The organism is Methylotuvimicrobium sp. KM2 (genome assembly GCF_038051925.1).
Taxonomy (GTDB): Bacteria; Pseudomonadota; Gammaproteobacteria; order Methylococcales; family Methylomonadaceae; genus Methylotuvimicrobium.
On sequence record NZ_CP150634.1, the window covers coordinates 2,709,899 to 2,825,241 of the forward strand.

Annotated in this window: 80 protein-coding genes and 1 pseudogene (2 of these 81 running past the window's edge); 37 read left to right on the top strand and 44 right to left on the bottom strand. The window is 47.7% G+C overall.

Annotated features, from left to right (window positions below; translation table 11 throughout):
• Positions 1–301, top strand: partial view of a precorrin-3B C(17)-methyltransferase gene (gene cobJ / locus WJM45_RS11455; RefSeq protein ID WP_341325236.1) — the end only. 1,028 nt of this gene lie to the left of the window's left edge; the window shows 301 of its 1,329 coding nt (coding positions 1,029–1,329); its start codon lies off the left edge, out of view; its stop codon occupies positions 299–301.
• A 201-nt stretch (positions 302–502) separates the two neighbouring features.
• Complete coding sequence (locus WJM45_RS11460) at positions 503–877, top strand: ferredoxin (RefSeq protein ID WP_341325237.1); 375 nt, start codon at positions 503–505, stop codon at positions 875–877.
• Between the two features lie 308 nt (positions 878–1,185).
• Here WJM45_RS11460 and WJM45_RS11465 read toward each other — a convergent pair whose 3' ends face one another.
• Both WJM45_RS11465 and WJM45_RS11470 read right to left on the bottom strand, forming a co-directional pair.
• Entirely contained in the window at positions 1,186–1,371 is a 186-nt protein-coding gene (locus tag WJM45_RS11465; protein ID WP_341325238.1) for a hypothetical protein, read from the bottom strand.
• A gap of 5 nt (positions 1,372–1,376) precedes the next feature.
• The gene (locus tag WJM45_RS11470; protein ID WP_341325239.1) at positions 1,377–2,552 is read right to left on the bottom strand and encodes a transposase; all 1,176 of its coding nucleotides are present in this window, start codon (positions 2,550–2,552) and stop codon (positions 1,377–1,379) included.
• Positions 2,553–2,835: 283 nt separating this feature from the next.
• Between WJM45_RS11470 and cysG the strand changes: the two genes are divergently transcribed.
• A complete protein-coding gene (cysG, locus tag WJM45_RS11475) occupies positions 2,836–4,218 on the top strand; it encodes a siroheme synthase CysG (RefSeq protein ID WP_341325240.1) in 1,383 nt (460 codons plus the stop codon).
• 417 nt (positions 4,219–4,635) lie between these two features.
• Here the strand turns inward: cysG and WJM45_RS11480 are convergent, their stop codons facing one another.
• On the bottom strand, positions 4,636–8,181 hold the full coding sequence (locus WJM45_RS11480; protein ID WP_341325241.1) for a response regulator: 3,546 nt from the start codon (positions 8,179–8,181) through the stop codon (positions 4,636–4,638).
• Positions 8,182–9,037: 856 nt separating this feature from the next.
• Here WJM45_RS11480 and WJM45_RS11485 point away from each other — a divergent pair.
• Both WJM45_RS11485 and leuB read left to right on the top strand, forming a co-directional pair.
• Entirely contained in the window at positions 9,038–10,579 is a 1,542-nt protein-coding gene (locus tag WJM45_RS11485; protein ID WP_341325242.1) for an alpha-isopropylmalate synthase regulatory domain-containing protein, read from the top strand.
• Between the two features lie 130 nt (positions 10,580–10,709).
• Positions 10,710–11,816, top strand: a complete 1,107-nt coding sequence (gene leuB, locus WJM45_RS11490) for a 3-isopropylmalate dehydrogenase (RefSeq protein ID WP_341325243.1) — start codon at positions 10,710–10,712, stop codon at positions 11,814–11,816.
• A 231-nt stretch (positions 11,817–12,047) separates the two neighbouring features.
• On the opposite strand, the gene WJM45_RS11495 is transcribed toward leuB, so the two are convergent.
• The 5 genes and pseudogenes from WJM45_RS11495 to WJM45_RS11515 form a co-directional block, all read right to left on the bottom strand.
• Positions 12,048–14,231: an alpha-amylase family glycosyl hydrolase gene (locus WJM45_RS11495; protein WP_341325244.1), complete on the bottom strand. Its 2,184-nt coding sequence runs from the start codon at positions 14,229–14,231 to the stop codon at positions 12,048–12,050.
• Positions 14,232–14,534: 303 nt separating this feature from the next.
• Entirely contained in the window at positions 14,535–16,475 is a 1,941-nt protein-coding gene (locus tag WJM45_RS11500) for an HD domain-containing phosphohydrolase (protein ID WP_341328935.1), read from the bottom strand.
• A gap of 6 nt (positions 16,476–16,481) precedes the next feature.
• Positions 16,482–18,461 (bottom strand): annotated as a pseudogene (locus WJM45_RS11505) (PhnD/SsuA/transferrin family substrate-binding protein); the annotation flags it as partial.
• Positions 18,462–18,473: 12 nt separating this feature from the next.
• Complete coding sequence (locus WJM45_RS11510; RefSeq protein ID WP_341325245.1) at positions 18,474–18,809, bottom strand: PhnD/SsuA/transferrin family substrate-binding protein; 336 nt, start codon at positions 18,807–18,809, stop codon at positions 18,474–18,476.
• Positions 18,810–19,371: 562 nt separating this feature from the next.
• Entirely contained in the window at positions 19,372–20,520 is a 1,149-nt protein-coding gene (locus WJM45_RS11515) for a sensor domain-containing diguanylate cyclase (protein WP_341325246.1), read from the bottom strand.
• Positions 20,521–21,347: 827 nt separating this feature from the next.
• Between WJM45_RS11515 and WJM45_RS11520 the strand changes: the two genes are divergently transcribed.
• Positions 21,348–21,887 carry a hypothetical protein gene (locus WJM45_RS11520; protein ID WP_341325247.1) on the top strand — a complete coding sequence of 180 codons (540 nt, stop codon included), beginning with the start codon at positions 21,348–21,350 and terminating at the stop codon, positions 21,885–21,887.
• A gap of 20 nt (positions 21,888–21,907) precedes the next feature.
• Here the strand turns inward: WJM45_RS11520 and WJM45_RS11525 are convergent, their stop codons facing one another.
• The 4 genes from WJM45_RS11525 to WJM45_RS11540 all read right to left on the bottom strand — a co-directional run bounded on the left by WJM45_RS11525 (position 21,908) and on the right by WJM45_RS11540 (position 29,137).
• Entirely contained in the window at positions 21,908–24,703 is a 2,796-nt protein-coding gene (locus tag WJM45_RS11525; RefSeq protein ID WP_341325248.1) for an EAL domain-containing protein, read from the bottom strand.
• A 1,299-nt stretch (positions 24,704–26,002) separates the two neighbouring features.
• The gene (locus WJM45_RS11530) at positions 26,003–26,515 is read right to left on the bottom strand and encodes a hypothetical protein (RefSeq protein WP_341325249.1); all 513 of its coding nucleotides are present in this window, start codon (positions 26,513–26,515) and stop codon (positions 26,003–26,005) included.
• Positions 26,515–28,770, bottom strand: coding sequence for a heavy metal translocating P-type ATPase (locus WJM45_RS11535; protein WP_341325250.1), 2,256 nt, complete (start codon positions 28,768–28,770; stop codon positions 26,515–26,517). The genes WJM45_RS11530 and WJM45_RS11535 overlap by 1 nt, the downstream gene beginning before the upstream one ends.
• 157 nt (positions 28,771–28,927) lie before the next feature.
• Positions 28,928–29,137 carry a heavy-metal-associated domain-containing protein gene (locus WJM45_RS11540; protein WP_341325251.1) on the bottom strand — a complete coding sequence of 70 codons (210 nt, stop codon included), beginning with the start codon at positions 29,135–29,137 and terminating at the stop codon, positions 28,928–28,930.
• A gap of 218 nt (positions 29,138–29,355) precedes the next feature.
• On the opposite strand from WJM45_RS11540, the gene WJM45_RS11545 reads away from it, so the two are divergent.
• Genes WJM45_RS11545 through WJM45_RS11560 form a run of 4 tightly spaced genes read left to right on the top strand, consistent with a single transcriptional unit; the run spans position 29,356 to position 32,577 of the window.
• A complete protein-coding gene (locus WJM45_RS11545; protein WP_341325252.1) occupies positions 29,356–30,555 on the top strand; it encodes an HDOD domain-containing protein in 1,200 nt (399 codons plus the stop codon).
• A gap of 8 nt (positions 30,556–30,563) precedes the next feature.
• The gene (locus WJM45_RS11550; RefSeq protein ID WP_341325253.1) at positions 30,564–31,004 is read left to right on the top strand and encodes a rhodanese-like domain-containing protein; all 441 of its coding nucleotides are present in this window, start codon (positions 30,564–30,566) and stop codon (positions 31,002–31,004) included.
• Entirely contained in the window at positions 31,001–31,630 is a 630-nt protein-coding gene (gene hflD / locus WJM45_RS11555) for a high frequency lysogenization protein HflD (RefSeq protein ID WP_341325254.1), read from the top strand. The genes WJM45_RS11550 and hflD overlap by 4 nt, the downstream gene beginning before the upstream one ends.
• An 11-nt stretch (positions 31,631–31,641) precedes the next feature.
• A complete protein-coding gene (locus WJM45_RS11560; RefSeq protein ID WP_341325255.1) occupies positions 31,642–32,577 on the top strand; it encodes an ATP-binding cassette domain-containing protein in 936 nt (311 codons plus the stop codon).
• A 67-nt stretch (positions 32,578–32,644) separates the two neighbouring features.
• Here WJM45_RS11560 and WJM45_RS11565 read toward each other — a convergent pair whose 3' ends face one another.
• From WJM45_RS11565 to WJM45_RS11585, 5 genes are all read right to left on the bottom strand, one after another.
• Entirely contained in the window at positions 32,645–33,916 is a 1,272-nt protein-coding gene (locus tag WJM45_RS11565) for a response regulator (RefSeq protein WP_341325256.1), read from the bottom strand.
• Positions 33,917–34,811: 895 nt separating this feature from the next.
• Complete coding sequence (locus WJM45_RS11570) at positions 34,812–38,372, bottom strand: PAS domain S-box protein (RefSeq protein WP_341325257.1); 3,561 nt, start codon at positions 38,370–38,372, stop codon at positions 34,812–34,814.
• Entirely contained in the window at positions 38,369–39,988 is a 1,620-nt protein-coding gene (locus WJM45_RS11575; protein ID WP_341325258.1) for a PAS domain S-box protein, read from the bottom strand. Before WJM45_RS11575 ends, WJM45_RS11570 begins: the two co-directional genes overlap by 4 nt.
• 125 nt (positions 39,989–40,113) lie before the next feature.
• Positions 40,114–42,339: a PAS domain-containing protein gene (locus WJM45_RS11580; RefSeq protein WP_341325259.1), complete on the bottom strand. Its 2,226-nt coding sequence runs from the start codon at positions 42,337–42,339 to the stop codon at positions 40,114–40,116.
• A 4-nt stretch (positions 42,340–42,343) separates the two neighbouring features.
• A complete protein-coding gene (locus WJM45_RS11585; protein ID WP_341325260.1) occupies positions 42,344–43,444 on the bottom strand; it encodes a two-component system response regulator in 1,101 nt (366 codons plus the stop codon).
• Positions 43,445–43,955: 511 nt separating this feature from the next.
• Between WJM45_RS11585 and WJM45_RS11590 the strand changes: the two genes are divergently transcribed.
• A complete protein-coding gene (locus tag WJM45_RS11590; RefSeq protein WP_341325261.1) occupies positions 43,956–45,905 on the top strand; it encodes a helix-hairpin-helix domain-containing protein in 1,950 nt (649 codons plus the stop codon).
• Between the two features lie 505 nt (positions 45,906–46,410).
• Here the strand turns inward: WJM45_RS11590 and gpmI are convergent.
• The 6 genes from gpmI to WJM45_RS11620 form a co-directional block, all read right to left on the bottom strand.
• Entirely contained in the window at positions 46,411–48,063 is a 1,653-nt protein-coding gene (gpmI, locus tag WJM45_RS11595; RefSeq protein ID WP_341325262.1) for a 2,3-bisphosphoglycerate-independent phosphoglycerate mutase, read from the bottom strand.
• Between the two features lie 51 nt (positions 48,064–48,114).
• Positions 48,115–49,332, bottom strand: a complete 1,218-nt coding sequence (locus WJM45_RS11600; protein WP_341325263.1) for a dicarboxylate/amino acid:cation symporter — start codon at positions 49,330–49,332, stop codon at positions 48,115–48,117.
• Between the two features lie 398 nt (positions 49,333–49,730).
• Positions 49,731–50,411, bottom strand: coding sequence for a (5-formylfuran-3-yl)methyl phosphate synthase (locus WJM45_RS11605; RefSeq protein WP_341325264.1), 681 nt, complete (start codon positions 50,409–50,411; stop codon positions 49,731–49,733).
• A complete protein-coding gene (locus tag WJM45_RS11610) occupies positions 50,408–50,971 on the bottom strand; it encodes a DUF447 domain-containing protein (RefSeq protein WP_341325265.1) in 564 nt (187 codons plus the stop codon). Before WJM45_RS11610 ends, WJM45_RS11605 begins: the two co-directional genes overlap by 4 nt.
• Before the next feature lie 4 nt (positions 50,972–50,975).
• Positions 50,976–52,364 carry a DUF6513 domain-containing protein gene (locus tag WJM45_RS11615; RefSeq protein WP_341325266.1) on the bottom strand — a complete coding sequence of 463 codons (1,389 nt, stop codon included), beginning with the start codon at positions 52,362–52,364 and terminating at the stop codon, positions 50,976–50,978.
• Entirely contained in the window at positions 52,361–52,906 is a 546-nt protein-coding gene (locus WJM45_RS11620) for a flavoprotein (RefSeq protein WP_341325267.1), read from the bottom strand. Before WJM45_RS11620 ends, WJM45_RS11615 begins: the two co-directional genes overlap by 4 nt.
• A 79-nt stretch (positions 52,907–52,985) precedes the next feature.
• On the opposite strand from WJM45_RS11620, the gene folP reads away from it, so the two are divergent.
• Positions 52,986–53,822, top strand: a complete 837-nt coding sequence (gene folP / locus WJM45_RS11625; protein WP_341325268.1) for a dihydropteroate synthase — start codon at positions 52,986–52,988, stop codon at positions 53,820–53,822.
• A 293-nt stretch (positions 53,823–54,115) separates the two neighbouring features.
• On the opposite strand, the gene WJM45_RS11630 is transcribed toward folP, so the two are convergent.
• Positions 54,116–55,111: a lysophospholipase gene (locus WJM45_RS11630; RefSeq protein WP_341325269.1), complete on the bottom strand. Its 996-nt coding sequence runs from the start codon at positions 55,109–55,111 to the stop codon at positions 54,116–54,118.
• 279 nt (positions 55,112–55,390) lie between these two features.
• Between WJM45_RS11630 and putA the strand changes: the two genes are divergently transcribed.
• The 5 genes from putA (at position 55,391) to grxC (ending at position 60,899) form a co-directional block, all read left to right on the top strand.
• Positions 55,391–58,501, top strand: coding sequence for a bifunctional proline dehydrogenase/L-glutamate gamma-semialdehyde dehydrogenase PutA (gene putA / locus WJM45_RS11635; protein ID WP_341325270.1), 3,111 nt, complete (start codon positions 55,391–55,393; stop codon positions 58,499–58,501).
• A 177-nt stretch (positions 58,502–58,678) separates the two neighbouring features.
• The gene (locus tag WJM45_RS11640; RefSeq protein WP_341325271.1) at positions 58,679–58,876 is read left to right on the top strand and encodes a (2Fe-2S)-binding protein; all 198 of its coding nucleotides are present in this window, start codon (positions 58,679–58,681) and stop codon (positions 58,874–58,876) included.
• A 498-nt stretch (positions 58,877–59,374) separates the two neighbouring features.
• Complete coding sequence (gene bfr / locus WJM45_RS11645; protein WP_341325272.1) at positions 59,375–59,839, top strand: bacterioferritin; 465 nt, start codon at positions 59,375–59,377, stop codon at positions 59,837–59,839.
• A gap of 121 nt (positions 59,840–59,960) precedes the next feature.
• Entirely contained in the window at positions 59,961–60,611 is a 651-nt protein-coding gene (locus WJM45_RS11650; RefSeq protein WP_341325273.1) for a class II aldolase/adducin family protein, read from the top strand.
• Between the two features lie 30 nt (positions 60,612–60,641).
• Positions 60,642–60,899, top strand: a complete 258-nt coding sequence (grxC, locus tag WJM45_RS11655; RefSeq protein ID WP_341328936.1) for a glutaredoxin 3 — start codon at positions 60,642–60,644, stop codon at positions 60,897–60,899.
• Between the two features lie 67 nt (positions 60,900–60,966).
• Here grxC and WJM45_RS11660 read toward each other — a convergent pair whose 3' ends face one another.
• Positions 60,967–62,490, bottom strand: a complete 1,524-nt coding sequence (locus tag WJM45_RS11660) for a sodium-dependent transporter (RefSeq protein WP_341325274.1) — start codon at positions 62,488–62,490, stop codon at positions 60,967–60,969.
• Between the two features lie 511 nt (positions 62,491–63,001).
• On the opposite strand from WJM45_RS11660, the gene WJM45_RS11665 reads away from it, so the two are divergent.
• Positions 63,002–63,436, top strand: coding sequence for a hypothetical protein (locus WJM45_RS11665; RefSeq protein ID WP_341325275.1), 435 nt, complete (start codon positions 63,002–63,004; stop codon positions 63,434–63,436).
• Positions 63,437–63,496: 60 nt separating this feature from the next.
• Positions 63,497–64,555: a PA0069 family radical SAM protein gene (locus tag WJM45_RS11670; RefSeq protein WP_341325276.1), complete on the top strand. Its 1,059-nt coding sequence runs from the start codon at positions 63,497–63,499 to the stop codon at positions 64,553–64,555.
• A 1-nt stretch (position 64,556) separates the two neighbouring features.
• Here the strand turns inward: WJM45_RS11670 and WJM45_RS11675 are convergent, their stop codons facing one another.
• Together WJM45_RS11675 and WJM45_RS11680 are read right to left on the bottom strand one after the other, a co-directional pair.
• Positions 64,557–67,001, bottom strand: a complete 2,445-nt coding sequence (locus WJM45_RS11675) for an SAM-dependent methyltransferase (protein ID WP_341325277.1) — start codon at positions 66,999–67,001, stop codon at positions 64,557–64,559.
• A 3-nt stretch (positions 67,002–67,004) separates the two neighbouring features.
• A complete protein-coding gene (locus WJM45_RS11680) occupies positions 67,005–67,742 on the bottom strand; it encodes a protein-L-isoaspartate(D-aspartate) O-methyltransferase (RefSeq protein ID WP_341325278.1) in 738 nt (245 codons plus the stop codon).
• 108 nt (positions 67,743–67,850) lie between these two features.
• Here WJM45_RS11680 and WJM45_RS11685 point away from each other — a divergent pair, with 108 nt between their 5' ends.
• From WJM45_RS11685 to WJM45_RS11700, 4 genes are all read left to right on the top strand, one after another.
• Complete coding sequence (locus WJM45_RS11685) at positions 67,851–68,015, top strand: hypothetical protein (protein ID WP_341325279.1); 165 nt, start codon at positions 67,851–67,853, stop codon at positions 68,013–68,015.
• 381 nt (positions 68,016–68,396) lie between these two features.
• Positions 68,397–69,608 carry an alpha/beta fold hydrolase gene (locus WJM45_RS11690; RefSeq protein WP_341325280.1) on the top strand — a complete coding sequence of 404 codons (1,212 nt, stop codon included), beginning with the start codon at positions 68,397–68,399 and terminating at the stop codon, positions 69,606–69,608.
• Positions 69,560–71,122 (top strand): flagellar hook-length control protein FliK, encoded by a 1,563-nt coding sequence (locus WJM45_RS11695; RefSeq protein ID WP_341325281.1) that lies wholly within the window; start codon positions 69,560–69,562, stop codon positions 71,120–71,122. Before WJM45_RS11690 ends, WJM45_RS11695 begins: the two co-directional genes overlap by 49 nt.
• Before the next feature lie 521 nt (positions 71,123–71,643).
• Positions 71,644–72,513 carry an HDOD domain-containing protein gene (locus WJM45_RS11700; protein ID WP_341325282.1) on the top strand — a complete coding sequence of 290 codons (870 nt, stop codon included), beginning with the start codon at positions 71,644–71,646 and terminating at the stop codon, positions 72,511–72,513.
• A 56-nt stretch (positions 72,514–72,569) separates the two neighbouring features.
• Here WJM45_RS11700 and WJM45_RS11705 read toward each other — a convergent pair whose 3' ends face one another.
• Positions 72,570–73,007, bottom strand: a complete 438-nt coding sequence (locus WJM45_RS11705) for a hypothetical protein (RefSeq protein ID WP_341325283.1) — start codon at positions 73,005–73,007, stop codon at positions 72,570–72,572.
• A gap of 668 nt (positions 73,008–73,675) precedes the next feature.
• Between WJM45_RS11705 and WJM45_RS11710 the strand changes: the two genes are divergently transcribed.
• The 3 genes from WJM45_RS11710 to WJM45_RS11720 are packed head-to-tail and all read left to right on the top strand — an operon-like array spanning position 73,676 to position 75,689.
• Complete coding sequence (locus tag WJM45_RS11710) at positions 73,676–73,924, top strand: hypothetical protein (RefSeq protein ID WP_341325284.1); 249 nt, start codon at positions 73,676–73,678, stop codon at positions 73,922–73,924.
• Entirely contained in the window at positions 73,920–75,209 is a 1,290-nt protein-coding gene (locus tag WJM45_RS11715) for an IS4 family transposase (RefSeq protein ID WP_341328937.1), read from the top strand. The genes WJM45_RS11710 and WJM45_RS11715 overlap by 5 nt, the downstream gene beginning before the upstream one ends.
• A gap of 57 nt (positions 75,210–75,266) precedes the next feature.
• Entirely contained in the window at positions 75,267–75,689 is a 423-nt protein-coding gene (locus WJM45_RS11720; protein WP_341325285.1) for a PEP-CTERM sorting domain-containing protein, read from the top strand.
• 332 nt (positions 75,690–76,021) lie between these two features.
• Here WJM45_RS11720 and WJM45_RS11725 read toward each other — a convergent pair whose 3' ends face one another.
• Positions 76,022–76,555 carry a hypothetical protein gene (locus tag WJM45_RS11725; protein WP_341325286.1) on the bottom strand — a complete coding sequence of 178 codons (534 nt, stop codon included), beginning with the start codon at positions 76,553–76,555 and terminating at the stop codon, positions 76,022–76,024.
• 575 nt (positions 76,556–77,130) lie between these two features.
• Between WJM45_RS11725 and queG the strand changes: the two genes are divergently transcribed.
• Positions 77,131–78,249 (top strand): tRNA epoxyqueuosine(34) reductase QueG, encoded by a 1,119-nt coding sequence (gene queG / locus WJM45_RS11730; RefSeq protein ID WP_341325287.1) that lies wholly within the window; start codon positions 77,131–77,133, stop codon positions 78,247–78,249.
• Between the two features lie 735 nt (positions 78,250–78,984).
• Here the strand turns inward: queG and WJM45_RS11735 are convergent.
• The 3 genes from WJM45_RS11735 to WJM45_RS11745 all read right to left on the bottom strand — a co-directional run bounded on the left by WJM45_RS11735 (position 78,985) and on the right by WJM45_RS11745 (position 82,688).
• On the bottom strand, positions 78,985–79,194 hold the full coding sequence (locus tag WJM45_RS11735) for a hypothetical protein (RefSeq protein WP_341325288.1): 210 nt from the start codon (positions 79,192–79,194) through the stop codon (positions 78,985–78,987).
• A gap of 19 nt (positions 79,195–79,213) precedes the next feature.
• Positions 79,214–81,490, bottom strand: coding sequence for a DNA translocase FtsK 4TM domain-containing protein (locus WJM45_RS11740; RefSeq protein WP_341325289.1), 2,277 nt, complete (start codon positions 81,488–81,490; stop codon positions 79,214–79,216).
• 469 nt (positions 81,491–81,959) lie between these two features.
• Positions 81,960–82,688 (bottom strand): metallophosphoesterase, encoded by a 729-nt coding sequence (locus tag WJM45_RS11745; RefSeq protein WP_341325290.1) that lies wholly within the window; start codon positions 82,686–82,688, stop codon positions 81,960–81,962.
• 88 nt (positions 82,689–82,776) lie between these two features.
• Here WJM45_RS11745 and ispG point away from each other — a divergent pair, with 88 nt between their 5' ends.
• The 4 genes from ispG to ppdK all read left to right on the top strand — a co-directional run bounded on the left by ispG (position 82,777) and on the right by ppdK (position 88,725).
• The gene (ispG, locus tag WJM45_RS11750) at positions 82,777–84,003 is read left to right on the top strand and encodes a flavodoxin-dependent (E)-4-hydroxy-3-methylbut-2-enyl-diphosphate synthase (protein ID WP_341325291.1); all 1,227 of its coding nucleotides are present in this window, start codon (positions 82,777–82,779) and stop codon (positions 84,001–84,003) included.
• A 56-nt stretch (positions 84,004–84,059) separates the two neighbouring features.
• A complete protein-coding gene (locus tag WJM45_RS11755) occupies positions 84,060–84,554 on the top strand; it encodes an ATP-dependent zinc protease (protein ID WP_341325292.1) in 495 nt (164 codons plus the stop codon).
• A 222-nt stretch (positions 84,555–84,776) separates the two neighbouring features.
• Entirely contained in the window at positions 84,777–85,724 is a 948-nt protein-coding gene (locus tag WJM45_RS11760; RefSeq protein ID WP_341325293.1) for a histone deacetylase family protein, read from the top strand.
• A gap of 250 nt (positions 85,725–85,974) precedes the next feature.
• The gene (gene ppdK, locus WJM45_RS11765) at positions 85,975–88,725 is read left to right on the top strand and encodes a pyruvate, phosphate dikinase (RefSeq protein WP_341325294.1); all 2,751 of its coding nucleotides are present in this window, start codon (positions 85,975–85,977) and stop codon (positions 88,723–88,725) included.
• 118 nt (positions 88,726–88,843) lie between these two features.
• Here ppdK and WJM45_RS11770 read toward each other — a convergent pair whose 3' ends face one another.
• From WJM45_RS11770 to WJM45_RS11805, 8 genes are all read right to left on the bottom strand, one after another.
• Entirely contained in the window at positions 88,844–90,037 is a 1,194-nt protein-coding gene (locus WJM45_RS11770; RefSeq protein ID WP_341325295.1) for a TIGR03087 family PEP-CTERM/XrtA system glycosyltransferase, read from the bottom strand.
• 3 nt (positions 90,038–90,040) lie between these two features.
• Positions 90,041–91,060 (bottom strand): FemAB family XrtA/PEP-CTERM system-associated protein, encoded by a 1,020-nt coding sequence (locus tag WJM45_RS11775; RefSeq protein WP_341325296.1) that lies wholly within the window; start codon positions 91,058–91,060, stop codon positions 90,041–90,043.
• Between the two features lie 30 nt (positions 91,061–91,090).
• Complete coding sequence (locus WJM45_RS11780) at positions 91,091–91,948, bottom strand: XrtA system polysaccharide deacetylase (RefSeq protein WP_341325297.1); 858 nt, start codon at positions 91,946–91,948, stop codon at positions 91,091–91,093.
• A gap of 46 nt (positions 91,949–91,994) precedes the next feature.
• Positions 91,995–93,515 carry a TIGR03016 family PEP-CTERM system-associated outer membrane protein gene (locus WJM45_RS11785; protein ID WP_341325298.1) on the bottom strand — a complete coding sequence of 507 codons (1,521 nt, stop codon included), beginning with the start codon at positions 93,513–93,515 and terminating at the stop codon, positions 91,995–91,997.
• A gap of 6 nt (positions 93,516–93,521) precedes the next feature.
• On the bottom strand, positions 93,522–94,427 hold the full coding sequence (locus WJM45_RS11790; protein WP_341325299.1) for an XrtA-associated tyrosine autokinase: 906 nt from the start codon (positions 94,425–94,427) through the stop codon (positions 93,522–93,524).
• Between the two features lie 549 nt (positions 94,428–94,976).
• Entirely contained in the window at positions 94,977–96,494 is a 1,518-nt protein-coding gene (locus WJM45_RS11795) for an XrtA system polysaccharide chain length determinant (RefSeq protein ID WP_341325300.1), read from the bottom strand.
• Between the two features lie 89 nt (positions 96,495–96,583).
• A complete protein-coding gene (locus tag WJM45_RS11800; protein ID WP_341325301.1) occupies positions 96,584–97,309 on the bottom strand; it encodes a polysaccharide biosynthesis/export family protein in 726 nt (241 codons plus the stop codon).
• A gap of 746 nt (positions 97,310–98,055) precedes the next feature.
• A complete protein-coding gene (locus WJM45_RS11805) occupies positions 98,056–100,458 on the bottom strand; it encodes a tetratricopeptide repeat protein (protein ID WP_341325302.1) in 2,403 nt (800 codons plus the stop codon).
• 411 nt (positions 100,459–100,869) lie between these two features.
• On the opposite strand from WJM45_RS11805, the gene prsK reads away from it, so the two are divergent.
• The 3 genes from prsK to folD all read left to right on the top strand — a co-directional run bounded on the left by prsK (position 100,870) and on the right by folD (position 105,328).
• A complete protein-coding gene (gene prsK, locus WJM45_RS11810; protein ID WP_341325303.1) occupies positions 100,870–103,023 on the top strand; it encodes an XrtA/PEP-CTERM system histidine kinase PrsK in 2,154 nt (717 codons plus the stop codon).
• Positions 103,020–104,375, top strand: coding sequence for a PEP-CTERM-box response regulator transcription factor (gene prsR / locus WJM45_RS11815; RefSeq protein ID WP_341325304.1), 1,356 nt, complete (start codon positions 103,020–103,022; stop codon positions 104,373–104,375). The genes prsK and prsR overlap by 4 nt, the downstream gene beginning before the upstream one ends.
• Positions 104,376–104,476: 101 nt before the next feature.
• Entirely contained in the window at positions 104,477–105,328 is an 852-nt protein-coding gene (gene folD, locus WJM45_RS11820; protein ID WP_341325305.1) for a bifunctional methylenetetrahydrofolate dehydrogenase/methenyltetrahydrofolate cyclohydrolase FolD, read from the top strand.
• A gap of 426 nt (positions 105,329–105,754) precedes the next feature.
• On the opposite strand, the gene WJM45_RS11825 is transcribed toward folD, so the two are convergent.
• From WJM45_RS11825 to WJM45_RS11840, 4 genes are all read right to left on the bottom strand, one after another.
• Positions 105,755–106,771 carry an IS110 family transposase gene (locus tag WJM45_RS11825; RefSeq protein ID WP_341325306.1) on the bottom strand — a complete coding sequence of 339 codons (1,017 nt, stop codon included), beginning with the start codon at positions 106,769–106,771 and terminating at the stop codon, positions 105,755–105,757.
• A gap of 782 nt (positions 106,772–107,553) precedes the next feature.
• Positions 107,554–109,785 carry a DNA topoisomerase IV subunit A gene (gene parC / locus WJM45_RS11830; protein ID WP_341325307.1) on the bottom strand — a complete coding sequence of 744 codons (2,232 nt, stop codon included), beginning with the start codon at positions 109,783–109,785 and terminating at the stop codon, positions 107,554–107,556.
• A 3-nt stretch (positions 109,786–109,788) separates the two neighbouring features.
• Complete coding sequence (locus tag WJM45_RS11835; RefSeq protein WP_040575583.1) at positions 109,789–110,259, bottom strand: acyl-CoA thioesterase; 471 nt, start codon at positions 110,257–110,259, stop codon at positions 109,789–109,791.
• Positions 110,260–110,854: 595 nt separating this feature from the next.
• A complete protein-coding gene (locus tag WJM45_RS11840; RefSeq protein ID WP_341325308.1) occupies positions 110,855–111,694 on the bottom strand; it encodes a transglycosylase SLT domain-containing protein in 840 nt (279 codons plus the stop codon).
• A 309-nt stretch (positions 111,695–112,003) separates the two neighbouring features.
• On the opposite strand from WJM45_RS11840, the gene tssJ reads away from it, so the two are divergent.
• The 3 genes from tssJ to WJM45_RS11855 all read left to right on the top strand — a co-directional run.
• Complete coding sequence (tssJ, locus tag WJM45_RS11845) at positions 112,004–112,525, top strand: type VI secretion system lipoprotein TssJ (protein ID WP_341325309.1); 522 nt, start codon at positions 112,004–112,006, stop codon at positions 112,523–112,525.
• Between the two features lie 49 nt (positions 112,526–112,574).
• Positions 112,575–115,010, top strand: a complete 2,436-nt coding sequence (locus tag WJM45_RS11850) for a caspase family protein (RefSeq protein ID WP_341325310.1) — start codon at positions 112,575–112,577, stop codon at positions 115,008–115,010.
• Positions 115,011–115,219: 209 nt separating this feature from the next.
• A protein-coding gene (locus WJM45_RS11855) for a hypothetical protein (RefSeq protein WP_341325311.1) crosses the window boundary here: on the top strand, positions 115,220–115,343 show its 5' end (the start). 770 nt of this gene lie beyond the right edge of the window; only the first 124 of its 894 coding nucleotides appear in the window; its start codon is at positions 115,220–115,222; its stop codon lies beyond the right edge, outside the window.

Consider the following 115,343-nt stretch of genomic DNA (forward strand, 5'->3'; position numbering starts at 1 on the left):
CAAATTACGCGCCGTGGTTCGTAGCGAAGGCGGCGCGGTGGCCGAATTGTTGATCGACGGCGCCGACTTACAGAAAAAAAACGACTGGCTGAACCTAGTCAACGACGCCTTTCATTTACACATCGATTGGAGTCAGGCCCGGCAAACCTGGTTCGTCAGCCGAGGCGAGAAGGCTCACGGCATACAAGTGACCGACGCCCGGGGCGATTTATTGTTCAATCTATGGCTGGTCGCCGGCGATGCCGGCTTCGACGCCCAAGCATTGCAGCGCTATCGGGACGACCGAGAGGAATTATCCTAAATTCGGCAGTTTAACCATGAAGCACATGAAGTTCATGAAGGAATTCAAGAAATTACCTAAGCACTCTCGTTAACATTTTTGATGAGCGAAAATTCTCTACAAACGTGTAATAAGTTATTGAATCAACTTCCTATACTTCATGATCTTCATGGTGAAATGCTTTTTTAGATCTATGCCAAACTTTAACATCGGATATTCATCATGACTGATCACATACCCGCCATGCCCGAAAAACCCAAAATGGGCGACTACAAGCGCCATCTGCTGGTTTGCACCGGCCCGCGCTGCACCGAAGACGGCGAAGCGCAGGCCTTGTTCGAAACGTTGGGCGAAAAATTCAAAGCCGCCGGCATCGATAAAGGCACGCTCAGAGTCAAACGTACCCGCACGCACTGTTTCGCCACCTGCAAATCCGGCCCGATCATGTGCGTGCAACCCGACGGCATTTGGTACTACAACGTCAACGAAACCAATCTGCAACGCATCATCGACGAACATTTGCTCGGCGGCAAACCGGTCGAGGAATTGATTTATCATCGCGCTTGTTCTGCCGATGCAGTGAGCAGTGAGCAGTGAGCAGTGAGCAGTGAGCAGTGAGCAGTGAATGATGCGGTATTTCAAATGCTTGTCAAGACCGCATCTTAGGCCTCTCTTGTGGGAGCGATCCCCAGATCGTCCCTCACCTAGCGTTCACTGCCTTTAACCTAAATTCGGCAGTTTAACCATGAAGCACATGAAGTTCATGAAGGATTTCAAGAAATTACCTAAACATACTCGTTAACCTTTTTGGTGAGCGAAAATTCTCTACAAACGTGTAATAAGTTATTGAATTAACTTCCTATTCTTCATGGTCTTCATGGTGAAATGCTTTTTATAGGATTAAGTTAAGCATTTTTCCGTTCGCCCTGAGCAAAGTAACCGCCCTTCGGTCGCATGGCGTTACCATGAAACAGCCGCTGTTTGACGCGATTTTTAGCTTTTTTGTGAGCTTGTAAGTCATTGATTATATAAGCATAAAAAAGCTGTTTCTTGAGAGTCTGTCGAAGGGTGAATGGCTGATTGACTGACAAAACTCTTAACTCCTTAATTGCATAGTAAAAAGAAAAATGCGGCAGGGCAAATCATCCATCCAGCGGGATCGATCGGGTTGCCGTTTACTCGCCCGAGCGGGCTCGGGGTCGTGCAAAGCGTGCAGAACTAGACTGTCAATAATGGCATCACCGCGAGCGCAAGCACGCCGTATCCAATCCCAGCCGATACGGGCATAGCTATAACCGCGAAACCAATGCGGATCGACACGCCGCCGCTTGCCTGAGGCAACGACCGCACCCCCTTGGCAAACCAACACCAAGGTGGCGACCGCCATGATGAAACAGAGCCTTTGAAGCGCCTCGGTTTCGCGCAATTGCGAAGACTCCCACTGAAAACCGTTGGATTTGTGATCCAAAAAGCCCTCTTCGATGTTGAAGCGCCGCCCATATTCATAGAGCGTATCGCCATTGGTGGGTTGGTCGCTGACGATGATCCATGGTTCTTTCGCCCCTTTTTCCCAGCCGACCGCCAAGTGCGCAGGGATATGCGCACCGGTCACCCCGACATGGTGGTAATAACAAACTTCCCCGGCTAGCAAACGTAAGGCCAACTTGCGGTAGCCGCTGCCCGTTTTTTGGTAAAACCCGACGGAACGCTTGCAGCGAATACGCGCGTGCCAGCCGGCCGTCTTGCGAATCCAATTCAGCAATTCGCCATGTAAAAAGCCACGATCCGCCAGCAAAATGATCTCTCGTTCCGGAAACAGTCGCGCCGCAAACCCCAATACGCCTCGGTAGTCTTTGAACGCCACGCTCGCACTGGGATGTTTCATCACTTTCCAAACTAATGGAATCGACCTCCCACGATAAACCAGCGCCAACTGGATCACGCAGAACGTGTCCCAGAGCATCGAAGTATCTAAAGCGACCAGCAACGGCTCTTCCGTTACGTCCTTCAGAGCCTCCCGCAATAACGCCGCATACAACCGCAACACATCGATACGCCCATTCGTCAGCCAACGCTTGAAGCGTCTCTCGACGCTTTGCGCCAGCTCCGCACGACTCACGACATAAGGCGACCACTTACTTAGACTGATCCAACCACTGGATAATAAACCCAACACCATCCAAGCCACGGTATACAGGTGTCGTCTATCGCGCCATGGCGCATGGTGCAATAATTTCAAGATGCTATCGTATAAAGGCGTGCTCTGTTGCATGTTTCGCTTCCTTGCTAGAACCGGTCAAATATCGATATTATCTCCTAATCTTTTCGACTTTTGAGTTTTGTCAGTCAATCAGGGGTGAATGGAAAAGCCTGGGTCGATAAGTTAAGCCGTCCATGGTTCGACAGGCTCACCACGAACGGCTTAACTTAATGACAGTGTCACCTAGCGTTAGGTGGGAGAAAGCCGCAAACGTCAGAATACAATCAATGTTATCGAGATCGAATTGGCTAAACCTATGCAGATTTATACAAACGCACATTAACAATCGATAGTCATGGAATTCTTTCCGCTTTTCTTGAACATTAAAGACCACCCTTGCTTGGTGATAGGCGCAGGCGATATTGCGGCCCGCAAGATCGAATTGTTGCTTCGCGCCGGCGCCAAAGTCGTCGTGGTCGCGCCGGAAATCGGTGAGGCGGTCGCCGCCCTGCAAGACGAACATGCCATCGTCATTCGCCGAAAAGCCTTCACGAGCGACGATATCGACGGCATGCGCTTGGTGGTATCGGCAACCAACGATCGCCTCTCTAATGCCAAAGCCGCAACGTTGGCCAAGCAACGCCTTGTTCCGGTCAATGTCGTCGATAACCTGGACTTGTGCAGTTTTATTTTCCCGGCGATCATCGATCGTTCGCCGCTGCTGATTGCTGTCTCTTCGAGCGGCGCATCGCCGGTCTTGTCGAGGCTGCTTCGCGCGAAGATCGAAACCGCGATTCCGGCCTCTTTCGGGCTCTTGGCGGAATTCATCGCTACCTTCAAAACCCGGGTCGCACTACGGATACCCCAAGCCCGCCGGCGGCTATATTTCTGGGAGACGGTCATGCAAGGCCGCGTCGCCGAATTGATTTTTGCCGGACGGCAACAGGAAGCGGAGAGTCAATTGCTTGCGCAATTGGACCATGCCGGCGCCGCAGACACACCAGGCGAGGTATATTTGATCGGCACCGGCCCGGGCGACCCTGATTTATTGACGTTCAAAGCCTTACGCTTATTACGGCAAGCCGATGTCATCGTTTACGACAACTCGGTTTCCGGCGAAATTCTCAAACTCGCGCACAGCGATGCCGAAACGATTTTTGTCGGACAACAAGACGATAATCACAGTCTGCCGCCGGCGGCCATCCATCGACAGTTGGCGGAACTGGCTTCATCGGGCAAAAAAGTGGCGCGCCTGAAAGGCGGCGATCCTTTCATCTTCGGCCGGGGCGGCGAAGAAATCGAAACCTTGATGCAATCAGGCACCCACTTTCAAATCGTTCCCGGCATTACCGCGGCGTCGGCTTGTGCAAGCTATTCGGGCATTCCATTGACCCACCGCGATCATGCCCAGTCCTGCACTTTTGTCTCCGGCCATGTCCAAAACGGCCGTATCGATCTCGATTGGCGGCAATTGGCCAAACCCAATCAAACGGTGATCATTTATATGGGGATGTCGGGCCTTGAAAGCATTTGCCGGTCGCTGATCGATCATGGCTGCCCCGCCGACCTGCCTATTGCCGTGATTCAATCGGGCGCGACACACAAACAACGCGTGTTCATCGGCACGCTAAGCGACAGGCCTGCCTATTCGGAATTTGCCGAAAGCGATGCGCCGGCATTGACCATCGTCGGTACGGTCGTCAATCTGCATCGGCAATTGAACTGGTTTTCAACCTAGACTCGAAGATTTGTCCACGAAAATCACAAAATATACCTATCTGAGATCAAAATTCGGCACCGGGGTGCCCGTCAAAGGACGCCGTGAATACGTCCCTGTAGGCTCTATGCCAGCTCCATGCTGGCAAAGCCTTTGCCGAGCACCCCGGCGCCTCCTAATGCGCTGCCGAAATTTGAAGTGCGAAGAGTATACACACGGTTGTTACATAAATCTTTTAAACTACCTATTGGGGGAGCAACTTGGAGAGTATAACTAACATTCATGAAAGCCTGGCAATCGCCCCAGCAAATGAAAGTTTAACCGCGTAGCCCGGATGGAGCACAAGTGCAATTCGGGACGTTCGAGGTCAATTAACAAATCATTTAACCTCGATCGAACGAATTCCGTGTTCATCAGCTCCGGCAACATCGTATCATTTTACTTATCTTTACCATTCAGACGGCCGATTTCGCGCAACGTATCGTTCAATAGAGGCTGCAACTGTTGAATCGACTCAACTATCGTAGCTCCTTCCTCTAAAAGCTTAGACTCAATCTTTTCAGCCAACTTCCATACTTGTATCAGCGCCAAGTTTCCTGCCGTCCCTTTCAATTTATGCGCTAAGGCAAGAGCACTTTCACGATCGCCTTGAGCCATCATTTTGGCGATTTCGTCTCCGTCATGTCCGTGCGATTCGGCAAACTTTTGTAAGTATTTATAATAAGTTGCGGCATCGCCCCAATTATTAAGGCCTCTGTCTATATCTATCATGGGAAGCTGTGAATCGCTTTCCTTAGCTGAAGCGATCGGCTCATTCTTCGAATCAGCCGTTACTTGTAATCCGGTAACGTATTGTTGCAGATAAGCGATTAATTCCTCGACATCGAACGGTTTGGCAATGAATCCATTCATCCCGGCATTGAGCGCTGCAGCCTGTTGATTCTTAAATGCACCGGCGGTCAGTGCCACGATAGGCAACTGAGTCAAGTCAAGGACTTCACGAATTTGCCGGGTCGCTTCATAACCATCCATGAGCGGCATTTGTATATCCATCAATACCACGTTGACCAAATCCGGGTTCAGTCTTAACCATTGCAAGGCCGCATGACCGTCGTCTGCCAAATAAACGGTAGCTCCTTCGGCTTCCAAAATACGCCTTGCCATATCGCGGTTTATCTCACTATCATCGACCAGTAGCAGATTTAAACCGTTGAGACGTTTCTCGGATGGCGTTGTATTGTTATGCTGTATTGACCTTTCGCCTTGACGACGCTGTTTGGCATCGGATACGGCATTATAGAGCGAAGAAGCGGTAATCGGTTTATGCAAAACGGCATCGGCTATTGCCACATCCGGTTCGCGTAGCAATGCATCGCGGTCATGAGCCGTGGCAATAACGATGATCGGAGCATCGGCAATATCGCCAAGCTCCTGTCTTATCCGTTTGCCGGCTTCGAGACCATTAACACCGGGCATACACCAATCCAATAATACAATATCGGGGAGTTTATTATTCCCTGCTCGTTCGATAATCCGTTCTACAGCCTCTTCGCCCGACTCGACGACCTCGTGAGTCCAGCCTAAGCTACGCACCGTTGCCGCCAACATCTCCCTCGCCACGGGATGATCGTCGGCGATCAATACGTTTTGAAACGCGATGGCCGGATGCACATATTCTTGCGGCTCAACCAGCTCAATCGGCAGCATCAACCAAAACTCGCTACCGATACCAAACTCGCTATTGACACCGAGTTCTCCGCCCATCATTTGCACCAAATACCGGCATATCGTTAAACCCAACCCTGTTCCGCCGAAACGGCGTGTCGTCGAAGTGTCTTCCTGAGAAAATGCATTAAAGATTTCCGCTTGTTTTTCAATAGGAATACCAATGCCGGTATCGCGGACGCTGAAACGAAGATAATCCCGACCATTCTTGGGCGGCAATTTGATGACGGAGATCGTAACGCTTCCCTGCTTTGTGAATTTAAGCGCATTACTGGTTAAATTAACTAATATTTGTTCGAGCCGAAGCGCATCGCCGCGAAGAAACTCGATGCCTTCCGGTGCAGGCCCCATAATCAATTCGACTTTATTGCTGTATTCAATCGCCGACATCAGTGTGGCTACGTTATCTAGCACGTCGCTCAGCCGGAATGGCGCATGCTCGATTTCAAGACGCCCCGATTCTATTTTGGAAAAATCAAGAATATCGTTGATGATTCCGAGCAAGGACCGGCCGGCTATACGAATTTTCTTTACCAAATTAAGCTCATCGGTGCCAAGATGGGCTTTTTCCAATAAATAAGCCAACCCAAGTATGGCGTTCATTGGGGTCCGTATTTCATGGCTCATATTGGCCAAAAAGTTGCCTTTAACACTGGCAAGCCGCTCGGCCTCTTGTTTTGCCGCCTGTAATTCAGCCGTACGCTCGGCCACGTTTCGCTCCAAGGTTTCATTCATTTGAAGCAAGGCATCTTGAATCCGCTTGCGTTCGGAGATATCGACAATGGTCGCCACGACAAAAAGTTGATTATCGCTCCGATAGGGACTCAAGCCGATTTCTATCGGAAATATAGAGCCGTTCTTGCGTGTTCCGTATAAGTCTCTTCCCTTACCCATCGCCCGAGTCGTTGGGTTTTGTAAATAATCTTTACGTTGCCTGGCATGGCGTGAACGAAACTTTTCGGGAAGCAATATTTCCACGGGTCGGTTGACCACTTCCGATACTTGATAGCCGAATAGGCTCTCGAAGGCAGGGTTAGCCATGACTATTTTTCCTTCGGCATCGACGACCAACAAGCCGCTGGCATTTGCTTCGAACAAAATCCGAAAACACGCTTGAGCCTCTTGTAAACGCGTCGCTGATTCCGCCTCGCCCCGCGCCAGAGCTGCTTCCTTCTCGGCCAGATCGCGCTCTGTTCTTGCCTGAATTAGACGCCAAATACCTATTGCAAACAATAGCAAGATCACCGAAGCGCTCGCGATCTTAGCCGACCAAACGTTATTTTCCACCGTCGATAATTTTTCCATTGGTAGATGGCTAATCACTTTCCAGTGTATGTTGTGCGATAAACGAGTATCTTGTATGGGCGTTAACAAAACGGAACTCCATGTCCAAAGACCGTCATCAAATCTGACCTGGCCTTTTTTTTGCCGGGTTATCGCTTCCCACACTTGAGGATGCCGTGTAGCCAGAGTCGCTTCCCGTTGAAACATGAAACCCCATTCATCCTGTGCATTTGGGCTTTTTAGCCAATAGCCCTCGTCATTGACCAGCATCAACCTGTCAATGGCGGGTCCGGCGCTGTGGACGAAAACATCCAGCATTGATTTTGCCATGATGTTAATAATAAGAATGCCTCGAGGCTTACCTAATTCATCAAACACTGGACTTGAGACCCTTATCGTCGGCTTGTAAGGAATCTCGATACGGCCATCGTCCATATTCAAATCGAGCGGGGAAATATAAATCTCCCCTTGATTCAGCAGCATGGTATCGGTAAAAAAATAACGGTCTTCTTTAGCCTGCAATTCGTTTCGAGGAACGACGATCGGGCGCCCTCTTCTGTTATTGACTCGCACTTGCTCCATTCCTTGTTCGTCGATCCAGCGTACTTTGTCGTAAATCGGGTTACGCGACATCAACGAAAAAAATGCGTCTTGCATCGAGTTCGAGTCCGAGCCATTCGGGGCCTGATAAACCCTGCGAACCGGGTATTCATTGATTAAGCTCATCAAATGGCCTATCGGAACGGCCAACTCATGATCCAAGCGGCCTTGCCCCAACTCGACAAAAATTGTTTCGTCGGCCATCAGCATCGATAACTCAGCATCAATGCGCGATTCGCCCAACAACAAAGTACCTGCCACGACTAAAATACTCACAGGCAAGAATAGCAACATAAAATCCTTAAGAAATCGGCCTCGACTTAAAGTCGTTTGATAAAGATCGTGCTTGCTTGATCGATTGAGTAGTGTATTCAAAACGGCTGTTATCCTCTAAATTACAAATAAACCTGAATTCGGCAGTTTAACCATGAAGCACATGAAGTTCATGAAGGATTCCAAGAACTTACCAAATCCTTCTCGCTAACCTTTTTGGTGAGCGAAAGTTCTATACAAACGCGTAATAAGCTATTGAATTAACTTCCTATTCTTCATGGTGAAATGCTTTTTCTAGGATAAACGACTTTATCAAGGTGGCTGCCGGCTTAGTGCAAACCAAACAAAGCCATTTAATCCGAGCCAAAAGCTAACTTGCAAAGTGAGTTTTTGTTATTTTTATTTAACGACAACTCTATGTTATTTAAATGTTTTATTTGATAAACAAAAATTTCCACATAGAGTATAGACTAGATTTTATGCTCTAGCGGCTAAATTATGCAACCCGACACAACGCACAACTAAAAAAAGTATTTCATCATGAAGAATAAGAAGTCGATTCACTTTGTATAGAACTTTCGTTTATCCAAGAGGCTAGAGGGAATATTTAGGTATTCTATTGAAATACTTCATGTGCTTCATGGTTATACTGACGAATTTATACCTTTCGCACTTCAAATTTCAGCAGTGCCTTAGGAGGCGCCGGGATACTGCAAGTCTGAAAAAACAATTAAGGGAGCGAAAAATACGATTATTCCGTTGCATTCCATTTCATGCGTCGATTCACAATTGCAAAATGATGTGCTTTTAGGGGAAAATAGGCGGTTTCGTGTAGCTTGTGCTTTTCGTTCGACTTTATTGAAGGTGTGTCTGCCTGTCGAAGAATATAAACGAAGGCACCGGCTTTGGCCTTCATCATTCTACCCATTAACTCGCATCGAAACCACAGGCGAAAATCATGTCAATAGAGTCAAGACACATTCAGTTGATGGACACTACCCTGCGTGACGGCGAGCAAACGCAAGGCGTCGCCTTCACACCGACGGAAAAAGTGAGCATCGCCAAAGCCTTATTGCAGTTTTTGCGCGTCGACCGAATCGAAGTCGCTTCGGCTCGAGTGTCGGAAGGTGAAAAAGAGGCCGTCAGCCAAATCAACCAATGGGCCCGGCAAGAAGGCTTCGCCGACCGCGTCGAAGTATTGGGTTTTGTCGATCATACGCGCAGTGTCGATTGGATTCTATCTACGGGCGGATCGGTCATCAACTTGCTTGCCAAAGGCAGCGAAAAACACTGCCGCGAACAACTCGGCAAGACGCTCGAACAACACAGCGCTGAAGTATTAAAAACCATAGACTATGCTCACGAACAAGGTCTAAAAATCAACATTTATCTGGAAGACTGGTCGAACGGCTACAAAGACAGTCCCGCTTATGTCTATGGGCTCGTGGACCGCTTACGGAATAGCCCGGTTAGTCACTTCATGCTGCCGGATACCTTGGGCGTCATGTCCCCGGACGAAGTTTTCAACAGCTTCAGCGATATGTGCGGTCGCTATCCGGATTTATTGTTCGATTTTCATCCGCACAACGATTACGGTTTGGCGACTGCCAATGTCATGGCCGCGGTTAGAGCCGGCATCAGCGCCGTGCATTGCACCATCAATTGCTTGGGCGAACGCGCCGGAAACGCTTCGCTAGCCGAAGTCGCCGTGGTCCTCCGCGATAAAATGAACATGCATTTGTCGATCGACGAAAGTCATTTGGTACGCATCAGCAACATGGTGGAAAATTTTTCCGGCAAGCGTGTTGCCGCAAATGCCCCGATCGTCGGTGCCGATGTCTTTACACAGACCGCCGGCATCCATGCCGACGGCGACCAAAAAGGCGGTCTATACAAAACCCGGCTTGGACCCGAACGCTTTTCCCGCACCCATAGTTATGCCTTAGGCAAAATGAGCGGCAAGGCCTCGCTGAAAAAAAATCTCGAGCGGCTCGAAGTCGAACTTTCCGAAGAAGACCAGAAGAAAGTTCTCGCACGCATCGTTAGCCTAGGCGACTCCAAACAAACCATCACGACCGACGATCTGCCGTTCATCATCGCCGATGTTCTCGAAAGCAAAAGCTATCAACATATTAAATTGCTGAATTGTTCTCTGAATAGCGGCTTGGACCTCCAATCTACGGTCAGCCTTCGCGTTGAAATCCAAGGCGAAAACCACCAAGCTACCGGCGCCGGTAGCGGCGGCTTCGATGCCTTCATCGACGCCATCAGTAAGGTGCTTAAAAAATACGACTACCGATTACCCGAACTGGCCGACTATGAAGTCCGCATACCGAAGGGCGGCCATGCCAATGCACTGACCGAATGTGTAATAACGTGGAATTGCGGCAATGAATTACGCAAAACTCGAGGCGTCCACGTTAATCAAGTATTTTCCGGAATCATGGCTACGATTAAACTGATCAACATTCAGTTGCATGAAATGAAGAGCACCACTTAAATCGCGACTTTGACGCTGAGTAGAGGCTGATTTCGCGAACTCAACCAACCAGCAAAAGTGCCATTCACAATCAGGCGTGGACACGAAGTATATTTAGTTTTAACTATTCCATTCACTTAAAAACATAAAAATGAAGCATTATAAAATCGCAGTATTGGCCGGCGACGGCATCGGCCCTGAAATTACTAAAGAAGCGCTCAAGGTTCTCAAGGTCATCGAAGAACGTAACGATGTTACTTTCGAATTGATGCCCGCCTCGTTCGGAGCTTGCGCCTATTTCGAAACCGGTGACGCCTTCCCGCAAGCGACTATCGATATATGCGACCAGGCCGATGCGATTCTGAAAGGCCCGATCGGCTTGAGCCATGAAGAAGCTAAAAAAATCCCGGTCGACCAACAACCCGAGCGAGGCGCGTTACTGCCGATGCGACGCCGCTACAATACATACGCCAACTTTCGCCCGGTTTCTTTGCCAAAATCATTAGCGCATTTCTCCCCGTTGAAACCTGAAATTATCGGTGAAGGTATCGATTTGATTATCGTGCGAGAATTGGTCGGCGGCCTCTATTTCGGCGAAAAAGAAATGGGCGTCAACGACAAAGGCCTGCGTTATGTTCGTGAAACTCTGGAATACGATGAGGAACAAATTCGTCGTATCATGCACGAAGCCTTCAAATTGGCCAGTAAACGCCGGAAGTTATTGCACAATATTCACAAAAGCAACGTACTGAAATCCAGCGTGTTATGGAACGAAGTCATGGAAGAAGTGGCCAAGGAATATCCGGACGTCAAGGTTGTCAATTATCTGGTCGACGCAGCAGCAACGGCTTTATGCCTGAACCCGACCCAGTTCGATGTCATGGTCATGGAAAACATGTTCGGCGATATTCTCAGCGACCAAGGCGGCGGTATCCTAGGTTCGCTGGGCTTGATGCCTTCGGCCTGCATCGGACCCGATAAAGCCTATTACGAACCGTCGCACGGTTCAGCACCGGATATCGCCGGTAAAAACATCGCGAATCCTTATTCCATGATCGGCTCGGTCGCGATGATGCTGGAAAACAGCTTCGATATGGCCGCTGAAGCTAAAAATGTATGGGATGCGATGCAAGGTGTTTTCGGCGACGGTTACTCCACCGCCGATTTGTCGAAACCCGGCAGCGGCGTAAAGATGATCAGTACCGAGCAATTCGGTGATAAAGTCGTGGAAAAATTGCGGAATATGCCAAAAGCTTAATCCTTTAAAAAATGCTATATTTGCGTTAATAGTTGAAGTTAAACCACTTCACTCTTTCCCAAGCTCCAGCTCTCGCCGTTATACATAAGTCGTAGATATAACGTCTTGCCACTTTGGCGAATGTGACCTCGATACCCTTTATTGTTGCTTAACGTAAGCGACTTTCCCTCACCTAGCGTTAGGTGAGGGAAGGCCGTGAACGTTAAATGCCAATAAATGATAGGCCGTTAATTAGCGAAGGTAAACCCCGGTCGAACCAATCTTCCCCGCCCCGTTCAACACGAAGATACCTGCCGAATTGGCTGGCACATGAAAACCAAGGCAGCCGTTACTGACCGATATTTCCTTTCCGGTGATTGCGTCGCGATAAATGCCGTTACGGATATTTTCAACCGCAATATCCTGATCACTTCCGATTGACAGGCCGACCACGGCATAGCTTGTTCCGTCACGATAGTCCCGTACGAATCGCATGCCGCTTCCCCACTCATGGACTTGGCTCATTTCGCCCTTTTGCAATGCCGGTATCGCTCGCCGGATCCGATTCAAGCGCTTGATGTGTTGGTATAGCGGATGGCTTTGCGTCGTACCTATGTTCTCGTCTGTCAGATGATCGCCGAAATAGGCCCGACCGGTTTGGTCGAGCGTATCGTCGTTGCCGATAACATCCTGCGGCGCACCTTTCATGAACTCGATTTCCTCACCGTAGTACAAGCAAGGAATACCGCGCACGGTCCACAACAAATTATAGGCGGCCGCCGCCATCCACTGCTCGCCTTTAAAGCGGAAACGGAAGTCGTTGTCAGGCCCGACATCGTGATTCTGTAAAAAGGTGACCAGCGTCGAAGCGTTGCCGTAGATCCAATCCATTTCCAGCACCCTAGCCACACCTTCGAAGCTGCCCCGACTCAAATTATCGCGAAAGGTCGAGAACAATCCGAAATCGAGTTGCGGAAAACCGGAATCACCTCCGGAATGCGGATTACGCGGATCGTGACCCAAGCGTGTATACCACCACGGACGAATAAACGAAGGCCCGTTGTCGCCGCCGCCGAGATCGCCCCAACCGTAGCCCTTGACCAAATTTTCACCGAACACGAACAGCCCCGGCTTGTGCGCCTTCCAGGCATTAACGTACTCTAATAGATTATCGCGCGGCACATGCTTGACCGTGTCGATGCGTAGCGCGTCAACACCCATATCGAGATAGCGGTTGACCGCGCCAATTAAATAATCCTTGACGTTTTGACGGTCGGTCGCGAGATTAATGCAATCGCCGGCAATATGCTTCTTCTGAACGGCCTCGCTTTCCCAATCGCCGCCGCAGATAAACCCATGCTGCATGTACCATTCGGGGTCGAGAGTTTGCGCATCGATGCCGAAAAAACGACCGGGATCGTAACCGGGTTTCGGAATTGTTTCGCCGGTCTTGGGGTCTTTCAACGGCACCTTACCTTCGGGATCGCTGTGATGCCTTTCACGATACCAGTCAGGAGCCACTGGATTGTCGATGTCGTCGCGGTTCGGCCAGGCATAATTGCCGAGATGGCCTTGATACGGGCCATGATCGACCCGGCCTTGCTCCGAACCTTGAGGTACGTAATATTTGATCGGCAGATGATCGATGTGAACCTGGCCGCGAATACCGTATTGACAAGAATGATTGACGACGACATCCTGAATGATCTTGATGCCGCGTTTATGAGCTTCGTCGATCAAATCCTGATAGGTTGCGTCGGGCGATTCGAGCCGGGGATCGATACGAGTCCAATCGTAGGCGTGATAACCGTGATAATCCAGACCGCTACGGTTTTCGACCGGCGGCGTAATCCAGATCGCGGTGAAGCCGAGATCGCGAATGTAATCGAGACGTTTGATCAAACCTTTGAAGTCGCCGCGCCAATGCGGGTCTTCCGGTTCTCCGGTTTCAGAATTGAACTTGATGCGGTCGCGACAGAAAAAACTGATGCTCGGGTCACCTTCATTGAAACGAGCGGTCAGCAAGAAATAAATCGTTTCCTCACGAAAATCGCCCAATGGCCCGTTCGGATCGACCGGAACATGTAAAGGCTTCTCCGAAGCTTTTGAGCTCGATTGTCTCGCGACTGAAACCCCGCTAAAGACGGCCACTCGCGGGTCGATGTTCTCTTCGCATTCATGCCAATGCCCGTTAGCGTAATAGCCGCTACGCGCACAATGCAAATCTCCAGTCTGCGAACCATTACCGTCGTTGAAGACCACGCTGGCGGACTTCACGCCATTAAAGCGATAAACGAACCAACCATCGTTATCGACCGTTACCGGTACGCCGGGCCAATGAGTGTTTTCGTCGCTCGGATAAGTATTCCAGTAATGAATATGAACGGAATCCGCCCAATCGGCGGGTTTAAGAAAGCGTATAACGAGTTCGGGCATGTGATTTTGAAACGAACGGTGAATAAGAAGGGTATCAAAGCAGTATGCTAGCCATGAAACCGTAAACTAGCAGTCTGCGCCGGGGATAATCGCAATTGAATACTCGACTGTCAAGTACCGGATGATTAATCCAACAATTCCCAATTTGAAAATCCGCAAGAATGTGGATCGAACATGGAAAGGAGTAACAGTTTTTGCTCCTGCAAAAACCATAAGGGTGAAAAAGAGCTCTTTCATCTTCTGCCTTCGGATTGTCTTCAGTGGAAAAACCGAAGACTTCGTTGACATTCACCGGTATCGGATTCATTTCCATGGCGTTCCGCCGTCCCTAAAAACTTCGCGGCAAAATTCCACGACGCTCGCATCATAGATGGAGCCCTTGCCTCGCTCGATCTCGTTCAAAGCCGCTTGCACTCCCAAAGCCGCCCGATAGGGCCGATGCGAGGCCATCGCTTCAACCACATCGGAAACGGCGAGAATGCGCGATTCCATCAAAATTTCGTCGCCTTTTAGCCCATGAGGATAACCGCTGCCGTCCAAGCGCTCATGATGTTGAACAACCATTTCGGCTATCGGCCATGGAAATTCGATGCCTTTGACAATTTCATAACCGATCGACGGGTGACTTTTAATGATAGTAAACAACATCGGCTCTAGTTTTCCGGGCCGATTGAGTATTTCGATCGGGACGGCGATCTTGCCGATATCGTGAATCGTCGCACCTAACCGCAATCCTTCCAAGCGATAAGCGTCAAACCCCATGCGCCGACCGATTTGCACCGCCAACTCGGCAACCCGTTCTTGGTGTCCGGCGGTATACGGGTCGCGCTTTTCAATCGTCATGGCTATCGCGCGAATGGTTTGAATCAATGAGCCTTGCAATTTTTCGGCAAAACGCTGTTGTTCTTCCTCGGCATGTTTGCGCACCGAAATATCAATGATACTAGCCCGGTACTCGGCAACGCATCCTGTTTCGTCTTTAATAGGATCAATACTAAGACTAACCCAGAGCCCGCGACCATCGGCGCGGCGCATATTGAGCTCGATATCGCGAACGCTTTGCTCGCCTGCGAATAATTTCTCGATTTGCGTTCCCCCAAAAAGATCGAAAATCGTTTTCGTTTCCAAAAAAGCCCTGTCATACCCTAACATCTGGCATAACGACTGATTGAATTGCAGCAAAACTCCGTTTTGGGGTGCGACTGATACATAAGCATTAGGCGCGTTTTCGTATAATTCTTCGTATCGATTCTCGGCGATTTTCAAAACCGACTCGGCATGCTCGCGCTCTTGTCGAATACGCAATGCCCGTATACCGAACGCCAAGTCGCCGGCCATTTCTTCAAGCAATCTCAACTCGGCTTGATCGAAGGCATCCGGTTCCGCCGAATCGAGCGTGATCGCTCCCAAGATTTCACCATCCGAAATCAACGGCAGCGCGACCACCGACGCATAACCTTGTGTCAACGCGGCTTCGCGCCATGACGGTGCAAAGTCCCGGGAATTATTGACGATATCTTTCAGAATAAACGTTTCCTTGTTGCGAATGGCGAAGGCCGCCGGATTGCGTCCGCCTGCATCATCGGCCCAAGACAGCTCGACCGAAGTAATAAAATCGATATCGCCACCGGCAAAAGCCATCGGACGAATCGTTTTACGATCGTCGCGCTCCGCATAGCCGACCCATGCAAAACGGTAGCTGCCGCTGTCGATCAAGATACGGCAGATATCGTCCATCAGAGTTTGTTCGTGTTGCGCATGAACAAGCGTGGTATTGCATAGACTCAACGTGCGTAATGCCCTATTGAGCCTACGCATTTCATTCTCGGCCTGACGCAGCTCGGTAACATCCTGCACCGTGCCTATCATGCGAACCGGTTCTCCCGCATCGTTGACAATGACTTCTCCAATTTCGTGAAGCACTCGCTCGACACCATCGGCACGGCGAATACGGTGATCAAGCTCATACTCATCGCCCCGCGAAAAGGCATTTTGCACGGCATCGGCCACAAAATCTCGATCTTCCGGCGATATCAACTCTAAAAACCTACGATAAGTCGCTACGAATTGTTGAGGCTTAAAACCGAACATGCGGTACACTTCGTCGGACCACGACAACTCGTCGGTGACAATATTCCATTCCCAACTGCCTAGATGGGCGATTTGTTGAGCCGCAGCCAAATTCGTTTCACTAACCCGCAAGTGATTCATCGTGTCGATGCGCCGAAGAGTGTTGATAATCATCTCTCCAGCCGTTTGCAGTAGACGCTCTTCTTCCTCGTTCCAGCGACGAAAACGCCTGACGGAATCGATGCCGATAAAACCCGAGAAAACGCCGCCGTAATTAAATGGCGCAGAAAGTAGGGAAAGTATTTTCTCGCGCTTGAACTCCTCGCACTCGGGTATAGCGCAGGAAGGCAAGCGATTAACATCTTCTATTTTTACGGTCCTCCCGCTCATCAGCTCTCCGAACAACCACGGAAAGGATTCCACCTTAAATTTGCACAGAGAATCGATTTGTGGCTCGACGCCTTCCGCGCACCATTCGTGAGTGTGTCCGAAAGCATCATCGTAATCGAAGATATATGCTCGGTCGACATCTAAAAACCGGCCTAATTGTGCGAGGGTTTTTAAAACGGTTTGATTAATTTGCTCCGGTCTAGCGTTACTCAAATTCGAAGCAATTCCGGCAATCAAGGCTTCCAAGCCGATGCGATAGGTCAGCGCCTGTTCGGCCTGCTTGACTTCGCTAAGGTCCAAAACGGTCAAGACAAAACCTTCTTGTTCATCGTTATCGTTTAAAATTCCCGCAACCGTGATAAAAACCGGCAACCCAAGACCGTTCGGCACATTCAATTCCATTTCTGCCGAAAAATCTTCTCCGTCTCGCTCGGCTTTATCGAATAGCGATTGCAACTGCGACATGAAATACGCCGCGACCAATAAACAATCTCCCTTATTAAACAAGCGTTTGTTGCACTCGGGTTCGTGCGAATCGCACCCTAAAAGCGCTCTCAAACTCGGATTACAAAAAATCACTCGACGTTCGCAATCTAAAATCATAATCCCTTCGCCGGCCTGCTCTAGAGCTCGGTTCAATATTCTTCGACGCGCCTCAGTCTTACGCAACTCGGTTACGTCTTCCAAAATATGAATCGCACTTTTGATGCTCCTATCCGCATGCATTATCCCGAAGGAGCGCGAAACGAATATATCTCCATTAGGTAGTTGTAATTCGTTTGCTTTAGCAAAACTGTCTTCCGGAAAATTACGGCATGCGGGCATCGGTCCATTCATTTTTGGAAATAATTCGAAATAAATGCGTCCGATGACTTGATCCAGCGTCATTCCCGCACGATCGCAATAAGCGGGGTTGGCTCTAACGATGCGCATCGCGGCATCGTGAATGAAGATAGGATCGCCAATCGCATCGAAAGCATCGTTCCAGTCTTGGCTAATGCGCTCCAATTGTCGCCTGCTCTCTTCCAATTCGGCGGTTCTTTCCCTAACTCTATCCGCTAGATGATTACGCGCATCGATCAATTCGCTTTCCGTTTTACGCAGACGGCTATTCAGACGTATGAAATAAACAACAAAGAGACTTAATACCAGCGGCGTCAGTATCGACAATAACAACCAATGCCAATAATGACGCAAAAAATCATCAAAACCGATCCGGCCAATCTCTTCATACGGACTCAGACGTAACTCGCGCAATAAATCATGCACGGGCCGGTAATTATAAGCAACGGTCCAACCGGCAATACCCGCTGCTTGAGCCGCGGGACTATCGCTTGACATCAACATTAACGCCGAGGCAACTTCGAGACTCAGAGATTCTGAGGTATCGGCGAGTTTAGCAAATGGCCATTCAGGGTAAAGGCGAGTACTGCTTAAATAGCTGAAATTTTCATGCTCTATAGGGTTGATGACTTTCAGTTCTTTCAGGTCGATCGCACCTTCTTTATGCATTTGCTCCAAAGTATCGCTTCGCGCGGTCCCGGCATCGACCGATCCGTCTAAAACCGCACGAACGGTCGCATCATGGGTATTAAAAAAACTCAACCGAGTATGCCTCTCCGGCGTCACGCCCTGAGCCTGCATTTCACGCCAAGCCGCCAAATATCCGCCTAATGACGATTCGCTCACCGCAGCGAAACGCTTGCCTTTCAAATCGGCAATTTGATTTATGTCTTCTCGATCCGCGCGCGCGAATATCACGCCGCTAAAAAATGTATTGCCTCATCCCCCATTACGCTTACGCATCGTGGCGATACGCCCCGCGCCATAACGCGCCTCGAAATCGACATAGATTCCCGAGTTCACGAGAAAAAAATCGACTTCGCCCGAAGCGACTGCTTTATCGATTTCGTTAAAATCTAGCGGAACGATGGAAAAGTTTCGACTGGATATTTCATTCGCCAAATACTCGGCCGTCGGCAACCATTCGACCAAAGCGCGGTCCTTGCCCCGATTCGCCAATACGCCGATACGCACCGTATCGTCCGCAGCAACAGAAGCCGGTGTCAAGAGTAATATTGACGATAAAGACAAGATAATTAAGCGCAGCAGAAGCATATCGAACAATTTGATAAAGGAAGATTATTCTTGGGATTTTAAGAATGAAATGCGAAGTCACCACCACCGGAACGACTTAATTCCCTCGAGCATCATAGCAGATAAACCTTAAAAAAAGGTTCGGTTAAACAGTAACGGTCATGAAGGCCAGGTCATCGCCTCGGCAAATGAAAGTCTGCAGAAACCAAAGAATTTCCTGATTATAAACGCCGTAGATCAAAATTCGGCGCCTGGGTGTCCGCTAAAGGACACCGTGATGAACCCAGCACCTAAATTCCATAGGTCTTTGGCAATGATTCAAAATCATGGCTTATTTAGGTGCTGGATGAATTATCTAAGACAATCAACCATAACCAATGGGCTATGGAATTTAGGTGCTGGGTGAATGTTGATTTTGCATTACGCAATGGATGGCGTGTATTAGGACACCAACAGTAGGCGATTTAGGCGATGCAGGGCAGAAAAATGCTCCTACATTTTCTGTATTCGTTACATCCTTATTTTATAGCCAAATTCTAACTTCTTATTCTTCATGATCTTCATCCTGAATACTTTTTCTAGATTAATAGGATACTGCGCTTTCCATTAATGTCCGTTCAATAATAAAGCCATTATTTTCTATCCGATTGCGACCGTTGCGCTTGGCTTGATATAAAGCGGCATCGGCCGATTCAATTAATCGCATCGCAATATCGGCTGCGCTGGAAAGTATTTGCTTAGGCGTCGAGTAAGACGCGGCCCCTATCGAAATAGTCACCTGAATCGGTTTACCGTCAAAAGCCATATTGAGCGATTCAATCGTAGATCTTATACGTTCAGCGATAGCTATTAATTTACTTTCATCAAGATTTGACAACAACGCCACAAACTCCTCGCCACCGTATCGAGCCAGAACGTCATTATTGCGTAGCAGATTTTTTACCGATCCGGCCACTTGTTTCAGTATATAATCTCCGGCTTGATGTCCGTGGGTATCGTTGATTGACTTAAAATAATCGATATCGAGAAATAAACAAGACAATGGCTCGCCGCTTCGTTGGCAGCGATCGATTTCTTCTACAAGCCTTTGCTCAAGAAAACGTCTGTTGTTGACGCCGGTCAGTGTGTCTATGAAACTGGTCCTGCGCATCATCTCGAAATTCAGATTATTTTCCAAACAAATACTGACCACCGAAATCATATGCTCGATAAAATCGGTTGCCATTGTATCGATAAACCGTTCCTGCTGAAAGCTGCCGAAATTCAATGATCCTAGATACTTTCCTCGGCGGATTAACGGAATCAATGCGACACTAACCGGCTTTCTATCGGTATAGTTAAAGAATTCGGAACACTTTTGATGATAGGCGCCAATATAGGGCTTTACGGCAAAACCGAACAGTGCTTTTAGCTGATGACGGTCTTTAAGCAGAGTTAATTGCTTTGTGGTCTTGATATCAAAACCGTCCTGTATCAAATATTCCGACAATTCGTTTTCTTTATCGACTAAACATAGACTGATGACATCGAGATCGAAAAATGCCTTCCCGCCTTCAAGAATATGAATAATCATTTCGGATAAAGAATTTAAGTTAAGCAAGCGTCTTTCAAATGCTTGAAATCGCCTTAAGGCGTTACTGTTCTGTTGAACCCGATTGATCATGCCATCTAAATGACTTTGCAATATCGACAAGTCGGTCGTTAAATCTTCTTCCAAAGCTAAATCTCTCATTAATAAAAAACCCTACTCCTCTATTAACAAAACTGTTTGATATATTAGCGAAATTCAATCCAATAAGAAAAATGGAAAGATTTAGGAGCCGGAAAAAACTCATCCTTAGGGAACTTTACGGCAGGCCCTAACCGCAAAGAATGACGGAAATACCAGTTTTGCTGAAGCAAAAACCGATCTACTACCGTCATTCCCGACGTAAGTTTCAGTCCCCCTATTTGAAAAAGAGGAGTTAGAGGAGAGGCCAACAATTACGCCTGAATTGCGGCAATTTCAAAGGGGCTGAACACTTACTTCCCGACAAACATGCCCAAAACCAACTGAAAACTAGACGTTTTCCGCTAGGATAAGGAGAGACATACCCGTCGTAGATCAAAATTCGGCGCCTGGGTGTCCGCTAAAGGACGCCGAAAACCCAGCACCTAAATTAGTCATGATATTAAACATAGCCAATCGGCTATGGAATTTAGGTGCTGGATTTAGGTGCTGGGTAAATACGTCCATGTAGACTCTATGCCAGCTCCATGCTGGCAAAGCCTTTATGAACGCCATGGATGGCGTGAATGTCGATTTTGCAGGAGCGAAAATTGACCGGACACCCAGGCGCCTCCTCTGGCACTGCCGAAATTTGAAGTGCGAAAGGTATAACCATCTCTAAAGTTCGCACATTAAGATTAGCAGTAAAATAAAAATTTACGAATGCCGTAATCTTTCTTATTTATATTTTTATAGCACAACTTGTTCGTTGAAACTTTGATGATAACCTTTTAAAGAGGTAAGCTTTATATGGCTACTCTCCGTTTAACTCTTCTTGTGGAGCATGCTAAATGAATCGAGAAACAGACAATTCAGCTAATAGTCTGGACGATAACGTAACTAAAATCGTTGAGTCCATTGATCGTGATGTCGAACGTGGAGAGGACATTGTGATGGCCGGCTTATGTATCGTAATGATGTCGACTTTTTTTGCACCGATAGCGCCTCCGGCAGTATTATTGCCTTTTGTCGCTATTACATTCGCAGTATCGGCGGGACTGGCGCGATTAAATTATCGAAAAATCGAACGAAAATTGACGGATTTCCTAGTAACGATTGAAGAACCGGAACAATCCAAACTCAGACCCATTCAAGCAGTGCTTAAAGCATCGCCCTATGAATCGCTCGGCCAATCTTTTAATCCTTTTAAAAATATCAAGCGCACCTTTAAATCAGTGCTCGGCGGATTATTGATCAACCCGTTGTGGATGCCTATTTTCTATATGATTGGCCTACAAATCGAGGAAGAAAAAAAATTGATCGCTCTGAATCAAGCCGTTATGTCTATCGAACAAGAATCAGTCGATAACCCATATGAGTTTTACGCGTAAATTGCAAATCAAGAAAGCGATCACCCTACTCGATTCGCTTGAATGATTGGGATTTCGCTCGGCTTACCGATTAAGTCTCCAGCGGCATGATTAACCCCCATTTTCCTAATCACATCAAAAATCCGACGCGTATTCACCGATTCAATGACCGTAATCTTGTCGAAAGCCTGAGCCACTTCGACCATCAGCTGTAAATTTTTGCTGCTGTCTTGGTTCTTTTTAATTTGATCAATGAATTGCCCATCGATTTCAATAAAATCGACAGGTAAATGCTTAAGGTAAAAAAACGATGAAAAATCAATTCCAATATCGTTTAACGCGCACCGACAGCCGTATTCTTTAATGCGCCTTACAAAACGTTGTGCGATAACAAACTGTCCAATCACCGAAGACTCACTGATTTCAAAGATGATCTGGCTCGGATCAACCGCGTTTTTGTTTAATAATCCGGCCATATCCGAGCAAAAGTCGGGATCTAAAAACAAAGCGCCGGATAAACCGATCGAGATGCTAATCCGATTCCCCGATTGATTATAAAAAGCAAGTTCATTAATTGCTGTAACGACTAGAAGGCGCTCCAGTCGAGCCGCGAGTCCTAATTGCTCAGCATAAAGCCAATATTCCTCCGGCGAAATCAAACTACGGTCATCTCGCCGTATACATAAGCGAATTTTAAAATAACTTACGCAACGCTGATCGATATCCCAAACCGGCTGGTAACTCAACACAAATCGATTCCTATCGAAAGCGATATCGAATAAAACTTGCCATTCGCTTCGCCTCTTGCCGTTGCCTTGACTACTGCGTTGCTGATCGAAAAATAAATAAAAGCCGTCTTTTTTTGCATGATGCATCGCCGAATGAGCATTAGCCCTTAATTGATCGACAGTATCGCCATGCTGCGGATAGAGCGCTATTCCGATACCCGTTGATAAGAAAAGGTTTGGCGAATCAATTTCCACATTGAGTGATTCGACTTCATCAATGATTTTATTCGCAAGTACAATAATACCTCGTTGTTGACAATTCGGCATGATCAACGCAAAACGATTATCGCCTATACGATACAATCGATCGGAAGATCGCAGAATGGGCTTAAGCCTGCTTGCGACACGAACCATGTAAGATATATCGAAACGTAAATCGCCGGTGCCGCGCGGAGTCACATCAAATACCAGCAAGGCCAATTTGCCGCCATGTCTTTTAGCCGATGCGAGCCGATCGGCTAGTTCGGATTCAAAGCTCCTCTGATTACCCAGGCCGGTAACCGGATCAAAATTTGCTATGGTTAATAACTTTTGCTCAACGATATGTTCGACACTCATATCGACGCCCATTGAAAGCACAAATGCCTCTTGGTTTTTGCCATCCTGATAAAACGGCGCATGAATCCAAAATATGTCGCGACTTCCGCCTAGCTTCGATACCAAACGTCCTTCAATTTGCAACCGTTGCGCATGCCTATCGCTTCTTAGCCGGGCTAATTGAGCCCGATGATGTTCCTCGGAAGACGGCAAATAAAGATCGAATAATTTACCGATAATCGAATCCTTTTCTTCGCCTAAAACATCCGCCGCCGCCTGATTCGCACTCGCAATCAATCCATTCATCCGTTGCGTAATCATTATGACGGGAGCGGTACTCACCATACGATTAATAAAATCTCTTTCTTCGGCTAAATTCCGGTTATGCTCTATGATTTCAAGGGTATTGGTATTTACGATTTGTTCCACCAACTCAAGCTGTTGAGCCAATCCTAATACGGAATGATTTAGTTGATCGATTTCGTCATGAAAAAATGGAAATAGTCTTTTAGACTTTACTTGCTGTCTGAATGCCGGAAATTGCCGGCCGGCCAATAACGGAATCGCTTTTGACAGCCTGGACACGCGACCGATGAAAAACCGGAGGATGGTTAATAATACCAGTAGCGATAAGAAAAAACTCATCAATGCTTGAATCCAAATTGATCTTCGCTTGGCATTTAATACATCTATATCGTGAGTGATATCGTTAACAAAGACAAAAAATGGCGCACGATTTGTCTCCGAGTGATTCATACGTCTCATACCAAGCTCATAGTAACGATCTCCGAAAGATAACTGTTCGTTACGGTCGGCAAAACGGCTGACTGCGTCGCTCTTGGATAAAATACCTAAGATATCGAAATCCAAACCGGAAAATGTTTTAGCGGTTAATTTGACCGTAAAATTCGGGTCTTCAGACGTGAGGGAGTCTTCGACTAAAATGCCGATATCGTTATTCGTTAGCTTTTTATATTTGATGATGATGTCTGCTAAAGACTGAGATACGCTCAATACACCGGCCGACTTTGACTGCCCCAACATTGGAATCATCGCTTGTTGAAAACAAGCATCGGGACATACAATTCGGTGAACCGGTTCTTCGGTATTTAAAACCTGATATACATCAGCATTGGATATTGCCAGTTTACGTCCCCATACACCAATGAGTCGCCCAATCTCATCGAATAAGGTAATATTTTCAATATCCCAAATTAATTGTAATTGCTCTCCATTTCGTTCCAACATTTCGGACAATTTTTTTTCTTTATCAGTACCCCCTACCGAGAGAGCCAAACCTTCGGCGAGCTGGTCTAAAGTTTGGAATGCTTCGTTGGATAATACCTGAGCGGTGTCGAATTGTTTGCTTTGAATATGTTCGCGTTCGCGCTTGAAAACCCGATTCACTTCGTTATAAGCATAATAGAAATAAGCACTATAAACGAACAGCATTCCTATACCGAATAAAATCGATAATTTCCACCGCAAACTGAAAAAAGGGGCTTCATCCATCGGACTTACCAATCAAACCATGACATAAACACCTCTATAACCTGAATATTATGGCTCCGCATAGGGTGAACGACATAAAAAGTGTGCCGTCGGATTCAACTGAAAAATAAATATTCTATTCGAGAGCAATCTGACCATTACAGAAAAAACTATTGCTTGGCTTATCGTAGCCGGTCAAACAAGGCAATGCGGACCGGATTACTTAAATTGAGCAATTAAAAAATCAGGAATATAACTATTTTCAAATAGTTAACTGATAAGTTTTACCAAAAATCGGTAGTTTAGCGCTATTATCCTATTAACTTTACAATGTTACTTCGCGCTTTCCGTATCTTCCGTTTCCAGGATTAAAGACAATTGAATCGGTTTAATTTATTCTCGAAAGAAATAAGATAAATAAATCCAATTAGTTACAAAAATAATGTGCGTGTAATCTCGGAACACTATGATAACAGGCTATTCGAAGCAATAAATTCTAACGGATGAAGTATACCCTTTTTATTCAATCAAGCTACTACTAATTTATCGGAAACCTATCATTCCGGCATGAATTGACGAAATCGATTCTAAAAATGGAATTAAGTTTGGTCGTAAATAACTCGTTGACAGGTAAGCCAGTGGTTTGACCTGTGTGACTATCAAGGCTTTGCCTTTAGATTTAGTTTTTAAAGACATGTAAATTGCTCGTCGAGGCTTAGCGAAATAAACATCAAGCTAAAAACGGCCCAACCCACACCCACTCTTACCCAAGTTGTTATTAACCTAGAAAAAGCATTTCACCATGAAGATCATGAAGAATAGGAAGTTAATTCAATAGCATATTACGCGTTTGTATAGAACTTTCGCTCACCAAAAAGGTTAGCGAGAAGGATTTGGTAAGTTCTTGGAATCCTTCATGAACTTCATGTGCTTCATGGTTAAACTGCCGAATTCAGGATTAAAGTATGTAGCCTGTATGCAGCGTAGCGGAATACGGGACTGGCGAAGCTCCGAACTTCCCGGATTGCGCTACGCTCCATCCGGGCTAAGCTGTTTAGGATCGCCGGAGGTTGGTGGTGGAGAAGTGGTTCGGATACATCAAAGGGAAAAGTGCGGTATCGAAGGCAATGGGGCTGATAATAACCGTCAAGCCGCCCCGCTTTGCGGGGCAATATGACTCACCTATTTTTCTGTGGGTCCGGTTGCTCGATTGGTAGGTGTCGGCAGCTGGGTCTATCAAACGAGTTGCCGAACCCTCACAAAAATTCATAGCTCCAGGACCTTATTTATGACAAATCCTAAGTGAGCACTCGTACTCCATTAATGCCAGCCGCCGTATTGCTTAGTCGGGTCGCCTTTAAAGCCTGTAGATGTTCCTTTTCCACTCGATTTTTTATTTTGCCGAATCGCATTGATAGCGGCCTGAGCCATGTTTTGCTTGGTCAAACCGCCCAAATTTCTAGCCGACTCGACGACCAGCGTCGACATCGTCGAAATATCCTGCATCGCCAATGCAGAATCCATAACAACCGCTTCCAGTAAGGTATTATCGTCGACGGCAATCTCGAGCGTCACCGGATAAGCGGACCCGGGCGGCAATGCTATCGAATAGTGGGCTTCTTGATCGGGTTCGGCAGTAGCAATCGTCGCTCCATTTTTATCCTTCGCGACAATTTTTCCGCTAACAATCAATTCGTCTCGGTCGGTCACGGTTCCTTCAATCACATGCGAGGAGTTGACACCGACTTGTTTCGCGCTATTGGAAGAATCACCGCAAGCCGCTACCACTGACACAATAGTCATACAAAAAATAAGCTTTAATAATTTATTCATCACCTTCCTCCTAATTTAACCCACCGCAGACGGTTGGCATTCATCACCACTGTGACCGACGACATCGCCATCGCTGCGCCAGCGATCATCGGATTCAATAAAATACCGAACAACGGATACAACAAGCCGGCCGCGACCGGAATACTGATCGTATTATAGAAAAAGGCGCCCAACAAATTTTGTTTAATGTTGACGACCGTCGCCTTAGATAATTCGATCGCTTCGGGCACTTTCATCAACGAACCTTGCAAAATAACGACATCCGCGCTTTCGATCGCGACATCCGTCCCGGTACCGATCGCGATACCGACATCGGCTTGCGCCAGGGCCGGCGCATCGTTAATGCCGTCACCGACCATGCCGACCTTTTCTCCTCTCTCTTGTAATTCCTTGACGACGGCGGCTTTGTCCTGCGGCAACACTTGCGCCCTAACTTCGGAAATACCGGCCTGACCGGCAATCGCTTTTGCCGTAACGTCGTTATCGCCGGTCACCATAATAATGCGTATGCCTTGCTCTTTAAGCTGTTTAATCGCTTGTTCGGAATCTTTTTTAATCGGATCGGCCACCGCGACAATACCGGCGATTTCATTATCGACAGCTAACAGCATCGGTGTTTGCCCCTGCTTCGACAAAGCTTGCATTGGCTCCGAATAAGCTGCGCAATCGACGTCTTTTTGCGCCATTAGCGCGGTATTACCGAAATATACCTGACGTTTATCGATTTCAGCACAAACACCGTGGCCTGCGACGGCTCGAAAACGCCGCGCCCGAGACGGTTTGATACCGCGTCGCTCCGCTTCGGCCAAAATAGCTCCCGCCAAAGGATGCTCGGAACCCGATTCGATACTGGCGGAGATTTGCAGCACTTGTTCTTCGGAAAAGCCGTTCACTGCCTCGATTGTTGAAACCGACGGTTTGCCTTCGGTCACCGTGCCGGTTTTATCGAGAATCACACAAGTCATCTTACCGGCCGTCTGCAAGGCCTCCCCATTGCGAATCAAAATTCCCATTTGTGCCGCGCGTCCGACCGAAACCATGACTGAAATCGGGGTCGCCAAACCCAATGCGCAGGGACAAGCAATCACCAACACAGTCATCGAAGTGACGAAAGCGTACCCAAGTGACGGTTCGGGCCCCAAACCCAACCATATAAAAAATGTGAGTATTGACAAAGCGACAACGGTCGGGACAAAGACACTCGAAATTCTGTCGGCCAAACGCGCGATATCGGGTTTGCTGCCTTGCGCCTGCCGCACGCTTTTAATGATCTGAGCCAACGCGGTATCGCGTCCGATTCGCGTCGCCTTAAAAATAAAGCTACCTTTTTGATTCATCGTACCCGCGGCAACCGATGAACCTTCCGTTTTTTCGACCGGCAAGGGTTCGCCGGTCAACATCGATTCGTCGACGGTCGAGTGCCCTTCGGTCACCGTTCCGTCCACCGGAATTTTTTCACCGGGGCGAACACGCAAGATTTCGCCGAGCCCGACATCGTGAATCGGAATATCGCTTTCCTTGCCTTCACGGATGACTCTTGCGGTACGCGGTTGAAGCCCGATCAATTGACGAATCGCACCCGAGGTTTTGCCGCGCGCCAAAGTTTCCAAACCGGAACCTAAATTAATGAACGCCAAGATAATTACGGCCGCTTCAAAATAAGCATGCTTGGCTAACGACGGCAAGGCATCGGAATAATCGATCACAATCGATGAATACAACCATGCCGAACCGGTTCCCAGAGCAATCAGCGTATCCATGTTGGCCTGACCGTGAGACAACGACTTGATCGCACCGCTATAAAAATGCCAGCCTGAATAAATCAAAATACCCAAGGTCATCAAGGAAAGCTGCGGCCAAAACCATTGCCCGGCTTCGGAACCGATTTCGGGCAGCCAGTTGAAATGATCGCCCAACATCAACGGAATACCCAATGCGGCAGCCGCTGCTGCTTTTTTCATCAACGAACGATAGCGTTTGAGTTCAAGCTCTTCCTGTTCGGAGGGATCTTCATCCAAACCTTCCATGACGGCCGCATCATAACCCGCCGCTTTTACCGCCTTGGTCAATGCGTCCGGATCGGCATCGCCTTTGACTTGAGCCGAATGATCGGCAAAATTGACCGAAACCTCGGCCACGCCTTCAACTTCCGCCAAGGCGGTTTCAACGGCTCCAACGCACCCGGCACAGCGCATGCCTAAAATCGACAGGCGCAGTTCGGGCATCGGCAGCTCGGATTCGTTTTGCGTGCTCATGATAATCTCCGAATAGAAGTGAATAAGGGGCAAGATTCAAGGTTCAAGGTTCAAGGAGCAATGGTAAATAAACGAAGGCCAAATCCGGAACATAAATTTTCATCTTTCATCTTTCATCTTTCATCTTTCATCTTTCATCTTTCATCTTTAACCTCTTTCATTCCACTGAAAAGCCGGCATCGATCACGGCATCTTCTATTGCTTCGACATCGATCTTAGCCGGTTCGTAGTCGACTTCCACTTTATTGTCTTTATGGCTTGCGAAAACCGATAACACACCATCCAGAGTTTTTAATTTATCGCTAATATTGGTTTCGCAACCGCCGCATTTCATACCTGTTACCGTCAGCACAATTTTCTCGCTCATTTCCTCTCCACTATATTTTAAATAATTCTAAATGAAGCGCCCTACACATCAATCGACGCTTGTTTGCCAAACATGATATAAACTTAAACAATAATTTGCGATAGTCTAACGCTCAAATGCAATACAACCAAATACTATGCTTTCATACTTTATTTTATACTCCATTTTTGGCGCAGGTTTAAAGAAGCACCGGGATATTCAGCAAAGGGCATATCTAAATGACAAACTTTTTGATTGGTCGCCAACAAATTTTTAATAGAAAACTTGAAATTTATGCCTATGAAATTCTTTTTCGAGGCCATGAATTCGACTTGGCGCAAGAAAGCCAAGCCACGCAAGCGACTAACCAAATCGTTACCGATACGATACTCGAACTCGGCATTAATCAATTAGTCGAAAGCCACAAAGCCTTCATTAACTTTACCGGCCAAAATATCCTTGAAAAAACACCGCTAAGTCTTCCTAAAGAACGCATTGTTATCGAGCTACTAGAAGATATCAAAGTCGACCTAAGAATCATCAACAATATTAAAGAGCTAAAGCAACTCGGATATACCGTGGCACTGGACGATTTTGTGTTGACCGACGAATGGAGGCCTTTACTGGAGTACGCCGACATCATCAAGCTAGATGTCTTGCAAATGTCCGAGCAAGAAACCCTCGGCATAATTAAACAACTCAAACATTACCCCATTAAGTTATTGGCCGAAAAAGTCGAAAGCCACCAACAATACGAACAACTACTTGAACTTGGCTGCGACTATTTTCAAGGTTTTTTTCTCAGCAAACCGAACATAGTCGAAGGTCGGCGTTTAGGTATAAATCAAACAGCGGCAATCCGATTGTTGGCTGCGATCAATAATCCCAACGTAGAATTTCTCGAACTGACACAAATCATTTCGCAAGACGTCACATTAAGCTTTAAATTATTGCATTACATTAACTCGGCTTTCTTTGCCATTCCAAGACGCATCGAATCGATTCGGCATGCCGTTTCTTATCTTGGCCTGAATGAAATCAAACGATGGTGTAATATTCTGACTTTCGCCTCGTTATCGAATAAACCGAAAGCCATACTTCAAACAACCTTGATTCGAGCTAAAATGTGCGAACTATTAGCCCGGCACCTTAGCGAGGAACCCGAGCATTACTTTTTAATCGGAATACTATCGAGTCTCGACAGTATTCTAGACTTGCCGATCGATGAAGCGCTGGATCAATTACCATTGACGGCCGATGTCGCGATTGCTATTTTGGAAAATAAAGGATTGGGCGGAGAAATCCTTCAATTCGTGCTCGGTTTCGAACAATGGTTGCCGCAATCGATACACTTTAAGACTTTAACGCCAGCAATGATTAATGATGCGTATCTGGAAAGCATCAACTGGGCAAATCAAATCATGAACAACATCGAATAACCGATTCCATGAACAAACTCTTATTTTTATTTTTATTGATGATCCATACGCAGTTACTATCGGCGAGTGAGCTTGGGGCTATCGACATACCGCAAATGCTCGAAATGAAAAACAGGCAAAATGCTTTGATCATCGATATTCGCACAGAAAAAGAATGGGCCGAGACCGGGATCATACCTCACAGTGTAAGGCTGCAATTTTTCGATGACCGAGGCCGATACGATGCCGAACAATGGCTAAGCGAAATGGAAAAATTACGCACTTCACCGAACCAACCCGTCGTGTTGGTATGCCGCTCCGGCAATCGAAGTGAAAAAGTCGGTAATTTCTTGACGAAAAAGCTCGGTTTAAACAACATCAACCATCTACAAAACGGTATTCAGCCTTGGATTCAAGCAGGCTATGCCACCACTCAACAATGCCCGGGTCTATTGGCTTGCAAACAATGACAAACAATCTCAACACCATCACCAACCAAGCGATCGCACTCGCAGGCATCGCCCAAGCGGCCGCTTTAGTCAGGCAGTTGGCAACAACCGGCAAATCGGATCCCGATGCAACCGAAGCCAGTATTGCCAGCATTCTTAAAATCGACTCGGATACGGTAGAAGATATTTATGGCGGTCTAGCCGGTATCAAATTCGGATTGGAACAACTCAACCAGCAAATGACCGGTTTCGACATCGCAGATCCCGAACAAGCACGATATGCGGCATCGCTAGTATTTTTAGAAAAACAAGTGTCGAACCGTCCTGATTTGATGGAAGTCATCGGCAAAGGCATCGAAAAAGCCCAACGACAGAGCGAAACTTTCGGGCTTTTGCACGAAAACGTATTAGCCAACCTCGGCGATATTTATCACAATACGATCAGTACGCTGCAACCGAGGATCATGGTCAACGGCGAACAACATTATTTATCGAGACCCGATATCGTCAATAAAATCAGAGCCCTGCTGCTCGCCGGCATACGCTCGGCAATCCTATGGAAACAATGCGGCGGTTCGCGTTGGAAATTTTTGTTCTTCCGAAAAAAACTACAAACGGAAGTCGAAGCACTGCTTCAAAGAATCTAGCGAATTGCGCCATGAGTCACCTAATAATAGCCGAACATTTATACCGTTATTACGGCAAACTTTGTGCGGTCGACGACGTGAGTTTTACCCTGTCTAAAGGCGAAGTGCTCGGCTTTTTAGGCCCGAACGGCGCCGGTAAAACCACGACGATGCAAATGCTCTGCGGCAATCTCGCTCCCAGCGCCGGACTTATTACTATCAACGGCCACGACATACTCGATAAACCGAAATCGGCTAAGCTGAAACTCGGCTATTTACCGGATACGCCTCCGCTATACCGTGAATTGACCGTCGATGAATTCTTGCATTATTGCGCGCGGCTCCATCGTCTAACGCGCGGACATATATCAAAAGCCATCGAAACGACCAAAGAGCGCTGCGGCCTGCGAGAAGTCGCGAAGCGACTCATCGGCAATCTTTCCAAAGGCTTTCAACAACGGGTCGGCATCGCTCAAGCCATCTTGCACAATCCCGATGTAGTCATTCTCGATGAACCGACCGTGGGCCTCGACCCGATTCAAATTCGAGAAATTCGAAGACTAATCCGCGAACTGGGCCGAGACCACGGCGTCATTCTGTCCACTCATATTCTGCCTGAAGTCCAAGACTCTTGTACCCATGTACAAATCATTCAGCACGGCAAATTGATTTTTCACGAAACGATCGAAGGGCTCAACCGGCAGATGAAAACCAGCATACTGCAAATCAAAACGCGACTACCGGCCGATTTCAATAGCTTGAAAGCGATACCCGGCGTATTGTCAGTCGAAGGCCTGCCCGGAAACATTACGCGATTACACCATGATAATACGCAAAATCTTAACGAACATATTACCGAAACTGCCGTTCGCCTGGGCTGGGGATTAATAGAAATTACTGAAATAAAACAATCGCTTGAAGATATTTTTGTCAAACTGACCGAATCGAGCCGTCGAGAAGCATCTTAATAATAAGCAATTTATTAACGGTATCCGGTGACTTTCTGAACAGAGTCAATAGAGTCTATTCTAACCTTTATAATGGAGCTCCAGGCTCCACCTCTTTATTAACCGGCAAATAGACACGGAATTTTGTCCCCTTACCTAATTCCGATGTTAAATCGATCGTCCCGCCATGCTCCTTGATGATCTTATAGGACAGCGATAAGCCTAAGCCCGTCCCCTGACCGACCGGCTTAGTCGTAAAGAACGGCTCGAATACTTTCCGCCTGACCTCCTCGGACATGCCGCAACCGGTATCTTCAACTTCTATCCATACCCTATCGCTATCTTGACTGCCCGTTCTGATAATTATTTTTCCTGATTTTTCGATGGCTTGCGAGGCATTCACCAGTAAATTCATCACGACTTGATTGATCTGCGAACCGACGCAGTTAATCGGTGCAAGCCCACTATATTCCTTGATAATTTTCGCTTTATACTTTAACTCGTTATTCACGATGTTAAGTGTGGCATCGATACCTGACTCAATATCATGCAGACCGTTTTCGCGCTCATTCATATGCGAAAACTCGCGAAGATTCTGAATGATTGTTCTAGCTCGCACTGCCCCCTCGATCGATTCCTCGATCAAATCGGCTAAATCGGCTTTAAAACAATCGAACTCCAACTCTTCTTTAAGCTTTTGGAAATACAACACATCGGGTTGGTTTTGCGGCAATTGCCGGGAAAACTTTTCGGTCAATTCGAAAATGGACAACACCGGCTGTAAGCGATCTTTTAAGCCTTCCAAATTCGCATAGACATAACTTAACGGGTTATTAATCTCATGCACAATGCCGGCCGCCAACAAGCCTAATGACGCCATTTTTTCGGATTGAAATAAAAACGCCTGAGCCTCTTTTAATTCGTTCATACGGCGTTCGATTTCGCATTTTAGCCTTGCATTTTGACTCTCCAGTAAGTCGCGCTCGTTTTTTAGCGCCAATTGGCTTTTAACGCGCGCCATGACGATGCCAGGCACAACCGGTTTAACGATGTAATCGACGGCCCCCAATTGCAAACCGAATGCTTCATCGGCATGATCGTCTAGAGCCGTTACGAAAATCACCGGGATTTCGCAAAGCTCCGGTTCGGCTTTCAGCCGACGGCACACATCGTAACCGCTCATTCCCGGCATCATCACATCAAGCAATATCAAATCAGGCATGTGCTCACGCGCCAATTTCAAGCCTTTTTCACCGGATGTAGCAACTTGAACGTTATAATCATCCTTTAAAACTCCAGCCATCAATTCAAGATTAGCCGGCATATCGTCGATGATCAGTATCTTTCTTTTATTATCCATGACGATTTCTCGCGTTGTCAGGCCGAATCAATTGCGGCAATTACTGTGAAAATTCGTGAATTTGCATTCATCGCTGTTTCCCAAGCTCTGCTCTCTTCGTTATACATAAGTCATGAATTACTCTTTTGCAATTTAAGCCAATGAGGCTTCGATACCATTTTTTGTCGCCCAACGTTCCCGACTTCGAAATCGCGATCTGGGGATCGCTCCCACAGAGCATCCGCCCCTTGTGGGAGCGACGCCTTCGTCGCGATTTCGAAGCCACTGATGTTCAATATCCGCAGATTTATCAAACAGCACCGTTTCCAGGAATACGACGAACTCTGTTTAGCAAGTTTACCGATACTTGTGTATAACGGCGAGAGCTCTGCTTGGGAAACGACACTGCAAGCTCCGCTTGCCGTCACGGGAAGCGGAGCTTCCGGAACTGCATTCCCAAGCAGAGCTTGGGAATGCGCAAAAAATGCCGGTACCGAAGAGGGTGCGGTTGCTCGATCGACAGGCGTCGGCGGCAGGGACAGCCGCCGTCGAGCCTACACGGACGTATTCACGGCGTCCTGTCGGGCGAGTGACCGCACTCTCCGCCACCAGAGAACTTTTCCTCGTTCCCATCGCTCCAGCGTGGGAACGCATACCGATCTGGTTTCAACAGCCAAGGTACGGATTCCCACGGAGGACCGTGGGAACCAGAAAAATTGGTATCGAAGACTCATTAGCTAAGATTGCAAAACGGTAATTTTTGACTTATGTATAACGATGAGAGCTCTGCTTGGGAATGGGCAAAACTTGCTTAATTTAGGTGCTGGGTTCACGGCATCCTGTCGGGCGAGTGACCGCACCCTCCGTCACCAAAGAACTTTCATTTGCCGGTATGATGACGGCTTCTTCATGATCGTTAGGATATAAACAATCCGTCATTATCGTTATCCGGTACACTTCTCAATATCCGTAAAGCCTCGTCATAATCGAACCGATCAATACACCGATTAAACATCGCATAACGATCGCCCAAATAGACCCGCAACATCGCCGCCGATTCACGGCTTAAACTGCCGGCTTTAACATTACTCTCATCCAATAAGCGCTCAAGGTCTTGAATGAGGCTCCTCAAATGTTCGGGATCGACATCAATCGAATCGAGATCGTCCGGTTCGGATGTTTCGGGCAAAGACTGAATCGCCTCGACCAACTGTATTAATTCATGCTCGCACGCTAGCGCCAATTTCATACAATCGTCGGGCCCGGCATCTACACGTAAGGCATTGTCCAATGCTGCCGCACAATCGGCAACAACGTTAGCGCCTAAAGTCGCGGCTACGCCTTTAAGCCCATGCGCTAAGCGACGAACGGCTTCATTATCGCCGGAGGCTAATCGTTTCCGTGCCAGACTCATGTCTTGCCGATGCGATTGCGCAAACATGCGTAAAAGCCGTCGATATTTACCGATATCGCCGTTGACCATCTGCAGACCCTTAATCGTATCTACGCCCGGTATATCCCCTAACTCGCTTTGGCTATTCGATTTATCGGACACTAAGCGAGGCTCCTCTGACCGATTATCGAGCTCCGGCAACTCATGTTTGCCGTGCGCCAACCAACGCAACACCACAGTATAAAGTACTTCCGGAATCACCGGCTTGGCCACGAAATCATTCATTCCGGCATCTAAACAAACGCGCCGGTCTTCGTCGAAAGCATTAGCGGTCATCGCTAAAATCGGCAACGGCGCATACTCCGGCTGAGAACGAATCGCTCGGGTTGCCGCCAAACCGTCCATCTCGGGCATCTGCATATCCATCAATACCAAATCGTACTGTTTCGACCGGACTTTATCCAATGCCACCCGACCATTTTCGGCGGTATCCACCGACAAACCGACACCATGTAACAATTCCAAAACGACTTCTCGATTAATCGGGTTGTCTTCTGCCACAAGTAAACGCGCGCCCGCATATCGGCGGCGCAATAGATCATCGACAGCTTTGGTTGCGTCAACTTGTACCGCAGGCATCACACCACGTCCGCGCCGAAGCCAAGCGGTAAACCAAAATGTACTACCCTGCCCAATCCGGCTTTCAACGCCAACTTCCCCGCCCATCATGGTCGCAAGCCTTTTAGTAATCGCCAATCCCAAACCGGTACCACCGTATTTTCGGGTAATCGACACATCGGTTTGAGAAAAAGATTCAAACAATAACGGCAAATGCTCTTCGGCGATGCCGATTCCCGAATCCTGAACTTCAAAACGAACTAACAAGCCTTGCTCGCTCTCTTGTAACAGTTTGGCGCGCAAGGCAATCGAACCTTGTTCGGTAAATTTCACGGCATTGCCCGCATAGTTCAACATCGCTTGACGTAGACGTGTCGGATCGCCTCTCAACCAATGAGGAACGCTGTCGCTATCAGACATAACCAACAAACCCTTGAGCTTGGCTTGATCGGCAATTAACGATTTAATATGATCCAATACAGCCTCGAGCGCGAAGTCGGTTTGCTCCAATTGCAAACGCCCTGCCTCGATCTTGGATAAGTCTAAAATATCATTAATAATCGACAACAAGTGCTGAGCGGAAACCTCGATTTTAGTCAGGCGTTCGCCTTGCACGGGCGACAACGGGCTTTGTTTTAATAAATAAGTCAATCCGAGAATCGCATTCATCGGAGTGCGGATTTCATGGCTCATATTCGCCAGAAACGCGCTCTTGGCCTTGTTTGCCGCATCCGCCACGGCACGCGCCTTTTCCAACTCCGCAGTTCGATCGGCGACCAATTCTTCCAGGTGATGACGATAGCGGTCCAATTCCTCGCCGTTATGTTTTTTGTCGGTAATATCCTCCTTGACCGATACATAATGCGTAATTCGACCATCCGGTTGACGCAGCGGCGAAACGATCGCGAACTCGATATATTCGCTACCGTCCTTGCGCCGGTTAATAAATTCTCCTTTCCAAGTTTTACCGCGAGTCATGGCATCCCAAAATTGAGCGTAAGTCTCCGGCGGCGTCTTACCGGAGTGTAAAATTTTAGGATTACGACCGATTACCTCGTCAAGGCTATAGCCGGTGATCATCAAAAAAGCCTGGTTGACATATTCGATCTCGGCATCCAAATTGGTAATCACAATGCTTTCGGGACTTTGCTCGACAGCCTGGGCGAGCTTGCGCAACTGCTCTTCGGTTCGTTTGCGCTCGGTAATATCGCGGACAATGCCGGCAGCATACCAATGCCCGTCCAATTCGACAGCAGACAGGGAAAGTTCGACCAAGAACTCCTCGCCGTTTCGGCGAACGGCAGGCAACTCCACAGTACGGCCTATCACAGGCCCCTTCCCTGTTAGCTTGAAATGCGACAGTCCGGCTAAGGCTGAGTCATGCAGTCGTGAAGGCACAATCAAAGAATGCAGCGATTTCCCTTTCACCTCGTCTTGCGTATAACCGAATATCGCCTCGGCTGCGGGATTCCAAATAACTATCCGACCATCCGCATCCATTAAAATAAAGGCGTCCCGAATGTTCTCCACCGCCACCCGGAAGCGCGCTTCGCTATCGCGCAAGTCTTGCTCCATCAATCTTTGCGCGGTTATATCGCGATGGCAGCCATGCTTACCCAAATAGACCCCGCGCTCGTCATGGATCGCCTTGTTCTGATGACTGACCCAACGAATGGCCCCGTCTTTGTGAACGATTCGAAATTCCAAATAGCCCGTTTTGTCTTCGCTATCGCTCGCCAGATAGTGCCGATATCGGTCCCTATCCTCTTCATGCACAAGCTCATTCATGAGCTTCGAATTCTTTAGAAAGGCATCAGGGGGGTAACCTGTTAATTGCACACACGCCGGTGATATATATTTAAATTGTTCCTCAAGATCGAGCCAAAAAATACAATCCGAAGAATTCTCGGCCAATAAACGAAACTTGGCTTCCGACTCCAACAATGCGGCATGCGCCTGTTCAGCCCTGGCCTGCGCTGCGATCGCGTCCTCCATTAAGTTCAACGCGGCCAGTCGAGCTTGGCGTTGTTCCTCGAGGGCTTTCGCCTGGCTTTGCTGTAACGCGACTTCGGCTTGCTGCAAAGCTCGATGCTCTCTGACTTCATTCAATGCACGATGAATGGCCGAAGGCAAGCGGGCAAGATTATCCTTGAGCACGAAATCGCTAACGCCTTGCCACAACAAGTCCACGGCGGCTTCTTCGCCGATCGCACTCGTCACTAAAATAACCGGCAAGTCGTCCCGGTGCGCCTTGATAGATTGGAGGGTCGAATGAAAGTTCATGCCAGGCACATTATAATCGGAGAGCACCACATCCCATTCGTTTTGCAAAGCCCGCCGCAACTCCGTATTGGAACTCACGCAAAAACACACGGACGCAAGTCCATGCCTTCGTAAATAACGCTCCAGCAACAAAAAATCCGCCGCACTATCCTCAATGACAAGAATTTTTTGTACGTCATTCATTGTGATAGTTTGTTTCGTTCGATCGCTATTTCAGGCATTGAAAAACAAAATTCGGCCCCTTTACCTGGCTCGCTATCGGCTTCGATCACGCCGCCGTGCCGATTGATGATGCGTTTAACGGTAGCCAAACCAATACCGATACCGGGAAATTCGTCTTGATGATGCAAGCGTTGGAAAGGTTGAAATAAGCGTTCGGCATTTGCCATAGTGAAGCCGACTCCATTGTCGGCCACACAAATATAACGGACGCCTTCTCTGTCTCGAGCAAACACTCGAATGCTCGCCGTCTTTTGTTTAGCCGTATATTTCCAAGCATTTTCGAGCAAATTAGATATGACCGACTCGATCATGCGTTTATCGGCATTGACCTCGAGTCCGCCCTCGACAGCCATATCAACCGATCGTTCGGGATTGTTGTTCGACAATTCGTCGAGAAAGCGCTTGGCAAGCATTGAAATATCGACCCGATCCCTGCGCAGTTCGCCTCGCGTGTTTCTCGATAGCGTCAATAAGCCGTCGATCAAATCATTCATACGGCGGGTCGCAACACCGATCTGTTGCAAATATTCTTTTGCCTGGCCTTGCAGTTCATCCGCATAGTCTTCGATCAAGGCCCAACTAAAACCATTCAATGCTCGGATAGGTGCCCGTAAATCATGAGAGACCGCATAAGCGAAGCTATCTAACTCTCGGTTCGCCAAGGTCAGTTCGGCGGTTCGTTCCTTTACGCGTCGTTCTAAATCGGCATTGAGTCTCAGTATCTCCAGCTCATTACGCTTCCGTTCGGTTATATCCCTAGCAATCGTTGATAAAGCCACCACTTTTTTCTCTTTATCGAAAATAGGTGAAAGTGTTATCGCCACATCGAACAAATTACCATTCTTATGTAAACACTGTAATTCGTGCTGCCTGACCGATTGACCTTCGACGATAGCTTCGACTAGCGCCTGCCCTTGATCGCTTTGCACGGGCGCCATCAGCGAGAGCAACGATTGCCCTAGAACTTCCTTTGAGGTATAGCCAAACATAAGCTCAGCGGCTCTGTTCCAATCCGTTATGATTCCATCGGCACTGCCGCCAATAATCGCATCGTCGGAAAACTCGACAATAGCCGCACGGAGTATGCGTTCCTTGTGCAAACTTAGTTCGATTTTAGACTTGGCTTGCCTCAACTCTTCCTCAATTCTTCTACGTTCGATGATTTCAGTTTGTAATTGCTCATTCACTCGGCGCAATTGCGCGGGACTGGGTAATCTAAGCGCGTCGGGAAGTAGATACCACAGGGACACGGTAGCGGCAACCGAGATCAGCGCGGTAGCCGACTTGAGCATGACATCCAATCCATACCAAGGTTGCCACAGGACGACTGCCCCCATCAGATGAGTCAACCCGCAAGCCATGATAAACGCGGCGAACATCCACAGCACCCATTGATAAGGAAAATCCTTGCGCCGTCTCGCGAAATAAGTCAGTGCGAGCGGCATGGAGAAATAAGCGAGAAAAATCAGTGTCTCACTTACGACATAAGCTATCACTAAGGTCGGCGACCAGCTCAAACAATAGCCGTGGGGGAGCAAGCCATTGGCCGAAAGCATTTGACTCAGTTGGTCGATCATGATTCCACCGAATCAAAGCTTGAAAAATTAATTGTATTTGGCATATTTCAATAGATCTTGGCGGTAAATAATGTCGTAATAGGCTATATTCAATCGGCATTCATGCCGACATTGTTGTATTACGTCTATTTCTGAGAATTATCGAGAAAAGCCAGCGGATAAGGCGGACTCCGCCCTAGCTGCTGGGAAAGTTCATTGATTTTCTGCTTTAAAGCAATCATATCGAGTTCACGCCCAACCGTCGCACGATTAAAACGCTCCAACTCCCGATTACGCTCTTCTAGCTCTTCGGTCTGCCGGCGGAGCGTTTCTTCAAAGGTCTTACGGGCGGTAATATCGGTATGAGCGATGACCACGCCGTGCTCATCCGTCTCCAATGGCGTGACGGTCATCATAAACCACCGCTGCCGTTCCGGGGAATGACAGGCATATTCCAAATAAAAAACCGGAACACGTTCTTCCAAAACCGCTATAATTCCATCTCTTGCCGTCATCGCGCCTTCGGAAGACGGCCCGATACTTTTTTGGCAAACGTCTAAATAATTTACCCCGACATCGACTGAATTGAATGCCCCCCCAGACTTTAGTCCGTTTTCCTGTGCGAAGCGCCGCCACGGTTGATTGACCGCTACAACGATTCCTTGTTGATCCAGCACGGCAATATGCGCGTTAACCGAGTCCAGAATCGCCCGTTTAAATGCTTCGCTTTTCCGCACGGCCAATTCCGCTTGCTTGCGTTCCGTGATGTCTTGATCGACTCCCCGAAAACCGAGCAGTTGTCCTCTTTCGTCGAAGATCGGCGTGCCGTGAGACAGAATATAACGCAAATGACCGTCTTTTTTCCGGCATAGGCTTTCAATATTACGAAACGATTTTCGATGGGCTCTAATGTCGGCAAACCATTCATGTAGCTTATCTGCTTCATCAGGCTGCATGAAATCGAAGAACGTCTTACCTAACACTTCCTCGGAAGTATAGCCGAGCATTTCCAATACGCCGTCCGACGAATAAGTGAACCGACCGTCGGTATCGATTTCCCAAATCCAGTCCGCGGACACATTGGCGATATCGTAAAAGCGCCGCTCGCTTTCAAGTAGTGCGTCTTCGGCGGCTTTGCGCGCGCTGATGTCGAGAAAAAGCCCTATGACGGCCGGTCGGCCTTGATAGTCGAAAGCACTGCCATGCGCTTCGATATATGCAGGGCTTCCGTCGCGGCGTAATGCGGTAAAACGGTAATTACTGATAGAAGATACCGATCCACCTACCAAACGGGCGATGTTTACCATGACCTCCTCAAGATACTCGGGACTGATTAAATCGCCGACCGTCATGGTTTCGATAATATATCGGGTGGAGTCATATCCCAAAATCGATGCAAAAGCAGGATTGATGTAGAGAAATCGATTATCCTGAATGATATAAATACCGGCTAGCGATTGTTCCACCAATGCCCGAAAACGGGCCTCGCTATCGCGTAACGACCGTTCAGCTTGTTTTAGCTCGCTTATGTCGCGCGAAATCCCGAATATTCCGACAACATTGTTATCGTTATCGAACAAAGGCCCCTTAGTCGCGAGAAAAGTGCGTTTTCCGTTCGAAACATCGAGATCCTCGTGGTAAGTGATGGTACGGCCTTCCTCCAATACGGCCCGATCGTTCGCGATAAGCATTTTGGCCTGTTCGGGTGAAAAAAGCACCGTATCGTCAAGCCCCAGAACATCGACGGCCTTTTTCCCGGTAAAACGCTCCGAAGCCGGATTAAAAAGCGTATAACGACCTTCCAAATCCTTTGCAAAAATCGCATCGTTCGAACTATCGGCAATTGCGCCTAACAAGCCGAGCGCCCTCAACCGCTCAGCTTGAGCCTCTTGTATTGCTTGAGACTCGGCTAAACGTTGCCGTTGGCGTAATAGATAGAATCCCGCTCCAACCGTAAATATCGACATTAAACCGGCAAGCCCCAACCAAGCTGAATCTTGCTTCGCTGTCGATCGTATTGGCGACGACGGCATTTGTTGATGCCCCCAAGATCGATATTGGCTATAGGCAAATACGAATAGGAGAACGGCGACCATCAATAGCATCCAATGCAAGCCGGCGCCGAAACGGTTTTTCTCGGTATTTTCTGCAATTTCTTCCCGGTTCATCAGGTGCTGCATTAATCGAAACAGCAACAACGATGTCACGATAACGAAGAACCAACCTTTAATGGTGCTAATAAAGGCTATATTATTCGGCTCATCGATTAACCATGACAACCACCTATCGGAAAAAAATATCCACAATGCGGCGCATAGCGCATATGTCAATACAACACGGATGATTTCGGCCCGAGGATATCGACGAGACATTTTGTTATGCCATTACCAAATCGCTATATCGGTCGGCTATTTCGCAAAAGACATCGAAATGCTTCAAAAATACGTCGACCATGACAGGGTCGAAATGACTGCCTCGCCACGAAGCAATAATGTCCCTGGCTTCACCGTAACTCATCGGCGCCTTATAAACACGCGGAGAAATCAGAGCATCGAAGACATCGGCCAGCGCCATGATGCGCGCAGAAATCGGTATGCTTTCGCCGGACAAGCCATCCGGATAGCCGGAACCGTCCCATTTTTCATGATGCCAATGGGCTATTTCCTTGGCCAGCGACAAAAACTCGACTTGTCCCGCAGCTTCTTGTTCGGCCATTTCTATGGCTTCGCTACCGATACGGGCATGCGTCTTCATCACGGCCCATTCCTCGGGCGTCAAGGGCCCCGGCTTAAGCAAGATGGCGTCGGGAATGCCGACCTTGCCGAGATCGTGCAACGGCGCCGAACGGCTCAATAGCTTGATAAATTTATCGGTCAGCACATCGCAAAATCCGGGAAGCTCCCGTAAAGCCATGGCCAACTCCTGCACATAACCTTGGGTGCGCAGAATATGATTGCCGGTTTCAGGATCGCGCGCTTCGGCCAGATGAGCAAGAGCCCTGATACTGACTTCTTGTATCAACTCGTTCTCAGCCATACGCCGAGCAATCTCGGCCTCCAACCAGGAATTTTGATGCGACAAGCGATCGCGCGCTTGTTTAAGTTCTAATTGAATTCGGACCCGGGCCATGACGATCGGCGGTGAAATCGGCTTTGTAATATAATCGACCGCACCGGAGTCCAAACCTTGGAGCTGAGCTTCGTCACTGTCCATCGCAGTGACGAAAATAATCGGAATATCTTGCGTGGCCGAATCGGCGCGTAAATGCTCGAATACTTGATACCCGTCCATGCCAGGCATCATTACATCGAGCAAAATTAAATCGGGATGCGGCGCGGTGCCGGCAATACGCAAAGCCTTTTCTCCGGACGTGGCAACGCGTACTTGAAATTGAGTTTGCAGCAGATCGCTAAGAACGCACAAATTTTCCGGCGAGTCGTCGACGATCAGTATTTTTGCGTTAGAGTTTTCCGGCATTGACAGGCTCATTGATGAATGGAAATAAAGTAGAGCGCTAGAAACTTCCAAGCACCTGAAATTTTGTAGCTATCTACCCTCTTATCGTTCCCACGCAGAGCATCACTGCCATTAAGTTAAGCCTTTTCTGGTTCCCACGGTCCTCCGTGGGAATCCGTACCTTGGCTGTCGAAACCAGATTGGTATGCGTTCCCACGCTGGAGCGATGGGAACGAGGAAAAATCCCCCCCAGCCACTCTTTTTCAAAGAGGGGAGTAAAACTCCAAAGACCTTAACTTAATGGCATTGACGCAGAGCATACGAGAATTGAAGGGGTACGACATTATCACCAAATCTAACATACAAACACAAGTGACGCACCACGATTATGGAAATATTTTGTGTTCCGATAGGCAAGGTGCTTAAAACCGGCGCCTTCCGCATAACGCTAAAAAGCGATACAGGCGCCATATTGCGGTATCGGTTATAATTTCTCCCTTATCCGCATAAAAATTATCAAATCATTCCGCAGATGCTAAACGATAATCAAAAAGACATTCTCGAACGCTCAAATGTTCAATTAAAACAACTGAGCGAGGAAAAACTCATAGCAATTGCCTCGCGCGCGACCGACGAAGCGAAACTAGACGACAAGGAACTCGTCGAATTCATCGAGATAGCCAATGCCTTGTATCGAGGCGGCGATGCCCTGATTAGCGACGCCGAGTACGACTTTACTTTTATCGCCGAACTGAAGCGCCGTCATCCGAACCACCCTTTCGTAACGCGCGTCGAACCGGAAGCGGCTTTTGCCGGTAAAACAGTTGAATTACCGGTCAGAATGCTATCGACCGACAAGGCTTATAGCCAGAGCGAAATCGAAAATTGGGCCAAGCGCATCAAAAAATCGGCGGACGAGTTAAACATCGACTTCGATTCGGTCGTTTTCAAGGTAACGCCGAAGCTGGACGGTTATGCGGCCTATGACGACGGCGAACGGCTTTACACGCGCGGCGACGGCAGAAAAGGCACCGACATCACACGCGTCTTCGAGCGCGGCTTACAAGTCGCGGATAATGGCTCACGCGGACTGGGCGCCGGCGAAATCGTCGTCAATAAAACCTATTTCCAACGCTATTTGTCCGAGTTTTTCGATAACACGCGTAATTTTCAAGCCAGCGTCATCAAGGAAAAAGAACTGGAGCAACATGCCGAACAGGCCATCAAAGATCGGGCTGCGGTTTTTTTTCCTTTTGCGAAACTGCCTGCTTGGCAAGGCAGTTGGATGGAACTTGTCGAGCGCTTCGATGAGATCGTAAAACAAATTTGGCATGCGGTAGATTATGACGTCGACGGCGTAATACTCGAAATCACCGACGAAAAAATCAAAGCACATATGGGCGCCACCCGCCATCATCATCGTTGGCAAATCGCCTACAAAGAGAATGTCGCGACCGCCGAAGTCAAGATCCTCCAAGTCGTGCCGCAAACCTCGCGCTCAGGCCGCATCACACCGGTCGTTGAAGTCGAACCGATCCGCTTGAGCGGCGCACTGTTGCAACGAGCGACCGCTCACCATTATAAAATGGTCGTCGACAAAGGCATCGGTCCCGGCGCGGTGATCAAGCTCGCCCGAAGCGGCGAGGTCATTCCGAAAATCGAGGAAGTCATCACACCGGTCGAACCGGATCTTCCGGAACAATGCCCTAGTTGCGGCAGCGAGTTGGTTTGGGACGGCGACTTTTTGTACTGCACGAACAATTTCGATTGCCCAGCCCAAGTCAGTCATTCGATAGAACACTTTTTTCGGGTACTCGGCAATAACGACGGTTTCGGCCCGGCGACGATCGCCAAACTTTACGATAACGATATCCGAACGATCGATAAAATCTACCGACTCAACGCATCGGATTTCGAAGCGATGGGTTTCGGCCCGAAACAGTCGCAAAATTTAGTCGATCAATTGCAGCGCAGTTTGTCCGAACCGATCGAGGATTGGCGATTTTTAGCCGCGTTCGGCGTATTCCGAATGGGGCTTGGCAACTGCGAAAAACTGCTCGCGCACTACCGTTTACCGGAAATATTTTCGTTGAGCGAAGCAGAGATCGTCTCGCTCGAAGGCTTCGCCGAAAAAACCGCCGATATCGTCTTAAAAGGTTTGAAAAAAATCGAACCGTTGTTCAACCGCTTATATCGTTTAGGTTTTGCATTGAACGAAACCAAAACCCAAGAAATGCCTGAGGAACAAAGCGCCATAGCAGGCAAATCGTTGGTATTCACCGGCACGATGCAGCAAGGCTCGCGCGAGGATATGATTCGCGAAGCCAAAGCGATGGGCGCGAAAGTGGGCAGCGCGGTCAGCGGGAAAACCGACTACTTGGTCATCGGGGAAAAGGTAGGCGCAACCAAATTAAACGCCGCAGAAAAACACGGCGTCCGCATACTGAGCGAAACCGAATATCTGGATTTGGTCGGTCGATAGAATGCCTGAGGCCATATGCCTAAAAAAAACATTTCACCATGAAGATCATGAAGTAATAGCGTCTTCGTTCATCTAAGAGGTTAGAAAGAAAACTTAGGAACGAGCATGAAATAACTTCTACAAATGGTTCCCATGCTCTGCGTGGGAACCTGGACGGGGACGCTCTAGCGTCCCCGAGCCGCAGAGCGACTCGGGATGCATTACCACGCGGAGCGTGGGAACGCATACCGATCTGGTTTCGACAGCCAAGGTACGGATTCCCACGGAAGACCGTGGGAACCAGAAAAGGCTTAACTTAATGGCAGTGATGCTCTGCACGGGAACGACGCACTCATCTTATTATTCATTGAGAGAGAATTGGATGAGGGAATCAAAAGTCTAAGTTATTTCGTGCTTATTTCTTAGGTAATCTCCCGAAATACATCATGAACTTCAAACGTCAGCGGCTTTCCCTCACCTAGCGTGAGGTGAGGGAATCATAACTCAGTTATTTCATACCCATTCCTCAACCGACTTTCACAAGGCTTGGAACATAATCTTCCGGCGACTCGAAGCCTAGCAGCGTGATGCAAGTCGCCGCCAGATTCGCGATACCGGGGTTTGGCACATCGGCCAAACGCGCATGAGCCACCCCTGAAGGATCGTAAATAATTGCCGGCACCGGGTTCAATGAATGCGCCGTTTTCGGCTTGAACTTGCCTTCATCGTCAAGAACCAGCTTGCCTGTCTTTTTATCCAGCTCGCACATGTCGTCCGCATTGCCGTGGTCTGCCGAACATACTAGAATTCCGCCTGTCTTTTTCAGCGCCTCGATAATCCTGCCGATACCTTGATCGACGGCTTCGACAGCAGCCTTTACCGCATTAACATCGCCGGTATGACCAACCATATCGCCATTCGGATAATTTAAGCGGATAAATTTATATTCCCCGCTCTCGATCGCCTGTGCGACAGCATCGGTGATTTCGTCCGCTTTCATTCGCGGCGCTTCCTCGAATGGACAAGCATCCGACGGAATTTCCACCCAGGTTTCGGTCGGGAATTTACCGGAATTATTGCCATTGAAAAAATAGGTCATGTGGCCGAATTTCTGCGTTTCGGAAATCGCCAACTGTTTTATACCGGCGTTCGACAAATATTCGCTCATCGTACGATCAATCGCGGGCGGCGTTACCAAATAACGCTCGGGAACGCCAAGGTCGCCGTCGTATTGCATCATACCCGCATATAACACATCCGGTTTCGGACCACGATCGAACTCGTTCAATTCGTCCGCTTCAAAGGCCTTGGTAATTTCCAATGCCCGATCGCCTCTGAAGTTAAAGAAGATTACGCTGTCGCCATCGACAATCGGTCCTGCCGGCGCTCCGTCACGCTCGATGACGAACGCGGGTAAATCTTGATCTAAAATGCCGGGTTTTTCTTTACGGAAGGTTTCTATCGCTTCCTTCATGGAAGCAAAGCGCCGGCCTTCGGCTTTCACATGCGTATCCCAACCGCGCCGCACCATATCCCAGTTGGCATTATAACGATCCATCGTAATGTTCATGCGTCCGCCGCCGGATGCGACACAATAATCGACGCTGCCATCGGCATTGATCTCGTTCAAAAAGGTTTCGAAGCGCTCGACATATTCCAGCGCCGAGGTCGGAGGCACATCGCGACCATCGATCAAGGCATGAATTCGCGCCTTTTTAACGCCTTGCTCCTTGGCTTTCCGCAACATCGCTTCCAAGTGATTCAGATTGGAATGCACATTGCCGTCCGAAAACAAACCAATAAAATGTAAGGTCGATTCTTTTTTAATGACGTTTCGAATAAGCTCATCCCAAACCGACTCGGGCGCGAACATAGCCCCGGATTCGATCGCCTTGCCTACCAAGGATGCCCCTTGAGAAAAAACACGTCCGCAACCAATGGCGTTATGGCCGACTTCCGAATTGCCCATGTCGCCGTCGTCCGGCAAACCCACTGCAACGCCATGAGCACGCAACTCTGTATACAAGGCATGCTTACGCAACCAATCCAAATTTGGCGTCGCAGATTGCAGCACAAAATCGCTTTCCGGATTCTTACCAATTCCTATCCCATCCATAATGGCCAACACCACAGGACCCTTAGGTCCTGTAAAATCCATATTCTTTTTTAATTCATTCATTTAAAACTCCAAATTACAGGTCATTTATATAAAATAAAGAGGGGTAGTCAGTTAGCGACGATGCTCTCCCTTAGCGACGATACAGGTCACGGCCGCATCGCCAGTCACGTTGACGACCGTTCTAAGCATGTCCAAAAGCCGATCCACGCCTAAAATCAAGGCAATGCCCTCGACCGGCAGCCCGACTTGATTGAATACCATCGCCAGCATGATCAATCCAACGCCGGGCACGCCTGCCGTGCCGATCGACGCCAATATCGACATGCCGATCACGGTTAAATATTGCATCAACCCGAGTTCGATGCCGTAGACATTGGCAATAAATACTGTCGCGACGCCCTGCATAATCGCGGTACCGTCCATGTTGATAGTCGCACCGAGCGGAATCGTGAATGCCGCGGTCGAGTTCGGCACGCCCAAATCGTGTTCGACGACGCGCAGATTGACCGGAATCGTCGCGTTGGAACTGGCCGTACTGAAGGCGAAGATATGCACCGGACGCATTTTTTTCATAAATTCCCATGGATTCATTCGCGTCATGAGCCATAACAACAAACACAACGTTAGCGTAGTATGGAGAAACAAACTGGCGATAACCGCCGAAAAATAACCCAGCATCGGCACGATCAAACCGATACCCTGTTCGGAAAAACTCTTCGCGATTAAACAAAAAACCCCGATCGGCGCAAATTCCATAACCAGCATCACGAGTTTCATCATGACTTCGTTCAATTGCTCGGCGGTTCTCAACAATTGGAAACCGACTTCGCCCGCCATCATCATCGCGATCGCAAAAAGAATCACAAAAAAGATGATCTGCAGCATATTGCCTTCGGCGAACGCATTAACCGGATTGCTCGGTACGATCCCGATCAACACTTCGGCTAAACCGGGCGCTTCGGGCGCGCTAAATTCGGCAACGTCGCCGCTACGTTCAAAATCGCGCCCGGGACCGACCGAAACGGCAATCAACAAGGCCAGGGCAATCGCAAGGCCGGTCGTCAACAAATACAAACCAAAGGCTTTAATGCCGATACGGCCTAACGCAGCGATATCGCCGATGCCGCATACGCCGCAAATCAGCGAAAAGCTGACCAACGGCACGACCAGCATTTTCAAGGCATTGATAAACGAAGCGCCGACCACATGAAATAATCCCTCGACCAGATATTCCCGAATCGCGCCATTATCTTGTCCGAAAGCATTGATCGCGCTTCCTGCCAATAGCCCCAAGCACATCGCAATCAAAATTTTTGTGGTGATCGGCATTTTACTCCCTTTATACTCAAAAAATGGCTAACTTTATGAAGGTATGGGGTGTGGCTAGCGAGGATGTCGGCAGCAGGGCAGATTTTTGCTCCTGCAAAATCTGCATTCACGCCTCCATGGCGTTCGATTGCTGCCGTCAAGCCCCCATGGAGGGGTTTACCCAGCACCTAAATTCCATAGTCCATTGGCTATGGTTAACTATCTGGGGTAATTCATCCAGCACCTAAATAAGCCATGATTTTGATTCATTGCCAAAGACCTATGGAATTTAGATGCTGGATTTAGGTGCTGGGTGAACGGCGGTCCTCGATAGACACATCCCATACCTTTTTTCTTAGCCGATTTTTCGATCAAAAGTGAGTATTTTTCATGATTTACGCTCGGCCTTCCCACTTAAGTTAACCCTGTAAAAACGCTTTTTTAACCTCAAGTATCGCATTATCATCCAAATGCGAGGTTCGATCGTGTCGCCTACACAAAGCGCCTCGAAAACCTAAATAATCGGGTTTATGGCGTAACAAACCAGGTACATCCTCGACCCTTAGCGACCCGGCAAGTCCGCATATCAGTTTGAGTTCATTGCATTTAGCTACGAATCCCGCGATCGCATCATCAGTCAACACATGAGGCAAGGAACCCGAACTTTTGTCCATCGTATCCAGCATTACCCCCTTGAAACCAGCCTGCTTGAACGCGGCCACGGAATGTAAATCGGGTTCGCTATCGGCAAACATGACCCCGATTAACGCCAAGCCGGCTTGAGCCAACGGCGTCAATGCATCCAACGTGCCTTGCCAATCGCCGCCGGGAAAAAAACCGATCTTGATATAATCGACGCCGGTCGCCGCCATATCCGTTACCGCGCTCACGATGACTTCCGGAATCATCGGCAAATCGCCGACCGTCGCGCTGACCGGGCATTGTCCATTGATTGCCTTGACGATACGTGCAACCGTCATGGTATCCAGCGCCCCTAACGCGCCTTGGGAAGGCTGCTTCAAGTCGACGATATCGACTTCGAAATTCAAGATCCTCAGCGCTTCATCGAGCTTGCTGACACTGGCGAGCATCCCGGTCATGCGAGCTTCTCTCGTTTGTGCTGTTCGATGACCGCCATTAACCAAGACCACGCCTCGAGCTCCTTCGGGCCGGCGGTTTTTTCGAGGCCGATTTTAAGATAATCCAGTTCTGCATCGATTTTTTCTTGCGGCAACATACCCAGCCGACTGACCAAAATCGCCGCTTCCAAGACCGAATACTGGGCCCGGTTAAAACCCATGAACGGCGCATGGTTGACCGTATGAATAATTTTGCAAAACAGCTTCGGCCTCAACGCATCTTCCTCGACTCGGACTACTTCGACTTCGCTATGCGCCAAGGCGCATGCCAAGACCTTACCGTTAATCTTCTCGGCCTCGATCAAAGGCCAATCGCGCCGTCCTGTCAAACAGCCGGCAAACACCCTGACATCGTCGCAATAATTGATCACGGCATGACTACTCGTCATGAGATTGTCGAGCGTGGTCGACGGCCGAAACGGCAAAATGATCAATTCTTCATCGTGCCGATGAATGCCCATCGGCGCAATATGCGCCCTGCCTTCTAAATTTTGCGTGGTGACTATCGTTTCTAAAATCATCGGGTTAATTTTTCTTTAGCGTCGTGCCGGCCGGTTTAAAGCTGTGCAAATCGACCGTCGGTTCGACTAGATCGGTCGCGCAGCCCCAACTCAAGGCCTCGTCTTGATTGAAGCGTTTGCCGAGTTGCCAGGCAATTTCGGCGCGCGCCAGTTCGACGCCTAAATAAAAGGCGTGACCGCCGTCGTTTTCGACGCCGAGTTTCGGATATAAATCGAACGGGTCGGTCGCCGAATGAAAACCGTCTCGGTTAAAAATATGCAGCCCTTCGGTGCTGGTTTGAATACGGTAGCTCGGGTCGGTGATCTCGCCGGCCAGCTCTTTGATCTCATCGAGCGTATAGGGAAACGGCGCGGTCTCGTGCAGCGCCATCAAACCCGAATCGATATGCTTGGGTAGCATGTTGTTTTGTTTCGCGGCATGCATGATACGCCTCGCCAAGTCGGCTTCCTTGACCGCTCGACAAGCATGTTTGCTGACTTCGGTCGCGAGAATCGCATTGATCTCGAGCTCCGAGCAAATACCCAATAACAGCGCATTCATTCCGACCGTGTCGGCATGCGTCAATTCGGTGATATTACCGACGCCCATCATGATCTCGATATCGGGATATTTTTGCCGTACCTGATGATAACGCACGACCGATTGCGTGAAACCGTAATGCAACGGATCCAAGATAGGGTCGACCAGGAATGGGCGATTTTTAGCCTGCATGGCTTCGATCGCACGATCGAGCGATGCCAAGTCTTCATGAATTTCCGGGATTAAAATCGGCGTCGTTTCGACTTCATCGGCGACCCAGAGCGTTCCTTCGTGCAGGCTCAACATGAAATCGGCGCCGGCCTTGCCGCCTCTGAGCAAGTCGTCGGCTTCGAGCGAATCGATGCTGACCGTAAAGCCTTCTTGTTTTAAGGCTCGAATAATGGCTTCCATGTGCGGAAACGGCGTTCCCGGCAAACAGCCGATATCGATCACATCGGCGCCGTGACGCCGGTAATAATGCGCTCGCTCGACGACCTCATCGACAGAAACATTCGGCGCATCGACGATTTCGGCAAAAATTTTCACGCGATATTCGCTAAGATCGGGCTTATGCGCTTCCTTGCCGAAAAATAGCGGTAAATCTTTTAACTCATCGGGGCCACGCTCGACCGGTAAACCGAATTGTTGTATCACCTTGTCCAGATCGCCCCGGCACCGCCCAGGTAGGATCATCCGGTCGGCTTGGTAGGTTTCCTTTAGCCGACGGCAAATCATGTCAGTGGTCATCAACGCAGCGACTTTAATACCTAGCTGATGTACCGTATAGGTAAACTCCGGCTGCATTTTTTCCAGAATTTGGTGTAATTGTTTTTCGGCCAATTTTCCGGTCAAAAACAAGATGTGCTCGCTCATGCCACACCCAATGATTTCAGGCGCCGATTGACCGCCTCGATCAATTCATCAACGCTTTCGACGACTTGCGTATACGGAAAGTCGCGCAGTTTATCGGTCGCGTCCAAATCGACCGGGCGAGGATATACCATGACCTTCTTACCGCCCGGCGCAGTGGTTTCCATTTCAGGCGCGATATCGCACGGATAGACGATGCTGGGGACGCCGCATTTTCCGGCCTGAGAATAAAGATTGGTCACCAGCGAGTCGGCAATGCCCAATATGCATTTGGCTACGGTGTTCGAGGTCGTCGGCGCCATCACGAAGCTATGATAATAGCCGGTATAAAAACGACCGACCGGCGGCGACGAAGCAGCCTTATCGCGAAAAACCGGCATTCTGGCGCGAACCTCTTCGAGTTTGATGCCGTACATCTTTAAAACCTCCTCGCCGGCTTGGCTCAGGTAGAGATCGACATCATCCAATGTCATCAAAAATTCCAGGCATTCTTCGATATAATGCCCGGAGCCGGTGACAGCCCAAGCTAAACGCGGTTTATCCATTTATTCGATCAAAATTTAAATAGTCCGCTATTATACCCGATCCTCAAAGGCCACTTCGAATACAGCCGAAATTTTATTTATGTTTAACACGATAGAAAAACCGCTAATCATGGGCATTTTAAATGTCACGCCCGACAGCTTTTCCGACGGCGGGCGGCATTACAGCCTTGATAACGCATTGGAGCAATGCCGCAAGATGCTCGCCGAAGGCGCCGACATCATCGATATCGGCGGCGAATCCACCCGCCCCGGCTCCGATCCGGTGAGCGCCGCGCAACAAATCGAACGCGTCGTGCCGGTCATCGAAGCCATCCGAAAACATCTTGCTTCGGATAGTCTGATCAGCATCGATACGACACAGAGCTCGGTCGCAGAAGCGGCACTGTCGGTCGGCGCCGATATGATCAACGACATATCGGCCGGCGAAGACGACGCCATGATCTTTGATCTGGCCGCAAAACGTCAGGTTCCTATCATCTTAATGCACAAACAAGGCACACCCAAAACCATGCAGGATAAGCCTCATTACCAAGATGTGGTCGGCGAAGTGTTAAATCATTTGATGCAGCGCACCAATCAAGCGATCGAACAAGGCGTTGACCGAAGCAATATCGCGATCGACCCCGGCATCGGTTTCGGCAAACGAAAACAAGACAATCTGGATTTATTGGCGCATTTGGACCGCTTCGTCGAAAGCGGCTATCCGATTTTGCTGGGAACTAGCCGCAAACGCTTCATGGGTTCGATTTTGGATGTCGCCGAGCCCACCGAGTTGATCACCGCGACCGCCGTCACCACGGCATTGGGCGTCATGGCCGGCGTTAAACTATTCCGCGTCCACGATATCAAAGAAAATAAGCAGGCGGTAGACGTGGCCTGGGCGATCAAACAACGGAGATTATCAATCAAGCCATGACGCCAACGACCGACCTTGACAAGCCGTCTCATAGGATGGATGCTGATACAGCACAATGTTTACAGCTTGTTTTTTATTACCATGGAGGGCATGAAGAAAATGAAGGGAAGAGAATTGGGTTATTTATCTAATTTTTCGATAGACGACGCTCGACAGAGAAAATGCCGGTTCCGGAGAGGGTGCGGTTGCTCGACAGACAGGAGTCGGCGGCAAGGACAGCAGCCGACATCCTCGCTAGCCACACCCCATACCTTCACAAAGATAACTAATTTTTGAGTATAAAGGGAGTAGGTTTATCTTTTCGCCAACATTCGCCAATCGCGCTGATCGGCTCCTGATGGCAAAGGCTTGTGCGAGGCTTTGATCCATGCTGCGATATCCCTCCAAATGACCTTCGCTTGCAAATCGCGCAACAGCATGTGATAGCCGTTCTCGTAGAAAGCAACGGTTCTATCGGCGCCTTCGGTGTCGAGAAAATCCCGCAAAAAACGCAGCGTCGGCTGCTTTGGTATGACTTCGTCCTTTTCACCATACAGCATCAAAGTATCGACCTGAATATTATGAGCGTTATTGGATGCAGAATCCATCAAATCGGTTAGGCCATGAATCGTTTCGACGCGAGTTTCCTTGATCACCAGCGGATCCCTGCCCAACTCCCGAAGCATTTCAATATTATCCGAGGCTTGTATTTTTAAGCCCCGACCGGTCAAGGTCATCCACGGCATCGTATGAGACATAAGCCACAACAAACTGCGTTGATACCACGGCATCGTTTCGCGGGACCAAACGGCAGGAGCCGATAAAATTAAACCACTGACCGGCGTCGCCTCCTCGCGCGACATGGCTGCGATGATAACGGCTCCGCCCATGCTTTCGCCCAAAAGATAAACCGGCAACCCCGGATGCTTGCTTTTTATCAGTCTGACAAATAAATCCAGATCCTCGGTATACGCATCGATACCGCTCCACAAACCCCGACGCGGGCTTTGACCGAAACCGCGTTGATCGTAGGCATAACTGGCGATTCCTTTTTCTTTCAGAAATGCTCCAGGCTCCTCGAAAAACCGACTGTAATCGTTGAAACCGTGTAAAGCGATCAATACAGCACGAGTTTGCCCCGGCTCCGGCAACCATTTTCTGACCGGCAACCAAGAGCCGTCCGGTGTGATATAGCGATCTTCCAACAATAGCGCTTCTATGACGGGTTGACCTGGCTTATAAACGGCCGGCGCGCACCCGACGAGCCAACTTAAAAGCACAACAAACAAAATTCTCGAAAATCTAATCATCAATACAACAGTTATTTGTGGACAAACATTTTTTGGAGTATAAAAAATACCAAGGATTCAATTTAACCCAGCCTTAACAAATGTAGCACCTACGGTCTAAATTATTGAATCATAAGGTTTAAAAAAAACGCCAAAAATGGCCTTGTAGTGCCATAATATTATATTTACTATAATATTCAACGACTTATGCTCTGCCAACGTTAAAGCTGGGTTAATATGTTATCGGCAGGTCTTTTTCTTAAAATAGTTAATTCGCTCACATAATAACGTAAACTTTCTATGGTCAATCTTTCTTTATCGGCCTTGCGCAAAGCTATCGATCAAGCCTATTTGAACGATGAAACGGCTAGCGTAATCGAATTAATGGTTGGCTTGACCGATTATAATCCTGCTGATGTCGAAGCGCTGGCTCGTTTACTGGTTGAACAGATCCGGGCCGATAAAGACAAGCAATCCGTTGTCGATGCTTTTTTGCATGAATACCGACTCGATAGCGCTGAAGGCCTCATATTGATGAGCATTGCCGAAGCCTTGCTGCGCATTCCGGATGCCGCAACCCAAGATCGTTTTCTCGCCGATAAATTGACTTCTGCGCATTGGCAAGAACATCTCAATCACAGCGACTCGATGCTGGTAAATTTATCTACCGGCGCTTTATTATTGACAGGATTATTCGAACGGCATTTCAAGCCGGACGGAAAGCATGTATTCGATCAATTGCTTGGTCGACTCGGTGTACCCGTCATTCGAAAGGCATTACAAAAAGCGATGCATTTTTTGGGGGCGCAATTCGTGATGGCCGAAACGATTCCCGATGCGCTACATGCCAGCCAAATGCATCCGGAATACCGTTACTCCTTCGATATGCTCGGCGAAGCGGCAGTCACCGCCTCGGATGCGGAGCGTTACTTTTCGGCCTATCTCGATGCCATTCGGCAACTGTCGCATGCCTCCATGACTGCTTCGTTGTTCGATAAACCGGGAATTTCGATCAAACTGTCGGCATTGTGTCCGCGCTATGAACCCTTGCAACACCTAAGAGCAGTCCCGGAGTTGACTGCAAAACTGCTTGCACTGGCTCAATGCGCGCGACAAAGCGACTTGACGGTTACAGTCGATGCCGAGGAAAGCGAGCGATTGGCCATGTCGCTGACGATTTTCGAGGCGGTCTTCACTCATCCGAGCCTGAAGGATTGGCCCGGATTGGGCCTTGCGGTCCAAGCCTATCAAAAACGGGCGCCGCATGTCATCGCTTGGCTTTCTGCCTTGGCGAAATCGGAACGCCGAAAAATACCAGTCCGTTTAGTCAAAGGCGCGTATTGGGATACCGAAATAAAACGCGCTCAGGAATTAGGACTCTCCGCTTATCCTGTATTCACGCGAAAATCGGCGACCGACATTTCTTATCTGGCTTGCGCAGCGCGCTTATTGGCAGAACCCGCCGCATTTTATCCGCAGTTCGCGACGCATAATGCCCATACCGTCGCCGCAATCAAACAAATGGCCGGTGATCAAACCGATTACGAATTTCAACGTTTACACGGCATGGGCGAGGCGCTTTATCAAAATTTGGCGAAGCACCCGAATTGGTCCATTCCGTGCCGGGTTTATGCGCCGATCGGCCATTATCAAGAACTATTGCCTTATCTGGTTAGGCGTTTGCTGGAAAACGGCGCGAATACCTCTTTCGTCAATCAAATCGAAAACCCCGATATCGATATCGAGCATATCGTGCAAAACCCGGTCACTTTCTGGCTCGAACTCAAAGAGTTCGAGAAAACCGGCGTACCGCTGCCGGTCGACCTATTCGGTACGGAAAGGCGAAATTCGGAAGGCTTCAATCTGGCCGATACCGAACAATTGTACTCGTTGCAAAAACGTCTCGACGAACTATCCGGCATCGTCCATCATGCCGGCCCGTTGATTAACGGAAAAAGTCCGACCGGTTTCGAACGGGTTATCGTAAATCCCGCCGATCATTCGCATAAAGTCGGTACCGTTGCATTTTGCGGGACCGATATCGTTGCCGACGCTCTCGACACCGCTTCGGAGGCTTTTGATGCATGGCGTTCGACTAACGTGCAAAAACGAGCGCGCTATCTTAACAATGCCGCCGATTTGTTCGAGTATAACCGTACCGAACTGGTCTCTTTATGCGTCCGCGAAGGCGGCAGAACAATAAAAGACGCCTTGGCCGACGTCAGAGAAGCAGTCGATTTTTGCCGTTACTATAGCGCACGCGCTCTTGAGTTGTTCGACCACCCGATGGCTTTACCCGGACCGTGCGGCGAGGATAATTTTTTGACTTATTGCGGCCGCGGCGTATTTTTATGCATCAGCCCGTGGAATTTTCCGATTGCCATTTTTACCGGCCAAATCGCAGCGGCGCTAGCGGCCGGCAATACGGTCGTGGCTAAACCGGCCGAAGCGACTTCGCTCACCGCGGCAGCATGCGTCAAGCTATTGCATCAAGCCGGCATTCCGAGCTCGGTATTGAACTTCGTACCGGGCATCGGTTCTAAAATCGGCCCTCTGTTACTTAGTGATCCGCGTATTGCCGGCGTCGCGTTCACCGGCTCTACCGATACGGCGCGCTCAATCAATCGGCAACTCGCCGAACACGCCGATATCGTGCCTTTGATCGCCGAGACCGGCGGTCAAAATGCGATGATCGCCGACACATCGGCGCACAAGGAACAATTGGTACTAGATGCAGTGCAATCCGCATTCAATAGCGCCGGCCAACGCTGCTCGGCCTTGCGGGCATTATTCCTGCCCCACGAAACCGCCGATACAATCATCGAACTTCTGATCGGCGCGATGCAGCAGTTGACGATCGGCGATCCGGGCCATTATGCCAGCGATATCGGCCCGGTCATCAACTGTAAGGCATTGGATAAATTAAACGCTCATGTTGAAGCCATGCGACAGCACGCCAAAGTCATATATCAATCGCCGTTACCGCCCGAATTGCCGGAAGGAACCTATTTCGCCCCCACATTGATCGAAATCGACTCGCTTGCGCAACTGACCGAAGAAGTATTCGGACCGATACTGCACATCGTCCGCTATCCCAGCGATGCTCTTGAGCAAGTGATCAACGATATCAATGCTACGGGCTACGGCTTGACGCTGGGCATCCACAGCCGAATCAACGCAACGGCACGCAGAATTCAACAAAAAGCCAAAGTCGGCAATCTCTATATCAACCGCAACATGATAGGCGCGACGGTAGGCGTACAACCCTTCGGCGGCATGGGCCTATCCGGAACCGGTCCGAAAGCCGGCGGCCCCGATTATCTAAAACGCTTCGCAGTCGAACAAACCGTCACAATCAATACCGCCGCGATCGGCGGCAATGCCAGTTTACTGAACCAAGATTTGCGCTAAACACCAAAAAGCCACCGTACACCTTTCCTCTTTCCTCTTTCCTCTTTCCTCTTTCCTCTTTCACCTTTCCCCTCAACCCTCTATTTGCGACCAATTACTCAAATCCAAAAAAACCGCTTTACATTCTAATGAGAATTGTTATTATTTACATAACCAACATTTATTGGAGCATTTCTCATGTACGTCTGTGTCTGTAAAGCGATTACCGATAAGCAAATTAGATCCGCTATTGAGAACGGCCACTGCTCGCGCAGACACCTGAATCAGTGTCTCGGCGTCGGCAGTGTATGCGGCAAATGCAGCCGTCACGTCAAACAAATTCTCGACGAAAGCCATGCTGAGCAACAATTAATGCCGCAAGCTGCTTTCGCCTGATCGATTACTTGCTGTTACCGGGCAAACCGATGCTTGACCTCCATCGGTTTGCCCGTTTTTTTCATCGTTCCCACGCTCTGCGCTCGCCGTTATACACAAGTATCGGTAAACTTACTAAACAGAGGTCATCGTATACCTGGAAACGGTGCTGTTTAATAAATCTGCGGATATCGGACATTAGTGACTTTCCCTCACCTAACGCTAGGTGAGAAAAAGTCGGGAACTTTGGGCGACAAAAAATGGTATCGAGGCCTCATTAGCTAAGATTACAAAACGGTAATTTTTTCTGGTTCCCACGGTCCTCCGTTGGAACCCATACCTTGTTAGCCGAGGCAAAATCGGGAGCGCTGGAGCGTCTCTACCTGGTTCCCAAGCAGAGTAAGGAAACCACTTAAGGAAGTAATTTTATGCTTTATCCTTGATTTACTTGAAGCCTTAAGCCTTTCGCGCTACCCTTTTCAAAACATCAACCATCTCATTATCATTATCGGAGCCGCCATGAAAGGAGACGCAAAAGTCATCGAATACCTTAACCAGGTTTTGGAAAACGAGCTAACCGCGATCAATCAATATTTTTTGCATGCCAGGATGTATAAAAACTGGGGTTTTGCAAAACTCAACGAGAAGGAATATCACGAATCGATCGATGAAATGAAGCACGCCGATCTAGTGATCGAAAGAATACTGTTTCTCGAAGGCCTGCCGAATCTTCAAAACCTCGGTAAATTATTGGTCGGTGAAAATCCGGAGGAAATGCTGGCTTGCGATTTAAAACTCGAACAACAAGCGGTTCCGGTACTCAGAGAAGCGATCGCTTATTGCGAAACGGTACAAGACTTTGTCTCCAGAGAAATTTTTGAGCATATTCTCGACAGCGAGGAAGAACATATCGATTGGTTGGAAACGCAATTGGAATTGATCGGAAAAATCGGACTGCAAAATTATTTGCAGTCGCAGATATAACTCTAACGGCGCTGTTTCGGCAGCGCCTTCGTATTCAACGAAACCGACCTCTTATCAAGCACATACATTGCCAAGCCGATTGGCTTTAGTGCCTCCCTTCCCTCGTAAATCGCCCTCATTTATGCAAGAACAAGAAGGCGTCATTAAATTCCGCTTCGATCATCAAAACCGGCCTATCGATCAAGCGATTTCCTTAAGCGCTCTCAACGCATGGCGTTCGATCTTATTCAAACTCGGCTTGATTGGCAGAGATCCCGCGCGTTACGGCGGGCTCGGATACGGCAACATCAGTTTGAAGCCGGATCTCAATAACAATGCGTTTATCATCAGCGGAACGCAAACCGGCCATATCGCAGAATTGAGCCGCGAGCATTACTGCGAAGTGTGGAATACCGATATCGAGCGCTATTTTCTACAGTCGAAAGGGCTGACCAAGCCTTCTTCGGAAGCTATCACTCATGCCTGCGTTTATAGCCAAGACGCCTCGATTCGATCGGTCATTCATATTCATAGCCCCGAAATATGGCAAAAAACCGCCGAACTCGCCCTCCCCCATACGCCGGCCGATGCCGCTTACGGAACTCCGCAAATGGCCCGGGCCGTCGCCGAACTCTTTCAATCCGGACCACTCGACGATAGGCCGATATTCAGTATGCTAGGTCATCAAGACGGCATCGTCGCCTTCGGCGATTCGATCGAACACGCGGCATGGCTATTGATAAAAGCGCTAGGAGATGCATTACGCATTGAAGACACGATCGATAAACAGTAAAATAGCCCACCTATATTAGAATTTATTAATATTATGCCGAACATACTCATCTACACGTCAAATCTCTGTCCTTACTGCACCATGGCCAAACGCCTACTCGACAAAAAAGGCGCGGTTTACAACGAAATCAATGTCGACTCCGAACCGAGTTTGAGACAAGAAATGATGCTTAAAACCAAGCGCCGAACGGTGCCGCAAATCTATATCGGCGATTTTCATGTCGGCGGTTTCGACGATTTATACGCGCTGGAGCAAGAAAGCCGATTAGACCCGTTGCTGGCCTCATAACCAAGTATCTGCCAAAGTAGCCTCTGCACCGATTTGAGCGTCAATGGTTTCGATAGCTGGGGCGAGGCTATGAAGCACTGGAACCCGCTCTGCTCTTGACCGATCGCCCCGGTTTACTCGGGCGATCGCTTCGCCAAGGCCTGCCGGCAACGATAAAGGCCGCGATCAAAGTCAGAATCAACCAATCCCTTCCGATTAGAATTAAGGCAGCCCAACTATACCCCCCGTAGGGCCTTTGCAATTCGTTGAATAGATCCCCTAAAAAGATAATGCCTAGCATCAAAGGAACAAATAACTTAATCAACAAAGCCCAGCCCATTCCTAATTTCAAACTGGATATCCGGTTGATATGCTGACGCAATTTGAATAGGTCGAAAGCCCAACCGATCACGATGCATTCCAAAATACCGACCGTCACCAAGCCGTAATGGGTGATAAAACGATCGACGATATCCAGCCAAAGTAAACCGCTTTGCGTCGTGAACACGATGCCGCCGAGACAACCAAATACACAAACGAAGGTCACCAGCAACTTACGATCGAAATTGAATTTATCGATCACCGCCGAAACGAAAGCCTCGACGATCGATACCGCCGATGATAATCCGGCAACCGTTAAGCATAGAAAAAAAATCGCCCCGAATAGATTACCGCCCGGCATTAGACCAATGGCTTTCGGATAAGCGACAAACGCCAAACCGATGCTTTGCGTCACCACATCGGCTATTTCCTTGCCTTCACTTTGCGCCATGAAGCCTAACACAGCGAACACGCCGAAACCGGTCAGCAACGAATACGCGCTATTGATCAATGCAATCAAAACCGCATTTCGAGTGATGTCGGTTTTATCCGGCAAATAACTGGCATAAGCGATCATGATTCCGAAACCGAGGCTCAGCGTGAAAAAAATCTGGCTGTAAGCATCGATCCAGACTTGCGGATCATTAAGCTTGGAAAAATCCGGCGTGATATAAACTTGAATGCCGTGCCACGCCCCGTCCAATTGTAGAGACCAAGCGACCAACACAATGGTCAGTAACAACAAAACAGGCATCATGATTTTGTTGGCGAGCTCGATGCCTTTTTGGACGCCACGGTAGACCACTAACCAAATCGCGAGCCATGTAAGGATAAGACCGAACAAAATAGGCGTTCGAATTTCGCCTAATCGAAAAGGACTATCGCTTACTCGTAAAAAATGCTTGAAAAAATAGGCGTTAGGATCGTCTCCCCAAGCCAGATTGAACGACAGTGCGAAGTAATTCAAACACCACGAGATAATCGCCGAATAGTATAATTCGATGCCGAACATCACGAAAATCACCGACCACCAGCCGAGCCATTCCCAGCGTGGGCTTATTTTATGATAAGCCAGCGGCGCGGAACCGACGCGCTCATGGCCAATGCCGTTTTCCAGTATCAACAGCGGAATGCCGGCCGTTAGTAACGCCGTCAAATAAGGAATCAGGAAAGCCCCGCCGCCGTGCTGGTAAGCCAGATAACTAAACCGCCAGATATTACCCAATCCGATCGCCGAGCCGACCGCAGCCATCAAAAAACCAAGCTGCGAGTTCCACCTTTCACGCGCCATGATTGCCTCCTATACCCCGTAGATCAAAATTCGGCACCGGGGTGTCCGTCAAAGGACGCCGTAAACCCAGCACCTAAATTATCCAAGTTAGCCAACCATAGTCAGTTAGCTATAGAATTTAGGTGCTGGGTAAATACATCCCTGTAGGCTCTATGCCAGCTCCATGCTGGTCCCTCACCTAGCGTTAGGTGAGGGATCGAGCACCCCGGTGCCTCCTCAAGCACTGCCGAAATTTGAAGTGCGAAAGGTATAAATTAACGATCGAATCACTCTCTCGATTACGAGTTTAGCATTTTTAATTCCCCGACTAACGATGCGCGTAAATGATTAAACCGGACAGTTCTTAACACGGGCATTTTTATCGCTAGCGATTCGCGGACTTTTATGTCAGGATTTATCAGCGTTCCATTTAAACTTGGCGCATTTTCGGATTGGCTATGCTTTGTTCGAGGAATGTTTCCAGTTTTGAATGCGAACATCAAAAATAATCACAAAACCGAGGAAAATCCCGATGAAAAAAATAATCAGCTTAGCTTCAATCATTGCATTATCCGTATTAACCCAAGTATCCGTCGCAGCGGAAGACACGCCTGCAAAACCGAAACATGAAATGAAAATGGATCATGACATGGGCGGCAAAGGGAAAATGGAAGGAATGGGCCAAGGAAAAATGGATCACGGCAAGATGCAAGGAAAGGGTGAGATGGACCATGGAAAAATGGGAGGCATGGGTGACATGGGCGGTATGGATCATGAAAAAATGCGCGAGCATTTAAAAATGAAACAAGAATACCAACTGAAATTGCATGGGCTAACGAATAAAATTCTGGCCGAAAAAGACCCTGCCAAACAACAAAAGCTTAAAGACGAACAATTAAAACTAATGGAACAACATCATATGCAAATGATGAAAATGCATAAAATGATGAAGGGCCATAAAATGTAAGAACGATTTCAAGTCGCGGCCGGCATGGCCGCGATTTCAAACTAAAGCCCAACTTGATCAATGATTTCCATCCCTCCGCATAAAGGCCGAGGCGCGACCGGTAACCCTAACGGCCGTTATAACCTAGAAAGCCGTGAGGCGTTTGACGACGGCTGGGATAATTTCGACGACGAACCCCCGCTACGCACCGAAGTGTCTCTGGAAAATGCAAAAACGATCATCAGCCGGAACCAGTCGCCCGACATCCCCTTCGAACAATCACTCAACCCGTATCGAGGCTGCGAACACGGCTGCATTTACTGTTTCGCTCGCCCGACACATGCTTATTTGGGCTTGTCGCCGGGACTGGATTTTGAAACCAAACTCACGGCAAAACCCGAAGCCGCAGAATTATTGCGCAAAGAACTTCAAAGCCGAAAATACCGCTGTACGCCGATTGCATTAGGCGCCAACACCGACCCGTATCAACCCATCGAACGCCGATACCACATCACCCGGGAAATACTCGAAGTATTGAGCAAATTCCGTCATCCCTGCACGATTACGACCAAATCAGCCATGATTGAACGCGACATTGATTTATTGGCGCCGATGGCCGAAAGCAATTTAGTACAGGTTAATCTTTCGCTCACCACATTAAAGTCCGAACTTTCCCGAACACTCGAGCCTAGAGCCAGTTCGCCGCAGCGCAGACTGCAAACCATTGAACGGCTGCATGAGAATAAAATACCAGTCAATGTCATGGTCGCCCCGGTGATTCCGGTACTCACCGATTCGGAACTGGAAAGCATTCTCAAAACCGCTGCCGAAGCCGGGGCGCAATCCGCCGAATATATCCTGATCCGGCTACCGCTTGAAGTGTCGGAATTATTCGAAGAATGGCTGAATACGCACGTTCCAAATCAAGCCAAGCATGTACTCAATCGTATTCGAGACTGCCGAAGCGGGCGCGCTAACGATCCGCGTTTCGGTACCAGGCTACGCGGAGAAGGCGTCTATGCCGATCTGATAGCGCAACGCTTTCGCATTGCTACGCGCAGGCTCGGACTCGATACCGGCATGCCGGCACTCGATTGTTCCCGTTTTAAATCCGGCCCGATTCAAATGGATCTATTCTGAATCAACGAACTCTGTTCTCAGCGGCAGGAAAACTCAAGGCTGCCAACGCATAGAGCCATAACGCCGAAAACACCAAGACGGTAAAACCGAATTCGGTCGCTATCAGCGCCGCCAATATCGCGCTTATAACCGAAGCACAGCCGTTTACGCCCCAAGCCCAAGGAATCAATGCCGGAACGCTACGCCCAAGACTAGCCATGCCCATCGGAAACGGCATGCCCATAAAAAACCCTAGAGGTACGATCAAGGCTATCGAACCGAGTACCTTACTGAATTCGCTACGTTGCAATAAAAAACCGGTAATAAATTGAAATTCCAAAATATATGCTGCACTTAACAGAACTATCGCAGCAATCGGCATGGCAATCCATATCCGGTTATTCTTTTCGGACAGTTTTTTGGAAAAACGGCTACCGATCCCGGCGCTCAACAGAAAGGTACTGACCACAACGGTAATGGCATACAGCGGATGGTGCAGAATCAGGATAAATTTTTGAATGAACGCAATTTCTACAAACAGAAAAGCCAAACCGAGACATGAAAAATAAAAGAAGATACGCCAATGCATCGCCGAGCCGGTTTCGATACCCAATTTGCGCTTCCAAAACCAAAGCGGCACGATGATCAACAAAAAGCTGACAGCGACCGCCTGCACTAAACCGGCAATCAATAATAAATAGCCGCTTTCCAATAAGGACATGCCGCCTTGGCCCAGCAGCGACCAGATTTCAGGTAAGGTCCGCCATTTGAAAAAATGGAAAAAATACGGCCGATCGTCGGTGGCAGGTTTGATATTGAATTTGTAATCGGCTATGAACGTTTCGCGTTCCTCGCCTAGCAATGCCGTTGCCGCTTGATAATAATACGGCTCCTGTAATATATTGAAGCGATTGACTTCAGTCTCGGCAACCCCCGGATAATAATCGGCATCGAAACCTCGTTCATCGCAAAATCGCCGTAAAGCGACCACCTCCGCTTCGGAAAACGTCCCGTTTTTGATCAGCATCGTCGCGGTTTGCCAACTGCGAATCAACACGATGTTTTGTTTAGGGTTTTCGCTACCCAACATTTTTAAGGCAGCACTGGCGGTCGCGAGTAATTTAAGCGTATCGCGCGGCGGCATCTTGATCCAGCGCGTCATGCTCAGATAACCGCCCAGCGTCAAATGTTCCAAATAAGCCTTAAGCGCTTCCTCGGTATACAGATAAGTTTCCGCCAACACGTAAAGTCCGGCTGACGAAGCGCCAAACGCGTCGAGCAGAGAAAGATTGATCAAGTCATAGCGATCACGCGAAGTCGCGACAAAACCGCGCGCTTCGGCGGTATGCAACTGAACCCGAGGATCGCTGTAAATATGGCCGGCGAAATCGGCATGCTTATCCTTGACTAAAGCAATCGTTTGCGGGCTCAACTCGACCGCATCGATAGCCGGTATCTTGTGATAAAGTGCCTGTAACACATCACCGCCGGTTCCCGCCCCCAAAATCAACACTTTTTCTTGGGCTTGCAAATGATAAGGCAAGGCCGATGTGCTTTGATCCAAATAAGCCAGATTAACCGAATCACCGTCATATCGGGTGATCGCCGACAAATTATCGGCATCGGTGAAAACGCCCAATTGCTCGGGCGGCTCGGCGTCGGCATTCAGACTCAAGCCGGGCGCATGGCGTAGCGGCATTTGCGTGCTTTCGATGACGCTCAAAAGCCCCAGAGGACTGGAATAATTCTCGACGACTTCAGTTCCCGGAATCCTCAATTGTTGGTTCAAGCCTTTATAAGGCGAGATGTTTAGAGTCCAGTCCGGCAGGGCCAATACGAAAACCGCGGTCATGGTTGCCGCGCCGACGGTGAACCTCACCCCGACTCGCCAGCGCCGGAAGAACAAGCTCTGCACTAACAAGCTGGCGACAATGCTCAAACCGCCGATGACCGGCAATATTTTTTCCGGGAATAAGACGAACAACAAGGCAATGATGCTCAGGCTACCGATGCCCGCGCCGCATAAATCGGCCGCATAAATCGACGAGACATCGCGGCGATAGCGGAAAAAGGACAAACCGATGACATTCGCGGCGAAAAAAAACGGCAATGCCAGTAATAAATACAAACTGCTTAAATACCCGAGTTGAACCGGCACCCACAACAGCTCAGCAGGATTAAACGGAATTTGTTGCGCCATGAGAAAGCAACCGGGCGCGGCAATACCGAATAACAATAAATTTACGGTAACAGCCAAACCATAGATGCCAATCAACCGTTCCCGATTGAATGCCAAAAACACCCCGCTCACGCCGTATCCGAGCAAGGCCAAACTGATGATCAAATAGGCAAAATGATGCCATTGTACGATCGAAAACAAGCGCATCAACAGCACTTCATAGGCCAGCGAACCGGACGAAGTGGCCGCAATCGCCAAAAACAACGGAAAAGCCGGTCTTCGTGTCATGGCTTAACGATCTCCCGTTAAAGGCACAAATCTGACCGGCAGTAACTGACGGCTCGTGATGCGGTTTTGTTGATCCTTGTTCACCAGCACGAGATGCTGCACGGTAAAACGGCCTCCGACCGGAATGATCATGCGTCCGCCCGGTTTCAATTGTTTGATCAACGGAGGCGGAATATGACTGGCGGCTGCGGTTACCATGATCGCATCGAACGGCGCGGCCTCTTCCCAACCGTAATATCCGTCACCGGCGCGCGATTGAACTTTAACGTAGCCTAGACGTTTAAGATCGCGCGCGGCCCGATCCGCCAAGGCCTCGATAATTTCTATCGTGTACACGCTACCGGCCACTTCGGCCAAAACGGCTGCCTGATAGGCCGAGCCGGTTCCGATTTCCAATACGCGGCTATTTCCATCGAGCTCCAGCAAATCGGTCATGATCGCCACGATGTAAGGCTGAGAGATCGTTTGCCCGTGCCCGACCGGCAAAGGCCTGTTTAAATAAGCATTAGGCCGTTGCGCCTCCGGCACGAATTCATGACGGGGCACTTTACGCAATGCCTGCAAAACCCGCTCGTCTAGTTCGCCTTTGCCGAGAAAATGGCTCGTCGACCTGACATCCGCCTGAATCATATCGATCAATCTGTTGCGTTGCCGCTCATAGGCCGTCTCGCCGGCCATTGCATAATCGGCAACGCCAAGCAGCATGAATGCAAAAATTAATAATCGGAATTGTTTATTCATTGTTTTGATACCCCCCTCCCCACCAATCATTTCAGTATTCGCCGAAAAGATCTAGGCTTAGTTACTGTGAAAGATCGTAAATTTGGATTCATTATCTAATTTTTCGATATGCAAAACTCCGTTCCGGCAATGCCGGCTCCGAAGAGGGTGCGGTTGCTCGACCGGCAGGCGTCGGCGGCAGGGCAGATTTTTGCTCCTCGGCAATTGCTGAGTTACATGTATGTAATGAATGCAGAAAATGCAGGAGCATTTTTCTGCCCTGCATTGCCCTAATACACGCCGTCCTTGGCTTTCGAGCCGCCGTCGAGCCTACATGGACGTATTTACCCAGCACCTAAATTATCTATGTAATCAATCATGGCCAATAGGCTATGGAATTTAGGTGCTGGGTTTACGGCGTCCTGTCGGGCGAGTGACAGCTCCCTCCCCACGCCCCGCACTTTCATTTGCCGGGGCGATGGCCAGGCCTTCATGAACGTTATGATAAAACCGCGTATCAATGTGTAATGAGTCATGCCGCACTCATTCCTTTACGAAACTTGTCAGCGTTAAAAGTTCGGTTTATTGTGAATCGAAATCTTCGTTAATCGTAATTTGTACAAGCCTTTTAAAAATTCACTGCTAAAAAATTAACCGAGTCGCATTGTTCACTTCATGACAAACTTATTCAAACTAATCGCTTTTTCGTGCTGTTTAGCCCTGCCGCTTATCGGGAGCGGCTGTTCGCATTCGGAAATCGCAACGGAACCTTACCAGATTTGGGGAGAGTCGATTTTTTTGCCGGTGGAAAACGGCAAATCACGGCGTCATATGCAAATCCGGGAACCCTCGCAATCAGCCGACGACATCCAAGCTTGTATTTTGATCGTACACGGCATGAACGAACATACCGGCCGCTATGCTGAAATCGCCCGGCATTTCGCAAACCGTTACCTCGTCGCCGGCATCGACATGACCGCACATGGTTTGAGCAATTCGGTCTATTTAAAAGCGCATGAAAGCCTCAAAGCCGGCGCCGATGAGTTTGATGTCAGCTCGGCGTTTTTAGAACAAGCCCAACTTAGAAACCTCGATGCGATGCGTAGCGACGTGGGCTTGGCGATCCAGCATCTGAGACAACGCTGCGATGAAAGTGCGGGAGACGACAAGCCGCTGGTTATTCTATCGCATAGCCTCGGTTCATTGGTCAGCGCTTCTTATTTACTCGAAGCCAAACTAAAAGATACGGTCGACGGCATCATTTTCACAGGTCCTGCGTTCGCGGTGACCGAAGTGCCGGGCTGGCGCGGTTGGTTTCAGAATCCTTTGATCCGCTTTACCTACCACACCCAGGAGCATTTCCTCCATCCCCATGACGAAGCGTTCCCGCTGATGCTGTTCAATCAATTCACGGCTTTGCTAACCGTGCCTTTACAAAACAGCATCATCGAATTTTTGTCGTTGCCCGGCATGCGAAATATATTTTCACCCAGCAGTCCAGACTGGGTCGCGGCCTATCTCAGCGATTGGGAAGTCGAACGTTTGCGCCATAAACACGACCGCTACATCATGCATCGGTCGATACTGCGTTATGTTCAAGGCGTGCAAAAGGAAATCATTCAATTCAGACGAAACATGGCCGATTTCGACACGCCCTATTTGTTGATTTATTCCGAATTCGACCCGATTACCGCAGCGTGGGGCAACATCGACTTCGCGGCCGTAACAATCGAAAAACACCCCCTGAACGAAGTCGTACCGCTTATCGGAAAAAGTCATCATGAACAATTGTTTTCCAAACCGAAGTTGCGTCGAGAAATCGTAGATAAAATCGATCGATGGCTCGAATCGTTGATTGCGAAACACAAACAACCGAACGAATACTGATTGAGGTCGTCGCGGTGGACATAAAATTACCGGTCAATACTCAAACGCTTACCGCGTTAGCCAAGGTAAAAGACCATCCTCTGGCGCAAAAAGTCGGTCAAGCGCTCGATGCTACAGTGATTCGAGTCGACAACAAACAAACCGGCATCACTTTAAAAATAAACGATCATACCTTAGAGGTTCAAAGCAACCGGCCTTTACCACTGGAAAAAGGCCAACCCTTAAAACTCATCGTTACCCGGCTGATACCGACGCTCGAATTTAAAATAGATTCCAATCCGTCACAGACCAAAAACGCTCCGGTTACCCTAACGGAACAAGCGACTGCTCCTGCAACCAAACTCGATACCGCCGCGCCCGACAAGACCTCGTTTAACCGCTTACCGCCACCGTCCAGTGAAACGATACAGGCTAAAGTCGTATCGGTAGGCCCGAATAGAATTCAACTTTCGTTTTCGACCGATAAATCAGCTGCGGGCACGCCTCGGCAAACGGTTGAATTACCGGCTGATAAAAATTCCGTTCAAAATCTGAAGCCCGGACAAAACGTTATCGTGGAGATTGCCCGGCACGGACTATCCCGGGAAATTAAAATCGCACCGACAACCCTCAGAGATATTCCGGCTACCCTTGGCCGCGAAAATACCGGCGGAATCGAAACCTTACCGATCGCGCGCCGTGACATTCCGGCAGTCGTCCGTGACATTTTACCGAGACACGAAACGCCAACCGTACTACTCAATCAACTCATTGCCGACTTGCCGTCTCTGCAAACCAATAAAACCGTTTCCGAAACATTGATAAAATTGGCCCGAGAAATACTGCAAAATCTCCAAAGACCGGAACAATTGACCGACGGTAAGACACTTAAAACGGCAGTCGAACGTTCCGGTTTGTTCCTCGAAGCCCGATTGCTCGAATTGACCAAACAGCAACCGGATCTTCTTAAATCGGATTTCAAAGGCTTATTACTCAAATTGATCCAGATTCTCAAACCGGAAACGGCTCCTCAATCGGAAAAACCGGTCAACGCTACGGAAATGGAACAACTCAAAAATTTGCTGCAAAAGACCGAAAATAGCGTCGCCAAGTTGACTCTGGATCAACTCGCCTCATTACCCAAGGACGACTCGCCGAAACAAGTCTGGCTTCTGGAAATACCGGTTCTCGGCGAGAGCAAGGCGCAATCGGTCAAAATAGAAATCGAGCGCGATAAACGTAACGGTTCCGATCAGGAGGAACAAACCAAATGGTCGGTATATCTTACGATAACGCCGCCAAATTTAGGAACGCTGCACTGCAAATTGTCTTATTCGGACGACAAAATCAATGCGCATTTTTGGAGCGAACAAGAGGCCGTAACCGGCCTTATCAAACAGAATATCGAACATTTAAAAAAACAATTCGAAGCCGAAGGACTCAATCCCGGCTTTATCGATGCTTTGGACGGCACGCCGCCCAGAAAGGAAACAGCCCCAACGATCGAGATGGGCTTGATTTACGAAAAGGCATGACCACAAAAAAGTTGTTCGGATTCGCTAGCTCTCAGTCATCCTATAAAAAGCATTTTGTCCACGAAAGACACGAAATATTCAAATGCTTAAATCATGATAAAGTCGAACCATTCAGTCCCGCGTAATTATCGCTCCCACGCTCTGCGCTCTTCGTTATACACAAATATCGGCAAACTTGCCAAACAGAGGTCATCGTATAACTGGAAACGATGCTGTTTGATAAATCTGCGGATATTGGATATCAGTGGCTCCGAGATCGCGATCTGGGGATCGCTCCCACAGAGCATCCAGGCCCTTGTGGGAGCGACGCCTTCGTCGCGATTTCGAAGTCGGTTACGTTAAGCAACAATAAAGGGTATCGAGGTCACATTTGCCAAGATAGCAAGACGGTATATCTACGACTTATGTATAACGGCGAGCGGTCTGCGTGGGAACGATAGGGAGATGTGAATAATTACGCAAAATTTACTAGAGCACCTATACTTATCATCACTTTAAAAAACAAAGTTCGAGAGAGCATTATGGTACCTAAGTCATTGATCGAAAAAGTCGGTTCTTTATATACCCTGCCGGATGTTGCATTGCGCGTCAATGAACTTCTAAGCTCCGATAAAGCCAGCAACGATCAATTGGAAGAAATCATCGTTCACGACCCGGCATTGACGGCCCAATTGTTAAAATTAGTGAATAGCGCCTACTACGGATTTCCGGGGAAGGTCGATACGGTTTCTCGCGCGATTTCGATGATCGGCAGGCAAGAATTACGAAATATAGTTATCGCGACTTCGGTGGCATCGACCTTTCAGGACATTCAGGAAGACTTGGTCGACATGGAGACGTTTTGGTATCACAGCATCACCTGCGGCGTATTGGCCCGACTATTGGCAGAACAATGCAAGAGAAGAGAGCGCGAACGTTTTTTCATCGCCGGTTTATTAAATAGCATCGGCAAGTTGATCTTGTTTAGCCAGTTTCCGGAAAAAGCCGGCGAAGCCTTGAGTTTTAAAGACCAAGGCGAGGATGCGGTCGCCGAAGCCGAGCAACGCATTTTCGGCTTTACCTATGCCGAACTCGGCGCCGAATTATTGAAGGAATGGAAATTACCGAGCAGCATTTGGCAATTAGTCGCCGCCCAAACCGATCCGATGAACGCAACCGATATCCTTCAAGATGCTTGCATTCTGCATGTGGCGGCTAAAATCGCCGCGAGTATCGAGCCTTGCTCGGTAAAAACCTATGACTTCGAAGACTTCAACCCGACCTACCTGCCGGAAGCGTGGGAGGCATTAGGCCTAAGCGACGAATCGATTAAGCCTTTGACGCTGGATGCCTCATTACAGGCATTCGAGATTTTGGGAATTATTAGGCCGGGAGCGACTTTGATTTTTTGATTGTTCAGACCTACTAGTGGTAAGAATGGCCCGTTATCAATTTTTATAAAACCGCCTCAATTAAATCCGCAGCCATTATTGCCTTCTAAAATGCTTGCCGTTACGTCCAACGCATTACCTGTTGCTGGCAGTGGTGAAGTACAAAACTGGTAAAGCTCTTGCTCGGGAACTTTATGTACGGAGTAACAATAGATAAAATTACCGCCACCGTAGCTATAACAAATTGCTCCTCGATCGGTAATTTCCCATGTACCCATTTCTTTAGTCGGATCAACCGGATCGTTCGGCCCTTTCTTATAGTCAAATATCTTTCCGCTTGGTTCATGATATTCCTGCCATTGATCGCCATTAGCCTTTTGAGCGCAAACAGTATTACCACTCAAAAGAGTACTTAAGGCATCGACCGAGAGTATTGTCTCTGTTTCACAATCAGCGGCAACCTCGCCAGCTATACTGGCAGACATGAAAATTCCGAGCATAATCATTTTTTTCATAGTTAAACCCATCCAAAAAGAATAAAGAACATCAGCAGGAAAGCACCTATTTACCAATTTCAGTCGTACCGAGAATTTCGCAAGTTCAAGAAGGTGCGAGACTTTGCTCGTCGAGAAATTCAGCCACATGAAGTTTCTATGGTCATCAAAATTAGCTAAGAAAAAATGGAATTTAGGTGCTGGCGCTAGATCTTAGCTCCCCCCCTCATAACAACACATTACCCATTTATAGCTAAATAATTTCAGATCAAATCAAGAGCTATAAAGTGTAAAAAACACCATAACCTTCAATGAACCTAGATAATATTGTATTTTTCAATTAAATTCTAAGATTTTTTATAATCGATAGCGCTATATACGGGACCAGTCACTTACCTGAAAATTGATCCTTCTGGTGATTTAGGATAAAAGAGCGAGTTGCCCCACCTAATTAATTGTGTTTACCTTGAGCAAATGCATAAAGATAATCGAGATTCGCCCAGCGATTCAATGCTTAAAAAAATCAACAAGGGTTTGATAATTTGTCAGCAATTTTTACAATCAATCAATCTCTTTTTTTCTCTGGAAACACAAGCAATTGTTTTTGATTTTAATTTATTAGCTGGCAATCATTTTGCTTTATAATTTAAAAATCTATTTTTCTCACCTCAACAACAAGGATTATCAGCATGAATCAAGCAACAAACTTATTTAAAGTATTTATTATCGTAGGCGCCATGATCCTTATCTCGCCGGCGCATGCCAGCTTCCAAGACTATTACGATGTCAACAATTGGCAACTTAAGATTACCCCAGGATCCGATGCCTCTATCGCATCCCGTTATACACAACTAGCCAATAGTTGTATGATTTGCGTTTTTGCACGAGGAGTAGAGATTCACAATGGGCTGGGAAACGGAAGAGTTATCAAGGATTGATCTAGGCGATCAACGTTTGAATGCACGCTCCATTAAGCTGCTCAAGCGGTTGTCGGCTAAACCGACGGCCAGTATTCCGGCGGCGTGTGGTGGATGGTCGGAAACTCTAGCGGCCTATCGCTTCTTGGCTCAAGATCAGATCGATTGGCAAGATATTCTGCAGCCCCATATCGACTGCTCGCTGACACGGATGCGGGCGCAGCCGGTCGTTTTATGTCTGCAGGACACCACGGAGTTGGACTTCAATGGTCGTCAAGCACAAGGATTAGGGCCTTTGTCGTATGAAGCCCAACGAGGCCTGTATGTTCATCCGACGTATGCCGTGACGCCGGAGCGCTTGCCCTTAGGGGTACTGGATGCTTGGATGTGGGCGCGCGAAGCGAAAGATGAACAAGGTGAACGTCCCGGTATTTTGGAGAGTTTACGCTGGATCGAAGGCTACGAACGGATAGCCGAACGGGCGGCAGAGTTGCCCGAGACGAGGCTGGTGTATGTTGCTGATCGGGAGGCCGATATCTTGGCCTTGATGCAGCGGGCGCATGCGCTGGGCAATCCCGCAGATTGGCTGCTTCGAGCCAAGCATAACCGCAAATTGAGCGGTGACACGGACAAGCTGTGGGATAAAGTCGCCCAAACCGATGCGCTCGGTGAGCTGGGGTTTTATTTACCGCCGCGCGCCGGACGCAAGGGGAGAAATATCGTCCAACAGGTGCGAACCTTGCGCGTCGAATTACCCGCCGAAGGTGGCGGGACGTTTGAAGTCACGGCGATTTTGGCCAGAGAAATCAATCCCCCCGCGGGTGAAAAACCTTTGGAATGGCGGCTGTTGACGAATCGAACCGCGGTTACGCTGTCCGAAGCCGCAGAACTGGTGGACTGGTATCGTTGCCGCTGGGAAATCGAAATGTTTTTTAACATTCTCAAAAACGGTTGCCAAGTAGAGGCCTTGCAATTATCGACCCTCTCCCGTATCGAACTGGCATTGGCATTATTCATGATCATTGCGTGGCGAATCGGCTACTTGATGCGATTGGGACGAGAATGTCCGGAGATGGACTGCGAAGTCGTGTTTGATCGAGAAGAATGGCAAGCCGCCTGGTTAGTGGCCCGTAAGCCCTTGCCGCCCAAGCCACCCCAACTCAATGAAGCCATTCGACTGATTGCCGGCTTTGGCGGATTCTTGGGACGTAAAGGCGACGGAGAGCCAGGTGCCAAATCGCTTTGGCAGGGATTGCAGCGTGTCATGGACTTCGCCATGGGAATACGTGCGGCTCGGGAGGCTTAGACTTATGTATAAAGGGATGCCTCTATCGACCTTAGCAATGCACCAAACTCAATTACCTTGATCGGAGGCAATAACGTCAATAATTTATCTGGATTCCCTGCAACTATCGACTTTACAATAATCGCGGATGCTACCGGCATGCTCTCATTCGATTGGTCTTATGAAACAAACGACAACTCACCCGCATATGACCCATTATTTTTTCTCCATAATGGCACTGAACATGGCCTGTCGGGAAATACTGGTCCTAAAACCCAAACCGGTTTTTTTGAATTTAGTGTTCAGATTGGCGATGTATTCGGTTTTCGCCAAGCATCTGTGGACAGTCTTTTTGGTTCAGCTCAATCAACAATTAGCAACTTCTCCGCACCGACTCCATTACCTAGCTTACCGATTCCGGAACCTGGTGCATTGGCGATGCTCGGAATCGCTTTAGCAGGTTTCAACTTTTTTCGCCGCCATCGCAATGAGTCGAAATAAATAATGCCCTTATTATCTAAGAAAATAGAAGCGCTTGAGGTTAGACTGCATTTAATCACAGGAAAAACAACACGACCACCCCACCTTCAAAGCTATATAATTGCGTCGGACGCCATGTAGCAAGGCATAGCAGGAAAATAATAGTCTCTGCATTTATGTTACTGAGCGGTTACCGAGAAGCAAATTCACACCTTACTGACCCGCCCCCGGCGTTTGCCTGTCGAAAAACTGCGTTTTTTATGATCAGTAATTACTAGAGTGTAAAACCGCATGATTTTTAGACTTGGACTTAATGCCTTAAATCCAAGCCCAATTGGAATTTTAATTTCGGTTTACATTGCATCGGCTTTCAAATGAGCCTCCGTAGCTCCCGCCATGTCCCCTTGCATTTTCCTAGCCTCGGCGATCAACAGCCAGCAACGTTTTTTTAATGCTTTATCGGAACCTGCCAATAATGCGGACTTTTTAGCCAAGTCCACGGCTTGTTGAGGCTTCGCTTGTTTAAGTCGAACTTCGGCCAATTTGTAAATCAATGTTGCGTTTCTCGGCTCGATTCTTAGCCCCCTCTCCAAAACAGCAGCCGCCGAATCCAGATTACCGGCACCGGCGCTTCGATCCGCATCGGAAATCATCGCAATCGCAATCGGGCTCAATTGAGCAGGTTGCACTTTTTGAGCAGGAGTTGCCCATGCCGGAGGAGCCGACGGCTCTAATGGAGCGGTTTTGACTTCCGGCGGCGCGACAGGCTTTTCTTTGACGATAGGTTTCGGCGGTTGCGGAACCGGTGTTTTATAATACGGTTCAACCGGAGCCGGTGCCTGCTGACCGGTTAAACCGGCACAACCGACCGCCAGCATCGGCAACATGGGTATAAATAACTTGTTCAATCGCATTTAAATACTATTCAATAAAGGTTTAATTGCCCGACAATACAAAATTGACCGGAAATTAAATTAAAGCTAAACGGCTGAAATTGATCTCACCCATACAAAATATTTCCGCATATTTATCTCGTTCCCAAGTTCTAACCTGGGAACGCATACCCTCAAGCTCTGCTTGGTAACTATTCAGTCCCCCATCAATTATCGTTCCCATGCTCTGCGTGGGAATGTCTGAGTACTGCTCCAGTGCTAAGAGACGCTAGAGCGTCTTAGTATTCATTCCCACGCCGGAGCGTGGGAACGATAGGGGGTGTGAATAATTACTCTGCTTGAGGTCACCCGGCAAGCGGAGCTTGAGGGTAGTCGCTCCCAAGCTGGAGCTTGGGAACGAGAAAAAATTCGCATCAATTGATGCCATCCGTTGCAGTATATTCGAAACACCTTCAGAACACGAATTCTAATCGAGCATCAACTGTATAGGCGCCTTTCGGGAACAGAAACCCAATCGAGCCTGTTAAACCATTAAACTCAAAGCAATCGAGTGAATAGCGCAATCATCAATGACTACAAAAAACATAAACCAGCTTTCTTCCCTGACTCAACGGATCAAACAATGGGGTCTGGAATTGGGTTTTCAACAAGTCGGCATCGCCGATACCGATTTAGCCGAAGCAGAGGCCCATCTCAATCATTGGTTGGACAAGGGTTTTCACGGCGAAATGGATTATATGCGGCGGCACGGACTCAAGCGCAGCCGCCCCGCTGTTTTGCAACCGGGAACGCGTAGCGTGATTTCGGTGCGCATGGATTATCTACCCGAATCGCCGGCAGCGATGAATCGAAACCTTGAAAAACCTTTGGCTGCGTATATTTCAAGATATGCCTTGGGTCGGGATTATCACAAATTATTGAGGCAGCGTCTTCAAAAACTGGCCGACCGGATTGCAAACGAAATCGGCGACTTCGGCTACCGGGTGTTCGTAGACAGTGCGCCGGTTCTCGAAAAAGCCTTGGCCGAGAAAGCCGGACTGGGCTGGATAGGCAAGCATTCCAATGTCATCAATCGTAAGGCCGGCTCTTGGTTCTTTCTCGGCGAGATTTATACCGATTTAGCGCTGCCGCCCGATACAAAAGCCGGCAATCATTGCGGAAGCTGTATGGCCTGTCTCGACGTCTGCCCGACACGGGCGATCGTTGCGCCCTATCAAGTCGATGCGCGCTTGTGCGTGTCATACTTGACGATCGAATTGCACGGCACGATTCCGGAACAGTTAAGGCCGTTGATCGGCAACCGAATTTACGGTTGCGACGACTGTCAGATCGTTTGCCCGTGGAACCGCTTCGCCCGCTTGACCGGCGAAAAAGACTTCAATCCCAGGCAACAACTCGACAGCCGACAATTGCTCGAAGTTTTCGCATGGGACGAAACGACTTTTCTGAAATATACCGAAGGTTCGGCGATACGAAGAATCGGTCACGAGCGCTGGCTAAGAAATATTGCGGTCGCGCTCGGTAACGCCCCTTATTCGGAATCGATCGTTTCAGCCCTGAAAGCCAAGCTCGAATATCCGTCCGACTTAATCAAGGAACATGTTTTATGGGCTATCGCTCTGCAGATCGAAAAAGCGAAAAAAAAGTCGGAAGTCATTTCTAATGACGCCCCCGGATTCGAATCGTAATGCTTCTATGAAACAAAACAGATTGTCTAAATCGAAGCCTTATAAGAACTAAACGAATGTAAGTATTCAGACCCTGACGTATCCCCACAAAACGCTCGTTCCCATGCTCTGCGCTTGCCGTTATACACAAGTATAAATATATTTATTGTGCAAAAAGCAGCGACCGAGCGCTAGGTTGCCGTGTCGTCCGAAAAGGCTATTGGTGTATGAGCGTTAGCGGCTTCGATAGTCGCGACGAAGGCGTCGCTCCCACAGCGGGCGGCGGATGCTCTGTGGGAGCGATCCCCTGATCGTCTCTCACCTAGCGTTAGGTTAGGGAAGGCCAGGAGTGTTAAGTGACAATAAAGGGTATCGAGGCCACATTGGCTAAGATGGCAAAAGGATAATTTATGACTTATGTATAACGATGAGTGCTCTGCGTGGGAATGCCGCTTTAGACGCTCTGCGTCGACTGCAGCGGGCAATCGGATTAAGAAACTGTAGAGAACGTATCGTTACTCTTGTCGTGATTATCGACCTCTGGGGACGCAGAGCGTAGGAACGATGAAAAAAATCAATATATCTATCAGTTTTCAGCCATAGAAAATTGTTTTATTTGGATATTTTGTGGTGATACATTAGGGATTGAGGAGGGGGGTATTTTAAAAAATCCCCCCTAGCCCCTCTTTTTCAAAGAGGGGGACTGAATACTTACAAACGAATCGATTTTTTCCTTAGAATAATTACAAAATCGAATTAGCTGATAACCCATTCAAGACCGTATTTTTTATCGTAGTAATAGACGATCGCCAAAATGGCCAGTTGAACAAAAAACAACAGCCAGAAATACACCATGAAGAGCATAATCTTGATCGGTTTTTCTTCCGATTTTTTTTGTGCGGACAACAACCAGCCTCCGACGAGGGAAACAATCAAAATCAAACCGCCAACCAGCGCTATATTCATTTTCGAGCTCTACGCAACATCAATCTTTCGGCGGAGGTGGCGCCAAAACTTCGCGCGAACCGTTAGATTCCGCCGGACTCACGACACCTGCCGCCTCCATATCCTCAATCATGCGGGCCGCACGGTTATAGCCGACCTTAAAACGGCGCTGCACACTGGATATCGACGCCTTCCGCGTTTCGGTAACAAACTGAACCGCCTCGTCGTAAAGCGCATCGGTTTCACTATCGGTATCGGAAAGCCCGCCGAACCCATCGCTATTATCGCTTCGCTCTTGCGTAATTTCGTCCAAATAATCGGCAGGCCCCGTTTCTTTTAGAAACTCGACGATACGATGCACCTCGTGATCGTCGACGAACGCACCGTGCGCACGAATGGGAATACTGGTTCCTGAGGGCAAAAATAACATATCACCATTACCCAATAGCGTTTCCGCCCCGCCCTGATCCAAAATGGTCCGGGAATCGATGCGCGAAGACACCTGAAACGATATCCGAGTCGGTACATTGGCCTTGATTAAACCGGTCAAGACATCGACCGACGGGCGCTGAGTCGCCAGAATCAAATGAATGCCGGCCGCTCGTGCTTTTTGCGCCAATCTTGCGATCAACTCCTCGACTTTTTTGCCGACGATCATCATCATATCGGCCAATTCATCGATTACAATCACGATACTCGGCAAAGTCGTCAAAACCGGAAATTCCTCGCCCTCTTCGAGCGGTCTCTCCAACACAAAAAACGGGTCGCGTATGCTTTCGCCTTTCGCATCGGCATCGTTGATCAATTGATTGAAACCGGCCAGATTTCTGACCCCCATCTTGGACATCAACTTGTAACGGCGCTCCATTTCGGCAACGGCCCAACGCAGGGCATTACTGGCCTCTTTCATATCGGTCACGACCGGCGTCAATAAATGCGGAATGCCTTCATAAACCGACAATTCCAACATTTTCGGATCGATCATGATCATTCGAACCTCTTTCGGCGTGGCTCGGTATAGCAAACTCAAAATCATCGTATTGATCGCAACCGACTTACCGGAACCGGTCGTACCAGCCACCAAAGCATGCGGCATCTTGCCTAGGTCGGCGACGACCGGCGCACCGGAAATATCCTTGCCCATCGCCAAGGTCAGCGGCGATTTAGCTTTTTCGAAACCTTGCGAAGCCAATAGCTCACGAAGCGTAACCATTTCGCGTTCTTGATTCGGGATCTCCAGACCGATATAAGGCTTGCCGGGAATGACTTCGACGATACGAACGCTGGTTACCGATAACGCGCGCGCGAGATCTTTCGACAAACTACTGACTCGACTGACTTTAACGCCGGCCGCCGGTTGCAATTCGAAACGAGTGATTACCGGGCCGGGATGGACACCAACCACTTCTGCAACGACATTGAAATCCTGAAGTATTTCCTCGACCAAACGGGACATATCCTGCAATTCGCTTGGCGAATAACCTTTGACTCGAATATTACGTTCGTCGAGCAACGATAAAGGCGGCAATTCGCCTTCTGAAACCTTACTAAAATCGATTTTCTTTGGCTTGGTTTTACTTGGTGGAGCAAACGATTCTTCTTGCAAATCCACTACTGGAGCGACTTTGGTTTTTTTCAGAGGTTTTCCTTTCGATTTTTCACGAGGTTTGACCGAAACCGGAGACTCCACCACCCGTCTTTCATATTGATTTTGTAGCACCCCGAACAGCCCTTGGCCTAGCCAACGACAAAATAGCAAGGTGTATTTACCCACGCCATCCATCAATTTAAACCAAGACAAGCCCGTAAACAGCGTCACACCGGCCAATAGAATTGCCAATAACATTAAGGTCGCACCGGTATCTCCCAAGGCCAACACAAAGACATCCCCGGTTTCCTGGCCTAAAATGCCGCCGGTCGAACCGGGCAAATCGATGTGAATTCTCAGAAAATGCAGATAGATCAATGAGGTTCCTGCCATCAAGGTAGCGATAAACCCTAACCAACTAACCGCAATGCTCAGTTTAGCGGTTTCCCGGCTTTTTCCGACATACATCAAATAGGCTTGGCGAATTATCATGATCGGAAATAAATACGCCATCAATCCGAAAACACTGAGCGTAAAATCGGCCAGCCAGGCACCAACCATGCCGCCGGCGTTATTGATGCCTTGCCCGGTGCCGCTATGGGTCCAGCCGGCATCTTCATTGCTAAAAGTGACGAGTGAAATTAAAAAGAACAATGCACAGGCCGCCAAACCTAATAAGGCAACCTCTCGCAAACCTCGAAATGTTTTTTCTTCAATCACTGCAGACATAAACAAGTTCTTTTGATTTATTTGATAAAACATCATTATAGATGATTAATTGAATATATAACATGAATTAGCCTAAGACCGGAAAAAATAGGTGATCGCTAACCGTAACGCAAATACGTCGATGCGAAATCTGCCGAAAACAGAATTTCAAATTTCGGTGAAGATCCGGGAAGGGAAAGAATATACCTTTCGTACTTCAAATTTCGGCAGTGCCTGAGGAGGTGTCGGGGTGCTCGGCTAAGGCTTTGCCAGCATGGAGCTGGCATAGAGCCTACAGGGACGTATTCACCCAGCACCTAAATTCCATAGCCTTTTGGCTATGCTAGCTATCTTCCATAATTTAGGTGCTGGGTTCACGGCGTCCTTTGACGGGCACCCCGGCGCCAAATTTTGATCTACGAGGGGCATACTTACACTTACCCTTCACGACTTACCGCTAACCGCTCACTGCTAACCCCACACACAGCCATCAAATTTCAACGACCTTATTCACATCAAAACCGTCAACCGTTTTACGCCCCATATAACCTCTTGGATTGCAAAGAATTCGAGCGCCGGCGATACGATAGTCGCTTATGCTGTGCACATGACCATGAAACCAGGCCGCTACCTCGTACTCATGTAAAAAGGCTTTTAAATCATTACAATAAGCAAATTTCTTCAATGCATAAGGCGAATCGTTCCAACTCCATGAAGTAGGCGCATGATGTGTCACTACTACGGTTTTGCCGTCGAATGGTCGTCGCAATTCGGCTTCAAGCCATTGCTTCGAGCGCTGATGTAATTTATAAAAGCTTTCAATATCGAAAGCATGACCGTTATAGGTAATTTTTCTAAAATCATTCAAGGTTTTCCCTAACGCCTCGGAAGTCTCTACTCCGTCTATCATTAAATCAGTCCATAGCGTGCATCCCAAAAACCTGACATCCTGATAAACGAAGAGGTTATTTTCCAAAAAATGAACTCGGCTGCCGGCGCATTCCATTCGTAACATTTTCAGCACCTCATGATACTCTCCGGTATAAAATTCGTGATTGCCGGCCACATAAATGACCGGTTTATTAAAGGTTTTCAGCCAATCCACGCCTTGTCTATTTACACCAATATCGCCGGCGGCAATGATGATGTCGGCGTCATTGCTCGGTGTTTGCAAATTGCCGAATTCCAAATGAACATCAGAAAAATAATTAATCTTCACGATTTAACTCTTTAGAATTGTCCGTATAGAGTATAATTGCGGCCATTCTTTCAGATAATGTCAACCATTTCCATAAAGATTTAAGTCTATGTCAATCAGCCCAAGAAAAATTACCCATCAAGTTCAAATCGGCGACATCAAAGTGGGCGGCGGCGCGCCAATCGTCGTGCAATCAATGACCAATACCGATACCGCCGATATCAAAGCAACAGTCAACCAAATCATGGAATTGTCGAAGGCCGGATCGGAAATCGTTCGGATTACCGTCAACTCCGAAGACGCGGCTAAAGCCGTTCCTGAAATCCGCAACCAACTCAATCAAAAAGGTTTTACCGTTCCTATCGTCGGCGATTTTCATTTTAACGGGCATAAATTACTCGAAAAACACCCTGCCTGCGCCGAAGCCTTGGATAAATATCGGATCAATCCCGGAAATGTCGGACGCGGTAAAAACCGCGACCCGCAATTTCAACAAATGATCGAGTTCGCTTGCCGCTACGACAAGCCCGTTCGAATCGGCGTTAACGGGGGCAGTCTAGATCAAGCGGTTTTAACGCGCCTTTTGGATGAAAACAGACAAAAAGAAAATCCGGACGAACTACCTGCCGTTACTCGAGAAGCGATCATCGTTTCGGCACTCGAAAGCGCGGCCCGCGCGGAAGAGATAGGCCTACCCGCCAACAAAATTTTATTGTCTTGTAAAATCAGCAATGTTCAAGAATTGATCAGCATTTATCAAGATCTGAGTAAACGCTGCGATTACGCGTTGCACCTCGGCCTAACCGAAGCCGGCATGGGCTCGAAAGGCATCGTGGCATCTTCGGCCGCGCTATCCGTGCTTATGCAACAGGGTATCGGCGACACGATTCGCATCTCGCTAACGCCTGAACCCGGAACCGCCAGAACGCAAGAAGTCGTCGTCGCTCAGGAAATTCTGCAAACCATGGGTTTTCGTTCTTTTACACCCATGGTTATCGCCTGCCCCGGCTGCGGTCGCACAACCAGTGACTATTTCCAAAAATTGGCGATGGAAATTCAAAATTATCTACGCGTCAGCATGCCGTCTTGGCGCACTAAATATCCCGGCGTCGAAGAAATGGAAGTCGCGGTCATGGGCTGCGTCGTCAACGGCCCCGGAGAAAGCAAGAATGCCAATATCGGCATCAGCTTGCCCGGCACCGGCGAAACTCCGGTCGCTCCGGTTTATGAAGACGGTGTCAAAACAGTCACCTTGAAAGGCGATCATATAGCCGAAGAGTTTCAAGCGCTGGTCGAACGCTATATTGAAACGCACTATGGAGATTCGGCTCGTTAGTTGGCAACCATAAGCCCCGGTTTTGATGCCGGGGCTTTATTATTGGATCAGACACAATGACTTCAGAATTTGTTGAACTGCCAAAATTAGGCTGGAGAGAATGGCTGGCCTTGCCGAATTTGAATATTCCCCGGATAAAAGCCAAAATCGATACCGGCGCTCGCACTTCGGCATTACACGCCTTTTATATCGATCCCTATAAAAAAGGCAAGGACCATTGGATCATGTTCAACATTCACCCCGACCAACATCGCATCGATACGGTCATCGAATGCCATGCCCAAGTTAAAGACCTGCGCATGGTTACCGACTCCGGCGGACACACAAGTCGCCGTTATGTGATTGAAACCGAACTTCTTCTTGGCACTTCACTGATCACAGCAGAACTGACTCTAACCAATCGCGACAACATGAAATTCCGTATGCTGCTAGGTAGAACCGCGATGCGCGGTCAATTTATTATTGACCCGGGAGCATCCTATCTCCAAGGCAAACCGGATCGAACGATGTTCGAAATGACCCAAAACTCGACGCCTGAGCAACGTACTTGAGATATTGACCATAGCTTTGCCGGTTTAGCAGTCAATAACAATAAGTCTTATTTCGCTAATTCTATTCACTATTCACTATTCACTATTCACTATTCACTATTCACTATTCACTATTCACTGCTAACTGCTAACTGCTAACTGCTAACTGCTAACTGCTAACTGCTAACTGCTAACTGCTAACAAAAAAGTCTAAGCAATTATTTATCGTCAGAACTAAAACGCATGCCTACACTGTATTACTCACACCCAGCCTTTTTAGAGCATGATACCGGCCCCGGCCATCCTGAATGCGCCGCTAGGCTGCTGGCAATCGACGAAGCCTTAAACGCGCCGAATTTTAAGCGCTTGATCCGGGTGCAACCTAAATGGCGTGATGATCTTCAAGAAAAAGTTGCGTTAATTCATAGTCCAGCTATGATCGACGGCATTCTCAACAGCATTCCCAGCCAGGGCTTGCATGCGCTCGATCACGACACCATCCTCTCTCCCGGCTCCGGGACCGCCGCCTTACTCGCGGTCGCTGCCGTTTGCGATGCAGTGGATAAACTCTGCACACATCAGGCGACTTCCGCTTTTTGCGCGGTTCGCCCGCCCGGACATCATGCCGAACCCGATCGACCGATGGGCTTTTGCCTATTCAATAATATTGCCATCGCGGCAGAATATGCACGGTTGCATTATTCCGTCGGCAAGATTGCGATCATCGATTTCGACGTGCATCACGGCAATGGAACACAAGCTGCGTTTTACAAACAACCTCAGATACTCTACGCTTCGTCTCATGAAATGCCCCATTATCCCGGCACGGGGCACCCCAAGGAAACCGGCGTCGGCAACATCGTAAATGTGCCGCTGCATCCCGGGGCTTCCAGCACCGAATTCAGACAGCTGTACAGGTCGATTATTTTACCGGCGGTTCAACATTTCAAGCCCGATTTGATATTGATATCCGCCGGGTTCGACGCTCACCAAAACGACCCGTTAGCCGGCATTCGGCTAACTACGGAAGACTACCAGTGGGTCACCGAACATATAAAAGCCATTGCCGAAGAAAGCGCTAAGGGCCGGGTTTTATCCGTATTGGAGGGCGGCTATCATATTAAAGCCTTGGCCGCGAGCGTTGCCGCCCATGTTAAATCCCTCATGAACCCTGTTAGAAACGCTTTTTAAATTTTTGCAATTTACCGTATCCTAAAGGTACTTAGGATTTGGTCGAAAATAACTTCCCTATTTTAGGGAGGGTTCGGTTGCTCGATTGGCAGGTGTCGGCGGCAGGGAAAGCCGCCGTCAAGCCTACACGGACGTATTCACGGCGTCCTGTCAAGCGAGTTACCGAGCCCTCAACAAAGCTCATAGTTCCAGGAAGTTATTTATCACGAAATCCTTAAGACTTTCCCATCAGCTCAAATACGGATCCACCATGACTGAACAATATATTTACTCGTTCCAAAAAGGCGACGGCAAAAACAAAATGCTGCTAGGCGGCAAAGGCGCGAATCTTTGCGAAATGACGCAAATCGGACTCAATGTTCCTCCAGGATTTGTCATAACAACGACCGCCTGCCTAGATTATATAAATAACCAGCGCTTACCCGACGGCTTAATGGATGAAGTCAAAGCCCACATTACCGAAGTCGAAACGCAAACCGAAAAACAATTCGGCGGCCGCGACAACCCGTTACTAGTCTCGGTACGTTCAGGCTCGGCGATATCGATGCCGGGCATGATGGATACGATTTTGAACCTTGGCCTCAACAAACAAACCCTAGCCGGCTTGATCGATCAAACCGGCGACCCGCGTTTTGCCTATGACGCGTATCGGCGCTTCATTCAACTGTTCGGCAAGGTCGCTTTGGGTATTGACGACGAAAAATTCGACCAGCATTTTGATGCCATCAAGAAACAAGCCGGCATTAAAGCCGATGTCGGTCTCGACTCCGAACATTTACGCCAAATCAGCGAACTGTTCCTGCAAGTGGTTCACGAAGAAACCGGCAAACCCTTTCCTGAAGACGTCTATGAACAACTGGAACTATCGATAAAAGCGGTTTTTAATTCATGGATGGGTAAACGCGCGGTCGATTACCGCCGGGAATTCCATATCACGCCGAAAATGGCCAACGGCACCGCAGTCAATGTCGTGACGATGGTATTCGGCAACATGGGCAACGACTGCGCGACCGGGGTCGGCTTTACACGCAATCCGGGAACCGGCGCCAATGAGATGTACGGCGAATATTTGGTCAATGCGCAAGGCGAAGATGTCGTTGCCGGAATTCGCACTCCGAAACCGGTGCACGAACTCGCTAATGAAATGCCCGATCTTTACCGACAACTGGTCGAATTACGCAATAAACTCGAAACCCATTACAAAGAAGTTCAGGATTACGAATATACGATCGAGCGAGGCATACTCTATTGCCTGCAAACGCGCAACGGTAAAATGAATGCGGCCGCGATGGTCAGAACGTCGGTCGAAATGGTTGCCGAAGGCCTGATCGACAAAAAACGAGCCTTATTGCGGATCAACCCGGAATTGCTTGAACAACTCTTGCATCCGCAACTCGACCCTAATTCAAAAGCCGAAGCCGTTGCACAAGGCTTACCGGCCTCGCCGGGCGCGGCCTGCGGCAAATGCGTATTCGAAGCCGACACGGCCGAACAATTAGGTCGTGCGGGCGAAGCTGTCATTTTACTGAGAGAAGAAACCAAGCCCGAGGATATTCACGGATTTTTTGCCGCGCAAGGCATTCTGACCAGTCGCGGCGGGAAAACTTCGCATGCCGCCGTTGTGGCCAGAGGCATGGGCAAGGCCTGCGTAGCCGGCGCCGAGGACATCAAAATCGATGTCCGCTCGCGTCAAGCCGTCATAGGCGAATTGCATATCCGTGAAGGCGATATGATCACAATCGACGGCAGTACCGGTTTGATCTTTTTAGGCCGAATCCCCACGATCGAACCCTCTTTTTCGGAAGAATTGAAAACCCTGTTATCTTGGGCCGATGAAGTTGCCGAATTGGAAGTGCATGCCAATGTCGATACGCCGGAACGCGCCCGCTTGGCTGCAAGTTATGGAGCTACCGGAATCGGTTTATGCCGCACCGAACGCATGTTTAACGCCTCCGACCGTCTGCCGCTCGTCATCGATATGATTCTTGCCGGCAACAAGGAAGCACGCCAAGAAGCTTTAGCCAAATTATTCCCGATTCAACGCGACGATTTCCAAGAACTATTTGAGGCCATGTCGCCTTACCCGGTCACGGTTCGCTTGTTGGACCCGCCAATGCATGAGTTCCTGCCCGGCGAACATCAACTGGAAGATGAAATCCGGGCCTTGAATCAATATAAAATCATGATTCAAGGCCAACAAGTAACGCTCGACACCTTGGGTTCTCATGCCTTATTGCCGTCGCCGTTCAATCATCTGAACGAAGAGGTCATCAACAAAGCGATCGCTAAAAAGGAATTAATGCTGAGTAAGGTCAAAGAACTCTACGAAGTAAACCCGATGCTCGGCCATCGAGGCGTCAGACTAGGCATGTCTTACCCTGAGATCTACCAAATGCAGATCCGATCGATTCTTGAAGCGGCAGCGCTATGTATTAAGCAACGCAAACCGATTTTGCCCGAAATCATGGTGCCTCAAGTCATTACCGTTCAGGAATTGATAAAAGTTAAGGCTTACGTCGATCAAATTCAAAAAGAGGTCGAAAAACAGTATGGCATAGACTTGGAATTTAAATTCGGCACAATGGTCGAAACCGTCAGGGCTTGTACGCGCGCGGCAAAACTGGCCGATGTCGCCGAATTTTTCTCGTTCGGTACCAACGACCTGACGCAGGCAACTTTTTCGTTTTCCAGAGAAGACGCCGAAAACAAATTCTTGCCCTTATACAATGAATCCGGGTTACTAGCGGATAACCCGTTTGAAGTGCTCGACGCTAAGGGTGTCGGTCAATTGATGAAAATGACAGTTGAATTGGGACGACAAACCCGGCCCGATATCAAAGTGGGTATTTGCGGCGAACAAGGCGGACATCCGGAATCGATCCGCTTTTGCCATCATATCAAACTGGATTATGTCTCATGTTCGGCACCTAGAATTCCTATCGCAAGACTCGCTGCGGCTCATGCCAAGTTGCTTGAAAACGAATACAGCATAGAATTCTAATTGAGGCCCCAATCTTCGGCGATTAGGTACTTCGAAGTCAAATAGGGTACGCGGCGCGTACCCTACGGCACTAAAACAGTTGAACGCCTTTCAGTCAGACGTGAGTAAAAACTGACTCTCAACCGATCAACTCGATCAATCGGTCGGTCGACGTTTGCCAACTGAAATTTTCCAGCACGAACCGCCGATTGCCTTCCGACCGCTTGCCTCCTTTACCTTGGGAAAGCGCCTCACAAACTCTATCGGCGAACGACTGCGCATCGTCGATTATCGCGACATTCAAACTGTCATCGACCGGAATGCCTTCAATCGCCATCGATGTCGCAATGACGGGTTTAGCCATGGCCATTGCTTCCAGCACTTTATTTTGAATGCCTCTCGCAATACGCAAAGGTGTAACGACCAAATCGGCATGCGCGATAAAGGGGCGAACATCGTCCACACTACCGGTCACGACCACACCTTCTATTTGGGCGAGCGACAACACGTCCTTGGTCGGCTTAGAACCGACGATATAAAATTCGGTATCGGGGTGTTTTTTCCGAATGGCCGGAAATACTTTTTCGGCAAACCATTTAACAGCATCGACATTGGCCCAATAATCCATAGCGCCGGTAAAGGCCAATACCTGGCTTTCCGGGCGATACGGCGAGTCGAATGGATGATTCGGCGAAAAATAATCGGTATCGACGCCGTTATTGACCGAACCGATTCTATCCTGGAATTCAGGCGCTAATGTTTTAAATAAACCAGCTTCTTGTTCGGAAACAAAAAAACCGGCTTTGGCTTGAGAGATCAATTGCTTCTCAAATTCGAGCAATCGTTCGGACTCGCGACGATAGATCCAGCTTTCCGGCCAAGTCATTTTCTCGGAGTATTGCCTCCATTTATCCGAATCGACGTCGACATAATCGGCAATCAGCGTCAAATCTTCTCGATTAAGGACATATTGCCCCATGACCGAAGAAAAAATCAGCACTTTGCGAATCTGATGTCGCTCGATGACGTCATTCACCCATTGCTGGAGCTTAGGATTCATGTAATAAGGCAGACTTAGAGCCTTGCCGGTCAATAACCCGGTAAGGCTTTTGATTTTGGATTGCAACGGATCTAGCGATTCGAAGCAGGATTCTTGACAGTAACTTTTGACCGTGTCGGCATACTGCCGATCATTGGGATCATCGATGAAGCTAGCCAAGAAGATTTGATACTGCTGCGATAATGCCTTTAGAAAATGAAACGAGCGGATTTTATCGCCTTTATTCGGCGGATAGGGAATACGATGAACCAAAAATAATAAATTTTTCCTCATGCATCACCCCAAATCTTTCGATAGCCAAGGTCCGACGAACCGGCTGACCGGCAGAGGTAAACGTTTCCAGGCCTCGATAAACAATCGATATTTCGGATTCAACGGATTGATATCGGGCAAGCGATCGGCCTTGACTAAATGATACTCGTAAAATAACGGCTCGGGTTCAAAGCCCCAATGTTTTTTAAAGCGGTAGGAACCCGTGCCGATTTTACTGCGCCCGTAATCGAATATCTTAACGCCTTTTTCGACAGCCCGTCGCATCACTTCCCAATACATGAAGTCGTTACCTTGCACCGATCTAGCTTGATCGATACCGCCGCCGTAATAAGGCAGTATTTCATCCTTGAAATAAAAACTCATGACACTGGCAATCAGTTGACCGTCCTTTTCGACCGTCAATATCTCACATTGATCCTTAAATATATCCTGCAAAATTTGGAAATATTTTTTGGAAAACACCGGAGTACCGAGGTTTCTGACGCTTTCCGAATACGCTTGATAAAAACGTTCGATGTCTTGATCGATAACGCTCACCAAACCGGCATTGATACCTTTACGGATCATCGCTCTTTGTTTGCGCGGAATCGCCAGCATGTTCTTTTCGGGGTCGGGGTCGAGTGTTTTGCGAAACGTCACATAGAGTTCTTTGTAGGGACGATCCGGCGATCGTTGAACCCGATTACGCATTTCCAGATAATCGACATTTAATTCCTCGGCCAAACGACAGGCTCCTTGATCGAGCATTGCATAACTTTCTTCGTCCTCGGCGACTATACCGCCATAAACGCAGAAGGATAACGAACACAAGGCATGCCCGAACAGCGGGCTTTTTATACGGGCCAACGGCAATATACCTGTAACTTTGCCGTTTTTTTCAATGTAATAGAAATAAGTTTCATGGCCGAAGGCGCGTTCTATGACGTCTTTCCAGCCGGACAGATGAAAAAAAGTGGCGTCCGCTTGCTGCTCTACGAAGGCATCCCATTTTTTATAGTTGTCAGAGTCCAGTAATTTGAGCATTGTTTGATGAAGTAAAGGAATAAGAGCGGCTCATCGGCCTTTATCGATATTGAGAAAAACATTCTCCATCGTATCCCAGGAAAAATCGTGGAGCAGATTGACGATGCGCCCTTCCATTTTATCGAGATTCAAATAATGCCGGAATTTCGATTTGAAACTCACGCTTTTCTGTCTAGGTTGTTCGGGGTCGATTTCCCAAGGATGGCAATAAAAAATTCCGGCCTGATGTTCTTTTTGATTAATGACGTTAAAGGCCCATTTGGATAAAAAATAAGGATAAAACCTGAAAAAACCGCCGCCGCCGCACGGCCAATTCTTACCGGCTAATGGCAGCGTGGTAATCGGAATTTCCTTGAAGTTTTTTTCCGCAATCGGTTCGTAGATAAAGCGCGGCGCTTCCGGCATGCCGTATAAATCATGCTTGACCGGATAGACGCTGGAACTGTATCGGAATCCCGCTTCAGCGAGAATATTGTGCGCCCAAGGATTACTCGCGCCGATCGAATAACTCGGCGCCCGATAACCGATCACTTCTCCACCGCCGATATCTTCGAGCATTGCTTTGGTTTTGACGATATCGCTACGAAATTGCTCGGGCTCGAGCTCGGTGACTCGAATATGATCATAACCATGACATGCCAGCTCATGACCTTCCTTGACGATTCTTTGTATCAATGCCGGATACCGTTCGGCAATCCAACCGAGAGTAAAAAAAGTCGCTTTGATGTTGTGTTTTTCGAATAAATCCAAGAAACGATGCGTATTGTAATCCGCCCGTTGCGGCAATGTTTCCCAGTCGGATTTGGCAATTGTTTTCTCAAACGCGGAGACTTGAAAATAATCTTCCACATCGACGGTCATCGCATTCGTTATACTGTTTTTATTCATTAAAGACCTAATTGCTGTAAAACAAACTCTGCATGTATCGTTAAAATTAGAAAAAAGCCATCAAATTAAATGTAATGCGATTTTCGTCAAAACTATTGACGTTAGTGTTTGAACTTTGATTGATATAACGATATTCAATATTACCGTTCAATTGCCTCAAGATGCTTCTTTGCACTCGAAACGCCACGTCGAAGCGGTTGTCCGTTGAAAAGTCGGTGTCGGTAACTTGGTAACCGGAACTTAAAAAGGTATTGGTTCTGGGCATAAATCGCCACATCCAAGTTCCTCTGATACCATAAACCTCGTCCTTGACTTGACTCTCTTGAAAAGTTCTTCTTTCGGTGAAAACATTCCCGCCGAGTATGCTTTTACCGGTACGGTAGGAATACGAGAGCTGCCCTCTTCTTCTGACAAAAACATCGTCAATCAAAGTCGGCAAGGCGATATTAAAAAGTATCGGATTACCATCTGCATCATTGATAGGCTCACCGAATTCATCTTCAAACGGAATGATTTGTTCTTCGAACAACACCTGCTGAACTGTGGTGGTGTCCTCGTTATAAGTTAGATTAACTACTGATTGAGGCGTAAAATAACGAAGATTGGTTTGCCAAACATTGCCGGTATTGGTGCCGACATCGTTGTTACGATAGGTCGTCGTCCATTGCAGGCGCTGGAACGGCGAAATAAAAACAGTCACATAAGAATTGTTGCCGTAACCCGCCGATACGCTGAATCGCTGGCTTGGTCTCCATTGTCCGCCGAAATTATAATAAAAGCCGTTTCGGCTGAACCCGGTAGTCGACCGAAAATCGTTGTTTGCATACCCGCCTTGCGCGATCAAGCTAAATTTTCTATTCAGGATATAGCGCAGTGACGCATTGGAATCTTGAAAGCGTATTTCTTCGCCGCTACTGTTTCGGTTGATTCTATTATTGAAATTCAAACGCCAACCCACTTTCGAAAAATACCTGCCGCTATTCAGCATGACGTTTTGCGAAAAACTATCGGTATCCGACAAAGGGCCTTCGCTGGAACTTACCCTATCGTAACTCGCTCGAGCCATACCGTTAGCATAGCTTCCAAACCTTGGGGTCCATGTCGGAGCGATTCCAAATGTAGAAATCGTTGAAGTATTGCTTCGATCCCCGGTAAAGTTATCGCTAACGATCCGCGTGTTGGAAATATTTTGCTGACTAATAGAGCTACGAGACTGAACGAAAAACCGCCCCGGTGAAACGATGTAGTTGCTGTTATATTGTAATTGATGATTCAAATCGATGTTGGAGTCGCCGCCGGCATTATAAATACTTTGCAACCGATAATTCAGATTTAAATTATAACGGCCCGATTGACCGTTAACAAAAAAACCGGGCGTAATCGCGGTTACCCAAGCGCTTTCTTCCTCGCCTTTCGGCGCGAGTCTAATATTGTCCGAGTAAACTTCTTGTAAAAAAATACTGGGCCTGAACCTAAGATTTAAAGCCCAGGCATCAGTAGAACAACCCCATACCAAGTAACCGCTGAACGAAGCGACAATGAACCGCCTTAATTTAAGGTGTTTCATAAAAAATTAATATTGTCCGTATCCGTAGTAGTTCATATCCAGGCTTCTTTGCGTTTTGTTCAACAATGCAAGAACCACATCGCAGGACTCCAATTTTTTGACCGCTTCCATCACAATATTTTGAGCCGTTTTTTCGGCTTCGATGACCAAAATAACCTGACCGACCATGCTGGATAAAACTTCCGCTTGTGTGGCCGCCAACAACGGCGGCGAATCGAAAATCACGATCCGGTCGGCATAACGCTCACTCAACTCTCTGGAAAGGTTAATCATTTTGTTACTTGCGAGTAATTCGGTCGAGAATTGATGTGCCTTTCCAGCCGGAACGATACGAAGGCCGGCGATTTCAGTTTGCAAAATAATATCCGAAAAATCAATCTTGTTACCTTCCAAATATTCAATGAGCCCGGGCGTTCTTTTGATACCCAACACCCTGGAAACCGATGGTTTTGCGACATCCGCGTCGATTAGCAACACTTGCTTATCGCGCTCGGCCGCAATGCTGATGGCTAAGTTAATAGCGGAAAAGGTTTTTCCTTCTCCTGGAACACTACTTGTCACCAAAATAAGATTAGATCGCTCGATGCCTTTTTCAATGCCGCCTAGGGCATTGGACATGATAGGCCGCTTAATGCTTCTAAATTCTTCGGCAATCTTCATGTGCCCAACGGACGGATCGATAAAACCGTGTTCGTGTAGAAACTCCCAATTAAACCGTTCGATGTTTTTTTCGCCAGCGTTTGAGGAGTGGGCTTTGGCATTGGCGTTATTATCGTCAGATAAGAAAAAAGCATCTAATGCATCATTGGTGTGCGTCATTTCTGTTTGACTGTCAACAACGGAGCTGGACCTTTTCGCAGGACCGAGACTCTCGGCTAAGCTAGCTTTTTCTAAAGCCTTTTCAATACTCATTCATTACTCCAAAACTTCATCATTCCGTGGCCTGTCAGATATCCTGGGATCGATATAATCATACTTTTTCCATTAATATATACTCATCATAGATGAAAATTCGGCCTCGGGGCGCCCGTTAAAGGACGCCGTGAACCCAGCACCTAAATTATGGAAGATAGCTAGCATAGCCAAAAGGCTATGGAATTTAGGTGCTGGGTGAATACGTCCACGTAGGCTCTATACCAGCTCCATGCTGGCAAAGCCTTTATCGCGCACCCCGAGGCCTCCTCCGGCACTGCCGAAATTTGAAGTGCGAAAGGTATAACTCTGTCTCGACAACTATTCAGAACTATTTTACAAACATAACTTATATTATTGATTGCGTTAAGGACTAGCGACTTTCTTTCAGATATTATTAATAAATTTCAAACCTATCAAAAACAAAGAAGACGCAGTGAGTCATCTTTACTTGCCGCAGCTTTAAGATATGCCCTTGATATGTAACTCGCGTTTCATTCGCAATGTCAAAACTTGATGAGCAAGAAATATCATTGCGGCATTCTAATTCTAGACTTTAAAAACCATAATTCCGGCATAAGCGGTCACTAACAATCCGCAAGCCATCGCATATTGAACGATTTGCATCCTCATTTTTCTCGTTTGCTCACGATTTCTAACAATAGAGACGCTGCCTAAAACAGGAATCCCCGTCATCGTTCTGATTTGATTGGATGCAATAAAAGTCGGCTTTATCAATACCGCTAAAAAGGCGATCGCGATACCTACAACTAGCCCGCCCCCTAAAGCGGCTGAATAAAGAATGGCTCTTTTAGGCCCGGATGGAGACAATGGCTTATTAGGCGGATCGGCCACTTTAAATCTTAACGATGTCCCCTCGGCATCAACCTTTTCCGTTAAGTTCATCTGCTCTTTTCTTTGCAGCAAGGCATCGTAATTTTTCTTAATCGCACTATAGTCTCTATTCAGGTTCTGCATCTCCGTTTCAACGTTCAATCGTTGATTGAATTCATCATCGAGCCTAACAATTTTTTGTTCATGGGATTCTATTCTCGATTTAATCGATGCTATCTGTGCATCGATTTCGTTAAGGGATGCCTTGATGGATTGAACGAACGGATTGGAATGCGCCACGGTCGCACCTTCCGTTTCAAGCTCCTCTTTTTCTTGCGATTTGCGTTTCAAGATGGATCTAATTTGATCGTTAATAACCTTTACGCTTGGGTGCTTACGCGTGTATTTCAACAATAACTCATCACGCTGGGAAATCAGGGCCGTTAACCTTGGGTCTTCCGCTTTGCTAGTATTGAGCGACAAGCCCCATTCGTCTTCCGCACTTTCTTGTGCTTCCACTAACTGTTCTTGTAATACTTGCTTTCTCGAATCCAGTTCTTTTAAAGCTAATCTAGCTTCTTCAATGGCTCTATTCAATTCTTGTATTTGGCCGACTTGATCGCCGCCTTGTCCTGGCAGCATCCCGACATTAGCCCGTTTGAAATTTTCCCGCGCTTTTTCAGCGTTTCTAAGTCGTTGTTCGTACTCTTGAATTTGAGTCAATAAAAAACGCTGTGTCGAATCGGCATCATCCAAGGCTGTTTTTTGCGCCTGTTCCGAAAAAACCGTAAGTACGGATTGAACGACATGTTTGGCTTCGAGCGGATCTGTTGTCTCATAGCTAATGGAAAAAATATCATTTTTTCCGCCATCTATCTTAATGTTTTCTTTCAGCTTATTAATTAAGGCTAACTTTTCGCTTTCGGTGTTTATATTCGTATCCAAGCCCGCCAGGTTGGCTATTTTTTCCAAATGATATCGTGTAAACATCAGCTGTTTCATGATCGCGACCATGCCTCTAACATCGGACTGTATCGCTAAGCCGCTCAATAATGGCCTCAGCATGGTTCTGGTATCAACCTGAACGCGCGCAGTAGACGAGTATTTATCGGGCAGGTTCAGAATATACCACCAAGCGGGAAGACAAATGAGCCAGGCCGAAACAATAATAAACCACTTATATCGGAATGTTGCCTTTATATAATAAAGAATTTCAGCAAATTGCTCTTGCATATCTAAACACTACCTCTTAATAAATCCGCACATAAACCATGCTTCGCGCGAAGTCTATACGGAATACAACTATTAAAAATTATCCCCATTTAGAAAAAGGATTCCGGAATAATCAAAATATCGCCCGGCATTATCCTAACATTCGCCGACAAATCGCCATTGCTTAATAAGTCGTCTATTCGAACTCCGAATTGATAATCGTCATCATCGATTTTTCGAATAATACTTGCTCTATTACCATCGGAAAAGATTCCCAGACCGCCCACTTGTATCATTAAATCGAGCAAGGTCATGCCTTTTTTATAAGGAAAGGCTCTAGCGGTACCGCTTCCTCCCATGCCGCCGCCCATACCTCCTCCCATGCCGCCGCCCATACCTCCTCCCATGCCGCCGCCCATACCTCCTCCCATGCCTCCTCCCATGCCGCCGCCCATGCCTCCTCCCATGCCGCTACCGGTCATGATAATTTTTACTTGCTGTTCGTAAATACCCTGAAAACCGCCCACAATGATGGCAACTTGAGGGTCTCTGACATATTCGCTCAAAATGACTTCCATTTCACGCGCCAATTCGGAAGGCGTTCTGCCAATTGCATCGACGTCGTCGATCAATGGCGTGGTTATCTTGCCATCGGGTCGAACGGTCGCTGTTGTCGATATTTCCGGATAGCCCCATACAAATATCTGCACACTGTCTCCCGGACCAATTCTATAGGTATAGTCTTGCGGCAATTCAGATTCATCTGTCAAGGGAGGATAACCGCATCCGGACAAAAGCAAGAAGAACAGAGATAAGATAAATATTTTTTTTGTCATACCAATTAAACTCTAGATTTGAAAATAAATCTGACACGCGCCTTTTCTAATGGTGCATCGAAAATCACTCGGTTTTGTCTTATACCGAAATAGATCCTGACTCAAACTTAAAAAATAAAGTCAAAATCGATGAAAATCCTATTTTATTTACAAAGAGAATCAACCCAGAAATTGCTAAAGAAGTTGAAGTTTACAGATAGTTCGCGGCTGGCTCGATGAATTCCGTTCATTCTTATCAATTTCGACGCTCAAATAATCTATGTTTTTCAATAAAATAGCTCGTAAATTTACAACTCGCCAGATTCTATCTGCATCTTTCTCATGCAATTATAGGTGACTTACAGCATAATTTTAATTTATACCTTATTCCTATCGTCATTTCCTAGAGCCTTCTAGCCATAAATTCACTCGCATTACAGAAATGCGACCATTACACCCGCTCTTCGAAAAAACCTATGTTATACATTCCTTTCCACACCACAATTCGATTTTTTAACCCTTCACTTTAATCCTCTTCCAGTGCGAAGGAGTCTATATCTTTCGCACTTGAAATTTCAGTAGTGCCCGAGAAGGCGCCGGGGTGTCGGATCCCTCAACTAACGCTAGGTGAGGGACTGGCAGGGACGTATTTACCCAGCACCTAATCCATAGCCGATTGGCCATGGTTAATTGTCTTGGGTAATTTAGGCGCTGCGCCATTGACGGGTCCCAGTGCCGAATTTTGATCAACAATAGGTATAATCATGCTATTCGCGGTTCCCGGATAACTGCCTCATTAGTTGCTTCGCATCATCAAGCTGATCGAATTGAGTAGATTTTGCTAGCTCCATCACTTGCCTCAATTCCGACAATGCTGCGGATTTATTTCCAAGAGCGTGATAAACCGACGCCAAATGATATCTAAACACCGGCACATCGGGAGCCGCAACGATAACCTTTTGCAAAATCGACAAAGCCTGATTCAATCGTCCAGCCTTAAATTCAGCCCATGCGTAGGTGTCGATAAAATAGGGTTGATCGCTGTACTTAAAACGCTGGACTAATTGCACAGCTTTTTCGATATCATCCGCCTGTCCATAATGATCCAATAAAATCGCCGCCAAATTATTCCTAGCGATATCGAGCTTTGGATTTTTTTCTATAACTTGATGATAAATTGCAACCGCTTCATCATACTTTTTTTGATCGACATAAGTTGAAGCTAGCAACATAGAAAGCTCAAGACTCCCAGGATTGTTTTCCAAGCCAAGTTGATAAGTTTTCAGTGCATCTTTTATTTGATTTTTTTGTGAATAAACCCTAGCTAATTCAGAATACAGCGAAACCGAGTTCGGATAATCGTCTATCGCTTTTTTTAACAAGGTAACGGCATAGTCGAATTGGCGATCCAACGTCAACAACTTACTTTTCAACACAATGGCGGAAATATTTGCCGGGCCACGCTTAATTAAATCATTTAGATAAGCAAGCATTTTAGGGCGCTGTTTCAGCATCTCATGACAACGGGCCACTTCTGTTAGACTATCGGCTTGAGTCGGATATCTTGCCAGGGTTTCCTTGAATAAAGGTATAGCTTTATTGCAGTCGCCTTGCTCTTGGTATAACTTGCCTCTTAAAAACTTAGCCAAAAATATAGATTTGGGTTGCGACTCCATCGCTGTAATCAACTTCTCGGCTGAATCCCAATCTTTTTGAACCATCTTGATCTGCACTAATTTATTTAATAGCGAAACCTGAGTGCGCCTCCTAGCCAATGCTTTTGTCAGCAATTGAGAGGCATAGTCGAGTTGGTTTTCCTTGACCGCTTTTTCAACTACTGGAAATAAGGCTTGTAAATTAGCTGGATTAATATCGAGTGCTTCTTTAAAGTTTTTTTGAGCTTTATCTAACTCGCCCTGCTGTAAAAAAATATCGCCCAACAGTACGATCGCCTCATCGGAATTCGGCATGTCCCATAGCACCGTATTTAGCAATGCAGATGCTTCCTCCAATTGACCTTCTTGAATCCAAACTTTCGATTTTAGGATTTTTGCGCCGATTTGATTTGGATTTTTATTTAAAATCGCCTGAACCGCTTCAGAGGCATTCTTATAATCTCCTTGCTCAAAATAAATATTGGCTAATAATAAATCGGCTTCTGTACGAACATCGGGTTTAAACTTTTTATTATCGGCAATGTCTCTTAATTGCTGTTTCGCAGCACTTACGTTATTGACCATCAAAGTCCATTTAGCTAATTCCAGCAAGTGTTTGGGATTTTCTTGACTGCTTTTTATAAAGCTTTGTAAAACCTCGTCCGTTCTGTTCCTGTCCGTTTGAAAGATAAATCCCAATAAAATCAATTTTTGTTGAATATCATTAGGTCGCTGGTCGACTAATTCGGTCAGAATGCGTTCAGCCTCTTGATTTTTTTTAGCTGCGGAATAGATCTTAGCCAACGCGTACTTTAGTTCATCCTTTTCCGGAAAAATTCTGATGAGATCTTGATAATCCGCTATGACTGCATCGATATCTTTATTTTGAGCATCAATTTTGATTTTCAATAACCGCAATGACAAATTATCGCGATCCGACTCGATAGCCGGCTCTATCAACGAAAGCGCCTCGTCAAAATTTTGATCTTCCATCAATAAAGCCGCTTTCAGAGACAGGGCATCATTATGCATTGGATCTTGCTTGAGCACTTCGTCCAGAATCGGCAACGCTTCAGACATTTTATTTTGTCTGATAAGAATCGATGCCTCCAAGGTTTTTGCATCCACATTATCGGCCTCCTGCTCTAAAATTTCCTTGACTTGATCCAGTGCTGTTTCGGCTTCATTCAACAGCAATAAAACTTTACCTAAGCGCAGTTTGGCATCTAGATTCTTAGGCTTTAACTTGATTGCTTCAATCAAGTTATCCTTCATGCTTTTAAAATTCCTATTTTTTTCATTCACCAGCGCGAGATAGTAATAAGCATCGGCGACAGTAGGATCCTGCTGAATTGCGCTTTTCAACTCTAATTCGGCCTTCGCATATTCACCTTGATGATAAAGTTCAATTCCTTTCGCTTGGCTATCCATCGCGATTTCTTCAGGCGAACTACAGGCCGTTAACAGCAAAAAACACAAAACAACAGTTAAATTCTTAATAATTCTTATCAGCATTGTCGCTAAACCTTCATAGGAAATTTTAGTTACTTTAGTTTGGCAGAAAAACAGTTTATATCTTTCGTACTTTTAATTTCGACAGCGCCTAAGAGGGGCCCAGGAAGTTAGGTCGATTTTTGATCCTCGGCAAAAGCGCCAACTGTTGCTGTCCAACTACATGCTATCGTTGGCGTTACAGAAAATCCGCATTGACCCAACACCAAATAAATTCGATTCCTAGCCACTACCGGACATTCTTCCACCGCAAACTTGGCTACAGATCTCTTTATCAACTGCGCTTGATCTATTGGTTATTAAAGCACAAACCCGTATCATTCAATACAGACTTGATCTCAAACCTTACCACTGAAATTGAGATTTCGCCGATTTTACATCGGCTCTTAACCTTATCAGACTGCTACGAATAACATGGACACTCTGGAACATTACAGCTTTTACAATTACCTTACCGCTACGACCAGTTATGCCTTGTTAATTCCATTTTCATTGATAAGCATAAAAAAAAGCCCTTATTTCCTGCCCTTCTTTCTGGCAACGTCTCTTTCCTTGATTTGGTTAAGTTACACAACGTTTACCTTGCAGGATCAGTTCTATTTCAGTTCCGATGCGCTACCTTTCGAGACTTTACGCAATGGCGCTTGGCTGATTTTCCTTTGCTTTATAAGCTTCAAACAACGCAAGGGGGAAAACTTATCGCTTTTTTTTAGATCGAAAAATGTCCTGTTAATCTTGTTTAGCACAACTCTTGTCTTTCTTTACGAAGTCAATTCAGGCTTGCTACAAGCCATCAACCAGTTCCTGCAAAGGGACTTGCGCTTATTTATCCATGTCATTTTTGCGATTGTCGGTCTAATACTGATTGAGCAAATTTATCGCAACGCATTTTCCGATCAACGTTGGTCGATAAAATTCTTATGCGTAGGTCTTGGCGCTTTGTTTATAGTCGACTTTATTCTATACAGCAAATCATTACTGTTTTTTTCTTTGGATTCGGCGATATGGAGTTCACGGGGAATTATCAATGCCATAATAGCGCCTATGCTCGCGGTTTCCATGCTGCGTTTACAAGAAAAAGACACCGAATTGACCGTTTCAAGAAAAATCGTTTTTCATACCACTGTTTTATTCGGCTCCGGATTATACTTAGTCCTGATGTCAGTTGCCGGATTTTATATACGTGACTATGGCGGCAATTGGGGGGAAGTCGCCCAATTCACCTTTATTTTTTTAGCGATTTTATTGTTGATCGTTCTTTTTATTTCCGGAAAAATCAGAGCGCTAGTCAAAGTTAATTTGAGCAAACATTTTCTTGAATATCGCTATGATTATCGAGAAGAATGGATCAAGCTTAGTAAAACTCTCGCGCAATTAAATTCGGTCAGCGAGTTGGCGTGGCTCATTATTAAAACCATGGCCGACTTAGTGGAGAGTTCCGGCGGAGGGCTCTGGCTAAAAAACGAACAAGGCGATTTTTATTTAGCCGAACACAAACACTTAGGCTTCGAACCGGAACAATTATTTGATAAAGACGAACCTTTTATTCGATTCTTAGCCGACAAGCAATGGGTCATCGATTTCGTGCAATACTATGATAATCCGGATCTGTACGACGATATTGATTTGTCGAAGTGGAATTTCGACGACAACAAAATTTGGCTCATTATTCCACTGTACAGACTAAATTCATTAGAAGCCTTCGTTGTTCTTACCCAAGCGCGCGTACCCAGGGCACTTAACTGGGAGGATCTCGACTTATTAAAAACTGTCGGATTCCAATTAAGTAATGCCCTCGCCTTAAACCAAACGCTTGACGAATTGTCTCGTGTTCGACAATTCGAAGCTTACAGCAGGCTATCCGCATTCGTAGTGCATGATTTAAAAAATTTGATCGCTCAAGTTGCGATGATAGTTAAAAATGCAGAAAAACATAAACATAACCCCGAATTCATTGAAGATTCCATCGATACATTGCAAAATGTCGTGACAAAAATGCAACACATCATCGATCAATTGAAAAAAGGCAATATCCAAGCCGAAACCCAAGCCGTACTTAACCTAAATCACATCATCCAAGACGTCGCGCAACAACAGTCAAGCAACCGCCCGACCTTGGAAATTCTCTCCGATATTAGCCAAGACTGCGAAATTCAAGGCGAACAAGCTAAAATAACAGCCGTTCTCGGGCATCTCATACAAAATGCTCAAGAAGCAACCGATGACGATGGCTTTGTTAAATTGGAGTTAACACAAACGGCTGACAGCGCAATCATCAAAATTATCGATAGCGGCGCCGGAATGGATAACAAGTTTATTGCCGAAAGGTTATTTAAGCCTTTCGATACGACAAAAGGCAACGCGGGTATGGGGATCGGCGTTTACGAAGCTCGAGATTACATTTTAAAACAGTCGGGGACGATCGATGTAAAAAGCCTACCCGGTAGGGGGACCACTTTTACGATCACCTTGCCGCTTTATAAACGGCACAAACAACCGGCTCAAACCAGCGTCAAACCGAACGTTCAACTTGATATGACCCAAGCAATATTAAAAGGCGAGAAATGAGCGACGACAGTATTTTACTCATAGTGGAAGACGATCCCGGCTTGCAAAAACAATTCAAATGGGGCTTCGAAAAATACCAGATCGTCATAGCGGGCGACAGACCAGAGGCCATTACCGCATTGAGGCGTTATCAACCGAGTGTCGTGACACTTGACTTGGGCCTGCCTCCCGATCCGACCAACGCCAGCGAAGGGCTCGAAACCTTAAAAGAAATCCTGCAACTGGCTCCAACCACTAAAGTCATCGTCGTAACCGGCAATGACGATAGAGACAACGCACTCCAAGCCATCGCATTGGGGGCCTACGATTTTTACCAAAAACCGGTCGATCTCGATGTCTTGAACACGATCATTCAGCGCGCCTTTCATCTGACCTCGCTGGAAAATGAAAACTCAAAACTTCAGCAAAAAAACCATGAACCGTTAAACGGCATTATCGCGGCCTGTAAAAAAATGCAGGAGATTTCCAGAACCGTGGAAAAAATCGCTCCGATGCAAATCACTACTTTGTTACTCGGAGAAAGCGGAACCGGTAAAGAAGTTTTCGCCAGAGCGATTCACGACCTCAGCGACCGGGCTAAAAAGCCTTTCGTACCGGTCAATTGCGCGGCCATTCCTGAAAACCTATTAGAAAGTGAATTATTCGGTTATGAAAAAGGGGCATTCACCGGTGCCGTCAAACAAACCAAAGGAAAAATAGAATATGCCGACGGCGGTACTTTTTTCCTCGACGAAATAGGCGATCTACCCTTCAATCTGCAATCGAAATTATTACGCTTCATTCAGGAGCGAACCATTGAGCGCTTGGGCGGGCGCGGTGAGATACCGGTCGATGTTCGCATTATTTGCGCGACCCACCAAAACATTCAAAACCTGATTCAACAAAATGCATTTAGAGAAGACTTATATTACCGTATCAGTGAAATGACCATCAATATTCCTCCGCTCAGAGAACGCGAAGGAGATGCGCTCATTATCGCAACCGCCTTATTGAAAAAATTCAACGACCAACATAAAAAATCGATTAAGGGATTTACCAAAGAGGCTGCTCAAGCCATCGAAACTTATGAATGGCCGGGAAATATTCGCCAATTGGAAAATAAAATTAAACGCGCGGTCATCATGGCGGAGGAAGCCTTGATAACGTTAAACGACCTCGAAATGGACGGCGAAAACCATGACGCCCTGCCGCTTAACTTAAAAGAAGTTCGAGAAGCCGCCGAAACGCTTGCGATAAAAAGAGCGCTGAATTTCTCGAACCATAACGTTTCTAATGCGGCAAAACTATTAGGCATTACACGCCCGACGCTTTACTCCCTGCTCGGTAAATACAACATCGTTTTGGGCGATTAATCGCATTGAAAGACGATGTCCCACCGGCAGAGGAGGGTTTGCGTTCTTGCGCGTTCTTCCTTATGCTTGCCGGTAATATTTACAACATAAATAATTAAATCATGAGTGCAAAAATCATCGATGGTAAGGCGGTCGCATTGGACGTCCGCAAAAAATGGAAACAACGCGTAGCTCAACTTAAAGAAAAAGGGGTCCTTCCGGGCCTGGCCGTCATCATTGTCGGCGACAATCCCGCCTCGCAAGTCTATGTGCGCAATAAAATCAAAGCCTGTCACGAAGTCGGCATTTATTCCGAATTGATCGACTTGCCCGAAGATATCAGCGAAACGTTATTGCTATCGGCTATCGAACGCCTTAATGACAACCCGTCAATACACGGCATATTGGTTCAACTGCCGCTGCCCGATCATATCGACGTCAACAAAGTTCTCGAAACCATCGATGCCGATAAGGACGTGGACGGCTTTCATTTGTATAACCTCGGCGCACTAATGGCCGGCAACACCATATTCCCGCCCTGCACACCCTACGGAGTGCAATGTCTGCTTGAATATTGCGAAATCCCGATAGAAGGCCAAAATGCTGTCATCGTCGGGCGCAGTAACATCGTCGGCAAACCGATGGCGCTGATGCTGCTGCAAAAAAATGCGACGGTCAGTATTTGTACCTCGAAAACTCGTGATCTGAAGCAATTCACATCATTGGCCGATATACTGGTCGTCGCAACCGGCAAACCTAATTTGATCACCGCCGACATGGTCAAACCCGGCGCGGCTGTCATCGATGTCGGCATCAACCGGCTTGAGGACGGTAAATTGGTCGGCGATGTCGATTTCGAAGGCGTTAAGGAAGTCGCCGGTTACATCACGCCGGTACCGGGAGGCGTCGGTCCGATGACGATCACGATGCTGGTCGCCAATACCGTCATCGCCGCCGAACAGGCATATAGCTAACTCTTTTGATCTAGCACGGAGACACTATGGAACGCGGAGATGATATACCCATATATGGACTCCTCGTTTATTGCAAGCCAAGTTTTCAAAAAATGATGTCAAAACAGAGATCAAGATTGCTGCCATATATTCGGTCTCTCAACAGAGGCTTTATTGCCTCAGGACTCCTGATGAATCTATCCGCGCGCTTATTCCTCAACCATCGTAACGGTTTCTTAAGAACCTATGGGTATAACGGGTTGTAAAAGCACCGGTCTGACCTGTTGTTGTCATCACTGATTGTCTACTTGCCTCCGCAATCTTGTGTACTCGGTTAAATCAATCTCACTCATCAGGGTTATCCACGCTTTGTCCACGGGCTCCGAGCTCTCTTCTCTAGCTGGGAGCCGGTGGGCAAAGGGTGGATAACCCGGCCCAATGCCCGCGTTAGGCAGGCGCCCCTTGATAAGCTTCATTTTTCGTGGTCATTGCCCACAAGATGCGGGCGTTTTTGTTGGCCAGGGCAACCGCGGCCTTGTTAAAGCCGCGTCGCTCGACCAGCGACTGCAGCCACCGGCTGAGTTGATCCGTTTTGCCAGCACAGTTTTTGACCACCGCGCGGGCACCATGAATTAAGTTGGTTCGGATATAACGATTACCCCGTTTACTGATCCCCAGATAGCGGGGTTTATCGCCGCTGCTATGCTGCCCGGGAACCAGGCCCAGACTCGCCGCATAATCTCGGCTACTGGTATAGCCTTTGCCGTCCCCGATATCAGATGCCACAATCGTGGCGGTGATCGGACCCACCCCGGGAACATCCAGCATGCGCCGGCTTAATGCATCGGCTTGACTGAGCCTGCCCAGCCGTTTGTCTTGCTCCTTAATCGCCTTATCCAATTCTCTCAACCGCTCAGCTTGCTCCGCAATCAGCTCTCGACACAGCGCTGTCAGTCCGTTCTCGGCATCTTCTAAAATATCAGGCAATTGTTTTCTGACTTGATCGACCCCTTTGTGAATGGCAATGCCGCGCTCCAGCAAGGCTCCACGAATCTGATTCACTACAGCAGTTCGTCGTTTGACCAGATCCTGGCGTAGATTATGAAGCAGTTGCATATCTTGCTGTACTTCGGTTTTGATCGACACCACCCGCTTATTGGGCCGGCCGACCGCATCAAAAATCGCTTGGGCATCGTTAAAATCATTCTTGTTGCCGACCACGAAGCTCTTGACAAACTTCGCGTTCAATAACATCACTTCATGGCCCAGTTTAGTTAATTCTCTAGCCCAATAATGGCTACTGCCGCACGCCTCGATACCAATCGTGCTGACCGGATAATTGGCGAAGAAGGTCAAGACTTGCGCCCGTTTGAGTTTTTTCTTGATGACTTTATTATCCGCATTCAACGTATACAGATGAAAAATGTTCTTTGCGATATCTAAACCAATTACGCTAGTATTCATCTCGGACTCCTCTTGTTTTGTTTTTTACTAAGGTGCTATTTGACACCAACAGAGTGAGAGGAGTCCATATCATCATCGTAGATGAAAATTTTCTGGTTCCTACGGTCCTGCGCTCGTCGTTATATACCTTTAGTACTTCAAATTTCGGCAGTGCCAGAGGAGGCGCTGGGGTGTTCGGTCGATTTTTGCTCCTGCAAAATCGACATTCACGCCATCCATGGCGCTTGCTAAGGCTTTGCCAGCATGGAGCTGGCATAGAGCCTACAGGGAGGTATTCACCCAGCCCCTAAATTCCATAGCCCATCGGTCATGGTTAATAGTCTTACGAATTTAGGGGCTGGGGTACCGAATTTTGATCTACGAAGGGTATACACATATCGTAGATACCATCCTAGCTAATGTGACCTCGATACCGTTTGTTGTCACCTAACGCTCCCGGTTTCGAAATCGCGATCAGGGGATCGCTCCCACAAAAGGTTACAAGCGCTGTGGGAGCGACGCCTACGTCGCGACTATCGAAGCCGCTACACTCAAACACCAATAGCCTTTCCGGAAGACACTGCAATCTAGCGCCGTAGGGTACGCTATGCGCACCATGGCAACCCCACCAATGCTAAAACTAAGCCCTTATTGATTGATCTGGGCAGGAATTCGGCGTTTAACGGCATGGAGGTACGCGTAGCGTACCCTACAATTTATGTATAACGATGAGCGGTCCTGCGTGGGAACGATAAAAAACGAATAAACTCCGCGCGCGCCTGCGCCTCCGGGCGATAATAAATTTACTCGACTACAAAACCGTCGACTTTCTGAAAACCGCGCGGTAAATGTAATCCCCGCTTCGCTCGGACTCCCTTGTAATGCTCGATATCGGCTGCTTTTAGCGTCAGTGTGCGTTTTCCGGAAATGAGCTTCAATTCGCTTTGCTCGGAAATCACGGCCAATGCCATGACCGCATCACTACCGTCGGCCAAGTCGCTCGGCGGAATTTGAATCAGTTTATTGCCTTTACCCCGCGTCAGAGCCGGCAATTCATTGACCGGAAAAATCAACAACCTGCCCTGTAGCGTCGCAATCGCCAGCAAATCGCTATCGCGATACACTCGAACCGGCAACAACGCCTTCGCGCCCACCGGTAAGGTGACGACCGTTTTACCGGCTTTATTCTTGCTAAATAAATCCTTCAATTGCACTCTAAAACCGTAACCGGTAGATCCGGCCAGCACATACCAATCTTCCGGATTGCCAGCCAGCAAACCAATAAATAAAGAACCTGCAGGCGGATTGAATCGACCGGTCAGCGGTTCGCCTTGACTGCGCGCCGAAGGTAAGTCATGACTTGCGGTTGCATAAACGCGTCCGGTCGAATCCAATACATAAACCGGCTGAGTCGTGCGGGTCTTGACCGCATGCAGAAAGCCGTCTCCGGAACGATAGTTCAAGCCTTCAACATCGATGTCATGACCTTTCGCGGCACGAATCCAGCCTTTTTGCGACAATATTACCGTGACCGGCTCATTCGCGATTAATTCGGTGCTGTCGAGCGCCTTTGCCGAACCTCTTTCAATAATCGGCGAGCGCCGCTCGTCACCGAACTTTTCGGCATCGACTTGAATTTCTTTTTTTATCAATCGGTTAAGCAAAGCTTTCGAACCCAAGGTTTTTTCCAGGGCTTGCCGCTCTTTTTCGAGCTCTGCTTGCTCGCCTTTAATTTTCATTTCCTCCAATTTAGCCAAATGCCGCAACTTCAATTCCAAGATCGCTTCGGCCTGAAGATCGCTGATGCCGAAGCGCTCCATCAGCACCGGTTTCGGCTTGTCCTCGTACCGAATAATCGCAATGACTTCGTCGATATTCAGATAGGCGATCAATAATCCCTCGAGGATATGCAAACGAGCCAAGACCTTGTCTAACCGGTATTGCAACCTGCGTCTAACCGTTTCGGTTCGGAAGATCAGCCATTCGGTCAATATTGTTCTAAGATTTTTGACTTGCGGCCGACCGTCTAGGCCGATCATATTTAAATTTACGCGAAAATTTTTCTCTAAATCGGTCGTCGCGAACAAATGCGACATCACCGCTTCGACATCGATGCGTTTGGATTTCGGCATCACGACCAAACGCGTCGGATTTTCATGATCGGATTCGTCGCGCAAATCATCGATCATCGGCAGTTTTTTCGCATTCATTTGCGCCGCGATTTGTTCGAGCAATTTGGCTCCGGACACTTGATGCGGCAGGGCGGTAATAACGATATTACCGTCCTCCAGTTCATAACGAGCACGCATTTTGACCGAACCGTTACCGCAAGCGTACATCTTTCGTAACTCTTCGACGGGAGTAATGATCTCGGCGTGAGTGGGATAATCAGGACCTTTGATATGGTCGAACAACCTTTCCAACGGCGTATCGGGGTCATCGAGCAATTGCACGCATGCCGCGGCCACTTCTCTTAGATTATGCGGCGGAATATCGGTCGCCATGCCTACCGCGATACCCATCGTGCCGTTCAACAATACATTCGGTAAACGTGCCGGTAACAATACCGGTTCCTTCATCGTACCGTCAAAGTTATCGGTCCAATCGACGGTCCCCTGCCCCAATTCGCTTAGCAAGGTTTGCGCGTAAGGCGTCAAACGCGATTCGGTATAGCGCATCGCGGCAAACGATTTCGGATCGTCTGGCGAACCCCAGTTCCCCTGGCCGTCGATCAACGGATAGCGATATGAAAAATCTTGCGCCATCAGCACCATTGCCTCGTAACATGCGGAATCGCCATGCGGATGATATTTACCGAGTACGTCGCCGACCGTTCGCGCCGATTTCTTATATTTCGCCGCCGCAGTCAGCCCCAGCTCCGACATTGCATAAACGATGCGCCGCTGCACCGGCTTAAGTCCATCGCCGATATGCGGTAAGGCACGGTCCAAAATCACATACATCGAATAATCGAGATATGCCTTTTCGGTAAAATTTTTTAGCGGAAGTTGTTCGAAGTTTTCCTGAATACCCATAAATTAAAGATCGTCCTTTGGTAAGTCGACATGTAGTGCCATATGTTTTTCCATGATTTCCTGACGCATTTTTTTGCGCATCAACGCGGCATCGTATAGTTTTTGTTCCAATTCACTTTCTATGGTCAAGGGCGGAACGGGCACCGGTTTGCCATTTTCATCGACCGCCACCATCGTAAAGTAAGACGAATTGGTGTGTCTTTTTTCTTGCGTGCGTAAATTCTCGGCAACCACTTTGATGCCGATTTCCATTGAAGAGCGCCCGACATAATTGACATGTGCAGATAAAGTCACCAACTCGCCAACCTGAATTTTTTCCTTAAAAAAAACTTGATCTAACGATGCCGTTACAACGTAATTTTTACTATACCGGGCCGCACAAGCATAAGCGGCCTGATCGAGCAGTTTTAATAACGAACCGCCATGCACGACACCGGAAAAGTTGGCCATATCCGGCGTCATCAAAACAGCCATCTGCAATGTTTTCTCTTGTTGTTTTTTCGATTGATTCACATGTTTTCCGGAGTGGTTTTATAACGCCTTTTCGACCAAACAAATCTTATCGATTCGTATTCCAATTCGAATGAAAGGCTAACAAACGGCTTATTTTAACCGGTTTCAAGAATGATTGCGCCACGAGACGGAGAAAAGCTGCAGATTCAAGTGAAGCTCGTGGAAGGACGGAAGGAGACCGGCGGATGCTCGCCGAGAAGGAAACTGTAGAGTTTTTGGATTATCCTAAGTAAGTGTCCAAAATTTATTTCCCGATTTGGCTAGTATCAGGTAACGCTGGAAGAAGTGTGCGCGGCATGGACGCCGCGCCCAAGCCTATAGGGATATATTCACGGCGTCTTCTGGAAGCGTTACCTGATACTGGCCGATAAAACCAGGTAATTATTTTGAAACAATTATTAAATTCAGCAGTTTTCGCTCCTTCCCAAGCTCGGCTTGGGAAGGCAGCCCCGGAAGCTCTGCTTCCCGTGACGGCAAGCGGAGCTTGCGGAATCGTTTCCCAAGCAGAATCTGGGAAACAGCGAGGGAATAGTAATAGTAAATCACATGAAAAGTTTCATGAAGCATCTATTTGTTGCGGCTGTTCACCCGGAATAGGATGTGTTTTATTAGGATATTTCTTTAGTATCGTTTTAACGTAATTTTGCGTTTCTCGATAAGGAGGAACTCCTTTATATCGTTCGACGGCGCCCTCTCCCGCATTGTAAGCCGCCAATACCCACTCCACATTGCCGTTAAAATGGCGCATCAGCCAATGCAGATAAGCCGTACCGCCCTTGATGTTCTGAATAGGATTAAAAGTATCTTTGACACCGAATCTCTCGGCGGTTGCAGGAATCAATTGCATCAATCCTTGAGCATTTTTGTTCGATAACGCGCCGGGATTAAAGGCGGATTCGGCCTGAATAACCGCCATTACCAACTCAGGATCGATACCGTAATTCGGAGCAATTTTTTCGACCCACGACTTAACGATTTGACGATTGGGATTTACATGCTGCTCGACCGTTATCGTTAATTCTGGCTCAGGGCGGCGACAGCGGGAATCCTTCGTCGGTTTAATATCTTTAAATTTGATCACCATGCGCCTGGCATAGGGATCTCCCGCTTTTGCCGCCAACCTGAACCAATAAAGCGCTACCGATAAATTTCTCGACACCCCTCGGCCATTGAAATGAATAAAACCCAAATGGTAAGCCGATTCGACATCAGACATTAATGCCGCCTTACAATACAATTCGTAAGCTTTCCGATAATTCTTTTTCACGCCGCGGCCGTGTTCGTAAACCATCGCCATTTTACGAATTCCGCTAGGATGATCGTCCGCAACTTCGGCTGCAAATAAAGGCGAGGAAAAAAATACAATTACGGCAAACAGCCTTAATAGCCAGCTCATGTCAATCTCTCGTTTTGCATAACATTATGACAAGCAATTTTAAAGCCATAAAATAATATTCATTATTTTCCTATGACTTATAACAATCACACAATTTGTTTGGCTGGATAACTGTAAAAAATTCCGACATTACTCTTAGTGCCAATGCCGAAAACTGAGATGAAACAAATATAACACCGGGAACACTCCGAAAACTCAGAACGGCTTCATGAATAACTCGAAAGTTGACCGAATTATAAAATTGCAGCTAGACTTCAAAAGTAATCAGTGCATGGCGCCTATCTAGGCTTGAATAATCAATACAAAATCATGAATAAAATCAATAGAATTGATCTCTCACGCCTAAACACGCAATGGCGAATCTTATTATTAAGCGCATTACTACTCAACACTACTGCATGCTCTACCAAGGAGGAGGTAATTGCACCGACACCTGACCCCACGATACTGGAGCTAAAACTAAAAGCCGGCAAACTTCTAAATCCCGATATTGAAGGCCGCGCATCGCCGTTGGTCGTTAGAATATACCAATTCGAGGCCATAGATAAATTCAATACCAGCGACTTTTTCGCAATCTACGACAATGACGTGGCACTGTTGGGCCAAGACATTATTTTTCGCAAGGAACTGGAACTTCAACCTGATACAAACCGGAATTTAAGCTTGGAAAGCAAACCTGAAGCTCGTTATTTGGCTATCTTCGCGGCATTTCGCAACCTCGACACCGCACAATGGAAAGCATCGATGAAGATCGTCCCCAATCAAACAAATAAGGTTACTCTTAATTTCGATCAATATACTGTGACACTGAATACAAAAACTGCCGATTAAAAACAATCAATAGAACCATTCATCACCTTGTTTAACAAAGGCGGAAAACATGTTAGGCAACATTCCAAAACCACCGACACAGTATAAACAGATCAGCACCAAAAAAACTCTGTTTGTTGCGATATTGACATCATTGATCTTCTCCCTCGGCTGCCAAACAACCGACCCAACCAGCCCAGAAGGCCTCAAAGCTTTAGAAGGCTTTAAACCTCAAGACACCGACAAGCTATTCGTCGTCGATTGCCTGCTACCCGGACAAGTCAGAAAGCTCGGCACACAAATGACCTACTTAACAGCCAGACGCGCTATTAAAACGACCGCGGGGGAATGCGAAATTCGCGGAGGCGAATATGTCGCTTATGATCGAGCTAATTTAGCCAGCGCTTTAAAAATATGGCTACCGCTTGCACAACAAGGTGATCCCGAAGCGCAAATCAACGTCGGCGAAATCTACGAAAAAGGACTAGGCGCGCAAGCGGATCCTCGCTTAGCCGCCGAATGGTACCGAAAAGCCGCCGAAACAGGTCATTCGAGAGCGCAAATTAATCTCGGTTATTTATATGAAAAAGGTCTCGGCGTTGAAAAAGACCTGACTACCGCATTAAATTGGTATCGTAAGGCATCAGGCTTAGAAAACACCGACTTGCAATTTGCTTCGGTTGTCGAGGCACAATTTTCCAGCGCTTATGAACAAGAATTGGAAGCTTTAAGGCAAGATGCCGCTCGACGTAAATTCGAGGCGGATCAATTACGAAGCCAACTAGCCGACACACAACGCCAACTCAGACAACAGCAAGACAATCTACGCTCGATACAAAGAAACTTAGAGCAAAAAAAACAACAGCTCGAACAGGAAAAAAACAAATCCACTCGTAACGAATCGCTACTGAAAGCGCTGGAACAGGAATTAAAAGCCGATCAAACCGAATTCGAAGCGCGACAAACTCAAATTTCAAAATTAGAACGCTCCCTGGAAACCAAACAGAAATCCATCAAGCATAGAACTCAAGCCGCCTTAGTCCAGGAACAAAAAATCGTCTCTAGCGCTCCGCAACAACCGATCATCGACGACCAAACCGCCAAAACACTCGCTAACGCTCGTAGCGAACTGCAAAAAAACGAAACCTTACTTCAAGAAAAAGAAAGTCATTACATAAGGATCTCCAATGAAATCAAGCGATCCTTAGAAGCGGTAGGTTCATCGGCTGAACATAGCGATTCGCCGAGAGAACAACTAAGAGCGAAGGAAATCAGGGCTAATTTGGACCGACAAAAACAATCGTTGCAAACGGTTGCACAGGAAATCAACACCTTAAAAAGCCGAATTAACGAACAACGCAAAGCCGTAACCAAACTGGAAAGCGGTCAATTGATACAGTTAGCCTCTGCCGCTCCAACAATTCAAATTATCGATCCGCCGATGGTATTGACTCGAGGCGTTCCGAGCTTATTGTTAAGATCGATAGCCCCATCAAGAACCATCACCGGCAAAGTCGAGGCGCCTGCCGGACTTAAAACATTAGTGGTCAATGACAAACCTGAAAACATCGATACGCAGGGTTTCTTTAAGATAAATATCACTGCCACAGAAGCGACGACACCGATCAAAATCGTCGCCATCGATAAAAAAGACAAAAGAACCAGTCTGAATTTCAACATCGTAACCCAAGAAGAAATCGCCACTTCAAGCATAGACAGCCGACCGACGACACCTAGAAAACCCGGCCGATTTTATGATGTAGACTTCGGGCGTTATCATGCGCTCATCATCGGCAATAACGATTATACGGAGCTACCGACACTGAAAACCGCGATCAACGATGCCAAAGCGGTCGAGTCGATTTTGCGCCAACGCTATGGCTTCAAAACCACATTACTGCAAAACGCCAATCGCCATCAGATCATGACGGCGCTGAATACTATTCGCAATTCTTTGAAAGAAAACGATAATTTATTGATTTACTATGCGGGTCACGGAGAACGAGACAAAACCAGCCTTGCGGCTTACTGGCTACCTACCGATGCCGAAATCGACAATACCGCAAACTGGATTTCCAGCGACGATATCACCCGCTATCTAAACATCATCGCCGCACGACATATCCTAGTTGTGGCCGATTCGTGCTACTCGGGCGCGATGACCGGAACGGCGATCGCTCGACTACCGGACGGTATGCCTGAAGACAAACGTGAAAAGTGGTTGAAATTCATGGCAACACGGAAAGCACGAACCGTCTTGACTTCAGGAGGCGTGGCTCCGGTTCTCGACGAAGGGGACGGCCAGCATTCAATATTTGCCCGAGCCTTTATCGATACACTACAAAGCAATCGGGGTTTAGTCGAAGACTATGATATTTTTCGTTCGGTATCGAAACAAGTTCGAACTTCGGCATCCCGTGTGGGCTTTACTCAAGCACCTCAATACGCGCCGCTTCAACATGCCGGCCACGAGGGTAGCCCGTTCTTTTTCGTTCCCGGTGTTTAATGACAACACCGTTAAGGAACGAGCATTAAATAACTTCGACAATTGTTGGAAGGCGGTTCGGTGGCTCGATTGACGGGTGTCAGCGGCACGGATAGACGCCGTCAAGCCTACATGGAAGTATTCACGGCGTCCTGTCAAGCGAGTCGCCGAACCTCCGCAATGCGCAAAACTTGTAGAAATTATTTTCTACATATTCCTAAGCTGTAAGAATGGGTTTACTTCGCTTCTCGACAAACAGCCCAGACGCCCTAAAAACGACAACAAAACTTAGGCCGGGAATTGCCGGCTTAATCTTGTTGCTCTTACAGCTTAGCGGCTGCGCGACACCTTCAG

Coding starts and splice junctions, on each gene's coding strand:
- WJM45_RS11460 (WP_341325237.1), top strand. CDS start 503: ATGACTGATCACATACCCGCCATGCCCGAAAAACCCAAAATGGGCGAC.
- WJM45_RS11470 (WP_341325239.1), bottom strand. CDS start 2,552: ATGCAACAGAGCACGCCTTTATACGATAGCATCTTGAAATTATTGCAC.
- cysG (WP_341325240.1), top strand. CDS start 2,836: ATGGAATTCTTTCCGCTTTTCTTGAACATTAAAGACCACCCTTGCTTG.
- WJM45_RS11485 (WP_341325242.1), top strand. CDS start 9,038: ATGTCAATAGAGTCAAGACACATTCAGTTGATGGACACTACCCTGCGT.
- leuB (WP_341325243.1), top strand. CDS start 10,710: ATGAAGCATTATAAAATCGCAGTATTGGCCGGCGACGGCATCGGCCCT.
- WJM45_RS11495 (WP_341325244.1), bottom strand. CDS start 14,231: ATGCCCGAACTCGTTATACGCTTTCTTAAACCCGCCGATTGGGCGGAT.
- WJM45_RS11500 (WP_341328935.1), bottom strand. CDS start 16,475: ATGATTATCAACACTCTTCGGCGCATCGACACGATGAATCACTTGCGG.
- WJM45_RS11510 (WP_341325245.1), bottom strand. CDS start 18,809: ATGCTTCTGCTGCGCTTAATTATCTTGTCTTTATCGTCAATATTACTC.
- WJM45_RS11515 (WP_341325246.1), bottom strand. CDS start 20,520: ATGAGAGATTTAGCTTTGGAAGAAGATTTAACGACCGACTTGTCGATA.
- WJM45_RS11520 (WP_341325247.1), top strand. CDS start 21,348: ATGAATCGAGAAACAGACAATTCAGCTAATAGTCTGGACGATAACGTA.
- WJM45_RS11525 (WP_341325248.1), bottom strand. CDS start 24,703: ATGGATGAAGCCCCTTTTTTCAGTTTGCGGTGGAAATTATCGATTTTA.
- WJM45_RS11530 (WP_341325249.1), bottom strand. CDS start 26,515: ATGAATAAATTATTAAAGCTTATTTTTTGTATGACTATTGTGTCAGTG.
- WJM45_RS11535 (WP_341325250.1), bottom strand. CDS start 28,770: ATGAGCACGCAAAACGAATCCGAGCTGCCGATGCCCGAACTGCGCCTG.
- WJM45_RS11540 (WP_341325251.1), bottom strand. CDS start 29,137: ATGAGCGAGAAAATTGTGCTGACGGTAACAGGTATGAAATGCGGCGGT.
- WJM45_RS11545 (WP_341325252.1), top strand. CDS start 29,356: ATGACAAACTTTTTGATTGGTCGCCAACAAATTTTTAATAGAAAACTT.
- WJM45_RS11550 (WP_341325253.1), top strand. CDS start 30,564: ATGAACAAACTCTTATTTTTATTTTTATTGATGATCCATACGCAGTTA.
- hflD (WP_341325254.1), top strand. CDS start 31,001: ATGACAAACAATCTCAACACCATCACCAACCAAGCGATCGCACTCGCA.
- WJM45_RS11560 (WP_341325255.1), top strand. CDS start 31,642: ATGAGTCACCTAATAATAGCCGAACATTTATACCGTTATTACGGCAAA.
- WJM45_RS11565 (WP_341325256.1), bottom strand. CDS start 33,916: ATGGATAATAAAAGAAAGATACTGATCATCGACGATATGCCGGCTAAT.
- WJM45_RS11570 (WP_341325257.1), bottom strand. CDS start 38,372: ATGAATGACGTACAAAAAATTCTTGTCATTGAGGATAGTGCGGCGGAT.
- WJM45_RS11575 (WP_341325258.1), bottom strand. CDS start 39,988: ATGATCGACCAACTGAGTCAAATGCTTTCGGCCAATGGCTTGCTCCCC.
- WJM45_RS11580 (WP_341325259.1), bottom strand. CDS start 42,339: ATGTCTCGTCGATATCCTCGGGCCGAAATCATCCGTGTTGTATTGACA.
- WJM45_RS11585 (WP_341325260.1), bottom strand. CDS start 43,444: ATGCCGGAAAACTCTAACGCAAAAATACTGATCGTCGACGACTCGCCG.
- WJM45_RS11590 (WP_341325261.1), top strand. CDS start 43,956: ATGCTAAACGATAATCAAAAAGACATTCTCGAACGCTCAAATGTTCAA.
- gpmI (WP_341325262.1), bottom strand. CDS start 48,063: ATGAATGAATTAAAAAAGAATATGGATTTTACAGGACCTAAGGGTCCT.
- WJM45_RS11600 (WP_341325263.1), bottom strand. CDS start 49,332: ATGCCGATCACCACAAAAATTTTGATTGCGATGTGCTTGGGGCTATTG.
- WJM45_RS11605 (WP_341325264.1), bottom strand. CDS start 50,411: ATGACCGGGATGCTCGCCAGTGTCAGCAAGCTCGATGAAGCGCTGAGG.
- WJM45_RS11610 (WP_341325265.1), bottom strand. CDS start 50,971: ATGATTTTAGAAACGATAGTCACCACGCAAAATTTAGAAGGCAGGGCG.
- WJM45_RS11615 (WP_341325266.1), bottom strand. CDS start 52,364: ATGAGCGAGCACATCTTGTTTTTGACCGGAAAATTGGCCGAAAAACAA.
- WJM45_RS11620 (WP_341325267.1), bottom strand. CDS start 52,906: ATGGATAAACCGCGTTTAGCTTGGGCTGTCACCGGCTCCGGGCATTAT.
- folP (WP_341325268.1), top strand. CDS start 52,986: ATGTTTAACACGATAGAAAAACCGCTAATCATGGGCATTTTAAATGTC.
- WJM45_RS11630 (WP_341325269.1), bottom strand. CDS start 55,111: ATGATTAGATTTTCGAGAATTTTGTTTGTTGTGCTTTTAAGTTGGCTC.
- putA (WP_341325270.1), top strand. CDS start 55,391: ATGGTCAATCTTTCTTTATCGGCCTTGCGCAAAGCTATCGATCAAGCC.
- WJM45_RS11640 (WP_341325271.1), top strand. CDS start 58,679: ATGTACGTCTGTGTCTGTAAAGCGATTACCGATAAGCAAATTAGATCC.
- bfr (WP_341325272.1), top strand. CDS start 59,375: ATGAAAGGAGACGCAAAAGTCATCGAATACCTTAACCAGGTTTTGGAA.
- WJM45_RS11650 (WP_341325273.1), top strand. CDS start 59,961: ATGCAAGAACAAGAAGGCGTCATTAAATTCCGCTTCGATCATCAAAAC.
- WJM45_RS11660 (WP_341325274.1), bottom strand. CDS start 62,490: ATGGCGCGTGAAAGGTGGAACTCGCAGCTTGGTTTTTTGATGGCTGCG.
- WJM45_RS11665 (WP_341325275.1), top strand. CDS start 63,002: ATGAAAAAAATAATCAGCTTAGCTTCAATCATTGCATTATCCGTATTA.
- WJM45_RS11670 (WP_341325276.1), top strand. CDS start 63,497: ATGATTTCCATCCCTCCGCATAAAGGCCGAGGCGCGACCGGTAACCCT.
- WJM45_RS11675 (WP_341325277.1), bottom strand. CDS start 67,001: ATGACACGAAGACCGGCTTTTCCGTTGTTTTTGGCGATTGCGGCCACT.
- WJM45_RS11680 (WP_341325278.1), bottom strand. CDS start 67,742: ATGAATAAACAATTCCGATTATTAATTTTTGCATTCATGCTGCTTGGC.
- WJM45_RS11685 (WP_341325279.1), top strand. CDS start 67,851: ATGCAAAACTCCGTTCCGGCAATGCCGGCTCCGAAGAGGGTGCGGTTG.
- WJM45_RS11690 (WP_341325280.1), top strand. CDS start 68,397: ATGACAAACTTATTCAAACTAATCGCTTTTTCGTGCTGTTTAGCCCTG.
- WJM45_RS11695 (WP_341325281.1), top strand. CDS start 69,560: ATGGCTCGAATCGTTGATTGCGAAACACAAACAACCGAACGAATACTG.
- WJM45_RS11700 (WP_341325282.1), top strand. CDS start 71,644: ATGGTACCTAAGTCATTGATCGAAAAAGTCGGTTCTTTATATACCCTG.
- WJM45_RS11705 (WP_341325283.1), bottom strand. CDS start 73,007: ATGAAAAAAATGATTATGCTCGGAATTTTCATGTCTGCCAGTATAGCT.
- WJM45_RS11710 (WP_341325284.1), top strand. CDS start 73,676: ATGAATCAAGCAACAAACTTATTTAAAGTATTTATTATCGTAGGCGCC.
- WJM45_RS11725 (WP_341325286.1), bottom strand. CDS start 76,555: ATGTTGCCGATGCTGGCGGTCGGTTGTGCCGGTTTAACCGGTCAGCAG.
- queG (WP_341325287.1), top strand. CDS start 77,131: ATGACTACAAAAAACATAAACCAGCTTTCTTCCCTGACTCAACGGATC.
- WJM45_RS11735 (WP_341325288.1), bottom strand. CDS start 79,194: ATGAATATAGCGCTGGTTGGCGGTTTGATTTTGATTGTTTCCCTCGTC.
- WJM45_RS11740 (WP_341325289.1), bottom strand. CDS start 81,490: ATGTCTGCAGTGATTGAAGAAAAAACATTTCGAGGTTTGCGAGAGGTT.
- ispG (WP_341325291.1), top strand. CDS start 82,777: ATGTCAATCAGCCCAAGAAAAATTACCCATCAAGTTCAAATCGGCGAC.
- WJM45_RS11755 (WP_341325292.1), top strand. CDS start 84,060: ATGACTTCAGAATTTGTTGAACTGCCAAAATTAGGCTGGAGAGAATGG.
- WJM45_RS11760 (WP_341325293.1), top strand. CDS start 84,777: ATGCCTACACTGTATTACTCACACCCAGCCTTTTTAGAGCATGATACC.
- ppdK (WP_341325294.1), top strand. CDS start 85,975: ATGACTGAACAATATATTTACTCGTTCCAAAAAGGCGACGGCAAAAAC.
- WJM45_RS11770 (WP_341325295.1), bottom strand. CDS start 90,037: ATGAGGAAAAATTTATTATTTTTGGTTCATCGTATTCCCTATCCGCCG.
- WJM45_RS11775 (WP_341325296.1), bottom strand. CDS start 91,060: ATGCTCAAATTACTGGACTCTGACAACTATAAAAAATGGGATGCCTTC.
- WJM45_RS11780 (WP_341325297.1), bottom strand. CDS start 91,948: ATGAATAAAAACAGTATAACGAATGCGATGACCGTCGATGTGGAAGAT.
- WJM45_RS11785 (WP_341325298.1), bottom strand. CDS start 93,515: ATGAAACACCTTAAATTAAGGCGGTTCATTGTCGCTTCGTTCAGCGGT.
- WJM45_RS11790 (WP_341325299.1), bottom strand. CDS start 94,427: ATGAGTATTGAAAAGGCTTTAGAAAAAGCTAGCTTAGCCGAGAGTCTC.
- WJM45_RS11795 (WP_341325300.1), bottom strand. CDS start 96,494: ATGCAAGAGCAATTTGCTGAAATTCTTTATTATATAAAGGCAACATTC.
- WJM45_RS11800 (WP_341325301.1), bottom strand. CDS start 97,309: ATGACAAAAAAAATATTTATCTTATCTCTGTTCTTCTTGCTTTTGTCC.
- WJM45_RS11805 (WP_341325302.1), bottom strand. CDS start 100,458: ATGCTGATAAGAATTATTAAGAATTTAACTGTTGTTTTGTGTTTTTTG.
- prsK (WP_341325303.1), top strand. CDS start 100,870: ATGGACACTCTGGAACATTACAGCTTTTACAATTACCTTACCGCTACG.
- prsR (WP_341325304.1), top strand. CDS start 103,020: ATGAGCGACGACAGTATTTTACTCATAGTGGAAGACGATCCCGGCTTG.
- folD (WP_341325305.1), top strand. CDS start 104,477: ATGAGTGCAAAAATCATCGATGGTAAGGCGGTCGCATTGGACGTCCGC.
- WJM45_RS11825 (WP_341325306.1), bottom strand. CDS start 106,771: ATGAATACTAGCGTAATTGGTTTAGATATCGCAAAGAACATTTTTCAT.
- parC (WP_341325307.1), bottom strand. CDS start 109,785: ATGGGTATTCAGGAAAACTTCGAACAACTTCCGCTAAAAAATTTTACC.
- WJM45_RS11835 (WP_040575583.1), bottom strand. CDS start 110,259: ATGGCTGTTTTGATGACGCCGGATATGGCCAACTTTTCCGGTGTCGTG.
- WJM45_RS11840 (WP_341325308.1), bottom strand. CDS start 111,694: ATGAGCTGGCTATTAAGGCTGTTTGCCGTAATTGTATTTTTTTCCTCG.
- tssJ (WP_341325309.1), top strand. CDS start 112,004: ATGAATAAAATCAATAGAATTGATCTCTCACGCCTAAACACGCAATGG.
- WJM45_RS11850 (WP_341325310.1), top strand. CDS start 112,575: ATGTTAGGCAACATTCCAAAACCACCGACACAGTATAAACAGATCAGC.